The sequence below is a fragment of the Sinomonas albida genome (assembly GCF_004919045.1).
In the GTDB taxonomy this organism is placed as follows: Bacteria; Actinomycetota; Actinomycetes; order Actinomycetales; family Micrococcaceae; genus Sinomonas; species Sinomonas albida.
This window is the reverse complement of the sequence record NZ_SWDW01000001.1, coordinates 227,804-343,146: the sequence shown is the minus strand read 5'-3', so window position 1 is coordinate 343,146 and position 115,343 is coordinate 227,804. Positions and strand designations below refer to the sequence as shown.

The window sequence follows — 115,343 nt, the reverse complement described above, 5'->3', positions numbered from 1 at the left end:
CGGCTCGCTCTCGAGCACGAGATCCGCGGAGTCCAGCTCCGGGATCTGGACGCACACCGCGGCACGGTGCGCCTCGCCCGTCACGACGAGGAACCGCCCGCCTGCGAGCGGCGTGAGCCTGTCATAGGTGGCCCGGATGAGCGTGCTGCCCGAGCCCGTGAGGTCATGGAGGAACTTCGGCGCGGCCGCACGCGAAAGGGGCCACAGCCTCGTGCCGACCCCGCCGGCGGGGATCACCGCGACGAACCGCGCGAGGTCGTCGCGGTTCGTCGCCGCTGGAACGGGCGCAGAATGAGTGCTCATCGCCCCTACTCTAGTGGAGCGCCGATCTCTCAGCGCGAGCGCCACTGGCGCCTCGGTGGCGCCTGTGATAATCGCCACTCAGCCTGCCCGGCGACCGTGAGCAAATTGAATAAGCTGTGAGCGAAGCCTAGATTTAGGCTGGAGCTCGACAGAGTACGCGTCCGCCAGAAGAGACGGACGCCTTCTGCATCGGTGCCCTCGCCTTCCCGGCGAGCGCCGGCATCGGTGCTCGCAGGGAGGTTTATCAGTGCCGACAAAACCAGCTGGCACCCTGTACCGCGGCCGTGAAGGCATGTGGTCATGGGTCGGTCACCGGATTACCGGGGTCGTGATCTTCTTCTTCTTGTTGGTGCATGTGCTGGACACCTCATTGGTGCGTGTGTCCCCTGACGCCTACAACGCCGTGATCGGCGAGTACAAGAACCCGATCATGGGCCTCGGCGAGACCGCGCTCGTCGCGGCGATCCTCTTCCACGCGTTCAACGGCCTCCGCATCATCGCCGTCGACTTCTGGAAGAACGGCCCGAAGTACCAGCGGCAGATGCTCTGGACGGTCCTCGGCGTGTGGTTCGTCGTGTTTGTTGCGTTTGCCATCCGCCAACTCTCGATCGTGTTCGGAGGCTGAGCATGAGCACCGATATCCGGTTCCCCCGCAGCACGTCGGAGACGGGGCGCATCGCCCCGAAGTACAACCGCCACGGCGGAGGTGCGAAGGGCGGCTTCGAGATGGCCGCGTGGCTCTTCATGCGCCTCTCCGGCATCGTCCTTGTGGTCCTCATCTTCGGCCACCTCTTCGTCAACCTCATGCTCGGCGACGGCGTCCACGCGATCGACTTCGGCTTCGTTGCCGGCAAGTGGGCGAGCCCGTTCTGGCAGTGGTGGGACCTCGCGATGCTCTGGCTCGCCATGCTCCACGGCACGAACGGCGTGCGGACCATCGTCAACGACTACGCCGAGCGCGACGGTGTGCGCTTCTGGCTCCTCGTGGTCCTCTACGCGGCGGCGATCGCGATCGTCATCCTCGGCACGCTCGTGATCTTCACGTTCAACCCGTGCCCCACCGTCAACGGAGTTCCGCTCCCAGGCTCCTTCTGCCCCAAGCCGTAGCAGACAGTCCAGGCGGCGCCCGCCGAACGCCGGCGCCGCAGACTCGCGCGAGAGAGAGAAGCATCCAGTATGCAGGTCCACAAGTATGACGTGGTGATCGTCGGCGCCGGCGGCGCCGGGATGCGCGCGGCCATCGAGTCCGGCCAGCGCGCGCGCACCGCCGTGCTGACCAAGCTGTATCCCACCCGATCCCACACCGGCGCGGCCCAGGGCGGCATGTGCGCCGCCCTCGCGAACGTCGAGGAGGACAACTGGGAGTGGCACACCTTCGACACGGTCAAGGGCGGCGACTACCTCGTCGACCAGGACGCTGCCGAGGTCATGGCGAAGGAGGCGATCGACGCGGTCCTCGACCTCGAGAAGATGGGCCTCCCGTTCAACCGCACGCCTGAGGGACGGATCGACCAGCGTCGCTTCGGCGGCCACACCCGCGACCACGGCAAGGCGCCGGTGCGCCGCGCGTGCTACGCCGCGGACCGCACGGGCCACATGATCCTGCAGACGCTCTACCAAAACTGCGTCAAGCACAACGTCGAGTTCTACAACGAGTACTACGTGCTCGACCTCCTCATCGTCGAGGAGGACGCGGTCCGCGAGGACGGCACGGCGTACAAGCAGAAGCGCGTGGCCGGTGTGGTCAGCTACGACCTCGCCTCCGGCGAGCTCCACGTCTTCCAGGCCAAGGCCGTCATCTTCGCAACGGGCGGTGCGGGCAAGGTCTTCAAGACGACCTCGAACGCCCACACACTCACCGGCGACGGCATGGGCATCGCCTTCCGACGCGGCATCCCGCTCGAGGACATGGAGTTCTTCCAGTTCCACCCGACCGGACTCGCCGGCCTCGGCATCCTCCTCTCGGAGGCGGCCCGCGGCGAGGGCGCGATCCTGCGCAACTCGGAGGGCGAGCGCTTCATGGAGCGCTACGCGCCGACCATCAAGGACCTCGCCCCGCGTGACATCGTGGCCCGCTCGATGGCCAACGAGGTCCGCGAGGGCCGCGGTGCCGGCCCGAACAAGGACTACGTCCTCCTGGACCTCACGCACCTCGAGCCGGCACACATCGACGCGAAGCTCCCGGACATCACGGAGTTCGCGCGCACCTACCTCGGCGTCGAGCCGTACACGGAGCCTGTCCCGGTCTACCCGACCGCGCACTACGCGATGGGCGGCGTGCCGACGAACATCAAGGGCGAGGTCCTCCAGGACAACGACACGATCATCCCTGGCCTGTACGCGGCCGGCGAGGTCGCGTGCGTGTCCGTCCACGGCTCGAACCGCCTCGGCACGAACTCGCTGCTCGACATCAACGTGTTCGGCAAGCGCTCGGGCATCAACGCCGCCGAGTACGCGAAGACGGCTGACTACGTCGAGCTCCCGGAGAACCCGGCGAATGAGACGATCGCTCTGCTCGACTCGGTCCGCAACGCCTCGGGCACCGAGCGCATCGCGTCGATCCGCGCGGACCTGCAGGAGACCATGGACACGAACATGCAGGTGTTCCGCACCGCGGACTCCATCGCGAAGGCCCTCTCCGACATCGAGGCCCTGCGCGAGCGGTACCGGAACATCAGCATCCAGGACAAGGGCAAGCGCTTCAACCTGGATCTCCTCGAGGCCGTCGAGCTCGGCTTCCTCCTGGACCTCGCCCAGGTCATGACGGTTGCGGCCCTGCACCGCAAGGAGTCCCGCGGCGGCCACTACCGCGAGGACTTCCCCAACCGCGACGACGCCAACTGGATGAAGCACACCATGCTCTACAAGGACGACGCCGCAGAGACCGAGGGCATCAAGGGCCTCCGCTTCGGGACGAAGCCGGTCGCCTTCACCCGCTACGAGCCGATGGAGCGTAAGTACTGATGAGCGCGTCAACTGTAGAGCCCGCATCCAAGGTCGAGCTGCCCGCGAGCGTTGGCGGCGGGGGCGAAATCCCCACGTTCGACATCACGCTCCGCGTCCGCCGGTACAACCCGGAGGTCTCGGAGGAGTCGCACTGGGACGAGTACCAGCTCACGATGTACGGCACGGACCGTGTCCTCGACGCGCTCCACAAGGTGAAGTGGGAACTCGACGGCTCGCTCTCGTTCCGCCGTTCGTGCGCGCACGGCGTGTGCGGCTCCGATGCCATGCGCATCAACGGCCGCAACCGCCTCGCCTGCAAGACGCTCCTCAAGGACCTCGACACGTCCAAGCCCATCACGGTCGAGCCCATCAAGGGCCTTCCGGTGGAGAAGGACCTGATCGTGGACATGGAGCCGTTCTTCCAGTCCTACCGCGAGATCATGCCGTTCCTCATCTCGAAGGGCCACGCGCCGACGAAGGAGCGCCTCCAGTCGGCCGAGGACCGCGAGCGGTTCGACGACACCACGAAGTGCATCCTGTGCGCCGCGTGCACGTCCTCGTGCCCAGTCTTCTGGACCGACGGGCAGTACTTCGGCCCCGCGGCGATCGTGAACGCGCACCGCTTCATCTTCGACTCGCGTGACGACGCCGGGGACATGCGCCTCGAGATCCTCAACGACAAGGAGGGCGTGTGGCGCTGCCGCACGGTCTTCAACTGCACCGAGGCCTGCCCGCGCGGCATCCAGGTGACGAAGGCGATCTCCGAGGTCAAGCAGGCCATCCTGGCCCGCCAGTTCTGACCGGCCCAGTTCTGACCGGCCCAGTTCTGACCGGCTGAGTTCCCGCCGAGGGCGTCGCTGCGAACCGCAGCGACGCCCTCAGTCGTTCTGCCGGTCCCCCCGCGGGCCGAAGCCGCGCAGCATCTCGAGCGGCCAAGGCCCGCGCTGGCGACGGTTCCGCGGCCGCTTGAGCGTGCCCTCGGCCGCGGTGGCGGGGTCCGCCAGCGGTGAGCGGACGACGGCGGGTGGCGCCGCGCCGTCGTCGTCCTCCTGATGCCGTGCCCGCGCGGGCTCCCCCGCCTCGGGGGCCTGGACAGGGGCCGGGGGCCGGACCGACGCCGCAGCGTGGACGGGCCGCGGAGCTTCCGCCCGGGCGGAGGCGGAGGACGCGCGACCGGCGGGGCCGGCCTGGGACCGGGCGCGCGCAAGCGCGCGGGACGCGTGCGGCGTAGGCCGGGCCGCGCCGAATGGCGCCCCACGGCGGCGCCCCGGCGGCACGGTGTCCGCCTCCCGGATCGCCGCCCACGCGGCGGAGACGAGATAGACCTGGCTCACGAGATTGAACCAGATGAGCAGGCCCACAATGATGGCGAACGAGGCGAGGAGCGGGTTCGCGCCGGCGCGTGCGAGGAGCTGGCTGCTGAACAGCTGCAAGATCGAGGTCCCGATCCCAGCGATGAGCGTCCCCTCGACGAGGGCCCGCCGGGTGAGGTGCAGGCGGCCCGCGAGCCGGAACATGATGACGGCCGTGAGCCAATTGAGCAGGAACGGGACGATGATGCCGATGAGCCAGCCGATCGGCGCGACCACGGCCGGATCGAGCTGGAGGGCGGACTCGATGAAGCCGAGCGCCGCGGTGAACAGGATGCTGATGCCCGAAGTCAGCACGAGCGCTACGCCGAGGAGCAGGAGCGTGCCTGCGTCGCGGAGCCGCTGCACGAGCGGATTCGTCGTCAGCCGCGGGGCGTCGACGATGCCGCGAAGCCCGTCCCGGAGGCTCGTGATCCAGCCGAGCGAGGTCAGGACCGTGACGACCGCCGCGACGATCGCGGTGATCCCGAGCCCGGACGGATTGAGGAGGGCCTTCGGATCCGCGAGTCCTTCCTGGCCGTCGACCTTGAGCAGCCCGGGCGCCGACTGCGCGATGCTCCGCACCACACGGTCCACGAGTTCAGGCTGCCCGGCGAGCACGAGACCGGCGATCGAGAAGCCCGTCGCGAGCAGGCCCAAGATCGAGAAGAACATGTTGAAGCCGATCCCCGCGCTCAGGAGGGGCCCGTGCCGGAGCGAATAGTGCTGGAACGCGCGCAAGGGGCGGAACGCGTTGAGCCGTGCGAGGAGCTCCTGAACAAACGCGAGGGCCAGCTTGACCCGCCCCGCTCCCTCGAGCCTCGCCCTGCCGTAGTTCTGCCGAGCCTTGAACACGTTCGCCCGTAGCTTGGCCAGCTCCGTCGGAAGCGGCTGCTCAGGCTTGGTGTTCCTCGTCGTCGTCCCGGTTCGTCGCGTTTCCGCCAAAGTCCAGCTCTTCCCGTAGTTGCCAAAGGCCGTCGGCATCGTGCTCGTAGAGGCCCATGCTATCCACCGTGAAAGTGGTGCTGTAGTCACGCAGCGCCTGCTCGGCCGCGTCGAGCCGACGCGGCTCGACGTCGTGGGCCACCGTCACGTGCGGGTGGTAGGGGAACGGGAGCTCGCGTTCGAGCGGCCCGCGCTGCAGCTCACCATGGAGCCGCACGCATTCGTCGAAGCCCTCCGAGACGTTCAGGTACACCACCTCGGACACAGGACGGAAGGAGCCCGTGCCGGAGACGGTCACGCGGAAGGGAGCCTGCCGGGATGCGACGTGCCGGACGTGGCTCAGCGTCGCGTCCCAGTCCTCGCTCTCGGTAGTGGTCACGAGCGTGATGTGGGCAGGGATCACGTGGGCCATGGGATCGCCGAACGACGCGCGCCACGCGCGCAGCTCCGCCGCGACGTCCTCCGGGAAGCCCAGGATGACGCCGACCAGCGGCCCGTGTCCGTCCAGCGCAGCCTGCGCCTCGACCTGACCCGTCATTGCCTCAGACGGACGCCGAGGCCGGGCTCATGGCGGGCAGGAAGCCGACCTTGCGGTAGACCTCCGCGAGCGTCTCCGCGGCCACCTCGCGGGCCTTCGCGGCCCCCACCGCGAGCAGCCGGTCGAGCTCCGCGGGGTCCCGCAGCAGTTCCTCGGTACGCGCCTTGATGGGCGCCACGGTGTCACCGACGATCTGCGCCACATCTGCCTTGAGGTGACCGTACATCTTGCCCTCGTAGGACGCGACGAGCTCGTCGATGCCTTGGCCCGTGATGGTCGAGATGATCGTGAGGAGGTTCGAGACTCCCGGCTTCGACTCGCGGTCGAAGCGGATCACCGTCTCGGTGTCCGTCACGGCCTGCTTGATCTTCTTCGCCGTGACCTTCGGATCGTCCAGCAGGTTGATGAGCCCGTGCGCCGACTCCGCGGACTTGGACATCTTCGCCGTGGGGTTCTGCAGGTCGTAGATCTTCGCCGACGTCGGCGGGATGAGCGCCTCCGGCACCGGGAACGTCTCGGCGTACCGCGTGTTGAAGCGGTTCGCGAGCGTGCGCGTCAGTTCGAGGTGCTGGCGCTGGTCCTCGCCGACGGGCACGCCGTACGGCTTGTACAGGAGGATGTCCGCGGCCATGAGCGTGGGGTAGGTGAAGAGCCCCGCGCTCGCGGCGTCCTGGCCGTGCCGGGCCATCTTGTCCTTGAACTGCGTCATGCGGGACGCCTCGCCGAAGCCCGTGAGGCACGTGAGGACCCAGGCGAGCTGGGCGTGCTCCGGGACGTGGGACTGGACGAAGAGCGTCGACTTGTCGAGGTCGATACCGCCCGCGAGGTATTGGGCCGCCGTGAGCCTGGTGCGCTGGAGAAGGTCCTCAGGCTTGGAATCGACCGTGATCGCGTGCAGGTCCGGGATGAAGTAGAAGCACTCGTACTGATCCTGGAGCCTGACCCAGTTCACGAGCGCGCCAAGGTAGTTGCCGAGGTGGAGCGAATCACCCGAGGGCTGCATGCCCGAAACGAGCCGCTGCCGCCCGGTCGTGGCCAGGGTCGAGGTGGTGTCCGTCATGGTGTGGGGTTCTTCCGGGGTCTAGAGCTTGTAGTCGATCACGAGCGGCGCATGGTCCGAGAAGCGCGTGTCCCACGCCGTGGCGCGGTCGACGACGGCGTTGGTCGCCACCGCGGCGAGCCCGGGCGTGGCGATCTGGTAGTCGATGCGCCACCCCGCGTCGTTGTCGAAGGCGCGGCCGCGCTGCGACCACCATGTGTACGGCCCGTCGATCTGGCCGGACAGCTCGCGGTGCACGTCCTTCCAGCCGATCTCCTCGCCGAAGAAGCGATCGAAGTAGGCGCGCTCCTCGGGGAGGAAGCCGGCCCGTTTCTGGTTCGCTTTCCAGTTGCGGATGTCGAGCGGCGTGTGGCCCACGTTGAGGTCGCCGACAACGAGCGCGTAGTCGCTCAGCTGTGCCAGCTGCGGAAGGCGCAAGACCATCTCGTCGAGGAAGCGGTACTTGTCGACCTGCTTGGGGGTGTCGACCTCGCCCGAATGCACGTAGGCGCTCACGACCGTGAGCTGCTTCCCGCCGTCGACCGCGAAATCCGCCTCGACCCAGCGGCCTGCCGTCTCGAAGTAGGCGTGGCCGATGCCCACGCGCGTGGCCGCCGGCGCCAGGCGCGAGACTATCGCGACGCCCGCCCGGCCCTTCGCGTCCGCCTCGGCGTGGAGGATGTGCCAGCCGTCGAAGAGCGAAGCGACGACCTCGTCAGGTGCCCGCACCTCCTGCATGCACAGGACGTCGACATCGCGCGACTCGAGCCACTCGGGCATCCCCTTGCGCCACGCGGCGCGCAGTCCGTTGACGTTCACCGTGGCAACGCGCAGCGCCCCATTCTTCGGAGCGTACGCCGGTGCGGTGCTAGCAGCTTCGAGAGTCACCCAGCCACTCTACCCTTCGTCGATGACCGTTCCGGTGACGGGTTCCCCGCCGTCCGGGCGCAGCATGTCCCGAGCGTTCGCGGCCGTGATCTGGATGGTCTCAAGGGCCCTCGCGACCTGCTCTGCGTCCTTGCCGAGGTTGTCGCGGACCACCCGCTCCTGGACCTGGATGATCTTGAACGAGTGGTCGAGCTTGAGGTCGCGGACCTCGTCCACGCTCTGGGCCTCTCCGACGGTCCCCCCGGCCATGGACGGCGCACGGCCGAACTGGCGCGCCGCCTCCTCGAACCGCTCGCGGGCACGCCGCCCGGCGCCCCGGACCGTCACGAAGACGAAGACGGCGAACACGAGCCACGCGAGGGAGACCACCGCGACGATCCACCCGATGAGCTCATTCCGGTTCGCCGCGAAGATGACTGCGACGAGGAACGCGAGGACCAGGACGGAGAGTCCGAGCGCGCCGATGCGGAAGCCCGATCGCGCCGGGGTGGGGTTCTGGGAGCCGAGTGACTGCATGGACCCCATTCTCCCAGACCGCCCCGGGGTCTCTGGCCGCCGGGCTGGGCGCCGGGCCGGGCGCCGGCAGCGAGGGACGGACAGCGTGGGATGGTCGGCCAGGGACGGTCAGCGGAGGAAGAGCGCCCGGAGCCGCCGCGTGGTGAAGAGCATCCCGACCAGGATCATCACGACGTAGTACGCGAGGTGGACCCACGTCGCGGAGCTGAACGAGCCGATGCTGATCTCGCGCATGAGCTCCACGCCGTGCCAGAGCGGGAAGACCTCCACCATCCACTGGATCGGGAGCGGGTACACGCTCAGCGGGTAGAAGGTCGCGGAGAACAGGAACATGGGCAGCATCACGAACGTGATGATGTCCATCTGCTGGAACGTCTTCATATAGCTCGTGATCGCCATGCCGAAGCTCGCGAAGCCGAACGCGACCATGACCGAGGTCGGGACGAGGAGCAGCGCCCACGGCGTCGTGATGAGTCCCATGACCGCCATGACGCCCGTGAAGCCGAGGGCGTACAGGAAGCCTCGGAACAGGGCCATGAAGATCTCGCCGAGCGCGATGTCGAACGGACCGAGCGACGTGTACAGCATGCTCTGGTAGAGCTTGCCGAAGTGCATCTTGAAGAAGATGTTCCACGTCGAGTCGTAGATCGCCCCGTTCATCGCGGAGACGGCGAGGAGCGCAGGTGCAATGTAGGCGGCGTAGCTGATCGTGGCACCGCCGGGGCCCTCGACCGCGCCCACGAGGTTCCCGAGCCCGATGCCCATCGACAGGAGGTAGAACACCGGCTCGAAGAAGCCCGAGACGAGGATGATCCAGTTCTGGCTCCGGATCACCTGGAAGCCGCGCTCGATGACGGCCTTCGCGTTCCGCGCGTAGAGCGCGCTGAGCGGCCGCCGGTCCGCGGCGAGGACGTAGTCTTCGTCGGTCAGGAAGCTCATGCGCCCATCCGCTTCGTGTAGTTGCGCCGCGCCCACAGGATTCCGAACACGCAGAGCGCAGCGAGGTAGAGGACGTGGACCGCCACGAGCCAGGCCGGCTCCGTGAGGCCGATCGCCACGAACCGCCCGAGCTCGTTGCCGTGCCACAGCGGAGAGATCCAGCCGATCCACTGCATGGCCGAAGGCATGGTCTCGAGCGGGTAGAACGTCCCGGAGAACAGGAACAGCGGCATGATGATGAACCGCTGGATCATCGAGAACTGGAAGTTCTCCTTCTGGATGCTCGCGGCGTACGCCATGAGGGGCGTCCCGACCGCCAGGCCCGAGAGAACACCGGCCGGGATGAGCAGCCACGCGGCGGGGCTCATAGCGGCCCCGAACGCGAGCACGATGAGGAAGAAGACGGTGCACTGGACCACGAGTCTCACGCCGACCGCCATGACGTGGCCGGCCGCGAGCTGTCCCGGAACGAGCGGCGTGACGTGGGGCCCATAGTAGATCCGGCGCCACTTGAAGCCGTCCATGACGGGGAACATCATCTCGTTCGCGCACGTCATGACGGCGCTCGAGACGAGCAGCGCCGGGGCGGCGTAGGCGAGATAGCCGACGCCGCCGAAGTGCGCGGACGGATTGCGGTCCACGATCGAGGCGAGACCCACGCCCATCGAGAAGAGGTAGAGGAGCGGGTTGCCGACGCTCGTGACGACGATCGTGACGAGATACGCGCGCATACCGCGGAGCATGTGCTCCGTGAAGTAGAACGCTCCCCAACGTCGCGCCTTCGCGGCAGAGACCTCCGGCGCGTGCGCGACGAGGAGCTCCGTATGTCGGTCCTCACTCAACGAGCGACCGCCCCGTCAGCCGAAGGAACACGTCCTCGAGCGACGCACGCCGCACGAGCGAGGTGATCGGGTGCAGCCCGCGCGCGCGGATCTGCTCGAGCGAGCCCTCGCCGTCCTCCGTGTAGACGAGGACGCGGTCCGGGAGGACCTCGATGCGGTCCCCGGCGCCGTCGAGGCGAGGGGCGACGGCGGCGTTCCGGTCCGTGCCGAAGCGCACCTCGAGCACCTCCCGGCTCGAATGCTCGCGGATGAGCGCTGCGGGCGAGCCCTCGGCCATGATCTTGCCCTTGTCCACCACGATCAGGCGGTCGCACAGCTGCTCGGCCTCGTCCATGTAGTGCGTCGTGAGAACGAGCGTGACGCCCTGTTCCTTGAGCCGGAACAGGCGGTCCCAGAGGACGTGCCGGGCCTGCGGGTCGAGGCCCGTGGTCGGCTCGTCGAGAAGGAGGATCTTGGGATCGTTGATGAGGGACCGGGCGATCGTGAGGCGCCGCTTCATGCCGCCCGAGAGCGAATCCACCCTCGCCTTCGCCTTGTCCTCGAGCTGCGCGAACGCGAGGAGCTCATCGGCGCGACGCATCAGGTACGCCCGCGGGAGGCCGAAGTAGCGTCCATAGACGATGAGGTTGTCGCGGACGCGGAGTTCTTCGTCGAGGTTGTCCTGCTGCGGCACGACGCCAAGGTGGGCGCGGACCTCCGGGCCCTGCGACTCGGGGTCGAGCCCCATGATGTCGAGCCGCCCCGAGGTGCGCTGAGTGACGCCGCCGATCATCCGCATCGTCGTGGATTTTCCGGCGCCGTTGGGACCCAGAAGGCCGAACGACTCCCCCGCGGGGACGTCGAAGCTGATCCCGTCCACTGCATTGAAATCGCCGTACGTCTTGACGAGATCGCGGGCGCTGATCACCGTTCGGCGCAGCTCCGCGTCTCCCGCCACCGCCGTCCCCCCAGCTATGCCTGGTGATTGATGTGACACTCACCGCACACTAGTCGACAAGCTGGGCGGTCGGAAGGGATTCCGACGGTTTCTGCAACACGTGTTTCAGAAAGAGGGGGGTGCATTCGTTTTTCCCGTCGCCCCACCGGCGAAGAGGCTCGCGGCGAAGGCCATGAGCGCCTGCGCCCGCCGAGTGGGGCGCACGGCGGCGGACCACGCGAGGAGAATCCGCACAGGCGCGGGCGCCGGGGTGATTTCCGCCGCGACGACCGGCAGTCCCTCGTACGTCTCGTCGCGCCACGGACGCTGCACAAGCAGTGCGTACCCGAGCCCCCGGCCCACGAGCGAGCGCGTGAGCTCGAAGTCCGTGGTGCGGTAACGGATTCGGGGCTCGACGCCGGCGGCACGGAAGACGGCCATGGTGTGCTCACCGCTCGGGTGCAGGTCAAGGAACACGAGCGGATCGGCTTCGAGCGCGGCGAGCTCCACGGGGCCGCCCGTCGCGAGCGGATGGTCCGCAGCGAGCAGCACGTAGACGCGAGCCTCGTACAGCGTCCGGGCCGCAAGCCCCATCGGGAGGTTCATGTCGTACATGAGCGCGGCGTCGAGCTCGCCCGCCAGCAGCCGGCGCTCGAGCGGAACCTGCTGATCGGCGACGAAGTCGAGTTCGACGCCGGGGTGCAGCTCGGAGAACCCTTGGAGGATCGGAGGGACGAGCGTCACGGCGAGCGTCGAATAGCAGCCGAGCGCGAGTGGCCCGCGCAAGGCCGTTCCGGTGTCGCGCGCAGAAAGCTCGAGGTCAGCAGCCTCGGCAAGCAGCGAGCGGGCGCGGTCACACACGTATTGCCCCGCCGGGGTCAGCAGCGCGCCGTGGGCGCGGCGGCGCACCAGAAGCTGCGTCCCGAGTGCCCGCTCGAGGTCGTTGAGTGAGGCACCCACCGCAGTCTGAGTCACGTGCAGCCGGTCCGCCGCGGCGCTGATCGAGCCCGTCTCGCCGACGGCAATCAAGTAGCCCAGCTGGCGGAGCGTGAACCGGCTGGGCGCGCGCACAACGTCATTCGCGGCCCCGCGCGCACCCTTAGCCTCGTTCATCCCACCACGTCATCCATTCATCAGATTTTCTTGCTTTGCGTGCAGCTTATTTGAACTTTACCTACGTTTGTGGCGCACCCCACACTCGGAACAACCGCACGATCCACGACGAAGGAAAGACATGACACCGCTTTCAGCATCCCCACCGGTCCACGCAGGCGAACACGCCGCCCCGGTGGCCGACTGGGTCCGGATCGAGGACCTCTACACGAACCCGTACCCGATCTACCGCAGGCTGCGCGAGGAGGCTCCTGTCGCGTGGGTGCCGTCCGTGGGCCGTTACCTCGTGACCCGCTACGCCGACTGCCACTGGATCGAGCAGGACGCCGAGACCTTCTCGGCGAACGAAGACGGCTCACTTATGAAACGAGCCATGGGCCACTCGATGCTCCGCAAGGACGACCCCGAACACCAAGTGGACCGCGCAGCATACGGCCCCGTGCTCCGTCCCAAGGCCATCAAGGAGACGTGGACAGCGATCTTCGAGAAGAACGCCGAGAAGTACCTCGACGCGTTCGAGGCGCAAGGCTCCGGCGCAGACCTGCACCTCGGCTTCGCGGCGCCGTTCGCGGCGGAGAATCTGCGCGAGATCATGGGCTTCCGCAACGCAACGAAGGACGACATGCAGCGCTGGTCGCAGACCATGATCGACGGTACGGGCAATTACGCCGATGATCCCGAGGTGTGGGCGAAGTCCGCAGCGTCGAGCGCCGAGGTGGACGCAGCAATCGACGAACTGGTCCCAGTGCTCCGGGCCGACCCAGACGCCACGCTGCTCTCCGCCGTCGTCGGCGCCGGTCTGCCACTCGAAGCGATTCGGGCGAACATGAAGATGACCATCGGCGGTGGCCTCAACGAGCCGCGCGACGTGCTCGGCACCGCCGCGTGGGCTCTGCTGAGCAGCCCCGGCCAGCTCGCCCAGGTTCTCGCCGACCCCGCACTGTGGGCCACGGCGTTCGAGGAGGCGGTGCGCTGGGTCGCGCCCATCGGCATGTATCCCCGCCAGACCACTCGCGAGGTTGCACTCGGGGGCGCGACGCTGCCTCGCGGTGCGCGGATCGGCGTGGTCCTCGGCGCGGCGAACCGCGACCCGGAACAGTTCGACGACCCGGAGACGTACAACATCAACCGCGAGAAGAAGCCGCACCTCGCATTCGGCGGCGGAGCGCACTTCTGCGCCGGCACGTGGGTGGCACGGACATCTGTGGCAAACGTCGCGCTTCCGCGGCTCTTCGAGCGGTTTCCCCAGCTCCGGCTCGCCGATCGGCCAGCGCGCGAAGGCGGCTGGGTCTTCCGCGGCATGCTCGAGCTCCCTGTGGCGTGGAACTGAGGAGGAGACCATGCCCAGCATCACGTATTTCCAGCCCGACGGCACCCACACGACACTCGACGTCGACCCCGCGACCTCGGTCATGCGGGCGGCCGTCAACGCCGGTGTTCCCGGAATCATCGGCGAATGCGGCGGCCAGGCGATGTGCGCGACGTGCCACGTCTACGTCCGCCCCGAATCGCTCTCAGGGCTCCCGGAGCCGAGCGAGGACGAGGAGGAGATGCTCGACTGCACGGCGGCCCCGCGCCATCCCGCACGCAGCCGGCTCGGCTGCCAGATCGCTTGCGGGGAGGCCGACGCCCTCGCCGTCGACGTCCCCACGGACCAGGTGTGAAGTGAGCAGGTGCGACTTGGGCGCGAGCAGTGCGGACCACATCCTGGTGGTCGGCGCGGGGCACGCGGGCGTCCAGCTCATCGACTCGCTCCGCGCCGGCGGCTACGACGGGCGGCTCACCCTCCTCTCGCGCGAGGCCGGGCCGCCGTACCAGCGGCCTCCGCTGTCCAAAGACGTCATCGCGGGCGGTCCCTCCGCAGCGCCGCTCCTGCTTCGCGGCGCGGGCTTCTTCGACGATGCCCGCGTCGACGTCAGGTGGGGCGTCGACGCCGAGCGCATCGCGCGCGACGTACGAGAGGTCATCACCAGCACCGGCGAGCGGCTCGGCTACACGACCCTCATCCTCGCGACGGGCGCGGACAGTCGCCGGCTCGACGTGCCGGGCGAGGACCTCGCGGGGGTCTTCTCGCTCAGGACGCTGGACGACGCGCGGGCTGCCTCCGCCGCTCTCGACGGCGCCCGCAGAGCGGTCGTGGTCGGCGCGGGGTTCATTGGCCTCGAGTTCGCGGCCGGGGCGCGCGCACGGGGCGTGGAGGTCACGCTCGTCTCCCCGACAGAGCGGCCGCTCAGGCGTGTGGTCTCCCCCGCTGTGTCCGCCTACCTAGCCAAACGGCACACGCTCGACGGCGTACGGCTCGAGCTCGGCGAGCGCGTCGCCCGGCTCCGGGAATCGGACGGCGGCGCCGGGCGGCGCCGTGTCGGGGCGGTGGTGACGGCGTCGGGGCGCGAGTTTCCGGCCGACCTCGTGCTCGTGGGCGTGGGCGCGAAACCCGCGTCGGGACTAGCATCGGCTGCTGGGCTCGAGCTCGCGCCCGACGGCGGCGTGGCGGTGGACGCGAGCCTGCGCAGCTCGGATCCCGCGATCTTCGCGATCGGCGACTGCTCAAGCTTCCTTAGCGTCCACGCGGGCGGACGGGTGCGGCTCGAATCGGTGCAGAACGCGACAGACCAGGCGAGGTACCTGGCCTCGGCCCTCCTCGGCGCCGATCCCGCTCCGTATGGCGAGCTCCCGTGGTTCTGGAGCCATCAGGGTGCGACGAAGGTTCAGCTCGCCGGGCTTGGAAGGGCAGACGCGATCCGGGTGGTACGCGGAGACGTCGGTGCGGGGCGGTTCTCGGTGTTCAGCTACGACGGCGGCGACCTCGTGTGCGTCGAGTCGGTCAACAGCCCTGCCGACCACCTCGCGGCCCGCCGCCTCCTCGCCGCCGGCCGTTCAGTGGACCCGACGGAGGCTGCAGACCCGGGCTTCGACCTCAAGGCCTACTCGCGGGCCATCCCGGAGGCGGTGTGAGCGTGATCGCCGCCCGTCCCGGCCGCGGCCGCTTCGCCGTCGTCGGCTTCCACGAGGGCCTCATCAAAGCCGCTCAGCGCCTCGATCGCGTAGTCGACGAGCGCCGCGGCGCGCGGCGAGAGGGACATGTCCTCAGGCCAGATCGCCACCACGTGGGTACGCGACGCTCGCGGGCGGAGTGGGCGCACCGCGAGCGGACGGCCCTCGACGCTCATCGGCGCACTGTTGGGGCGCGACATGAGGAGCCCGTAGCCCACGCCGCGGCCCACCAGCGCCTGCACGAGAATCACCTGCGGGACACTCGTGAGGACCGTGGGCCGAAGGCCCCGCGCCGCGAATGCCTGGTGCGTGTTCGTGGCGCTGGGGCTCGATTCGTACATGATGAGCGGCTCCATCGCGAGCTCCGCCAGATCCACGGCGCTGCGGGCCGCGAGCGGATGCTCGGGGTGAAGGACGGCCTCGAGCTCGGTCGCATAGATCTCGCGTTGTGCGTACCCCATCGGGAGGAGCATGTCGTAGACGATCGCGACGTCGAGCCGCCCGGACTGCAGCGCGGGCAGAAGGTCGTCGTGGGTGCCCACGGTCACGTCCACGGACACGTTGGGGTAGCGGCGCGGAAAGCCGTCGAGGATCTCCGGGATGACGCTCGTGGCAAAGCTCGCGAAGCACCCGACCTTGACCGGGCCGCGGAGCCCGCCACCTCGGAGCTCGAGCGAGAGCTCGTGGGAATCCTTGAGGATTCCCCGGGCGCGCGCCGCGAAATGCTGCCCCGCAGGAGTGAGCTGGAGGCCTCGAGCCTTCCGACGCACGCACAGCTGCACACCCACAGCCTTCTCGAGGCCCGTGATGGCCTGGGAGAGCGCGGACTCCGAGATGTGCAGCCGCTCGGCGGCGGCGCTGAGTGTGGGGAAGTCGGGCAGCGCCGAGAACAGCTCGAGTTGACGAAGTGTGAGCTCAGCCATGGTCCACCGCCTCAAGGGAGGAAAAAATAAGTTGAAACGAAGTTCTTTGCCGATTTTCTGAAGTTTACATGCAAGAAGGTGGCGGCCACCATGGTGTCACCGTTCGCAACGCCCGGCGCCCACCCGCGCCGCTCTCGCCCCTGCGGCCACGAGCCGCCTCTCAGCAGGCATCAGCGCTGATGCCGAACCCAAGGACACAGATGAACACTCAAGGCGCCGCATCCGCCAGCTCGACCCAGCGCCGCGTCGCGCTGGCCACCATCATCGGCACCACGATCGAGTGGTACGACTACTTCATCTACGCCACCGGCGCTGCCCTCGTCTTCGCCGAACTCTTCTTCAAACCCGCCGGAGAGAACATCGCGCTGCTGCTTTCGTTCGCCACGGTGGGCATCAGTTTCCTGTTCCGGCCGCTAGGAGCGTTCCTCGCGGGTCACTTCGGTGACCTGATCGGCCGGCGCGCGATGCTTGTGCTCACGCTTTTTCTCATGGGTGGCTCCACGACGCTCATCGGCCTGCTGCCCACGTACGCGCAGCTCGGACTGGGCGCGCCGATCCTCCTGCTCGTCTTGCGCATCATCCAGGGCATCTCGGCCGGCGGCGAATGGGGCGGCGCGGTGCTCATGGCAGTCGAGCACGCCTCGGCGGGCCGACGCGGCCGCGCCGGCTCATTCCCGCAGCTCGGCGTGCCGCTCGGCATGCTCATCGCGTCGGGAGTGATGGCGCTCATGACCGGCGTGATCTCCCCCGGCAAGGCGTTCCTCGAGTGGGGATGGCGCGTGCCTTTCCTGCTCAGCGTCGTGCTCATCGTCGTGGGCTTCTTCGTCCGGCGCACAGTCGAGGAGAGCCCCGTCTTCGCCGAGCTGGCGGAGCGCGGCCGGCAGGCCAAGGTGCCGATCGTGGTGCTGTTCCGCAAGCACTGGCACCTCGTGATCCTCGCGGCGCTCGTGTTCGTTGGCAACAACGCCGCGGGGTACATGACGACGGGCGGCTTCATCCAGGGCTACGCAACGGGGAAGCTCAAGATGGACGCCACGGCCGTGCTCGTTGCGACGACCGTCGGCGCCGGTCTCTGGTTCGTCTCGACGGCCGTCGCCGGGATCCTTGCCGACGCGATCGGGCGGAAGAAGACCTACTTCATCGGCTTCGGCCTCCAGGTGCTCATGGTCTTCCCGCTGTTCTGGTTCGTGAACACCGGCACCCTCGGCGGTCTCTACGCGGGTCTGCTGCTGTTCTCGATAGGACTCGGACTCTCGTACGGCCCGCAGGCCGCCTGGTACGCGGAGATCTTCCCCGCGTCCGTGCGCTTCTCGGGGGTCTCGATCTCGTATGCAATCGGCGCAATCCTGGGCGGTGCGTTCGCCCCAACCATCGCCCAGGCCCTGCTCCAGGCGACGGGCACCACGGCCTCGATCTCGCTCTACCTGCTCATCGTTACGCTCGTGTCGATCGGCGCCGTCGCATGCCTCCGGGACCGCCGGGGCATCCCGCTCGGCCCTGACCACGAAGCGGAGCAGGCCACGGGAGCCACGATGTTCGGCTCCAAGCCGGGCCTCGCAGTGGAGCGGGCCGAGGTTTAGGCCGCGCGGCGGGGAGTGAGCCCGTCCCTTCCAGTACGTGGACTCGAAGGGACGGGCTCATTGCTTCGTCAGCTCCGCGAGGCCCGGCCAGCCCGGCCGGTCAGCTCGGTCTGCCGGCGCGAGCCCAGTCAGCTACCCTGTTCGGCGCGCAGCACCTCGAGCCGCTGCCGGTATTCGGTCTCGTCGATCTCGCCCCGCGCGAAACGCTCGCGCAGGACGCCCTCGGCGCTGTTCCCCTGGACGTCTGGATCCTGAACGTCAGTCCCCTGGTCTCCATATCCTTGGCCACCCATTCCCCGACCTCCGTAACCCCGTACGCCGTACCCGGGACCGGCATACCCCGGACCGGCGTAGCCCTGGAACTCACCCCAGTGGCGGCGCCACCAGAAGCGGCGCCCGAACGTGAAGATGAGCACGAAGACGAGGATCCAGGCGAGCGGGATGAGCAGGAACCACGGCCCGAACCAGGCGCCGTGCCACGCGGCGGTGTCCGCCATCACTGAAAGAGCGGTCATTGTGAGCCCCTTGATTGTCTGTCGGCTGGCCTTCAGCCGCTGATTCAAGTCTTCGGCGACGGCCGCTCGCGCGCGTCCGCCGGCCGGAGTGACTTGGCCGCGCACCGCTACTCCGCGCGGAGCAGCCGCCGATGCTCCGTCAGAGGGAACCTGCCGGCCCCAGGGAAAACGCCAGCGAGAGGGAACCCGCCGGCCGTAAGGGACCACGCCGGCGGCGATCCGCGTCAGCCGAGCCAGCCCGGCCGGACGAGACCCGATTCGTAGGCGAGGACCACGAGCTGCGCGCGGTCCCGGAGGCCGAGCTTCGTCATGGCCCGCGAGACGTGCGTCTTCGCCGTGAGCGGCGTGATGTAGAGCCGCTCGCCGATCTCGGCGTTGTTGAGCCCCTGCCCCACGAGCGCGACCACCTCGCGCTCACGTTCGGTCAGCAGCCGCACGTCGGCCGGCTGGGCCGCCGGCGCGGACGGCCGCTCCGCCGCGAGCCGCTCGAGGAGCCTCCTCGTCACCGAGGGCGACAGCATCGCGTCGCCCTCGTGGACGGCCCGTACCGCGCGGACGAGGTCCTCGGGCTCCGTGTCCTTGACGAGGAAGCCGCTCGCACCGGCCCGGATGGCGCCGGTGACGTACTCGTCGAGCTCGAACGTCGTGAGGATGACGACGCGCGGGCCGTGGGAAGCCGTCCCGGCCCCGGACCCTCCGTCCGTGCCCGGATTCGACGCGACGCGCCCCGGCGCAGGCGCGGCGGCGAGGATGGTTCGCGTGGCCTCGAGCCCATCGCCGCCCGGCATGCGGATGTCCATGAGCACGACGTCTGGGGCGAGGCGCGCCACCGCGGCGACCGCCTCCGTTCCGGTCCCCGCCTCCCCCACGACCTCCATGTCCGGCTCGGCGTCGAGAAGGGCCCTGAAGCCTGCACGGATAAGGGCCTGGTCGTCCGCGATGAGGATCCTGATCACCGGGTGCCCTCTCCGACCCGCGCCTCGGGGAGCTCGGCGCGGACCCGCAGGCCGCCGTCGTCCGCGAGGGTCAGGGCCCCGCCCACGGCCTCGACGCGCTCGCGCATGCCGCGCAGCCCCGAGCCGGGCGCTGCGCCGCGGAGTCCCGCGCCGTCGTCGTGCACCTCGACCACCACGAGCCCACGCTCGCGTGCGAGCCGCACCGTCACGCGGTGGGCGCCGGAGTGGCGCACGGCGTTGGTGAGCGCCTCCTGGACCACCCGGTAGGCCACGCGCTGGAGAGCGGGCGACGGCGGCGGCACGAGTCCCGAGGACAGGGTCACCTCGAGGCCAGTGCCCCGGGCGTCGTCGATGAGCGACGGCACCCGCTCGAGTGGCTCACCCGGCGTCACGGGCGCGTCCTGGCGGAGGACCCCGAGCAGCTCCCGGACCTCGCCGAGCGCCTCGTGGCTGGCCAGCTTGATGGCCTCGAGCGCGGGCCGGAGCTCCTCCGGGCGGCGGTCCGCGAGGTGGAGCGCCACGCTTGCGCGGACGTTGATGAGCGAGAGCGAGTGGGCCACAACGTCATGGATGTCACGCGCGAGCTCGAGCCGCTCCTGGTCCCGGGCCTCCCTCCGGTGGGCCTCCCACTCCCGGCGGCGTGCCGCGAAGCGCTCTCGGCGCACGCGCAGGGCCTCGCCGAGGAAGAGCACGACGGCGGTCCACGCCGCCACCGCTGCGGCGCGCAGCCAGTCGCCGGCCTGGAACGCGTCGACCGCACCCGCGACCACGAGCGCGGCGCCGGACGACCACGACCAGCGGCGTGCCCCCGCCGCCGTCGCGAGGATCAGGGCCAGGACCGGAGAGATGAGCACCGGGCCCCACGCGTAGCCGAGCGCGAAGTACGCGATCGTCACGGCCGCGACCGCAGCGACCACGGGCCCCGGACGGCGCCGGAGTCCGATCAGCAAGGCAGGGCCCGCCACGAGTAGCACGGCAGCGAGGAGGTCCAGCGGGTGGGCGGTCGGCTGACGGAACGACGAGACGTGGGTGCCCACGACCTGGACGACGGCGAGGATTCCCGCCGCGACCACGAGCACCGGCCACGGGGCGCGGCGGGGCCGCGACCGGCCAGACCAAGGGTTGCCCGACCATGGGTTGCCAGACCAAGGGTTCCCCGGCCAAGGGCTGCCGGGGCCCGCCTGATCACCGTCCCGCGCCCGCATGGGTCGAGCCTACGCGCCCCGGGTGGGCGCCGTCGTCGGCCGCGGGGCGCACACGGGGCTACTCCACCGGGAGCATGCTGAGTCCGCCGCGGCGGCTCAGGCGCGCGCGGCCTCGCGCTCCGCAGCCTCGACCACGTTGGTCATGAGCAGCGCGACGGTCATGGGGCCCACGCCGCCGGGGTTTGGCGAGATGAAGCCCGCCACGTCCGCCACCCGCGGGTCGACGTCGCCGAACACCTTCGGCTTGCCGCCGTCGGGGTCCTCCTCGCGCGTCACGCCGACGTCCAGCACGGCAGCGCCCGGGTTGACGTCCTCCGGCCTCACGATGTGCTTGACGCCGGCCGCGGCGACGATGACGTCCGCCTGGCGGAGGTGGGACGAGAGGTCCTGGGTGCCCGTGTGGGTGAGCGTGACCGTCGCGTTGATCTCACGGCGCGTGAGCAGGAGCGGGATCGAGCGGCCGATCGTCACCCCGCGGCCCACGACGACGACGTGCTTGCCCTTCAGGTCATAGCCGTTACGCACCAGCAGCTCGATCACGCCGCGAGGGGTGCACGGCAGCGGCGTGTCGATCCGGCCGTTGACGTTGAGCACGAGCCGCCCGAGGTTGGTCGGGTGGAGCCCGTCGGCATCCTTCGCAGGATCGATCCGCTCGAGGATCGCGTCCGTGTCGAGGTGCTTCGGCAGCGGGAGCTGCACGATGTACCCGTGGCACGTCGGGTCGGCGTTGAGCTCGTCGATGAGGGCTTCGACCTGCTCCTGCGTCGCGTCGGCCGGCAGCTCCTTCTGGATCGAGTTCATCCCGATCGCGACGGACTGCTTGTGCTTCATGCCGACGTACAGCTGGGAGGCCGGATCCGCACCGACGAGGACGGTCGCGATCCCGGGCGTGATGCCCTTGCCCTTGAGGGCCTCGACCCGCTCGGCGAGCTCAGCCTTGATGGCCGCGGAGGCGGCCCGCCCGTCGAGGACGACTGCGTTCTTTCCCGATGAGCTAGTCGTCATCGGTGTACTCACCACTCCTCGTGGCCCGGGTACAGCGGGAAGTCCGCGGTGAGCTTGTCGACGCGGGCCTGGAGAGACGCGAGATCGGCGCCGCCCTTGAGGGCGGACGCGATGATGTCCGCGACCTCGGTGAACTCCGCGGCGCCGAAGCCGCGCGTCGCGAGGGCCGGCGTGCCGATGCGGAGGCCGGACGTGACCATCGGCGGGCGCGGATCGAACGGGACGGCGTTGCGGTTGACCGTGATGCCGACCTCGTGGAGGAGGTCCTCGGCCTGCTGGCCGTCGAGCTGGGAGTTGCGCAGGTCCACGAGCACGAGGTGAACGTCGGTTCCGCCCGTGAGGACCGAGACGCCCGCGTCCGCGACGTCCTTCTGGTTGAGGCGGTCCGCGATGATGCGGGCACCCTCGAGGACGCGCTCCTGGCGCTCCTTGAACTCGTCGGAGCCCGCAATCTTGAACGCGACGGCCTTCGCGGCGATCACGTGCATGAGCGGGCCGCCCTGCTGGCCGGGGAAGACGTTCGAGTTGATCTTCTTGGCGAAATCCTGCTTCGCGAGGATCACGCCGGAGCGCGGGCCCGCGAGGGTCTTGTGCACGGTCGAGGTCACGACGTGCGAGTCCGGGACCGGGCTCGGGTGGAGCCCCGCGGCCACGAGGCCGGCGAAGTGCGCCATGTCCGTCCACAACAGCGCGCCGACCTCGTCCGCGATCGAGCGGAACGCGGCGAAGTCGAGGTGGCGGGGGTACGCGGACCAGCCCGCGATGATGACGTTCGGGCGCTCGGCAAGGGCCTGCTCGCGGAGCTTGTCCATGTCGATGCGGAAAGTGTCCTCTTCGACCTGGTAGGCGGCGACCTGGTAGAGCTTGCCGGAGAAGTTGAGCTTCATGCCGTGGGTGAGGTGGCCGCCGTGCGCGAGCGAGAGGCCCAGGATCTTGTCCCCCGGGTTGATCATCGCGGCGAGCGCGGCGGCGTTGGCCTGCGCACCCGAGTGGGGCTGGACGTTCGCGAATTCGGCCCCGAAGAGCTCCTTGACGCGGCTGATCGCGAGATTCTCGGCGACGTCCACGTACTCGCAACCGCCGTAGTAGCGGCGGCCGGGATAGCCCTCGGCGTACTTGTTCGTGAGAACCGAGCCCTGCGCCTCCATGACGGCGCGCGGCGCGAAGTTCTCGGAGGCGATCATCTCGAGCGTGTCGCGCTGGCGGCCCAGCTCCTGCTCGAGGACTGCGGCGATCTCGGGGTCGACGTCGGCAAGCGGAAGGTTGCTGACGGAGGACACGGTGGGATTCGTGGTGGTCACGGGATCTCCTGGATTGGGCTCGGCGTGCTACTGGTCAGGCTACCGGCCGCCCTGCCCGGGCTGGAACTTGCTTCCGAGGCGTGACGGCGCGATGGTGCTCGACCCCTGGCCCAGGCGTACGACCCACGGTGTCCCGGTGCGCCGCGCCGCCCAGCCGAAGCTTGGCGCCGCCGCGCGCGCCGCTCCCCGGTGGTGACCCACCCAACGCCAGTCGCGACGCCGACAGTCTATCCCGGCTGCGCCGGGAACACCCGGCCGTTTCGCATGGTTACGCCGATGGTTGACGTGTCAGCGTAGTGGCGGGAGGGCAGAGTGGAGACGCTCAAGACGGTGGTCGTCGGGGCCGGCCAGGCGGGGCTCAGCGCGGCGTACTGGCTCCAGCGCAGGGGGCTGCGCGCGTGGGCGGACTTCGTGGTGCTCGACGCAAACGACGGGCCCGGCGGGGCATGGCGGCACCGGTGGGCGTCCCTGACGTTCGACGCCGCGCACGGACTCCACCCGCTCCCCGGCCTCCCGCTCGAGGCGCCGGATCCCCGCGAGCCGAGCTCCGCCGTCGTCGGCCGCTACTACGGCACGTACGAGCGCGAGTTCGCGCTCCCGGTGGTTCGGCCGGCGCGCGTCGCGGCGGTGGCAGGGACGGACGACGGCGCCGCCCTCCTCGTGCGCGCGGACGACGGCAGGTCGTGGCTGGCTGGTTCGACCGCCGGAGCCGGCCCGCTCCTCGTGCGCGCGGACGACGGCCGCGAGTGGCTGGCGCAAACAGTCATCAGCGCCACCGGCACCTGGGACCGGCCGCACTGGCCGCACTATCCCGGCCAGGAGCTGTTCCGCGGACGTCAGCTCCACACCCACGACTTCGTGAGCGCGGAGGAGTTCCGCGGCCAGCGCGTGCTTGTAGTGGGCGGCGGGACGTCCGCGCTCCAGTTCCTCCTCCAGCTCGACGCCGCCGGCGCGACGACGCACTGGTCCACGCGCCGCCCGCCCGAGTTCCGCAAGGCGCCGTTCGACGCGGACTGGGGCATCGACGTCGAACGCCGTGTGAACGAGCGCACGCGGGCGGGGCTGCCGCCGCTCAGCGTCGTCGGCGCGACGGGACTGCCGCTCACCGAGCAGTATCGGGCCGGGATCGATGCGGGCGTGCTCGTGTCGCAGGGGCCCCTCGAGCGCATCACCGCGCACGGCGCCCTCCTCGCGAACGGGACCGAACTCGAACTCGACGCGATCCTGTGGGCCACGGGCTTCCGGGCGTCGCTGGGGCACCTCGCGCCGCTCCGGCTGCGGGAGCCGGGCGGCGGGGTGCTCATGGCCGAAGACGGCGTCAGCGTGGTGCGCGAGCCGCGCCTCTTCCTCGTGGGGTACGGGGCGTCCGCGTCCACCATCGGGGCCACGCGGGCGGGCCGGGCCGCCGCCGTCGCGGCGACGCGAGCCCTCGCTGCGGTGCCGGAGGCGCAGAGCGCTTAGCCTAGAGGGCGTGGTACGCAACTCCTTCATCGTGACGCTCTCCTGCCCGGACCGCCCGGGGATCGTGCACGCCGTCTCCGGCGCCCTGCTCGAGGCCGGCTGCAATATCGCCGAGTCACGCCAGTACGAGAGCCCGGAGACCGGCACGTTCTTCATGCGCGTGACCGTCGAGACTGCCGCGTCGCGCGCCGAGCTCGAGGCCTCGCTCGGGCCCGTGGGGCTGGCGTTCGACATGAAACTGGGCCTCTACACCAACGGAGAGCCGGTCCGCACGCTCATCATGTGCTCGAAGGACGGCCGCACCCTCAACGACCTCCTGTTCCAGCAGCGCACAGGCACCCTCCCCATCCAGGTGCCGGTCGTGGTGTCGAACCACACCGAGCTCGCGCCGATGGCCGAGTTCTACGGCGTGCCCTTCGTGCACCTGCCCGTGACGAAGGCGACCAAAGAGGAGGCCGAGGCGAAGCTGCTCGCGCTCGTCGAGGAGCACGACATCGAGCTCGTGGTCCTGGCCCGCTACATGCAGATCCTCTCCGACGATCTCTGCCGTGCCCTCGAGGGGCGCGCGATCAACATCCACCACTCGTTCCTGCCCTCGTTCAAGGGTGCCAAGCCCTACCACCAGGCGCATGCGCGCGGCGTCAAGATCATCGGGGCCACGGCACACTACGTCACGGCCGATCTCGACGAGGGCCCCATCATCGAGCAGGAGGTCATCAGGGTGGACCACTCGAAGACCCCCGAGCAGTTCGTGCAGCTGGGCCGCGACGTCGAGGGCCGGACCCTGTGCCGCGCCGTGCAGTGGCATGCCGAGCACCGGGTGCTGCTCGACGGGACCCGGACGGTGGTCTTCGGCTGACCTGAACCTCAGTCCCCTGCGGCGGCGGCCCTAGAGGGCGGCGACCGCCTTGCGGTGGGCCCGCGCGAGGTCGACGTAGTGGGTCGCGTTGCGGTGGACGCCCTGGACCTCCTCGTCGGTGAGTTCACGGCGGACCTTCGCGGGCACCCCGGCCACGAGCGAGCGCGGCGGCACGACCGTGCCTTCGAGCACGACGGCGCCCGCGGCCACGAGCGAGCCCGACCCGATCACGGCGCCGTTCATGATGGTGGCGCTCATGCCCACGAGCACGTTGTCCTCGACCGTGCAGCCGTGCACCACGGCGTTGTGCCCGATGGAAACCCCTGAACCGACCGTGCAGGGGAACCCCTCGTCGGCGTGGAGGACCACGTTGTCCTGCAGATTCGTGCCCGCCCCGACCGTGATCGTGGCCGTGTCCGCGCGGACTGACACGCCATAGAACGCGCTCGACCTCTCGGCCAGGTGCGCGTCCCCGATGATGCTCGCGGTCGGCGCGACGAACGCGCTCGGATGGATGTCGGGGCTCTTGCCCCCAAAGCCGATGACTGGTGCCATGCGCCCAGACTAGTGCCCCGCTCGAGCCCGAATATTCATGCAAACAGTGCAGAATAAATTGGAAGATTGCGTTTACTTCTTGACGACAAGCGTGCCCGCCGCCATGCTTTGTCGCATGGCCTCCACCCTGCGATCGCCGACGGGCTCCCCCGACAACCCCGGCTCTCAATCCGCCCTCCGTCGGCTGAACGAGCAGCGCATCGTCGAGACCCTCATGACCGGGCCCGCAACGCAGGCCGAACTGTCACGGAGCACGGGGCTCTCCCCCGCGACGGTCTCGAACATCGTCAAAGTCCTGCACGAGGCGTCCATCGTCGCGACTGAACCGACCACGAGCTCCGGCCGCCGCGCCCTGAGCGTGAGGCTCAACAGCAACAGCGCCATCGCCGTGGGGATCGACTTCGGGCGACGCCATCTGAGGGTGGTCCTGTCCAACCTCGCGTACGACGTGCTCGCCGAGGACACGGTCTCCCTGCCGCTCGGGCACGGGGCCGACGTCGGCATCGCGGCCGCGGTCGACGTCCTCGACTCGCTCATCGAGGACACGGGAATCGACCGGCGGGACATCGTGGGCGCCGGGGCGGGAATCCCCGGTCCGATCGACCACCGCACGGGCCTCGTGGCGCAGGGGGCCATCCTGCCGGAATGGGTCGGCTTCAACCTTCTCAGCCACCTCGAAGAGGCACTTCAGCTCCCCGTCTTCGTGGACAACGACGCGAATCTCGGCGCCCTCAGCGAGGTCACGTGGGGTCCGCACGGCGGCGTCTCGAACCTCGTCTTCGTCAAGATCGGTTCTGGCATCGGTGCGGGCCTGATCCTCAACGGGCAGCCGTTCTACGGGCACGTCGGTGTGACGGGCGAGATCGGCCACGCGACGATCGTCGAGCACGGCCAGGTGTGCCGGTGCGGCAATCGCGGGTGCCTCGAAACCGTCGCCTCGACGACCACGATGGTCGAGCTCCTGAGCCGCGGCAAGGAGCCCATCACCCCGGACGACATCGTTCGGATGGCGCTCGCCCGCGACCCTGCGACCTTGAGGGTCATCGACGACGCGGGCGTCGCCGTCGGCCGTGCCCTAGGCAACGTCGCCAACCTCATCAACCCCGAAGTGATCGTGCTCGGCGGTCCGCTCACCGAGGTGGGCGACCTGCTTCTGGAGCCCGTGCGGAGGGGGCTCGTGCGCCACGCGGTGCCGCTCATCGGACAGACGACGACGCTCAGGATGTCCGCGCTCGGCGCCCGCGCCGAGGTCCTCGGAGCGGCCGCGCTCGTGTTCCAGCACGCGGACATCTCCCACCATCCGTGAGTGAGCAATCACAACGATTGCGTTAAAGCCTTGACGGCAACAGCTCGCTGACTGTTTACTCATCTGGCAGACGGCCCCGCCTAGCGGAGGGCCGGACAACGAAGTTCGACCAGGAGGCGAAGGCACATGGCAGACCAGCCTGTGATCCTGCAGATGCAATCCATCACCAAGGAGTTCCCGGGCGTCAAGGCGCTCTCGAACGTGAGCCTCAGCGTCAAGGCCGGGGAGATCCATGCGATCTGCGGCGAGAACGGCGCTGGCAAGTCGACGCTCATGAAGGTGCTCTCCGGCGTCTACCCCCACGGCAGCTACTCTGGCGACATCGTCTACCAGGGCGAGATCCAGGAGTTCAAGGACATCCGCGCGAGCGAGCACGCGGGCATCGTGATCATCCATCAGGAGCTCGCACTCATCCCCGAGCTCTCCATCATGGAGAACATCTTCCTCGGCAATGAGCCCGCCAAGCGCGGGGTCATCGACTGGAAGGAGGCCCGGCGCAGGTCCATCGACCTCATGGCGCGCGTGGGCCTCTCCGAGGACCCCGACACCCCCGTCAAGGACATCGGCGTGGGCAAGCAGCAGCTCGTCGAGATCGCCAAGGCCCTCAACAAGTCGGTCCGCCTGCTCATCCTGGACGAGCCCACGGCCGCGCTCAACGAGTCGGACTCGCAGCACCTCCTAGACCTCATCCGTGGGCTCAAGGGCCGCGGGATCACGTCGATCATCATTTCCCACAAGCTCAACGAGATCGAGCAGATCGCCGACTCGATCACGATCATCCGCGACGGCAAGTCGATCGAGACGCTCGACGTCAAGGCCGACGGCGTGGACGAGGACCGGATCATCAAGGGCATGGTCGGCCGCGCGCTCGAGTCCCGCTTCCCGGACCACACGCCGAAGATCGGCGAGGTGCTCTTCGAGGCGAGGAACTGGACCGTGCAGCACCCCACGGTCCCTGACCGCCTGGTCTGCAAGCACTCCGACTTCTTCGTCCGCAAGGGCGAGATCGTCGGCTTCGCGGGCCTCATGGGCGCGGGGCGCACCGAGCTCGCGCGATCGATCTTCGGCCACTCGTACGGCAAGTTCCTCGAAGGCCAGACGTTCATGCACGGCCGCGAGGTCAAGATGCACACGGTCCCGCAGGCGATCGATGCCGGCCTCGGCTACGTGACCGAGGACCGCAAGACGCTGGGCCTCAACCTCCTCGACGACATCAAGTCGACCACCGTCGCGGCCGCGCTCAAGAAGATCACGAAGGGCCTCGTGGTCGACATGAACCGCGAGTACCAGGTCGCCGAGGAGTACCGCCGCTCGCTCCGCACGAAGGCCCCGAACGTCGACGAAGGCGTCTCGAAGCTCTCCGGCGGAAACCAGCAGAAGGTCGTGCTGGCCAAGTGGATGTTCACGGACCCCGAACTCCTCATCCTCGACGAGCCGACGCGCGGCATCGACGTCGGCGCGAAGTACGAGATCTACGGCATCATCCAGCGCCTGGCCAGCCAGGGCAAGGGCGTGATCGTGATCTCCTCCGAACTCCCGGAGCTCCTGGGCCTCTCCGATCGCATCTACACGATCTTCGAAGGTGCGATCACGGGCGTCCTCGACAAGGACGAAGCCACCCAGGAGAACCTCATGAAGCTCATGACCCAAGCCCGCAAGAACGCCGCGGCCTGAAGCCGCAGGAGAGCCAAGGAATAACCATGGACGCCCTCAAGAAGCTATTCGGCGGAAACACCCGCCAATTCGGCATGATCTTCGCCCTCGTGGCCCTGATCGTCCTGTTCCAGATCCTGACCGGGGGGCTCACGCTCACCCCGGACAACGTCATCAACCTGTTCAACGGCAACTCCTACATCCTGATCCTCGCCATCGGCATGGTCCTCGTGATCATCGCGGGCCACATCGACCTCTCGGTCGGCTCGGTCGCCGCCTCGGTGGGCATCATCGTGGCGATCACGATGCGCGACTGGCACCTGCCGTCCGGGGTCGGGATCCTGCTGGGCCTCATCATCGGCGCGGTCATCGGCGTGTGGCAGGGCTTCTGGGTCGCGTACGTGGGGATCCCCGCGTTCATCGTGACGCTCGCCGGCATGCTCCTGTTCCGCGGCCTCAACCAGTTCATCGGCCAGTCGAACACCGTCCCGGTCCCCAAGGACTTCACGTACATCGGCGCGGGCTACCTCCCCGAGATCGGCCCTGACACGGGCTACAACAACCTCACGCTCCTGCTGGGCCTCATCGGCGCGGCCGCCGTCGTGTACTTCCAGCTTCGGGCGCGCCGCGAGGCGAAGGCCCTCGGCGCCGAGGTCCCCGACCAGTGGGTCACCGTCACGCGGCTCGTGCTCATCGTCGCCGCGATCCTGTACGCGACGTACCTCTTCGCCACGGGCCGCCCGGGCACCTCGTTCCCGATCCCGGGCATCATCCTCGGCGTCCTCGTGCTCATCTACGGCTTCGTCTCCTCCAAGACGATCATCGGCCGCCACATCTACGCCGTGGGCGGCAACCGCCACGCAGCCGAGCTCTCCGGCGTCCAGTCCAAGAAGGTCAACTTCCTGGTCATGATGAACATGGCCGTCCTCGCGGCGCTCGCAGGCATGGTCTTCGTGGGCCGCTCGACCGCGTCCGGCCCGTTCGACGGCACAGGCTGGGAGCTCGACGCCATCGCGGCCGTGTTCATCGGCGGCGCGGCCGTCACGGGCGGCGTCGGCACGGTGATCGGCTCGATCGTCGGTGGTCTCGTCATGGCCGTCCTCAACAACGGCCTGCAGCTCCTGGGCGTCGGCGCCGACCTCACCCAGATGATCAAGGGCATCGTGCTCCTGCTCGCCGTCGCGTTCGACGTCTACAGCAAGATCCAGGGCCGCCCGTCAATCGTCGGCCTCCTCATGCGCGGGATCGGAGGGAACGGCGGCAACGGCAACCGTGGCGTGCCCGCCCAGCCCGACGAAACGACCAAGACGACCGAGGTCCTCGCGCGGGAGTCCTGATCTCCGCCCCCCTGATTTCCCCACCCGGAAAAACCCAAAAGAAAGCGAAACACCATGCGAATGATTGGAAAAGCAGGAAAGGTGGCTGCCGTCGCTGCCATCGCAGCGCTGGCGCTGTCCGCCTGTGGTCGCTCGGATAGCTCCAGCAGCGCGAGCGGCGGCACGAGCGGGTTCGCCCAGAACTCGCTGATCGGCGTCGCGCTCCCGCAGAAGACTTCGGAGAACTGGGTCCTCGCCGAGGGCCTGTTCAACGACGGCCTCAAGAACGCGGGCTTCAAGGCGGATGTCGAGTTCGCCAATGGCGGCGTCTCCGATCAGCAGAACCAGATCTCGTCCATGGTCACCAAGGGCGCCAAGGTCATCGTGGTGGGCGCCATCGACGGCTCCCAGCTCGGCACCCAGCTCAAGCAGGCCAAGGATGCCGGCGCGACCGTCATCGCGTACGACCGCCTCGTCAAGAACACGGACGCCGTGGACTACTACGTGGCGTACGACAACTTCAAGGTCGGTGTCCTCCAGGGCCAGGCGCTCCTGGACGGCATGAAGGCCAAGAAGCCGACCGGCCCGTACAACGTCGAGCTGTTCGCCGGCTCCCCCGACGATGCCAACGCGAAGGTCTTCTGGGACGGCGCGATGAGCATCCTCCAGCCGAAGATCGACGACGGCACGCTCAAGGTCGTCTCGGGCCAGAAGTCGTTCGACCAGGCCGTGACCCAGGGCTGGAAGGCTGAGAACGCCCAGAAGCGCATGGACACGCTCCTCGCTGCGAGCTACAACAGCACGACGCTCGACGGCGTCCTCTCGCCGAACGACACGCTCGCCCGTGCGATCATCACGTCCGTCAAGGGCGCTGGCAAGCCGGTCCCGGTCGTCACCGGCCAGGACTCCGAGGTCGAGTCTGTGAAGTCGATCATGGCGGGTGAGCAGTACTCCACGATCAACAAGGACACCCGCAACCTCGTGTCCCAGGCGATCGACATGGTCAAGAAGCTCCAGGCTGGCCAGAAGCCCGACGTCAACGATGACAAGTCGTACAACAACGGCAACAAGGTGGTCCCCGCCTACCTCCTGCCGCCGGTCATCGTCACGAAGGCCAACGCCAAGGACGCTTACGCCAACGACCCGACGCTGAGCAAGCTCACGCAGTAGCACAGCAGGCGTCGCCTCGGCGACCCATAGCACGGCGGCCGTCCCCTCGCAGGGGGCGGCCGCCGTCGTTCGTGGCGCGCTCCGCTCCGCTTCTCGTCCGACCTGCATGGAAGGATGGGTGTATGACCCGTCACATCCAGCACTCGTGGCTCTCGCTCCAGGACAACGCCGACCCCCTAGCCCCGACCGGCCAGACCGTGCGCTGGGGCGTCGTCGCGCCGGGCAGCATCGCCCGGACGGTGGTGCGGGACCTCGCGATGCTGCCCGACGCCGCGCTCCACGCCGTGAGCTCCCGCAGCGCCGAGCGGGCCGCGGACTTCGCGCGCGAGTTCGGGTTCGCGCGCCACTACGCGGACGACGGCGGGGTCCCCGGCTTCGTGAGGCTGGGGCAGGATCCCGACGTGGACGTCGTGTACGTCGCGACGCCCCATGCCCAGCACTACGAGGTCACGAAAGCCCTCCTCCAGGCCGGCAAGCACGTTCTCGTCGAGAAGGCCATCACGATCAACGCGCACGAGGCCCAGGAACTCGTGGACCTTGCGAAGGCGCAGGGCGTGTTCCTCATGGAGGCCGTGTGGTCGCGCTTCCTGCCGTCGATGCAGCGCGCGTTCGAGATCGCCGAATCGGGCGAGCTCGGCACCGTCCAGTGGGTCTCCGCCGACCTCGGATTCCCTGCGCCGAAGGATCTGACCCAGCGCATCTGGGCCGTCGGGGCGGGCGGCGGCGCGCTCCTCGACCTCACCGTGTACCCGCTCCTATGGGCGCTCGGGACGCTCGGGTTCCCCGATTCGCTCACGGCCCTCGGCTCGCTCAACGGAGAGGGCGTGGACGAACAGAACGTCCTCGCGCTCGGCTACAGCGGCGGCCAGCTGGCCACGCTCACGTCATCCCTCGTGGCCCACGGGCCGCGGGCGGCGACGGTCGCAGGCTCGGAGGGTGTCCTCACGACGACGGGGAGCATCAACAACCCGAAGGAGATCGTGGTGCGTCGCGGCTGGGACCCGCCCCGGACGGAACGCTTCGAGCCCGTGGGCCGGGGGTATGTGTACGAACTCCGCGAGGTGGTCCGGTGCGTGCAGCAGGGCGTCGTGGAGAGCCCCACGATGCCGTGGGAGCACTCGCTCAACACCATGCGGCTCTTCGACGGCGTGCGCCGGCAGCTCGGGATCCGCTACCCGAACGACGAGCGGATCTCGCGCTGATCCTTGTAAATTCGATGGCCTTTTTTCTCTCCGTGGTCTAGCGAAGCCGTTCGCCCAGTCCTACGATGAGGGCGTTGCGTGCTACCGATCCCTTCAATCTGGGGAGGTGGGGACATGCGGTTGGCACTTGTGACGCGATTGCAGGCCCTCACCGCCGTGCGCTGTGCGGTCGGTGCGGCTGGCCTCGGAATCGGGTGGCTCCTGCTCTCGGGCGGCGCCGCGTCCGCCTCGGACAATCTTCTCGGAGCCCCGGTCCCTGCCCCGGTCTCGGCAGTGGCCGCGCCGGTCACGGCGCCGGTCGCGGCAGTGGCCGCGCCGGTCACGGCGGTCACCGCCCCGGTCACGAACCGCGCGGGCGCCGTGAGCGCCGCGGCGGCAGCGCCTCTGGCCGCCGTCGCCGGACCAGCCGCGAGCGCACTCCCGGTCCTGCCCGAAGTGCAGCGCACCGCAGGCGCAGCGGTCCAGCAGACGACGGCGGCGCTCGCCCAGGCGGTCGAGGCCGCCCCGGCGGTCGCGGACCCCGTTCTGACAGGCCCCCTTTCGCCCCTCGTGCCGGTCGTCGGCTCGACGGCTGCGGGAACGGGCCAGACCGTTCAAGGCATTGGGGACACCGTGGGCACGGCCGTGGCCGCCCCGGTCCCCGAGACGGTCGCGCAGCTTCCCACCACGGTGGCTCAGCTTCCCACCACGGTCGCCCAGGTTCCCGCAGGCATCGCAGATCCCCCGCCGGGCGCTGCCCCGCCCGCGGCCGGCGACCTCAGCGCCCCCGGCATTCCGGCGGTCGACGCGCCTGCCTCAGCCCTCGACGGGGCCCCGTCTGCGGACGGTGTTAGCCCTGCCACGCCCGGGGTCGTGGGCCTGGCACAGCGCTGGCCTGATCTCGCGACGCTGGCGGCAACGGGCTGGGGTGCACGCGGAGCGGGCTCGCCCCGCGCGCCCCTTGCGCCGACCGGGGACCCGTCAGCCACGCCCCCGCCGACCCCTTGGGATGGCGGTGCGGGAAGCGGCGGGTCATCGGGCCTCGCGGGTGGCTCCGGCGGTCCCGCGGCACTCTTCCTCGGCTTCTTCCTCGCTCCCCTGCTCCCGGTCTCGCGCCGGGCCGGGGTTTTGAGCGACCGCGCGCCTTCATCCCCGGCCTTCGATCCCGGCTCCACTCCCGACTGAACAGCGGACGAGTCTGCCCTCGGGCGGACACGGGTCCCTGCGCGCTTTAGCGCGCCCACTGTCCAGTCAGGAGATTTCTCATGCATACCCTTGCACGCCGAGTCTTGCTCGGCGCAGTAGTCGCCGGAGGCCTCATGGGCCTCGGCGAAGCGGCCGCCTTGGCCGACAGTTCAACCATCACGACTACCCCGGTGGCGAACGTCACCGTCCCGGCGACCGTCCAATCCTCCTCAGGATCGACGGCGCTGCTCTCGAGCACGTCGCTGTTCGCGCCCGTGTCCGGCGCCCTCGGGGGAAGCCCCGCGCCGTCGGCCCCGGTCGTCATGCCCGCTGTGCAGGCGGCGCCGGCCCCCGCGTCGGCACCAACGGCCTCGGCACCCGCCGTCGCCGCCCCTGCAGTGGGAGTGCCCGTGGTCGCGGCGCCTGTTGTTGCAGCGCCTGCTGCTGCAACGCCTGTTGTCGCAGCGCCCGTGTTGAGCACGTCGACGACTTCGTCCACCGCCGCGCCCGCGACCACGGCCGGCATCCCGTCTGGGTCGGCCGCGTCTCTTCCGAGCCTGGCGCTTCCGGTCCTCGAGGACAGTGACTCCCCGGCCTCGCAGCAGGCGGTGGCGGTTCCGTCCGCGACGGTACCCGCGGTGTCCGTGCCGAATGTGGTCGATCCGGACGAGTCGACGCCCGCGGCGACAACATCCTCGGCCACGACCCCTGCGGCCACGGTCGCCGTACCCGAGCTCGCCGTTCCCGAGCCAGCCGTCCCGGCAGTCGGGACCCCGAGCACCGGCCTCGCGCCGCTCACGGTCAGCACGTCGCCGTCGGCCACTCTTGCCGCACCGACCATGACGACTGGCACCCTCGTCGGCTCGACCAACCCGGCCGCAGTCGTCGAGGCTCCGGCCACGGTGTCGACAGGATCCGGCAGCACTCCGAGCCCGTCTGTGACGGCCTCTCCCGCGCTGATCCTCGGCGCCCCCACGACGGGCACATCGGGCACGACCTCGCTGCTCCCGGGCACATCGGGCACGACCTCGCTGCTCCCGGGCACATCGGGCACGACCTCGCTGCTCCCGGGCACATCGGGCACGACCTCGCTGCTCCCGGGCACATCGGGCACGACCTCGCTGCTCCCGGGCACATCGGGCACGACCTCGCTGCTCCCGGGCGCTCCCAACGTCCCCGTGACGCTCTCGCTCGGGTCGTCCTCGGGCAACCCGCAGAGCGGGACGGTCGCCTCGGCGACGGCTCCCGTGCCGGCTTCCGCGGTCGCAACGCTCGGTCTCCCGGGCGCGGGCTCTGCCCCGGCCACCGGAGCGACGGCCCTGCTCAACCCGGCGGGTACCGGCACAGGAACGGGATCGAGCCAGAGCGGCAGCTCCGGCGCCCTCTCGCTCACGCCTTCTGCGGCGACCCCCGCACCGGGCGTCCTTGATGTCACGCCCGGCATTGGCCTCCAGTTCGCGCTAGGCGGCTTCGGCGCGGGCACGAGTTCAACCGGCACGACCGGCACGACGGCGGGCACCGGCTCCACCGTGGGCACCGGCTCGACCGGCTCGACCGGCTCGACAGGCACCACCGGCACGACCACGGGCACCGGCACCACCGTGGGCACCGGCTCGACCGGCGCCACCGGCACGACCTCGGGCACCGGCACGGTCGCGGCGTCGACCGGGACCGGCGAGCAGTCGACGGGAAACTCGTTCGGTAGCGGTACCGGCGTCTCCGCGGCTCCCGCGGTCAGTGCCTCGATCGGCCTGCCGGGCAGCACCACGCTCGGCGCAACCGGCGAAACCGGGACTGCCAGCGGCAATTCAGGCGGCACTGGTACGACCAGCGCCGCGAACGGAGCAGCCGCCGCGAGCGGCTCGACGGGAACGTCGGGCGCCAACGGGGCGGCGGGAACCGGGTCCTTTCCGCAGCTGTGCGCGGGGCTGAGCTCGTTCGTGAGCAACGCCTCGGGCATCACGGTTGAGGCCGCGCTGCTCCTGGCCCTGTCCGCACTGCTTCTCGGCATCGGGCTCGGGCTGGCGGCGTTCGCCGTCGCCTCCCGGCGTCTTCCGGCCGTAGCGACGGCCTGAGGCCGACCATCGTCGATGAGACCAGACAAGGACACCGACATGAGCAGCATCGGCAACTGGCCCGACCCCGTATAGAGAACCCCCTGAAAAGTGGGGGCCGCTGGTCTGGCGCGGCGCTGGGGGCCGCGCCAGACCATGCGGAAACCGTCCGCGAGCCCTCGCGACGTCCCCCACGGCTCCCGCAGAGACGCCCGGTGAGGTCAGCTCCCCAGGGCAGAGCTGACTGGTCTCGGCCGGGCATCTCAGACGGGAACCGGGCGCTCGGCCCCAGGAGGGCCGACCGCCCGGTACCGCACCTCCGCGGTGCGGGTCGCCCGGTCGGCCGCGGGCTGCGGCCCACCAACTCCCTGCTCCGATGCGCACGACGGCGCAACGCGCCGATTGCCTCCCGGCGAGACGCCAAACGTGCGCAGCAGGAGCCTGCGGTGGCGGTGGGGCCCGCAGGACGCGGCCACCGGCGCGGCGATCACGCCGGCGGCGCTGTGACTGCTTGCGGCGCAGCGACTACTTGCGGAGCGCGTCGACGATGCCGTTGAGCGTCGCCGAGGGACGCATCACCGCATAGGTCTTTGCCTCGTCGGGGTGGTAGTAGCCCCCGATCTCCACGGAGTGGCCCTGGACACCCAGGAGCTCACCCACGATCGTCTCCTCTTGGGAGGCCAGCTCCTCGGCAACGGACGCGAACGCAGCGGCCAGATCGGCGTCGTCGGTCTGCTCGGCGAGCTCCTTGGCCCAGTACTGGGTCAGGAAGTAGTGGCTGCCGCGGTTGTCGATCGTGCCGAGCCGGCGGCCCGGGGACTTGTTCTCGAGCAGGAAGGTGCCCGTGGCGCGGTCAAGCGTGTCCGCGAGGACCTGTGCGCGCGAGTTGCCCGTCGTGGTCGCCAAGTGCTCGAAGCTCACCGCGAGGGCGAGGAATTCGCCGAGGCTGTCCCAGCGGAGGTAGTCCTCCTCGAGAAGCTGCTGGACGTGCTTCGGCGCGGAGCCGCCGGCACCGGTCTCGAAGAGGCCGCCGCCGTTGATGAGCGGCACCACGGAGAGCATCTTGGCGCTCGTGCCGAGCTCGAGGATCGGGAACAGGTCCGTGAGGTAGTCGCGGAGCACGTTGCCCGTCACCGAGATCGTGTCCTCGCCGCGGCGGATGCGCTCGAGCGAGAAGGCCGTGGCCTCGGCCGGAGCCATGATCTCGATCTGGAGGCCCTCGGTGTCATGGTCCTTGAGGTATTCGCGGACCAGGGCGATGAGGTTGCGGTCGTGCGCGCGAGTCTCGTCGAGCCAGAACACGGCCGGGGTCTTCGAGGCGCGGGCGCGCGTCACGGCCAGCTTGACCCAGTCGCGGATCGGCACGTCCTTGGTCTGGCAGGCGCGCCAGATGTCGCCCTGCTGGACCTCGTGCTCGATGAGCACGTTGCCGGCGCTGTCGACCACCTGCACGCGGCCCGCCGCGGGGATCTCGAACGTCTTGTCGTGGCTGCCGTACTCCTCGGCGGCCTGCGCCATGAGGCCCACGTTCGGCACGGTGCCCATCGTCGTCGGGTCGAAAGCGCCGTTCGCGCGGCAGTCGTCGATGACGACCTGGTAGACGCCCGCGTAGGAGGAGTCCGGGAGGACCGCGAGGGTGTCGTGCTCCTGGCCGTCCGGGCCCCACATGTGGCCGCCGAGGCGGATCATCGCGGGCATCGAGGCATCCACGATGATGTCCGACGGGACGTGGAGGTTCGTGATGCCCTTGTCCGAGTTCACCATCGCGATGTCGGGGCCGTCGGCGAGGCCCTTCGCGACGGCGGCCTTGACGCCCTCGCGGACGTCCTCAGGAAGCTCGTCGAGCCCGTTGAGGATCGAGGCGAGGCCGTTGTTCGGGCTCAGGCCCGCGGCGGCGAGCTGCTTGCCGTAGGTGCCGAAGAGCTCGGAGAAGTAAGCCTTGACCACGTGGCCGAAGACGATCGGGTCCGAGACCTTCATCATCGTCGCCTTGAGGTGGGCCGAGAACAGCACGCCCTCCGCCTTGGCCCGCGCGACCTGCGCGGCGAGGAACTCGTCGAGGGCCGCGGCGCTCATGAACGTGGCGTCCACGACCTCGCCCGCGAGGACCTTGAGGCCCTTCTTGAGGTCCTTGACGCTGCCGTCCTCGAGTACGAGCTGGATCGTGAGCGTGTCGTCGGCCGGGAGGACCACGGACTTCTCGTTGTGGCGGAAATCATTCGCAGCCATGGTCGCGACGTTCGTCTTCGAGGCCGGGGACCACGCGCCCATCGAGTGCGGGTTCTTGCGGGCGTAGTTCTTGACCGAGAGCGGCGCGCGGCGGTCGGAGTTGCCCTCGCGCAGCACGGGGTTGACGGCCGAGCCCTTGATCTTGTCGTAGCGCGAACGGATGTCCGTCTCCTCGTCGGAGGCGGGGTTGTCCGGATAGTCCGGAACGGCGAAGCCCTGGGACTGGAGCTCGGCGATCGCGGCCTTGAGCTGCGGGATCGACGCGCTGATGTTGGGAAGCTTGATGATGTTCGCCTCGGGCTTCTTCGCGAGCTCACCGAGCTCTGCGAGCGCGTCCGAGATGCGCTGGTCCTCCGCGAGGTAGTCGCCGAACGTGGCGATGATGCGGCCCGAGAGGGAGATGTCGCGCGTCTGCACGTCCACGCCCGCGGTCGACGCGAACGCCTGGATGATCGGGAGGAACGAGTGGGTCGCCAGCATCGGCGCCTCGTCCGTGTGCGTATAGATGATGGTGGCCATGGGTGGCGCCTCCCTGGAGCTGATGCAGGCCGCGGCGCCGGTGTGCGCGGTTCAGCGCTCGCCGCAGTTTGCGTGGATGCTGCTATGTCAACGTCCTTAACTTACCGGAGCGTGCGGCGTGCCGAGCATCGTGACGGACATGCGGCCGCAGGAGGCGCCCCGCCTAGGTGACGACGCGGTACGTGAGCAGCTCGGTGCCGTGCGCCTCGTCGCCGTCGTCGGGGGCGACGTGCAGGAGCGTCCCCTCGGCGTCGCGCGTGAGCACGAACGGGTTGCGCATGATCGTGTGCCCCGCGGGGCTGAAGGCCGGGATCGGCACCTCGGCCACGATGCGGCGCTCCGACGGGCGGACGACGCCGATGCCTCCTAGCTCGAATACCTCGCCTGAGGCCCCGCGCAGCTCGGCGATACCGCCGCACAGAAGCTGCCCTCCGCCGTCGTACTGGGCGTCTTGGAAGTCGACGTACGCGCTCGGGTTGTCCCACGCGACGGGCTCGCCACCCTCACGCGACCAGAGGAAGAACCGGCGGGAGCCCCAGCTGGCGCCGTACAGTGCGCCGGTGCTGGGGTCGGCCGCGAGCCACGAGACGTGGTCGTCGACGGTGAAGCGGACCTTGGGCGCGAGCGTGCGCGCATCGATCGTGTACACGATGCTCCGGCTGTCTGCCCGGTACTCGGCCACGGGAATCCACACCTGACCATCGGCCACGTCGATCCCGCCGGGGTGGTAGGCATCGCCCTCCCCCAGGACGATGTCCGCCTCGAGCGTCCCGTCCGGCCCGAGCACGAGGACGTGGCCGCGGCCTGCCCCGGGCGTGCGGCGAGCCGGGTCGCCGTCGTGCCCTGCGAGCGGCTCGGGGCGCTCGGTGAGCTCGACCGTCGAGAGGAAGATGCGGCCGCCGGCGAACGCGAGGCCCTGCGGGTGGTGCGTGGCGAACAGGAGCGGGACGCGGCGGACGAGCTCGAAGCGCGTCCGCCGCGTCCACGCGGCGACCTCGTCGGAGAGGCTGCCGTCGCGTGGGGGCTCAGCCCACACGTGTTGCCTTCGGCTCCGCGCGGCGGGCCACCGTCCACACGGAGTAGAGCTCGGACGCGTGCTCGGGCCGCGCCGCAAGGATCCCGCCCTCGGCGGGCCACACGGTCTCGTCGCCCGCGTCGTCGAGCAGCACCCCGCCCGCTTCGCGGACGATGAGCGCGGCGGCGAGGTGATCGATCGGGCTGAAGCGCTCGATCACGCTGCCCGCGCCGCGGCCGCTCGCGACGCCCGCGAGCGTCAGCGTGCCCGAGCCCATCACCCGCATCGTGCTGAACCGCTCACCGAGCGCGTCGAGGAACTCGCCCATGCCGGGCCACGGCTTGTGGCCTAGGAGCTCCGTTTGCACGATCGTGCCTGCGAGCGTCCTCCCTCCGGCCGGCGCCTCCGCGCGGAGGTCGAGCCTCTCGCCGTCGAGCTCCGCGCCGAGGCCCGCGACAGCGGCGAACACCTGGCCGCGCCACACGTCCCCGACCACAGCGACGAGCGGCTCTCGGTCGACCGCGAGCGCGAGCGAGAACGCCGTCCACGGCACACCGTTGGCGAGGTTCGCGGTGCCGTCCACGGGGTCCACGTACCAGCACGGGACGCCCGGCTCGGCCGTTCCGCCGAGCTCCTCTCCCACCACGAGGTGGCCCGGGAGGCGCTCGGCGATGACCTCGCGGACCCGCTGTTCGACCGCTACGTCCACGGCCGTGACGTGGTCCGCGGCGTGCGCCTTCGACGTGACGTCGCCGAGGTCGGCGCGCTGCGTGAAGTCGACGGCCCAGCTCGCGAGCTCGTGCGCCACGACGATCGCCGCGGTGAGCTCGTCGCCCGTGAGCCGCGGCGGCCGGGGCGCGGCCTGCCAGGAGGCGGGCCCCTCCCCCACGATGCGCCGCAGGACGCTGAGGCGGTTGGTCGTCACGGCGTCCGCACCCATGGCGAGGACCCAGCGCATGGCGTCCTCGTCGTCGACCGTCCAACAGGCCACGCGTGCCCCCGCGGCGTGCGCGGCGTCGACGAGCGCGCGGCTCAGCACGGGGTACTCCGAGTTGACGACGTCGGGGCGCAGCGACGCGAGGAGGTCCGACGGCGGGAGGTCGCGGCGGTTCCAGGGGAGCCACACGCTCGCGTCCGCATCGAGGCTGCGGACGGTCTTCATCGCGTCGAGGTGGCCGCACCACGCGACGCTCGCGCCGTGGGCGGCCTCGTGGACGACCGCGACGGCGGGGGCTGCGCAGTCCGGATCGTCCATGTCGATGAGGAGGGTCGACGGCGTGCCCGCGACGAGCGCGAGCGCGTCGGCGAGGAGCGGGATCCGATGGTCGCCGTCGCCGAGCGCCGCGATGTCGGCCCAGTCGAGCTCGGACGCGTAGCGGTCCACGCCCCAGAGCCGCGCGAGCGTCGGATCGTGCAGGAGCACGACGCGCCCATCGCGCGTGACGCGGACGTCGATCTCGACGATGTCCGCACCCGCCTCGATCGCCGAGCGGACGGCGGCGAGCGTGTTCTCGCGGTGGCGCTCGACGTCGCCGCGGTGCGCCGTCAGCTGAGGCGCCGTGCGCCGGAGTGCGCTCGGCTGCGCCGCCTGGGGGGCCGCCGCGCTCACTGGGCCACCTCCTGACGCACGAGCTTGCCGTCCGCGAAGTCGAGCCACTTCTCGATGCGCGCGTAGCCCCGCGCGCCCACGGACGGCAGCGCGCCCGTGACGAAGGCGCGCAGCTCGGCGTCCTCGCGGCGCAGGTAGAGCTCGGCGAAGTGCCCGCGGGGCACCACCCGCTCGACCGTCGCGGCGAGCCCGTCGACGGCGCTGTGCCGCGCGCCGTTCACGCCGCCGTCCGTATCCTCCACGAACACGACGTCTTCGGGCCGGATGCCGACCACTCCCTCGCCGCCCACCACGCGGCCGTCCTCGACACGCCCCTCGAGCCGGTTGAGGCTCCCGATGAACGTCGCGACGAACTCGGTGGCGGGGGCGCTGTAGAGCTCAGAGGGGGTGCTGAACTGCTCGATGCGGCCCTGGTTCATGACCGCGATCCGGTCCGACATCGACATGGCCTCCTCCTGATCGTGCGTGACGATGAGGGTCGTGATGCCGAGCCGCTGCTGGATCTCGCGGATGTCCTCGCGGACCTTGACGCGCAGCTTGGCGTCGAGGTTGCTGAGGGGCTCGTCGAGCAGGAGCAGCTCGGGCTCCTGGACGAGAGCGCGGGCCAGAGCGGTGCGCTGCTGCTCGCCGCCGGAGATCCGGGCGGGCCGCGAGTCCTTGTGGTGCACGAGGTTGACGAGCGCGAGCGCCGCCTCGACGCGCTCGGCAATCACTGACTTGGACAGCTTCGGGGCCTTGCGCAGCTTGAGCGGGAAGCCGACGTTCTTCGCGACGGTCATGTGCGGCCAGAGCGCGTAGTTCTGGAAGACCATCGCGCTGGGGCGCTGCTCGGGGCCAAGATGCACGACCTCGCGGTCGCCCACCTTGATCGAGCCGGCGTCCGGCGCGAGGAAGCCCGCGATCATGCGCAGCGTGGTGGTCTTCCCGCAGCCGGACGGCCCGAGCAGCGAGACAAGCTCGCCGGGCTGGACCGTCATGTCGAGGCTGTCGATGATGGTGCGTCCGCCAAGGACCTTGTGCAGTCCGCGGACGTCGAGGCCGCCGGAGCGCCTCGTGGGCGTCGAGGCCGCAGCCTCGGCCGCCACGGCCCCCGGGGCCGAGGAGGACAGGGTCTGGTTCGTGGTCATAGTGCCTCTACTTGATCTGGAAGCCCTCGGCGAGCTGGCCGCCGATGATGTGCTTGTGCGCGGCGAGGAGCAGCGCGACGGAGGGAATGGCCAGGAGGATCGAGAACACGGCGGCCACCTGGGTCGGGTAGTTGAGCACGAGGCTGTACATCTGCGTGGGCATCGTCATGTAGTCCGGCGCGCCCACGAGGTACGTGCCCTGCGCCTCGTCGAACGAGGCGAGGAAGCTCATGATCGCGGCCACGAGGATGCCCGGGAGCGCCATGGGGAGCGTCACGCTGAAGAAGACCCGCAGCTTCGACGCCCCGGCGTCCCGCGCCGCCTCCTCGAGGCTCCGCGGCACCGCAGCGAACGCCGCAGACGGGATCCACGTCATGAAGACGATCGTCCCGAGCACGTGCACGATCAGGATCCCGAGGATCGAGTTCATGAGGTTGAGCGCGTAGAACAGCGCGGCGAGCGAGACGAAGAGCCCCATCTTCGGGAACGCGTTGGCGGCGAAGAGCCCGATGAGGAAGAAGCGCCGCCCCGGGAACTCGAAGCGCGCGAACGCGTAGGCCGCCGGCAGGCAGATGACCGCGGAGACGAGGACCGTGAGGGGCGCGAAGAACAGCGAGTTCTGGACCGCGACCCCCAGGGCCTTGTCGCCGAAGACGACCTGCCACCAGTGCGTGGTCCAGCTGTCCGGCCACAGGTGCGGATACGTCCAGGTGTCCGCGAACGCGCGGACACCGAGCCACACGAGCGGTCCGATGATGAAGAGCGCGAGCAGCAGCGCGAGCACGGTCGTGAGGAGGCCCGTGGCCGCCTTGCCCGAGCGGCGCGGCTTCGCCTCCGCCGGGGCGGGCGCGGATTCGCGCGGCGCGGCGGCGGACTCGAGGGTTGCCTGAGCCATCAGACGGCCCCACTTTCCTTGGCGGAGCGGAAGTTCGCCCACACGTACACGGCGGCGATCCCAGAAGCGATGATGAACACGACGAAGGCCATGACGACCGCCTGCTGCGGCTGGTTGAACGCCGAGAAGTAGTTCGACATGTCGACCCCGAGCATGTTCGGCGAGTTCGGGCCCGTGAAGTACGGGACGGTGAAGGAGCCGAGGATCCCGATCGCCGTGAACGTCGTCGCGATGATGATCGGGACGCCCGCCATGGGGACCACCACCGAGGTGACGACGCGCCAGAAGGAGGCACCGGCGTCGCGCGCGGCATCGATCATGGCCTGCGGCACCGCCTGCAGCCCGGACGTGACGAGGAGCGTCGCGAACGGGAGCGACGTCCACACCGAGCCGATGATGACGGTGACCATCGAGAACGACCACACCGGGAACTCGAGCCCGGCCAGCGCGAACACGCTGCGCAGGAACCCGTCCGCCGAGTAGAAGCCGAGGATGGCCCACGAGGCGATGACCACGGGGATGAACAGCGGAACCACGGCCAGACCCGAGAGGATCTTGCCGAGCACGCCCCCGCGGAACTTGAGGTAGAGGCCGATGCCCGTCGCGAGGACGACGACGGCGGTGGTGCTCACGAGCGTCACGATCACCGTGACGCCGAGGTCGCCGAGGAAGCGGCGGTCCACGAAGAGGTCACCATAGGCGCCGAACGTCGGGCTGGCTCCCTGCGCCTCGTGCACGTTCTGGCCGATGACCGAGATCGTGTGGTTGAGGCCGCCCGTGAACCCCAGGCTGAAGCCGAGCGCGAGCAGGATCGGAAAGCCGATGAAGAGCGCGATGAGGACGATCGGCGGGAGCGCCATGAACAGGCCGCGTGCCTGCCCTGCGGACGCCCTCCGGGAAGGAGAGGCGCCAGCAGGGCCGGGCACGCGACGCGACCGGACTGCAGAGGTCACTGGCCGGGGACCTTCTGATCCCACTGGTTGTTGAGGTCCTTGCCGACCTGGTCGAAGTACGGGAGGCGGAGGTTGTTCGGATCCGCGCTCGCGAACTTGGTCTGGAGGTCGGCCGGGAGCTGGTTGAGCGGGATGGCCGGGTAGCCCGAGATGTCCTTGACGATCATGGCCTGCTGCTCGGGCTGGAGCACGAAGTTCGCGAGCTTGACCGCGGCGTCCATGTTCGGGGTGTTCGCCGGGATGCCGAGGTAGGCGGCGCCACCCGTGAAGGACGGGTTCGAGATCTGCACGGACTTGATCGTGGACGGGATAGAGCCGTTCGTGACGCCGGTCGTGAACTGGTCGGACCAGACCGGAGCCATGGTGATCTGGCCCTTCGAGAGGAGGTCGAGCGTCTGCTGGTTGCCGTTCGGGTAGACGCCCTTCTGGTACACGTACTGGTTGAGGCCCTTGAGCTCGGCGAAGCCCTGGTCCCAGTTGGACTCGAGGTCCTTCGCGTAGCTCGTCGTCATCTTCTGGCGTGCGTCGGCGGGGACGTACTTGTCGAGGACGGTCGCGACGAAGGAGGAGCCGGAGCCGCCCGACTTCGGCGAGTTGTACGTGAACTTGCCCGGGTTGGCCTTGATCCACGCGAGGAGGTCGTCGAGCGTCTTCGGCGGCGTCGGGATGCTCTTGCTGTCGTACGCGAGGAGCACCGACGAGCCGCGGTAGGGGATCCCGCCCGTGCCGCCGGCCTTGACGACGTCCGCCGAGACGCTCGAGATCGCCGAGATCTTGGTCGAATCGACGGGCGTGAGGAGGTTCGCCGTCGAGGCCTTCGGGACGAAGCCCGCGTCGACGAGGTCGAAGTCCGGGGACTTCTTCTGCTCGACCGAGCTCGTGAGCTTCGCAAGGGTCTGGGCATCATGCTCGCCGTGCAGGTCGATCGTGACCTGGACCTTGTAGCCCGGGTTGGCCTTCTCGAACGCGGGGCCCAGATCCTTCTCCCACAGGTTCTGGATGTTGGTATCGCCGCTGATGAAGACGCGGACGGTCTTCGTGGCGGCATCCCCCGTGCTGGCGGGGGACGTGCTGCTTTGGGCGCAGCCGGTCAGAGCGAGGGCGGTTGCGGCGATGGCCGCGGTGACCCCAAGGGCATTGGTGAGCTTCATGGATCTCTCCTGGTACGCGGCCTGGGGTTCTCCCGGCCGGGGACGTCATGGTGGCGTCGTGCGGCGGCGCCTCGCCCCCCGAACGTACGGCGCCGACATTTCATAGAAAGCGTTTGTCCTGACCAACTGTCAAAGAAGAGGTTTCGCGCAGGTGAACGGGCACGAAAGCCTTCGGCGAACCGAAACACTCGCACTCACCTGCGGGAACTCGAGTCACCTTCATGCCTAGACTGCGTTTCTAGAGACAGACAGATGGCACCCGACCCGCATCGCGGGCCGACACGCCCACGTGGCAATTGGGGGGAAGATGGCACAGCATTCCGCGTCCGCCGAGGAGAGCGAACCGAGCGAGCCCGGGCTCGAGGAGCTCGGAACGCTCGTTCTTCGCGTCTGGCGGGAGCCTGAGTCCGAGGAAGGCCTGCGGATCCGCATCCTGGCGTCCGACGGCGCGTGGGAGCCTGGCGAGCTGACTGTGACCGCCGACTCCGAGGCGGCTGTCAAGAGCGTGCGAGACTGGCTTGAGTCTCGGACCGGCGGCGGCGAGGCACGCGAGGGCACCGACCCACTCGTGTGACACGCGACTTCACGCTCCCGGTAGTGCGCTAGATCTTTCGCAAAAATTCCAGTCAAGGCGAATAAATCTATTGACTGGATTATCTTCCCATCGTCATGCTTGTGTCGTTCATCAGGCGTGCATCGCGGGGAGAATCGCCCTCAGGACGAACCTCCTCCGCGGGCTCTCGCACCACGACGGAGGGTCTTGCCCATGGGATGGGAACTACGCCTCTTGGGCTGCTGGCAGCTCCTGTGCGACGGGCACGTGGTCGCGGTCGGAGCCCGCCAACAGCGCCTCATCACCGCGCTGGCCCTCATGGGCCAGCGATCCCGCTCCTACCTTGCCGGCCTCCTGTGGCCGGACAGCACCGAGCATCAGGCCTCGGGCAGCCTGCGGGCCACGGTCTTCAAGGTCCGGCACCAATTGCCCGGGCTCCTGAGCGACAGCCTCGACCCCGTAGGCCTCGCCTCGTCGGTCGCCGTCGATCTCCTCGCGCTGCGCCGCAGCGCCGAGGAGGCCCGCGCGGGGGCCGGAATCGGGCCTGGGATCGCCGAGCGGCTCTACTCCGCCGAGCTCCTGCCCGGCTGGTACGACGATTGGGTCATCTTCGAGCAGGAGCGGCTGCGCGAGCTGCGCATCGCGGCCCTCGAGGCGATCGCGCGCCACCACCTCAGCGCGGGCCGGCCCGACGCCGCCGTCGCCGCGGCCATGCATGCCGTCGCCATCGAGCCGCTCCGCGAGTCGGCCCAGGCGCTCATGATCCGTGGCCAGATCGACTCAGGCAACGCGGCAGGCGCCCACCGGACCCTCGCCGACTTCCGCCGCCGCCTGCACGACGAGCTCGGCCTCGAGCCCTCGCGCCGCCTCGAGGCGGCCATCGGCGGCACCTCCCCGAACGGCTCGGGGCTCCCGCATCCTGCCGCGGCCACGAGCCGCGCGCCACGGCTTGCAGCACATCACTAACCCTGGAAGGAGCTGTGAGGTATGGCACGTCGTCTGAGGTGGAAGATCCCGGCAGTAGCCCTCTCACTCATCGTCGTCGCGGCGCTCGGAGCCTCGGGCCCCGGCGCGGCGTCCGCGGACGGGCGCGGGCCCGACGACGACTCCCGCGTCTCGTCGTCGCTCGAGGCGGCCTCAACGGCCATCCCGACCGTCGGCCGGCCGCTCGTCACGGATGCCGCGCGCTCGGAGCCCTCGCTGCAGCCCTCGGGCGGCAAGGCCGTCTCGACCGCCACCGCGACGAGCGGGTGCAACGGCTGCTCGGGAACGGCCACGACGCTCCAGACGGTTCGAGTCGTGGGCGGCGGCGCCGCCGTCGCCGACAACGTCGCGGCGGCGTGGTCGAGCTGCGCCGGCTGCTCCTCGACGGCGGTCGCAGTCCAGATCATCACAGGTCCTCGGGCCTCCTCCGTGGTGGTCAACAACCGCTCGCTCGCGGTCAACGTGACGTGCTCGGGCTGCACGACAACCGCCGTCGCGCTCCAATTCGTGATCATCGGCGGTTCGCAGCGCGAGCTCTCGGCCGAGACGAAGTCACTCATCCAGCAGATCGAGAAGGAGCTCGGCCTCAAGCTCTCCACGACTCGAGCGGCGCACCCCGGGGACTCGTGGCGCGACGAGGCGTCGAAGGACGCGGACGACGCCGCAAGCCGCGCCAAGGCGGCCATTGCGGCTGACACCCACGCGGCCAGCGTCGCCGCGCGGGTCGAGGTCGACGCCGGCGACTGACCGCTCGGGCGGACGGCCACCAAGGCCCCTGCCGGCAGCCCCTGAGGGGCTGCCGGCAGGGGCCATTTTCGTGCCTCTCAGGGGGCCTCTCGAGCCGGAGTCTTCCCACGTCAGGCCGGTAACGCAGCAATAACACGAGGGTAACAATCCATTCGGTGGAATTAATCCAGCGATTGGCTCCAATCGCCAAAAAACAGATCCAGATCACCACCCCAACCACCAAGGAGTTGAGTCCCATGACGAAGCTGACCATCACCGACCTTGCCGCTGAGACCGTTGAGCTGCTCCCGGGCCGCGAGACCCTCGTGTTCGACCTCAACTGGACGGGCATCCTCGCCTCGAACAGCTCGGTCGCGCTCAACGCCGTGACGCTCGGCTCGGTCGCGAACAGCGCCGCCGGCCAGTTCATCACGGTCACGCAGCACTGAGACACCCGTCTCCGGGCGATCCGGGGCGGCCGATCTCCCAGCACGGCCGCCCCGGGCCCCCACGGCCCGCCGCACCGACGGCGACGCCGAACCACAGAAGCCAACACGCCGAGCCCACCAGAGACGCCGAGGAGCCTGGACCATGACGCAGGAGATTGCCGCACCACCGCAGCGCTGGCAGCGCGCGGCCGGCACAGAGCTTCTGGGCCTCGTGTCCGGTTCGGGCCTCAACCACTCGACCTACCTCGTGAGGCGGGCCGACGGCCAGGTGGTCCAGCTCAGCGAGCTCCTGCACCACATCGTCGCAGAGGCGGCCCGGCCCCTGCCCTCCGACGAGCTCGCCCGCCGCGTGAGCGCCGGCTTCGGCAAGGAGCTCGACGTCGAGGGGCTCACGCTCCTCGCTGAAAGCAAGCTCGAGCCCCTCGGCCTCCTCGAGCACCCCGACGCGGCACCCGCCGCCCCGCCGCCCACAGCCACTCCGCTCCTCGCGCTCACGGCCAAGGCCACGCTCGTGCCGCGCGCCGCCGTCGCCCGCCTCTCAAGGCTCCTCAGGCCGCTCTACGCGACGCCCGTCGTCGTCCTCGCGTGCCTCGCGCTCGTGGGGCTCGACGTCCTCCTCTTCACGAGGTCCAACGCCGGCGCCGCGCTGAACGACGTCCTGCTGACGCCCGGAATGCTGCTGAGCCTCTTCGCCCTCATGAGCGTCGGCGCGCTCGTCCACGAGGTGGGCCATGCGACCGCGTGCCGCTACGGCGGCGCGAAGCCCGGCGTCATCGGGGTGGGCCTCTACCTGATCTTCCCGGCGTTCTACACGGACGTCACGGACTCGTACCGCCTGAGCCGCGCCGGCCGCATCCGGACCGACCTCGGCGGCCTGTACTTCCACCTGTGGTGGGTCCTCGGCGCGGGGCTCGGCTACCTCGCGACGGACAGCCCCGTGCTGCTCCTGCTCGTCATCATGACCCAGCTCCAGATGGCACAGCAGCTCCCGCCCGCAATCCGGCTCGACGGATACTTCGTCCTGGCCGACCTCGCCGGGGTGCCCGACCTGTTCGCCCGCGTGGGGCCCGTACTCAGAAGCCTTGTCCCCGGACGCGGCGTCGACCCGCGGGTGAGCGAGCTGAGGCCCGTCTCGCGCTGGATCGTCACCTCGTGGGTGCTCATCGTCGTGCCCTTCCTGGCGGGCGTCGTGGTGTGGCTCGCCGTGAGCCTCCCCTACATCCTCACGAGCGCCGCCGCCGCGACCGAGGTCCACCTTCGGAACCTCTCCCTCGCGGTGACCACCGGGCAGCCCGTCGAGGCGGCCCTCTCGCTCCTCGCGGTCACGCTCATCGCCTTGCCGGCCATCGGATCGGCGCTGATCCTGGCCCAGGCGCTCGCCAAGATCACCCACGCCGCGGTGCAGCGCCTTACGCCCCGCGTGCCGCGGCCGCTTCCGCGGCACCTCATCCCGACCACCCGACTCCGGATCGGCCGCCACAGCTGAACCGGCCGCCAGCTCTCACTGGTTGAGAGTCACGACCAGCCCTGAAAGGAGGTGAAAATCATGCAGAAGCTCACCAAGGCCGAACTGGCCGTCGAGGAAGTGGAGCTGCTCCCGGGCCGCGACACCCTGCTCTTCGACGTCAACCTTGCCGGCATCCTGGCCTCGAACGCCTCGTACGCAGTGAACGCCGCGACCATCCTTTCGGCCGCGCACAGCACCGCGCTCCAGGGCATCTCCGTCACCCAGTTCTGATCGTGAAAGTGTGCCCGGCAAGTTCGCACATGCGCCGGGTGCCCACCCCTAGGAGGACATCATGCAGGCATCGCTTGCCGCAGACGTCGCCGCAGAGCACGCCGAGCTGCTTCCCCAGCGCGACACCTTGCTCTTCGACATCAACGTGGCACCGGTCATCGCAGTCAACCTGGCCATCGCGGTCAACGCCGCGACGATCGGATCGACCGCCAACGCCACCGCGCTCCAGATCGTCGGCGTGCTCCAGCACTAGCCGTCGTCGGACCGGGATCCGGCGCCCCGCGGCGGGCTGTCCCCCGCTCTGCGCCCGGACCGGTCCCATCACTTGCAGCACCTGTAAGTCGCAGCACCTGAAAGTCCAGTACCCCAAACCCACCATCCGGCGCCGCGCCCGCGGAGCCGCCACCAAGGAGTTGAACCATCATGACCAAGCTCACCCTCACCGAACTGTCCGCCGAGACCGTCGAGCTGCTGCCCGGCCGCGAGACCCTTCTCTGGGACTTCAACGCCGCCCTCATCGCGGCGCAGAACGCCTCGTACGCCGTCAACGCCGCGACGGTCCTCTCGGCCGCGAACAGCGTGGCAGTCCAGGGCATCTCCGTCACGCAGTACTGATTCCCCTAGCTCCGGCGCCGCTCCTCCCCCAGCTCGGCGCGGGAGAACGAAAGGGAGGCTCGGTCGCTCCGGGCCTCCCTCTTCGCTTGTGTTTTGTGTTGTGCGGTGGCGGGTGCTGGCGTCCGGCGGGCGCCGCACGCGCGCGCCGCACGCGCGAGCGCCAGCGAGCGCAGGGCGAGCGCAGGGCGAGCGCAGGGCGAGCGCCCGCAAGGGCGATCAGGGAAGACGCGGTCAGTGGAAGAAGTGCCGCGATCCCGTGAGGTACATCGTGATCCCGGCGGCCTTCGCGGCGGCCACCACGTCCTCGTCGCGGATCGATCCGCCCGGCTGGACCACGGCCCGCACGCCGGACGCGATGAGGATCTCGAGGCCGTCGGCGAACGGGAAGAACGCGTCGGAGGCCGCGACCGCGCCGCGGGTCCGCTCGGGCGCGCTGCCCGCGCCGGCGCCGGACGCGCCGCCGGCTGCGTCGACGTCGGACTCCACCGCAACGCCCAGCGTGTTCGCGCGCTCCACCGCCAGGCGGCACGAGTCCACACGGTTGACCTGGCCCATGCCCACGCCGACGGAAGCGCCGCGGTTCGCGATGAGGATCGCGTTCGACTTGGCGGCACGGGACGCCTTCCACGCGAACGCGAGGTCGGCGAGCGTGGCCTCGTCGGCCGGCTCGCCCGCCGCGAGGGTCCAGTTCGCGGGGTCGTCGCCCGCCGCGTTGAGGCGGTCCGAGACCTGGACGAGCACGCCGCCCGAGATCTGGCGCAGCTCCGTCGGGTAGCGGCCGTAGCCCTCCGGCAGGGCGAGGAGGCGGATGTTCTTCTTCTTGGAGAGGATCTCCACGGCCTCGGGCTCGAAGTCGGGCGCGACGACCACCTCGGTGAAGATGCCCGAAAGCGTCTCCGCCATCCCCTTGGAGACCGTGCGGTTGGCCGCAACCACGCCGCCGTACGCGCTGACCGGATCGCACGCGTGTGCCTTGCGGTGGGCGTCGGCGATGGGGTCCTCGGCGCCGGGCGTCGCGACCGCGATGCCGCACGGGTTCGCGTGCTTGATGATCGCCACCGCCGGCTCGTCGAAGTCGAACGCTGCGCGCAGTGCCGCGTCGGCGTCGACGAAGTTGTTGTAGCTCATGGCCTTGCCGTGGAGCTGGTCCGCTTGGGCGATGCCTGCGGGGGCCGCCCGGTCGACGTACAGGGCCGCCTGCTGGTGGGGGTTCTCGCCGTAGCGGAGCACCTCGGAGCGCTCGAGCGCGAGGCCCGCGTACGCGGGCCAGTCGATCACGCCGTCGCCGTCCTCGTCGAGGAACTGGCTCGCCGTCCACGTCGCGACGGCCGTGTCGTAGGACGCCGTGTGCGCGAACGCCTTCGCCGCGAGGCGCTGGCGGGTCTTGAGGTCGAAGCCGCCGGCCGCGGCAGCGTTGACGACCTCACCGTAGAAGGCGGGGTCGACGACGACGGCGACGGCGGCGTGGTTCTTCGCAGCCGAGCGCACCATCGCGGGGCCCCCGATGTCGATCTGCTCGACGACGTCGTCCATCGCGGCGCCCGAGCGCACCGTCTGGACGAACGGGTACAGGTTGACGACGACGAGGTCGAACGGCTCGATCTCGAAATCCTCGAGCGTCTTCATGTGCTCGGGAACGCGGCGGTCCGCGAGGATGCCGCCGTGCACGCGCGGGTGGAGGGTCTTGACGCGGCCGTCGAGCATCTCGGGCGAGCCGGTGACCTCCTCGACCTCCTGCACGGGCACGCCGGCGGCGGCGATCCGCTTCGCCGTCGAGCCCGTCGAGACGATGCGCACCCCGGCCGCGTGCAGCCCCTTCGCGAGGTCCTCGAGACCGGTCTTGTCATAGACGGAGATGAGGGCACGTCGGATGGGGACACGGTCAAGCTGGATCACAGGGCGCTCGTCTCTATCGTGCTGAGTCTGGGGTCGCGGCCATTCTATCGCCGCGCGCCTGGCGAGCCCTTTGGTTGGCGGACGGCGGCCCGGGGAATAAGTACGACGTGCGAGCAATGGTGTGTCGAGGGCCATCTAGGGAGGGCCAAGCCGTTTAAGGGAGAGGCCAGCCGTCGTCGTCGAGCGCGTCGCGAGGCGCAACCGCACCTAACCAAGCAAAATCCGAAGGAGACATCATGGCATTCTCGCTGAGCCACGCGGTTCTGCGTCTGGCGACCGGGGCGTACCTCCTCAATTCCGGGATCTCCAAGCTCTCCCTCGACGAGGAGAGCGCCAGGGCAGTCCAAGGCATGGCGGCCAATGCCGTGCCGCAGGTCAGGCAGCTGCCCGCGGCAACGTTCGGCAAGGCCCTCGCCGCAAGCGAGATCGCCCTCGGCTCCGCCCTCGTCCTGCCAATCTTCCCCACCAAGCTCGCGGCACTGGGCCTCACGGGCTTCGGCGTTGGTCTCCTCGCCGTGTACGCGAAGACGCCGGGCCTCACTCAGGCCGACGGCATCCGGCCCACGCCAGCGGGCGTCGCGATGGCCAAGGATTCGTGGCTCGCCGCGATCGGCCTCGCCCTCCTACTCGACCGCAAGCGCAAGGTTGTGAGGGGAGGTCGCGCCACCAAGCGTTAACCCCCTTTCAGGCCCTGCGTACGGTGGACGGGCGCCCACCGGCGCGGATCGAGCACAAGGCCGCCCACGGAGCAGAAGGAGAATTCCATGGCTACCGTTCAGCAGTCCATCGACGTCAATGTCCCCGTGTCCACCGCCTACAACCAGTGGACCCAGTTCGAATCATTCCCCGAGTTCATGGGGGGCGTGGAGTCCGTGGTTCAGCGGGACAGCACGCACCTCCACTGGACCACCAAGGTGGCGGGCCAGACACGTGAATTCGATACCTTGATCACAGAGCAGGAGCCCGACTCGCGCGTCGCGTGGCGCACGGAGGAGGGAACCGAGCACGCCGGAGTCGTCGCGTTCGAGGCGCTCGGGCCGACCACCACCCGCGTGAACGTTCAGTTCCAGTGGGACCCGGACTCGGCGGTCGAGAAGATCGGCGCCTTCTTCGGGGCAGACGACATGCAGGTCCGCTCCGATCTGAAGAAGTTCAAGGACTTCATCGAATCGCGCGGCACTGAGACCGGCGCGTGGCGCGGCGACGTCGGCTCCACTCCGCAGTCCGGCGAGGTCTTCGAGTCGGGCCCGGAAGGAACCACCGGCCTCGGCGGCACCACGGGCACCGGTCCGGGAACCGGGACCGGGCTCGGCGGGGCCGGTGGGACGACCGGCGCTGGCGGCGGAACCACCGAGACCGGACCGGTCATCTGACCGACTGACGGCGTAGAGGCGTGTGGGGCGGCGGGCTGCCGCCCCACACGCATGTCAGGCGTCCCTGCGGATCCACCGGAAGGTCAGCCGGCTCACCACGAGCCCCACGACGAGCCATACGGCAAGCCACACGCCGACCCAGCCGAGGTCCCAGCTCCCGTGCTGCTCGAGCATCTTGAACCCGTCCGGGAGGAAGACGGAGCGCATGCCTTGCGCGATCCATTTGAGCGGGAAGACGCTCGCGAGGTTCTGCATCCATTCCGGGAGCCCCGAGAACTGCAGGTACACGCCGGAGATGAACTGAAGGACAAGCACGATGGGCACGACGACGGCCGTGGCGCTCCGGCTGCTCCTCGGCAGGGCGGAGAGGGCGATGCCGAGCAGCGCGGACGTCACCGTGCCGAGGACGAAGACCCACGCGAACGTGGCCCACGCATCCCATGAGGTGGGGAGGGCCACGCCGAACGCGAACTTCGAGACGACAATGAGCATGGCCGCCTGGAGGACGGCGGTCACGAACACGCGGCCGAGCTTCCCGAGGAAGTAGGACACGGGAGAGAGCGGAGTGCCGCCGAGCCGCTTGAGTGTCCCGTCGCCCTTCTCCCCCGCGATGTCCACGGCGAGGTTCTGCACCCCGGAGAGCAGGATCCCCGCCGCAAGCATGCCGGGCAGGTAATACGCCGCAACGGAGACGTGGTCCGGGGACGCGGGCGCGAGGCTGATGTCCCCACGGGAGCTGAAGGCCGCGGCGAAGATCCCGAGCATGAGCATCGGGAACAGGAACGTGAAGAAGACCGTGTCCGGCGAGCGGAAGTACCCCTTCGTCTCGTAGCTCGTGCGGGCCATTCCGTGCGATATGACGCTCATGCCGGCTCTCCTTCCTCAACAAGTTCAGCCGCGGAGGCCTGCGAGCCTGCGGCATGCACCAATCCGAGATAGACGTCTTCGAGGCTCGGGCGGATGACTTCGAGCTCGCGTGGCTCGCCCCCGAACCGGCGGCCAAGGTCAACGACCAGCTCAGCCGGGCGCTGCGTGCGCTCCTCGCGCAGGGCCCCCGACTCGTCGCGCCAGCGCACCACGGGGACGCGCGCGTCCGCCCCGCCGAGCTCCCCGATATGGCCCACGGCGACGAGGCGGCCCCCCACGATCACGCCGCCCCGGTCGCCGAGGCGGGCCGCCTCGTCGAGGTAGTGGGTGGTGAGGAGGATCGTGGTCCCCTCGGCCGTGAGCTCCTCGATGAGCTTCCAGAATTCGCGCCGCGCCTCGGGGTCGAAGCCCGTGGTCGGCTCGTCGAGGAACAGCAGCTCGGGACGCCCGACGATCGCGAGGGCCACGTCGACGCGGCGCTGCTGCCCACCGGACAGCTTGCCGATGCGGGTCTTGGCCTGCTTCTCGAGGCCGACGGCCGCGATGACGTCCTCGACGTTGCGCGGGTTCGGGTAGAAGCGCGCGAAGTGCGCGAGCTGCTCCCGGACCGTGTACTGGCCGCTTTCCCCTGTGGTCTGGAGGACGATTCCGAGGCGGGCCTTCCAGCCGAGCCGCGCGTGCGCGGGGTCGGAGCCGAGGACGCTCACCTCGCCCGCCGTGCGGTGGCGGTAGCCCTCGAGGATCTCGACGGTAGTGGACTTGCCGGCGCCGTTCGGGCCGAGCAGCGCGAAGGTCTCGCCCCGCGCAATGTCCAGGTCAATACCGGCGACGGCGGTGAGGTCACCGTATTCCTTGCGCAGCCCGCGCACGCGGACCGCAAGATCGGCAGGATTCGTACTCATGTCATGAGCATGACGCGGTTTGGCCCGCCGCGCAGCCATCGGGAGGCCGATGTGCGCATCCCCCGATCGGGGGATGCACGCGGATGCACGCGCAGCGATGCCGGCCGGGGATCGCAGGGCGCTTCCGGCGGCGGTAGGGGTCAGGGTGCCGTGAGCTCGCCGCTCGAGAGGCGGCGCAGGACGTCGACGAGCAGGCGCCGCTCGACGACCTTGATCCGCTCGTGGAGCGACTCCTCGTCGTCGTCCTCCGCGATGGCGAGCGCCTCCTGGGCGATGATCGGGCCCGTGTCGACGCCGGCGTCGGCCCAGTGCACCGTGCAGCCGGTGACCTTGACGCCGTACGCGAGCGCATCGCGGACGCCGTGGGCGCCCGGAAACGCCGGGAGGAGGGCTGGATGCGTGTTGACGTAGCGGCCGCCGAAGCGCTCGATGAACTCCGCGCTCACGATCCTCATGAAGCCCGAGGAGACCACGACATCCGGAGAGTACGAGGCCACGCGGTCTGAGAGCGCGGCGTCCCACTCGGCCCGCGTGGGGAACGAGTTGAAGTTGACCACGAACGTCTCGAGCCCGGCCTCCTCGGAGCGCTCGATCCCGTAGGTCCCCTCGCGGTCCGCGCCCACCGCGGCGATCTCGACATCGAGCTCGCCGGACCTCACGGCGTCGATCACCGCCTGGAGGTTGGAGCCGGTGCCGGAGACGAGGACCACGATGCGCATGGGTCAACGATATTCGACGCGAGCCGGGCTTCCCGGGCGCTAGGACACGCTTTCGGCGCCGGTGCGGGCTAGCTGCCCACGCTCGAGCCACGGGCCGAGCGCGTAGCCGATCACCGCCCCCACGGCGACCTCCGCCCCAACCCAGATGAGCATCAGGAGCGGATTCGGCCCGAGCACCGTGAAGCGGCCTACCCCGGCCGAGCCGCCCGCGAGCCACGCGGCGCCCGCGCACATCGCCCCGGCCACGGCGCCCACGAGGAGCCCGAGGACCAGCGCGGAGACGGTCGCCGTGAACCAACGGGCCGGAATCTTGATGGCGAGCCACTCGTCGAGGTGGTCCTCGCCCGCGCGCTGGAACCACCAGCCGCCGAGGACGCCCGCGAGGACCGCAAGGACCACGGCCGCGGACGCGAGCGGCACGGACGAGGTCGGGATCGCTGCCAGGACCGGGATCGGCGGGAGGGGTCCGGCCGCCGTCGTCAGCGCGCCCGCCGTCGAGCCGCTGCCGAGGACGACGCCCGCCTCCGAGGACCACCCGAGAGCCCACACGGCGAGATTCGGCATATAGCCGAGCTGGGCGAGCGTGAGCGCTCCGCCTCCGACGCCGCCGGCGCCGAGCGCCTCGTACACCGTGACGACGTCCGCCCAGCGGATCGCGAGGTCGAGCGCGAGGAGGGCGCAGGCGAGGCCGAACGCGGCGACGGCGGCCACGAAGCCCGCGCGGATCACGGCCCAGAAGTAGCTGCCCGTCCAGCGCGAGTACTGGCCGGTGCGCGCGATCCAGTCCACCGCGTCCACTCCGATGAGCCGCGTCCAGGAGCCGGCCTCACGCCGCGCCCCGATCACGAGGCCGAGGACCACGGGGATGAGCGGCACCGAGGCGCCGAGGCCTGAACTCGCGCTCACCTCCGGGGTGCTGCACACGAACGCCGTGGCGAAGCCCGCGAGCGCGTACATCCCGGCCGCGCCGAGGATGGCCTGCCAGAGCGTGTCAGCGTACGACGCGCGGGCGAGGCGGCGGCCTGCGCGCCACGAGAGGAGGAATGGGACGAGCGTGAAGCCGAGCGGGATGAGGCTCAGGACGCTCGACGACGGGGCCGCTCCCCCTGCCGGGGAAAGTCCCGCCCCGCTCAGGTGGAGCGGGACGCCGTGGGCCAGAAGCCACGCCTGCCCGGCCAGCCGGGCGCCCTGGTCGACCGGGAGCGAGCCGAAGCCGCCCGTGAGCCAGACCGCCGCGATCGGCACGATCGCGATCACGGCCGAAAGCAGCACGGCCTGCAGGGACTCGACGGCGCCTTGGAGCCACAGGGGCATCGGAAGGCCACGGAGCCCTTGCTGGTCGGCGCGCAATTTCATCGCGATCCACTCTGCCATGGAGCGCCGTGAGTGCGGCTCAGGCGCACCGGACCGCCCGTGCTGCGCCTTCCGGCCGACTTCTTCGGCCCGGGACTCAGCGGGCCATGTGACTCGCCGCGTTCCCACCCGATGGGGACAGTCACGCGGGCGGGAACGCGGCGAGAACCTTCAGCTGAGCGTCGAGCGGTCCTCGGCGCGGAACGGGAGGATCTCGGCGTGACGGCCCTCGCGCACCTTCTCAACCCAGGCCGGATCGCTCAGGAGGACGCGGCCCAGGGCGATGAGGTCGAACTCGCCCCGGCCGAGCTGCTCGAGCAGGGCGTCGAGCCCGCGGACGTCGGAGCGCCCGCCCTCGGTCCACGTGACTTCGAACGTGTTGCTGAGCCCCACCGACCCGACCGCGATCGAGGGCAGCCCCGTGGCCTTCTTGGCCCAGCCGGCAAGCCCGAGCTGCCCGTCGGGCCCCTCGACCTCGGGGAACGCAGGCTCCCAGTGGCGGCGGGTCGAGGCGTGGAACACCGAGACGCCGGCGTCCGCGAGGGTGCCGAGGAGAGCCTCGAGCTCGGCCGGTGTCTTCGCGATCCGTGCCGCGTAGTCGCCCGACTTCCACTGCGAGAAGCGGAAGATGACCGGCAGCTCCGGGCCAACGGCCTCGCGCACTGCCGCGGCGACCTCGGCCGGGAAGCGCGTCCGGGCCTCAAGGGAACCGCCGTACTGATCCTCGCGGCGGTTCGTGCCGTCCCAGAGGAACTGGTCCAGGAGATATCCGTGGGCGCCGTGGAGTTCGACCGCGTCGAAGCCCGCTTCCTTCGCCGCGAGCGCGGCGCGGGCGAAGTCGTCGCGGATGCGCTCGAGCTCCGCGACCGTCGCGGCCCGGCCACGTGCCTTGCCCGAGGACGAGAGGCCCGACGGGCTCAGGGTGGGAAGCTCCGGATTGAACGTCGCGTGGTCGCCGCGCTCGGCGCCGAGGTGCCACAGCTGCGGCGCGATGAGGCCGCCCTCCGCGTGCACGGCGTCGACGAGGCGCTTCCACGCGGCGAGCTGAGGCTCCCCGAACAGGCGCGGCACGCGGGTGCTCGGGCCTGAGTCCTCCGAGACGTAGACGCCCTCCGTGATGAGGAGGCCCACGCCCGCCGCGGCGCGGCGCGCGTAGTAGCCCGCGACGTCGTCCGTCACGGTGCCATCCGGCGAGAACTCGCGCGTCATCGGGGCCATCGCGAAGCGGTTGGGGACTCGGAGCGATCCGAGGCTGACAGGCGCGAACAGGTCCTCGAGGGCGGCCGCACCCTGCCCGGTCGCGTCCTTGTTCTCTCCGGTCGCGTCCTTGTTCTCTTCCGTGTACTCAAGCGTCATGCTGGCGGCAACCGCGACCGGCCCCGTCGCATTTCCGAAGCGGACCGTCAGAGATGTGATGTTCGGCACACCCCCGCCCTCACGGCCAGCCCGCCGGCACTTCGTAGACTTCACGCGTGAGCCTCCCCCAACGACAGCCCTCGCCGCCGCGCGCCGTCGTCGTCCCCCTCTACGCCGCGGGGTTCACGACGGCGTTCGGTGCCCACAGCATTGCGGCCGGTCTCGGCGCGGAGAGCCAGGACATCGGGCTCAACCTCCTCGTGCTCGGCGTTCTCCTCGCGCTGTACGACGTCGCTGAGGTCTTCCTCAAGCCGGTCTTCGGCACGCTCGCGGACAGGATCGGGCCCAAGCCCGTCATCGTGGGAGGGCTGCTCGGCTTCGCGGTCGCCTCGCTCGTGGGGCTGTGGTCCGGCCAGCCGCTGCTTCTCGCCGCCGCGCGTCTCGGGCAGGGCGCCGCGGCGTCCGCGTTCTCCCCCGCCTCGTCGGCCAGCGTCGCGCGGATCGCGGGCCAGCACACGGGCCGCTACTTCGGCCGGTACGGCGTGTGGAAGGGCCTCGGCTACGCTTTCGGGCCGCTCCTCGGCGCCGCGGCGCTCCTCGCGGGCGGCTTCCCGCTCCTGTTCGGGGCGCTCGCCGTGCTCGCGCTGGGCGTCGCCGCCTGGGTCGCCGCCGCTGTCCCCCGCCTCGACCCGCTCCCGCGACCGCGCTACACCGTCGCGGACCTCGCACGCCAGCTCACGGAACGCTCGTTCCTCGGGACGACCCTCGTGCTCGCGGCCGCTACCGGCTCGCTCGGGGCCGCCGTCGGCTTCCTCCCCGCACTCGCGGCGCGTTCGGGCCTCGGAACGGTCGAGGCGATCGGCGCCGTCACTGTCCTCGCCCTCGGCTCCTCGATCATCCAGCCGCGCGTAGGCCGCCTCCGCGACGCGGGGCGGGTGCGCGACGGCGTCGGGATGGCCGGCGGGCTGCTCGTCATTGCCGCGGGAGCCCTCGTCGCGACGCTGACGCCACTCGCGCCCGGGGGCTGGGCCGCGGTGCCCGTGTACGCGGCGGCGCTCCTCGTGGGCGCGGGGATCGGCGTCGCGACGCCCATCGCGTTCGCGCACCTCGCGGACGCGACGCCGCAGGAGCGCATGGGCCGGACGATGGGCACGGCCGAACTCGGGCGCGAACTGGGCGACGCCGGCGGCCCGCTCCTCGTCGGCGCCGTCGCCACGGGCGTGGGGATCGGCTGGGGGCTCGGGGCGCTCGCCGTCGTCGTCGGCGGCATTGCGGCGCTCGCCCCGGGCCTGCGCACGCGCGCCTGACGGAGTCCCCGCCCGCCCTATCCACCGCCTTATCCCCGCCCCCGCCCCTTATCCATCTCGGGTACAGATAACCCGCCCCAGAACCATCTCGGGTACAGATGATCTGTACCCGAGACGGGAAAACCGGCGGATATCTGTACCCGAGACGGAAAAAGCAGCAGATATCTGTACCCGAGACGGGATAACCGGGGGATATCTGTACCCGAGACGGGTAGGGCGGGGGGGTAGCTGTACCCGAAATGGACCCCTTCCAGCAACCGTCGCAAACCTCTCGTTAACCAAGGCTTCCCCTCGCCGTCACGCCGTTTCCGCCATCCCGTCAGCAACCGCCCCGACCGTGGAAGCGTGAGGATAGCGATAGTTGCCGAATCGTTCCTTCCGCAGATGAACGGCGTGACCCACTCAGTCCTGCGGGTCCTTGACCATCTCCAAGAGCGCGGCGACGACGTCCTCGTGATCGCGCCCGCGGGTGACGGCGCTGCCGGCCCCGAGTACGTCTCCGGCGCGCTCGTGCGCCGCCTTCCCGCGATGCCCATGGCCGGCTACTCCAAGGTCCGCGTCGCGTTCGGGGCGGTCCCGAAGGTGCGGCGCATCCTCAGGAAGTTCGCGCCCGACGTCGTCCACCTCGCCTCCCCGTTCGAGCTCGGCTGGCGTGCGGTGCGCGCGGCCCACAGCCTCGGAATCCCCACCGTCGCGATCTACCAGACCGAGGTGCCGAGCTACGCGGCGCGCTACGGCTTCCCGTTCCTCGAGAACTGGGCGTGGCAGCGCGTCGAGAAGATCCACCTCCTCGCGGACCGCACGCTTGCGCCGTCGTCGTTCGCCCTCAACCAACTGCGCGGGCGGGGCATCTTCGACGTCGCGATGTGGCGCCGCGGAGTCGACACCCAGCGCTTCCATCCGTCGAAGCGCGACGGCGCGTGGCGGGCCTCCGTAGCGGGCGGTGCCCAGGGCCTGGGCTCAGCCGGGACGCCGCGCAAGATCATCGGGTACGTGGGCCGGCTCGCCGCAGAGAAGCAGGTCGAAGACCTGCGCGTGCTCGCCAACCTTCCCAACACGCAGCTCGTCATCGTCGGCGACGGGCCGCTCCGCCCGACCCTCGAGGCCCAGCTCCCGACCGCGCACTTCGCGGGCTTCCAGGGCGGCGAAGACCTGGCTCGGATCATGGCGAGCTTCGACCTGTTCGTCCACCCGGGCGAGTTCGAGACGTTCTGCCAGACCATCCAGGAGGCCATGGCCTCCGGAGTGCCGGTCGTCGCGACCGGCCGCGGTGGGCCCCTCGACCTCGTCGACAACTCGAAGACCGGCTGGCTCTACACCCCCGGCCACCTCGACGAGCTGCGCTCCTACGTCCAGGACCTCATCGGCGACGACGCGAAGCGGGCCGCGTTCGCCGAGGCGGCCCTGAACAGCGTCCAGGGCCGCACGTGGTCCTCGATCTGCGACCAGCTCGTACACCACTACGAAGACGTCATCGCGGCGCGCGCGCCACTCGCCCTCGCCTGACCCTCCAGACCTGAAAGGACCCACATGAAGATCTCGGTCATCGGATGCGGCTACCTCGGAGCAGTCCACGCCGCGACGCTTGCGTCGATGGGCCACGACGTGGTGGGAGTCGACACTGATGCCGAGAAGGTGGGCCACCTCTCGCGCGGCTTCGCGCCGTTCTACGAGCCCGGGCTCGAGGACCTCCTCGCGGACGGGCGCAAGACCGGACGCCTCGTCTTCACGACGGACATGGACCTCGTCGCGGACTGCGACGTGCACTTCCTGTGCGTCGGCACTCCGCAGTCGAAGACGAGCGAGCTCGCCGACCTGACGTACCTCGAGGCGGCCACGCGCTCGCTCGCCGAGCGCGCCCGGGCGGGCTCCGCCGTCGTCGGCAAGTCCACGGTCCCGGTGGGGACGGTCCACCGCGTGCGCGAGTGGCTCGCGCAGGCGGACGTCGAGCTCGCGTGGAACCCGGAGTTCCTCCGCCAGGGCACGGCCGTGAAGGACTCGCTCATTCCTGACCGTCTCGTGTACGGCGTCGACGGCGCCGAGCCCTCGGCGGGCAGCGCCGTGGCCGCCAACACGATTCGCGTGCTCGACGAGGTCTACGCCCCGCTCCTGCACGCGGGCGTTCCCCGGATCGTGTGCAACTTCGCGACCGCGGAGCTCATCAAGTCGGCGGCGAACGCGTACCTCGCCACGAAGCTCTCGTACATCAACGCGATGGCCGAACTGTGCGACGCGGCCGGGGCCGACGTCACGCAGCTCTCCGCCGCGATGGGCCTCGACCCCCGCATCGGCCAGCGCTACCTCGCTGCGGGGCTCGGCTTCGGCGGCGGCTGCCTGCCGAAGGACATCCGCTCGTTCCGCGCGCAGGCGCGTGAGCTCGAGGTCGACTCGGTCGACGCGTGGATGGGCCTCGTGGACCAGATCAACGTCAACCAGCGCGGCCGGGTCGCCGCCATGGCCGCCCAGCTGTGCGGCGGCTCAGTGGCCGGGCGCCGTGTCGCGGTGCTCGGCGCGGCGTTCAAGCCCGACACCGACGACATCCGCGACTCCCCCGCGCTCGACGTCGCACTGCAGCTCGCGGAGGCCGGCGCCAACGTCGTGGTCACGGATCCGAAGGCCATCAACAACGCGTGGATGCGCTACCCGCAGCTCCAGTTCGAGCAGTCCGCCGCGGAGGCGTGCGAGGGCGCCGAGGTCGTGCTGCTGCTCACGGAGTGGGCCGAGTACCGCGGGCTCAACCCGTTCGAGCTCGCCGAGACCGTGGCCCGCCCCATCATGGTCGACGCGCGGAACGTCCTCGACCGCGAGGCGTGGGCCGCCGCTGGCTGGACGATGCTGGGACTCGGAACCGGCGACGTCGCGCCGGCCGCGCGGGAGACCACGACGGCGCCGTAGGGCGCGCTCCACCTGCGGCACGCTCCGCCCGAGAGCGGACTCTTCCTTCGGCGGCGCAGGTTTCCCGACGCTGCAACGTCCGCCCTCGCATGAAAGGTGCGCTTTGGGGCCCGGCCGCTGGTTGTCGGACGTGCGTGGGAGGATTGCACCGTGTCGCCCTTCCCCACGCCCGCTCGCGAGCCGGACCGCGAGCCGGCGCCCGGGACGAGCCCCGCCGACCTTCCAATGGTCGACGTTCCGGGCCTCATCCGCGCGGTCGGCCCGGCCACGATCGCGCGCGCCACGACCTACGCGCGCGGCGGCCACGTCCTGAGCCTCGACTGGGACGCCGAGGCGGGCGAGCTCGCGGCACAGGTCCAGGGCAGCGAAGACGAACCCTACGAGTGCGTCGCCCGAATCCGCCGCGTCTCGGGACGGGACGTGTACGCAGGCGGGCGGTGCACGTGCCCCGTCGGAAACGACTGCAAGCACGTGCTCGCAGCCCTCCTCATGGCCAACGAGCAGACCGTGCGGGCCCGCATGGGCATCGCCGTCCAAGAGCCGGCTCTCCCTCCCTCGGCCCCCACTCAGCCCGCGTGGCGCGCGGCCCTCGCCGAGATCCTCGCCCCGAGCACAGCGGTCCGCCCCTCACGCGAGACGGCGCTCGGCCTGCAATTCGAGCTCCGGGACCTCGACCGCGAGGCCCGCAAGCGCTTCGGCGGAGCGTACGCGCGCCACCGCCGCGAAGGCACGAAGCTCGGGATCCGGCCCGTGAGCTTCAACCCGGGGACGGGCCGTTGGGGCCGGGGCGCGCTGAGCTGGCAGACGTTCTCGCGGCGCGACCACCACGCCGAGTACAAGCCGGCCCAGTTCCGTGTGCTCCAGCAGTTCCAGCCGCTCCAGCTCTCCGACGGCGGCGACCACTGGCGCGGCCCGGACTCGTGGATCTACCTCGACGACTTCGCGAGCCCCCTCCTGTGGGCAGTCCTCGCCGACGCCGCGGCGGCGGGCGTAGCGCTCGTCGCGCCGCGCAAGAACGGCCGGGTCCACGTCGCGGGCCTCGCCGAAGTCGGCCTCGATGTGCGGGCGGCGGACGACGGCGGGCTGGCCCTCGCGCCGTCCCTCGCCTTCGACGGCGAGGAAGTTCCGGCGTCATCCGCGGGGACAATCGGCGACCATGGCGCCTATGCCGCTCTGCGCAACGGCAGCGACGAGCTCATCGTCCTGGCCCCGACGTCCCGCCGCCTGACCAACCGCGAGCAGGCGCTCCTGCGGCGGGACGACGCGATCGCCGTTCCCGCGGGCGATCGCAATGCGTTCTTCGCCGACCTCTACCCGGACTTGGCGCGCGGCCTCGCGGTCGCGAGCGCGGACCAGAGCGTGGAGCTGCCGCGCATCGAGCCCCCGGTCCTCGTGCTGACGGGCACCTTCGAGCCGCGCGACCGCCTGCGCCTCGTGTGGCACTGGGAGTACAGGACGGGCGACGACGTCCGGCAGCTTCCGCTGTACTCGGCGGCGGGCGAGCGGCACGTCAGGGACGCGGCAGCGGAGGCGGACGCGATCGAGCGCGCCGCGGCGGCGCTCGAGGACAGCGCGCTCGGCCGGAGGGCCCTCGGCGACGTGACGCTCACCGACCTCGACACCGCTGACTTCGCCGAGCGGACGCTCCCCGAGCTCCGGGCCGTTCCCGGAATCGAGGTGGTGCTGCGGGGCGAGCAGCCTGCCTACCGCCGCCTCGACGGCGCGCCGGAGCTCGTCCTGAGCGCGGTCGAGAGCGAGAAGCGCGACTGGTTCGACCTCGGGCTCATGGTCTCGATCGACGGGCGGCAGATCGCGTTCCAGGACATTTTCGTGGCGCTCGCGAAGGGCCGCACCAAGGTCATGCTCCCGGACAAATCGTGGTTCCGGATCGATACCCCGGAGATCCTGCGTCTCAAGGACCTCATCGACGAATCCCATGAGCTGCGCGAATGGCGCGTCGAGGGCGGTGCGCCGCAGCCGCCGCGTCTGAGCCTCTATCAGGCCGGCCTGTGGGACGAGATCGCCGAGATCGCAGGGCAGACGGATGAGCCGCCCCGCTGGCGCGAGACGGTCCGCGGGCTCCTCGAGCCGGCGGCCCTCGAGCCCGTGCCGGTTCCCGCAGGGCTCGTCGCGGAGCTGCGGCCGTACCAGCTCGAAGGGTTCCAGTGGCTCGCGTTCCTCTGGCGGCACGGCCTCGGGGGTGTGCTCGCGGACGACATGGGCCTCGGCAAGACGCTCCAGACTCTCGCCTTGCTCCTCCACGCACGCGAGCACACGCGCGCGGCGGCCCCCGCCGCCGAAGGCGAGGGCCGCCGTCGTCCGTTCCTCATTGTCGCGCCCACCTCCGTGGTGCCCAATTGGGCCGCGGAGGCCGCCCGGTTCGCGCCGTCCCTGCGGACCGTCGCGATCGGCGACACCGAGCAGGCCGCGGGCGTCCCGCTCTCGGCCAGCGTCGAGGGGGCGGACCTCGTCGTGACGAGCTACGCGCTGTTCCGGCTCGATGTGGACGCCTACTCGGCCATCGAGTGGGACGGGTTCGTCATGGACGAGGCTCAGTTCCTCAAGAACCGCGCCACGAAGGCGCACCAGTTCGCGCGGGACTTCGACGCGCCGTTCAAGCTCGCGCTCACCGGCACGCCGCTCGAGAACAGCCTCATGGAGCTGTGGTCGCTCTTCGCGATCGTCGCGCCCGGTCTCTTCCCCGGCGCCAACCACTTCGCCCAGGAGTTCGCCCGCCCCATCGAGAAGGGCGGCGACGCGAGGCGGCTCGCGAGGCTCCGCCGCCGGGTGCGTCCGCTCATGCTCCGGAGAACCAAGGAGGCGGTTGCCTCCGAGCTGCCGGAGAAGGTCGAGCAGCGGCTCGATGTGGATCTCGCCCCCACGCACCGGCGCCTGTACGAGCAGTACCTCCAGCGCGAGCGGGAGAAGGTCCTGGGGCTCGTCGAGGATCTGGACCGAAACCGTTTCATCGTGTTCCGCTCGCTCACGCTCCTGCGGCTCATGGCCCTGGACCCTTCGCTCGTGGACCCCGAGCTCGCAGGCCCGCCGTCGGCGAAGCTCGAAGCGCTCCTCGAGCAGCTCGGCGACGTCATCGCGGAGGGCCACCGCGCGCTCGTGTTCAGCCAGTTCACCTCGTTCCTCAAGATGGCAGGCAAGCGGCTCGAGGCCGAGGGCATCAGCTACGCCTACCTCGACGGATCCACGAAGCGGCGAGGGGCCGTGGTGCAGGGCTTCAAGGAGGGCGACGCTCCGGTCTTCCTGATCTCGCTCAAGGCCGGCGGCGTCGGGCTCAATCTCACCGAGGCGGACTACTGCTTCCTCCTCGATCCGTGGTGGAATCCGGCGGCGGAGGCTCAGGCCGTGGACCGCACGCACCGGATCGGCCAGACGCGGACCGTCATGACGTATCGGCTCGTGGCACGCGGCACCATCGAGGAGAAAGTCATGGAGCTCAAGGAGAAGAAGGCGGCGCTCTTCACGTCCGTCATGGACGACGACGCGCTCTTCGCCTCGGCCCTCACGGCGGAGGATGTGCGGGCGCTCCTCACCTAGCTTTGGTCACGCCAGTTTGGTCACGATTTTGCAACGGCGAATTCATACTCTACGGTAGATCAAGGTTCGGTAACGAGCCTCCCCTGATGCGGGTACAAAGTCGGCGATTCCCCAGCGTTTGCCGGCCATATATGCCGGGTACTGCCGTCCACCGCACGCCGCCGTCTGCGCAGTCACCATCGTCCTGACCTCGAACCGTCAGGGGCCGGCGGCGCACGCGGACTTCCGGGGACGGAACGAGTGCCGGTGGAGCCCCGTGCATCTGAGATTCCCATGAAGAAAATCACCTTCAGCACAGCCGCACGTCGTTCCCTCGCAGCAGCCGCCATTTCCGGCGTCGCCCTCGGTGGCGCCGCTCTGGCCGCCCCTGCCGCCAACGCAGCCAGCACGTCCACGTGGAATGCTCTCGCCCAGTGCGAGTCCAGCGGAAACTGGGCCGCCAACACCGGCAACGGCTTCTACGGAGGCCTCCAGTTCACGCTCAGCACGTGGCAGGCCAACGGTGGGACGGGCATGCCGAACCAGGCATCGGCCGCCCAGCAGATTTCGGTGGCCGAGCGCGTGCTCGCCAGCCAGGGCTGGGGCGCATGGCCCGCATGCTCGGCCAAGCTCGGCCTGTCCGGCAAGGCGGGCGCGAACCCGACCCCCGTCCAGGTCTCGCCGGCCCAGGCCGCTCCCGTCCAGCAGGCTCCGGTGCAGCAGGCTCCGGCCCCCGTTCAGGCTGCTCCTCGCCACGTCGCCGAGGCTCCGGTCTCGGGCCAGACCTACACGGTCAAGGCTGGCGACACGCTCAGCGCGATCGCTCAGCAGCTCGGCGTCTCAGGCGGCTGGGAGAAGCTTGCCGACGTGAACTCCAAGATCATCGCGAACCCGAACCTCATCTTCCCGGGTCAGGTCCTGCAGCTTCCGGCCTAACCCCTCACACCCAGCAAGCCGGCCCGTCCGGCGAGCCAAGATGCCCCCGACCAACAGGTCGGGGGCATCTTGCGTCCGTCTCGGGTACAGATACACCCGCCCCCAGCCCATCTCGGGTACAGATACACGCCCGCCAGCCCGTCTCGGGTACAGATGATCTGTACCCGAGACAGTCCAAACCCGCAGTTATCTGTACCCGAGACAGTCCAAACCCGCAGTTATCTGTACCCGAGACAGTCCAAACCCGCAGTTATCTGTACCCGAGACAGTCCAAACCCGCAGTTATCTGTACCCGAGACGGTCAAAACGCGCAGTATCTGTACCCGAGACGGATTGGGCTCTCACATGTCGGAAACATTTTTCCAACATGCTCTTGCCAGCTTGGTATCCCAGAGCTATCTTGTATACCAAGCGATGAGACGCCAGTCACACCCAACTGAGACTCACCGCCCCGGCGCCGGCGCCGGATGCTGAGCCTCACAGCGCAAACAGGCCAGCGGATCCCCGCGGTTCCCCCAACCGCAACCACCGATCCGAAAGAGAACCATGAACAGCACCCCGGACACCGTCGTCCAGCCGCTGAAGTCCCCGCTGAATTCCCCCGTCACCCTCGCCGCAGAAGGCACCGCCGCGCCGTCGTCCGACGACGCCGCGGCCCGCCAGCCCGACCGCGACCCCCGCCTCTCCAACAAGGACCTCGACCCGCTCAAGCACCAGAAGTGGGGCTCGTACAACATCTTCGCGTTCTGGATGTCGGACGTTCACAGCGTCGGCGGCTACGTGACCGCAGGCAGCCTCTTCGCGCTAGGCCTGGCCTCGTGGCAGGTCCTCGTCTCCCTCATCGTCGGGATCCTCATCGTCCAGTTCTTCTGCAACCTCGTCGCGAAGCCGAGCCAAGTCACGGGCGTCCCCTATCCCGTGGTCAACCGCGCGATCTTCGGCGTCCGCGGGGCGAACATCCCGGCCGTGATCCGCGGCCTCATCGCGATTGCGTGGTACGGGGTCCAGACGTATCTGGCCTCGCAGTCCCTCGTGATCGTCATGCTCAAGTTCTGGCCGCAGCTCGCCCCGCTTGCCGTGAACGAGCACGGCTTCCTGGGCCTCTCCCCGCTCGGCTACGTCGCGTACGCGCTCCTCTGGGTCGCCCAGGGCCTCGTCTTCTGGCGCGGCATGGAGGCCATCAAGCGCTTCGTCGACTGGGCCGGTCCGGCCGTCTACGTGGTCATGATCCTCCTGGCCGTCTACCTCGTGAGCAAGGCCGGCTGGGATCACGTCTCCCTCAACCTCTCGGCCGGCAAGCCGCTCGACTTCGGCGCCTCGATCCCGGTCATGATCTCCGCCGTGGCCCTCGTGGTCAGCTACTTCTCGGGCCCCATGCTCAACTTCGGCGACTTCTCCCGCTACGCGAAGTCGTTCAAGGCGGTCAAGAAGGGCAACCTGCTCGGGCTCCCGGTCAACTTCCTGTTCTTCTCGCTGCTGACCGTGCTCACGGCCTCCGCGACGGTTCCGGTGTTCGGCGAGCTCATCACCGACCCGATCGAGACCGTCTCCCGCATCGACGCGCCGTTCGCGACGATCCTCGGCGGCCTCACGTTCGTCATCGCGACGGTCGGCATCAACATCGTGGCCAACTTCATCTCCCCTGCGTTCGATTTCTCCCACGTCAACCCGCAGAAGATCTCGTGGCGCATGGGCGGCATGATCGCCGCCGTGGGCTCAGTGATCCTCACGCCGTGGAACTGGTACTCGAACGCGACCGCGATCCAGTGGTCCCTCGGGATCCTCGGCGCGCTCATCGGCCCGCTCTTCGGCATCCTCATCGCCGGCTACTTCGTGGTGAGCAAGCAGCGGATCTGGGTCGAGGACATGTACACCATGAGCCCGAAGGGCCGGTACTGGTTCGTCAACGGCGTCAACCCGAACGCCGTCGCGGCCACGCTGATCTCGGGCCTCCCCGCGATCGCCTCGGTGATCCTTCCGACCATCCTCGGCCAGGCGCAGTGGATCAGCGACTACTCGTGGTTCATCGGCTGCGGCCTCGGCTTCGTCGCCTTCACCGCGCTCGAACGCTCCCGCCCGCGGATCCAGGCCGGCGAGCCCGAGCCCGCCACCGCGGCCTAACCGCCGGATCGCCTGGGCCGGTCGACGCGCCCACCGCCTGAGGACGGACGACGACGGCGCTCACCCGCCGTCGTCGTCCGTCCTCCCAGCTCACCCACCCACCCTGCCTGCCCCGAGCCGAAACCCGCCCGAGCCGAAACCCCGCTCAAGCCGAAGCCCGCCCGAGCCGAAGAAGGACCCGCGATGCGCATCCTCGTTGCCAACGTCAACACCACCCAGTCCATGACGGACGCCATCGCCGCCCAGGCCCGTCGCGCGGCGTTGCCCGGCACCGAGATCGTGGGCATCACGCCGCGGTTCGGCGCGGATTCGTGCGAGGGCAACTTCGAGAGCTACCTCGCGGCGATCGCGGTCATGGACGCAGTGACGCGGTACGAGGGCGAGTTCGACGCCGTGGTCCAGGCCGGCTACGGCGAGCACGGGCGCGAGGGGCTCCAGGAGCTCCTCGACGTCCCGGTCGTGGACATCACCGAGGCGGCGGCCGCGACCGCGATGTACCTGGGCCACAAGTACTCCGTGGTCACGACGCTGGACCGCACCGTCCCGCTCATCGAAGACCGCCTCAAGCTCGCGGGCCTCGACGCGCGCTGCGCCTCCGTCCGCGCCTCCGGTCTCCCGGTGCTCGAGCTCGAGGCCAACCCCGAGGCCGCGATCCAGGCCATCGTCGCGGAGGCCGAATGGGCCGTCCGCGAGGACAAGGCCGAGGTGATCGTGCTGGGCTGCGGCGGGATGGCGGAGCTCGAGATGCGCGTCCGCGAGCGCTGCGGCGTTCCAGTGGTGGACGGCGTCGCGGCGGCCGTCGCCGCCGCGGAGTCCCTCGTGCGACTCGGGCTCACCACCTCGAAGGTCCGCACGTTCGCGACGCCGCGCACCAAGCGGGTGCTCGGCTGGCCCATCGACACGACACCCGCGACGGCGCCCGCGACGGCACCCGGTAGGGCCTCCGAGGCGCTCGGTACGGCGCCCGAGGCGCCCGGTGAGACGCCGGGCGAAGCGCCCGCTGAAGCGGCTGCGCGGGACCTGCATCCCATCGGGGAGTCCCGCGTACGCTGATGCCATGGACGATCGCACGCGCGTCGCCATCGCCGGCGGCGGGCCTGCCGGGATGTTTCTGGGGCTCCTCCTCGCAAGGGCCGGCATCGCCGTCACCGTCCTCGAGAAGCATGCGGACTTCCTGCGCGACTTCCGCGGCGACACCGTCCACTCCTCGACCCTCACGCTGCTCGACGAGCTAGGCCTCGGCCCGGCGTTCGCGGCCATCCCGCAGCGGCGCATCACCCAGGTCGCCGCCCAGCTAGACTCCGGGACCGCACGCATCGGCGACCTCTCGCGGCTCCACGGCCCACACCCGCACATCGCGCTCGTGCCTCAGTGGGACCTCCTCGAGCTCCTCGCCGACGCGGCGGCGCGCGAGCCAGGCTTCCGGCTCCTGCGCAACGCGGAGGTCACTGGGCTCCTGCGCGACGGCGCGTCGACCACCGCGGACGACGGCGACTCCCCCGGCGGCGGCCGCGTCACCGGTGTCGTCTGGCGGGATCGCGCCGACGGCGCCCGAACCGGAGCCGAGCACACGCTCGGGGCCGATCTCGTGGTCGCGTGCGACGGGCGCTGGTCCACCGTCCGCGACGCCGCGGGCCTCACGCCGCGTGCGTTCGGCGTGCCGATGGACGTCTGGTGGTTCCGCATCCCGCGCCACGAGGGCGATCCAGACGGCGGCTTCGGCCGCGCGTCCCGCGGACAGTTCCTCATCATGGTCGACCGCGGAGAGTACTGGCAGTGCGGATACATCATCCGCAAGGGCGCCGACGCGAAGCTGCGCGCGGAGGGGCTCGAAGCGTTCCGGGCACGCCTCGCCGCCCTCGAGCCGTGGCTCGCGGACCGCTTGGGCGACGTCCCGCCGTCGTTCGACGACGTAAAGCTGCTCGAGGTGAGGCTCGACCGGCTCGAGCGCTGGCACCTTCCCGGGCTCCTCGTGATCGGGGACGCGGCGCACGCGATGAGCCCCGTGGGCGGCGTGGGGATCAACCTCGCGATCCAGGACGCGGTCGCCGCGGCGCGCATCCTCGAACCGGCGCTCCAGCGCGGCGGACCCGTGCCCGAGTCGGCCCTGCAGAGCGTGCAGCGACGGCGATGGTGGCCCACGGTGCTCGTGCAGGGATTCCAGCAGGGCGCACACCGTGGGGTGGTCGGCCGGATTCTGGACGAGGACGCCTTCGCCGGCCCCGCCGGGCCGGCTGACGACGAGCTGCCGCTCCCGCTCCGCCTCCTCGAGCGGTTCCCGGCGCTTCAGGCTGTCCCCGCTCGCTTCATCGGCGTGGGGCCGCTCCCCGAGCACGCGCCCCGCTGGGCGCGCCGCTAGACTCCGGGCCATGACCACGATGCCGAGCATGGACCGCGAGTCCTTCCACGCCGACCTCCGGACCCAGTTCGAGACGTTCCTCGACGAGCATCGGGCCGCCCTGCGCGCGTGCCTCGACGGGCTCACCGAGGACGAGGCACGCGCGCGGCTCGTGCCGTCGCGGACCACGCTCCTGGGTCTCGTGAAGCACGCGACGTTCGTCGAGAAGGTGTGGTTCGACGAGGCGATCACGCTCCGCTCGCGCCGGGAGATCGGCATTCCCGCAACCCCCGACGAATCGTTCGCCCTCGACAGCGAGGACACGATCGCCTCCGTCCAGGCGGCCCACGAAGCGGCCTGCGAGGCCTCGCGGAGCGCTGCCGCCGGCTACACGCTCGACGAAGAGGTGCTCGGCAACCGCCGCGGGCCGCTCCCCCTGCGATGGGTGTACCTGCACATGCTGCGCGAACTCGCCCAGCACTGCGGCCACGCGGACATCCTTCGGGAGCAGGTGCTCGCCGCGCGCTCCTAGGGCGCTACGGGACGGCCGGGTGCGGCACCGTGAGGCTGATCCCGCCGCCCGGGACGTACTCGACGGTGATGCCCGTGAGGTCCGGCGCGTGGTGCGTGGGGCCGAAGGCCGCGGCGCGCGGCCCCACTCCGAGCACGCGCATGCCGGCGGCGAGGCCCGCGATGATCCCCGCCTCGGAGTCCTCGAGCACGAGGCACTCGGCGGGATCCACGCCGAGCTGCGAGGCGGCCATGAGGAAGCCCTCGGGGTCGGGCTTGCTCGCCGCAACGAGCTCGGCCGTGATGAGAAGGGGCGGGAGCGGGAGCCCTGCGGCCCCCATGCGCACGCGGGCCAGCGTGTCGTCGGCGGACGTCACGAGCGCGTGCGGCGCGCCGACGAGCGCCTCGAGGAGGGCGGGCGCGCCCGGGACGGCGACGACACCGTCGACGTCGGAGCTCTCCTCGGCGAGCATCGTCGCGTTCTCCGCGAGGTTCTCCTCGACGGGCCGCTCCGGGAGGAGCATCGCCATGCTCAGGTGGCCCTGCCGGCCGTGGACCACGGAGAGGACGTTCGTGGGGTCCAGCGAGTGGCGCGCGGCCCAGCGCCGCCACACGCGTTCCACCACGGCGTCCGAGTTCACGAGGGTCCCGTCCATGTCGAGCAGGACCGCACGCGCGGTCAGGGTCGTCGCGCTCACGCGGCCTCCTTGGGGATCGTGCCTCCGCCTAGGGTAGCGTGCCCTACGATGGTACTGACTGGATCGAACCACGCGGGACAGATCCCGACCACGGGTTCGTCCGCTGGTACGCACAAGGGAGCGGAGGCTCGGGTGAGCGGATCGCATGAGGCGTTGCCGCCGTCGTCCGTACTGAGCGACAGCCCCGTGCCCAAGCACGAGCAGCTCCGGACCATCGTCCTCCGGCTCGCCACGGATGAACTCGCGCCGGGCGCGCTGCTCCCCAGCGAGCGGGCACTCATGGACGCGTACGGAGTCAGCCGGATCACGGTCCGGGCCGCGATCGGGCGGCTTGTCACGGAAGGCCATTTGGTCCGCGTGCCCGGCAAGGGCACGTTCGTGGCCGACGCCCCCGTACAGTCCACCCTCCACCTCGCCTCCTTCACGCAGGAAATCGAGGCCCAAGGCCTCACCCCCAGCACGGTGGTCCTCGCCGCCGAACGGACGACGGCGCCGCCGGACACCGCGGCCGCGCTCGGCCTCGCGCGGGGCACCGAGGCGATCCACGTGCGCCGCCTGCGCCTCGCGGACGGGCGCCCGGTGAGCGTGGACGACGCGTGGTACGGCGCCACCTATGCCGCGGGCCTGCTCGAGATCGATCTCACCGGGTCGATCTATCGCGCGCTCTCGGCGGACCTCGGGCACCAGATAGACCGCGCCCGGCAGACCGTGCGGGCCGAGGCGGCGCCGGCGGACGTCGCGGTGCTGCTGGGCACCGACGAGGGCACGCCTGTGCTGTTCTTCGACCGGACCTCGTTCTCCGGGGAGATCGCGATCGAGCACGCACGCTCGTGGTACCGCTCGGACCGCTACGCCCTGAGCATGGAAGTCCGGCTCTGATCCTGCCCGGGCCGCAGGGTCCGGAGCGCGCTGGACGGCCTGTCGGGACACCCCTTGACACGAGGCCGCGGCACACATCACACTGAACTGGTCATAACCAGACATTACCTGACGTTTTGGTCGGGTTTCCTAGCTCCCTCGATCCACGCAAAGGTGCATGCGATGTCTACCTCTGATGCGGCCGTCCTGGCCGGCGAGAAGAAGCCGAACGCGGTCTTCGCCACCCTCCAGCGGCTGGGCCGCACTCTCATGCTGCCGATTGCGGTCCTCCCCGCCGCCGGCATCCTCCTGCGCCTCGGCCAGGCTGATCTGCTCGGCGCGATCCCGGGCTTCGCTGCCGGCGCGTCGGTGATCTCCGCCGCCGGCAACGCGGTCTTCACGTGGCTCCCGCTCATCTTCGCGGTGGGCATCGCGATCGGCTGGGCCAAGAAGTCGGACGGCTCCACGGCGCTCGCCGCGGTGGTCGGGTACATGGTCATCGACGGGGTCTTCAAGGCCATGAGCCCCGTGGTCCTCGCGGGCCAGACCGATCCCGCCGGCAAGCCCGCGGTCATCAACTACGGCGTCCTCGCCGGCATCATCGTGGGCCTGATCTCAGCCGGCCTCTGGCAGCGGTTCTACCGGACCAAGCTCCCCGACTTCCTCGGCTTCTTCTCCGGCCGCCGCCTCGTGCCGATCCTGACGTCCGTGACGAGCCTCGTGATCGGCGTCGTCCTCTCGTTCCTGTACCCGCTCTTCAACGCGGCCCTCTCCTGGGTCGGCCAGGCCGTGGCCTCGAACACCGTGATCGGCGGCGGCATCTACGGCTTCGCGAACCGCATGCTCATCCCCGCGGGCCTCCACCACATCCTCAACTCGGTGGTCTGGTTCCTCATCGGGGGTTACACGGACGCGTCCGGAACCCTGGTCCGAGGCGACCTCAACCGCTTCTTCGCCGGCGACCCCAGCGCGGGAACGTTCATGACCGGATTCTTCCCCATCATGATGTTCGGCCTCCCGGCCGCCGCCTTCGCGATCTGGCGCCACGCGAAGCCCTCGCAGAAGAAGATCGTGGGCGGCATCATGCTCTCGACCGCGCTGACCGCGTTCCTCACGGGCATCACCGAGCCCATCGAGTACTCGTTCATGTTCGTCGCGTTCCCGCTCTACATCATCCACGCCGTCCTCACGGGCACGTCCCTGGCCCTCGTCAACCTCTTGGGCATCCACGACGGCTTCACGTTCTCCGCGGGCCTCATCGACTACATCCTGAACTTCGGCAAGGCGCAGAACGCGTGGCTGCTCATCCCGATCGGCGTGGTTTACGGGGCGATCTACTACTTCCTGTTCTCGTTCGTCATCAAGCGCTGGAACCTCAAGACGCCCGGGCGCGAGGACGACGAGGTCTCGGTCGAGACCGAGCCCGCGAAGTAGCCCCAGCCAGGCTGAGCCGGGCCCGCCGACCGCGGGCCCGGCGTCGTGCCCGGAGCCGCCAGCAGACCAGCGCTAGACCAGCCCCAGACCCGCCCACACCAGGAGACCACGCATGGAGATCATCGTCCTGCCCGACGCCGACGCCGTGGCCAACGCGGCCGCGGGCATCATCCAAGCCCGCGTCGAGAGGGGTCCGGCGGTCCTCGGGCTCGCAACCGGCTCGACCCCGCTCGGCACGTACCGGGAACTCATCCGGCGCCACCGCGAGGAGGGGCTCTCCTTCGCCGACGCGCAGGCCTTCACCCTCGACGAGTACCTCGGCCTCCCCGCAGACCACCCGGAGTCCTACCGCTCGGTGATCCGGCGCGAGTTCACGGACAGCGTCGACTTTGCCGACGGCGCGGTGCGCAGCATCGACGGTCAGGCCGAGGACCCCGAGCAGGAGGCGTTGCGGTACGACGCCGAGATCGCGGCCGCCGGCGGCGTCGACGTGCAGCTGCTCGGGATCGGCACTGATGGGCACATCGGCTTCAACGAGCCGATGTCCTCGCTCGCGTCGCGCACCCGGATCAAGACCCTCACGGAGCAGACCCGTCGGGACAACGCGCGGTTCTTCCCGAGTATCGACGAGGTGCCGCATCACGTCATCACGCAGGGTCTCGGGACCATTCGCGAGGCGCGGCACCTGCTCCTCCTGGGCCTCGGGGAGCCGAAGGCGCTCGCGATCGCCGCGGCGGTCGAGGGCCCGATCGCGGCCAACTGCCCCGCCTCGGCGCTCCAGCTCCACCCGCACACCACCGTGCTGGTCGACGCCGCGGCGGCCTCCCGCCTCGAGCACACTGAGTACTACCAATACACCCACGCGCAGAAGCCGGCCTGGCAGCGGTACTGAGCCACCGCCGTCGTCGGCGGGCCGCCGGGGCGCCGCGCCGCCGTCGTCCGCGGCCACCAGGGCGCGCCGCTCCGCCGTCGGCGGCGGTCACCCGCCGTCGTCGGCCTGTCCTCCAAGGCGCGCCGCGCCGTCGTCGGCGGGCTGCCCTCCCGGGCCGCCGCGCCGCGGTCGTCCCGGTTGCCCTCCAAAGCGCGCCGCCACCCCTCGGTTCGCGACCTTGATTGGCCAGCAGACTCAGCCAAGAACGGCGTGTCGCACGGCGACACACCGTTCTGGCGCCTCAACAAAGGTCGAAATCCGCGCCGATGCGGCGAGGAAGCCGACGACGACGGCGGCGGCCCCCTCCGCCGTCGTCCGCGTCCCGGGGCGCCGCGTCGCCGTCGTCCGGCTGCCCTCCAAGGCGCGCCGCGCCGTCGTCGGGCTGCCCTCCCGGGGCGCCGCGCCGCCACCCCTCGGTTCCTGACCTTCATTGGCCAGCTGATCCGGCCCAGAACGGCGTGTCGCACGGCGACACACCGTCCTGGCGCCTCAACAAAGGTCGAAATCCGCACCGAGGCCCCGAGGGAGCCGACGACGACGGCGGCCACCCGCCGTCGTCCGCGTCCCGGGGCGCCGCGTCGCCGTCGTCGGCAGCCCTCCCGGGTCGCCGCGGCGGCGTAGGCGGGCTGCCCTCCTGGGGTCGCCGCGCCGGCACCCCCGCGGTTCCCGACCTTGATTGGCCAGCAGACTCAGCCAAGAACGGCGTGTCGCACGACGACACGCCGTCCCGGCGTCTGATCAAAGGTCGAAATCCGCGCCGATGCGGCGAGGAAGCCGACGACGACGGCGGCGGCCCCCTCCGCCGTCGTCGGCCTGTCCTCCAAGGCGCGCCGCGCCGTCGTCGGGCTGCCCTCCAAGGCGCGCCGCGCCGTCGTCCAGCGGCCCTCCCGGGGCGCCGCGGCCCCACCCCTCGGTTCCCGACCTTGATTGGCCACCTGATTCAGCCCAGAACGGCGTGTCGCACCGCGACACGCCGTCATGGCGTCTCAACAAAGGTCGAAATCCGCGCCGAGGCCCCGAGGGAGCCGCCGACGCCAGCGGCGCAAGCTCAGCCGAGCTCGCCGAGCACATCCGCGATCACGACGGCGGAGGCCGCCGACCACGCCTGCGGCCGGCAGGCCGTGGGGTACGGGACGGCCCGGGCGGCGCGGCCCTCCCCCGCGGCGGGGTCGCCGGAGTGGAGCTCCGGCATCCGGTACCCGAACGACTCCGCGGCCTTGAGCAGCCCCTCCGCGAGCTGGGCGGCCTCGGCCCGATGGCCGGACGCGGCGAGGCCGCGAATCGCAATCGCGGTGTCGTGGGCCCAGACCGAGCCGCCGTGGTACTTGAGTGGCCAGTACCCCGCGCTCGACGTCGCGAGTGTCCGGAGCCCGTAGCCCGAGTCGAGCTCGGGGTCCACAAGCCGCCGCGCGACGATCGCCTCCTCCTCGGCGCTCAGGAGCCCCGTCCCGAGCAGGTGCCCCATGTTCGAGGTCGCGGTGTCCACGGGCGTGCCGTCTCCGTCGAGCGCGATCGCCACGTACGGGCCCAACTCGTCCCGTAGCCAGAAATCCGCCCGGAACCGCGCGGCCAAGCCGGCCGCGGCGTCGCGGAGCTGGACCGGCGACGTGCCGTCCGAGGCGGTCCCCGCGCTGCCGAACGCCTCGAGCAGCTCCGCGCCGTGCACGAGCGCCTCGTGGGCGTAGGCCTGGACCTCGCACAGCGAGATGGACCCCTTCGCGAGCTCGCCGTCGCGGAACTGGACCGAATCCGCGGAGTCCTTCCAGCCCTGGTTCGCGAGCCCGTGGCCGGTCGTGTCGAGGTACTTGAGGTAGCCCTCGCGGACGCCGGCGGCCACCCACGCGAGGGCGCGCTCGGCGCTCGGGAGGAGGCGCTCGACCGCGTCGACGGGCATGCCGGCACGCCACGCGTCGTAGAGGAGGCAGAGCCAGAGCGGCGTCGCGTCCACCGTGCCGTAGTAGATGGGCGGGAGGCTGATCTTCTCGTCGTGGAGAGTGAGCCCGGTGCGACGCAGCTCGTGCATGATCTTGCCCGGCTCCTCCTCCGCCTCGGCGTTGGCCTTCGTCCCCTGGTACGAGGCAAGCACCGTGAGCGTGCCCTCGGCCATCTCGGTGCCGAGCGGCAGGAGGAAACGCGCCGCCCACAGCGCGTCGCGCCCGAACAGCGTGAAGTACCACGGGGCCCCCGCACCGAGGAACTCGCACCCTGGCAGCTTGGGCAGCGACATCCGCAGTCCGTCGAGGTCGAGCAGCGACTGCTCGAGGAAGCGGCCAAGGCGCACGTCCGCAGGCTGGCGCGTCCCCGCGCGGTCGCGCCACGCGAGCGGCGCCTCACCGGGTGCACCGACGACGGCGGCGATCGCGTCCTCCGCAGCGAGTCGCCACGAGGCGCGGGCCGGCTTCCCGGGAGCCGCCGTGAGCGTCCACGACAGCACGGGGTGGGCGGGATCCGAGAGGTCGACGGCGGCGTCCGGCGCCTCGACGACGGCGGTCACCTCCTCCGCGGTCCACGTGAGCCCTCTTTCGGTCAGCCTGGCGGGGACGGCATCCGTCGAGCCGCCCGAGCGGACAATCTGCATGGGGACCATGTCCGCCGCGAGGTGCAGCGTGAACTCGGCGGTGAGGGGCTGGTCCGTGGCGCACGCGAACTCGAGATCTTCCGTCATGGAGCTAGGCTCGACGCGGCGGGTGCGCGTGACCCGGGCTGTCGGGTCCCCGCCCGGTCCGTCGACGATCCGCGGGAGCGCGACGACCGTCAAGGCGCCGCCCTCGCGCCACGAGCCGGCCGGCTCGGGTTCTTGGCCAGCCACCTCGAGGACGGCCTCGCTCAGCACGCGGACGTCGGAGTGCATGACGCCCTGGACTGTGGGATGCCCCGGCACGCCGGCCCGGATCTGCCCGTCCCGATCAGACCACGCCTGCGTCGGCGCGCGGAACACGATCTCGAGTTCATGGAGGAATGGCTGGAGCTTCTCGGGCATTGGAATCGCATCGCTTCCTGTGAGTTGCTTGACATGCCGGACCGTGTAGTCAATTCTGGAGACATCCCCGAATTTGATCAATCAAAAACCTACCGATCACCGTAGTTGATCGATCAAAGACGCGAAAGAGCTTCACGACGGAGAGGAGCGACCATGGATCAGGACACCACACACAGCGCTGTGCCTGGCCACCGGCCCACAGTCTCCAGCGTCGCCGCCATGGCCGGGGTGTCCCGACAGACCGTCTCCAACGCACTCAACAACCCCGAGCGCCTTCAGCCCGAGACCCTCAAGCGGGTGCTCGCGGCTATCGACGACTCCGGCTACGTGCGCAGCGCCGCGGCGCGGCAGATGCGCACGGCACGATCGAGCGTGCTCGCCTACCGGCTCGATCCCATCCGGGACGGGATCGGCGGCATCGTGCTCGATACCTTCCTGCACACCCTGTCTGCCCAGGCCGAGGGGCAGGGCTACCGCGTCATGCTCTACACGGCCGATTCCGACGAGGCCGAGCTTCGTCAGTTCGCAGCCCTCACTCAGACCCGGGCCGTGGACGCCTTCGTCCTGGTCGACACCCACCGGGACGATCAGCGCTACCGCTGGCTGTCCGAGAACGGCGTCCCCTACGCCGTCTTCGGACGCCCCTGGCCCGGCGACGAGGAAACCGATGACGACGGCGCGCACGCGTGGATCGACATCGACGGCTCGGCCGGGACCGCGGCGGCCACGGCTCATCTCCTCGAGCTCGGCCACCGCAACATCGGCTTTATCGGCTACCTGCACGACGGCGCGACCGGAGACGATCGCCGCCGCGGGTGGGAGGCGTCCATGGCCGGCGCTGGCGTCCCCCCGCGCCAGCGCCGTGCCTTGGATTCCTCTCAACGCGACGGAATCCTCGAAGGGGCCGATGCCGCGCGTCGACTGCTCGACGCCGGCGCCACCGCCTTCGTGTGTGCCTCCGATTCGCTCGCAGTCGGCGCGCTCAGCGCCGCGGGCCCGGAGGCCGCCGTCGTCGGCTTCGACGACAGCCCCACCGCTGCCGCGCTCGGACTGAGCTCGGTGCGCCAGCCCCTCGAAGAGGCCGCAGGCTGGGCCCTCGGCAGCGTCCTCGCCCAGATCGACGGAGCCCACAGCACCTCGGGCACCAGTCGGCTCCTCGTACCCCAGCTCGTGGTCCGGGCAAGCTCCCGTCCCCTCAGCTGACCTCAACCCTCCGCCCGAACCAGAGGGCGCACCACTCTTTTCGAAAGAAGAAACCGACGATGGTTCCAGTCCCGGGGCCCAGTGCCCCCTTCCCCAGTCCACTTTCCGTGCGTATCCGGAAGGCCAGCCCCGACGACTTCGCCCGCATCCACGGGCTCTCGGCCCTTGTCCCTCCTGCCTTGGCGCAGGCCATCGCGAACGGGACCGCCTCGGCGGCTCTCGACGCCGCGGAACAGGGCACGCAGTGCTTCCACGAGGTGCTCGCCACCGCTCACGCCCGCGGGTACACGGCCGCCGTCAACGCTGTCTCGTCCGTTCTAATCGCCACGGACCTCAAGGGCCGCCAGGCCGTGCTCGTCGCACAGCCCGCAGTCGAGCCATTCAGCGAGCCCGGCTCATTCTCGGGCCCCCTCCAGCTCGAGCGGCTCACGCTCGTCTTCGCCGCCGAGATCACAGCGATCACGGCGCCGGAATCCTCGGAGCTGGGCGCGGCCCTGCTGCACGCGGCCGCCGACACGTACAGCCGCGCGGGCTTCGCCATCCTCTACGGGACCGCCGCCGCGCCGGCGCGCTCGATCGCCCCCGCGCCGTTCCGGACCACGGGCGCAGGCAAAGCGCTGTGCCTCGACCCCGCGTTCCTCAAGCACTCGATCGGGTTGGCCACCGTGGCCCCGCCCGCCGGAACGCTGATCTACTACGCGGACCTCCAGGGGCAGGCCGAGGCCGAGGCCGACTGGGAGTATCCCATCGGCCCCGGCGAGGACCGCCCGTCGACGGAGCTCCCGTCCACGGAGCTCCCGTCCAGGGAGCGCTCCGAAGCACCAGACTTGCGCCTGCACTGGACGCCCGGTCTGGCTTTCGGCAGCTAGCCTCACCCATCTCGGGTACAGCTACCCACCCCCACACCCATCTCGGGTACAGCTACCCGCCCCCACACCCATCTCGGGTACAGCTACCCGCCCCCACACCCATCTCGGGTACAGGTACGGGGGCGGGCAGCTCGGGGAACTCGTCAGCTGATGGTCCGGACTGTCCAGAAGTCGCTCGAGAGCCCGGACGAGAGCAGATACTGGTACGGCATCGTGAAGTACCCGGCCTGTCCCCAGCCCGGCCCCCACGAGTTCCGCACGCGGAAGCGCTGGCTCGCATTGTCGTAGCCCACGGCCACGACCGCGTGCCCGCCGAGCACCTGTTCGCTCGGGGCGGGCATCGGGGCGACGCCGGTCTGCGCGACCTGTTGGCTCTCGAAGGACTCGTAGACCGTGAAGCCGAACACGAACGGATAGCCGGCGGCGAGGCAGCCCTGCATCTGCTGGAGGCTCCGCACCACACGCTGGTACGCGACGGCGCGGTGCTGCTTCGCGTCGACGTAGCACTGCTGGCCTGGCTGAACGGCGAACTGCGAGATGTCGTAGGGCCACTCAGTCTCAGGGCACGCGCCCTGCGCTCCGACCGACTTGATGCCGTCACGGATCTGGGCACCGGAGTCGCTCGCGACCGTGCCCTCCATGGAGCGCTCGTTGTAGTAGATGAAGAGCCTCGACGGCGTGGTGTATCCCGTGATGCCCTGCTTGTCCGCGTCGAACTCGAGGGCGCCCGCGATCGCGTTGGCGGTGCACGAGCCGAGGTGGCCCTGGTCATACACGGGCGGGCAGTGCGCCGTGAGGTCCGTCGACGGCGGGAGCGCGCCGAGGACGGCGGGCGGCGCCGCGAAGAGGTGGTCGCGCTGGTCGGGGACGTCCGGCACCCAACCGTAAGAGTGGTTGGTGCGCGCGACAGATTCGGTGGTCATGGGGGAAGACCTTTCGCATGGCGGCCGCAGCCGCCCGAGCTGATGCGAGACCGCGGGAGGCGGGGATCGGCGCCTCCAGCCGGGCGGGAGGCGTGATGCCCGGCGCCCGGCTGGTGCCTCCGGCCTGAATGCTGGGGGTTTCAGGCCGGACGAAACGAATTTGTCTTTCGATTTTATTAATCCCGCTATGAGCCTGTCAAGAGCTCGACACGCGCAGTCAGCGCGTGGTCACGTGGTACGCGAAGGCGGTCACCTCTCGCGCAGCGCCGTCGCGACGCCGTCGACCCCTGCCGCCGTGATGTCCGGGACCTCGAAGTACGAGGGATAGGCGGCACCGCCCCTCTCGACCCAGGCAGTCTGGAGGCCGGCCCGCGCGGCACCGTGGATGTCCCATGGATGGACGGCGACGAGCAGCATGTCCTCAGCGGTCACACCGCAGGCGTCCGCGGCGTACCGATAGGCCGAGGCGGCGGGCTTCCACGCGGGCGCGTCCTCGACGGACAGGAGCGCCTCGAAGCAGTCACGGATCCCCGCGCCCTCGAACAGCCGCTCCGCGACGGCGGTCGCGCCGTTCGTGAGCGTGACGAGCCGGTAGCCGTCGTCGCGGAGGGCCCGCACGCCGTGGGGCACATCGGGGTGGACTCCGAGCTCGAGCATGCCGGACATGACGTAGGGGACGGCCTCGTCGAGGCGGCGGTTCAGGTCCACGCCCCGCAGCACGCTGCGCAGGACCTCGGCGCCGACCTCGGCGAACGCGGGGTTGTCGCCCGCCGCCGTCAGGGCGAAACCGTCCCGCAGGAGGATGGCGAACCAGAGCTTCGCGAGACCCGCGGGCGCCCCGATGTCTGCGAACCGCTGGCCCATGGGGCCCATGTTGGAGAGGGTCTCGTTGACGTCGAAGACGATGACCTGGGGTCGGTTCGGCATGGCTTCTCCTGACGTGTGCCGGGCAGGGCTTCGGTGGGCGGAGCGTGCGGGCTCATCGTAGCCCGGCTGGCCGGCGCGCGCTCTAGGGCGTGAGGCACGCGGCCCTGATCGCCGCCGCGAGTTCCTCCGACGCCCCCGGATAGGGCCCGCGGCCCCACACCGCGAGGTACAGCTCGGCGGCCGTCCCGGCGACCGCGCCCAGCTCGGGCGCGGCCCCGCCGTCGTTCGTGCTGCTGTCCGCGCCCCACGCCGGCGCCTCGAGCGAGGCGAGCGGCTCGCCCCGGTCCGTGCGCACCTCGAAACGCACGACGCCGGGCAGCCCCGCCGTGCGCCCAAGCCGCACCTGGCGCGGATAGAAGCCAGCGATGACCTCGCGCAGCCCGTCGAGCGCGACAGCGTCCGGGACCGACCAGGGTGCGGGTTCGCCGGCGCCGGCGGCGAGGGCCACGGAGAGGTCGTAGGCGTGGACCGCCGTCTCGTGGAGCTGGCGTCGCGCCCAGAACGCCGCGACGCGGTCGCCCCAGAGGGTCCAGGCGGGGGCCTCGGGCCCGGCCTCGCGCAGGGCCTCGACGAGCGACGCACTCCGGGACCGGTACCACTTCGGGAGCGGTATGCCCTCGCCGTCGAACGGCGGGTCGGCCGGCGCGTGCTCCGCGCCGATCGCGGCGGCGGCCCAACCGTGGATCGTGCCGAGGTGCAGCACGAGGTCGCGCACGCTCCAGCCCGGGCACGTCGGCACGGGCGCGTCCCAGCACCCGATGCGCCCCGCTCCGGCGGCGAACTGTGCCGTCAGCTCGTCGAGGCGGCCGACGGCGGAAGCGAAGTCGGGCGGGAGGGCGGCGGTATCGCTCTGGGTCACGCGCACACGATAGCGCGCCGCAGCCGTGCGCCGTCACGTTCGCGGGGGTGTCCACAGGGGGCCCGCGCGGCGGTACCCTTCGGCCATGACCATCGAGCGGTGGCGGAGACTCACGGAGTGGCCTACACTCGCGGCCGCGGTCGTGTTCCTCGCGGCGTATTCCATCCAGGTGATCGCGAATCTGCCCGAATCCGAGGGCATTTGGGCAGAAGTCCTCGTGTGGGTGGCGTGGGCGATGTTCGTGGTCGACTACGCAGGGCAGCTCATCCTAGCCCCCGATCGCGGGCGCTGGTTCGTGCGGAACCTCCACGAGCTCGCGATCCTGGCCCTCCCCGCGCTCCGGCCGCTGCGGCTCCTGCGGCTCGTGACGTTCCTGCGCGTGGTGCACAACAAGGCAGGCGCCGCCCTGCGTGGGCGGTTGCTCCTCTATGTGGTGGGCTCGGCGGGGATGATCGTCTACTGCGCGGCGCTCGCCGTGGAGGACGTCGAGCAGAACGAGCCGGGCTCCAACATCCGTTCGTTCGGAGACGCGATCTGGTGGGCGCTCGAGACCATCACGACCGTGGGCTACGGCGACCACTACCCAGTGACGATCGTCGGGCGGTTCGTGGCTGCGGGGCTCATGATCGCGGGCATCGCCGTGCTCGGTGTCGTGACGGCTTCGATCGCCGCTTGGCTCGTGGAGAGCGTTTCGCAGCGGACTGTGGCGGAAGTCGAGGCGGAGATGGAGGCCGAGGTCGAGGAGGTCGAGGCGGAGGTCGAGGAGATCGAGGAGACGCTCGAGTCCAAGGTCGAGGCGCTGACCGAGCAGGTCGCGCGGCTCGCCGCGGCGCTTGAGGCCGCCCAGGAGGAGCGCGAGGGCACGCGGCGGGCCGGCTCCCCGTGAAGGCGTGAGGGCTCCTGCCGCACGAGACCGGAGGTTTGCGCCGAGACCGGAGGGTTTAACCTCCGGTCTCGGACCGCAAGCTGAGGGTTCGCGATGCGAACCCTTACGATACGAACCCCAGAAGCCGCCCGGTCGCCTTCTCCGCGACGAATGTGGCGCGCATCACGGTATTCGTAGACTGGGCGCATGGCATGCCGCATCAGCGAACTGGTCCTCAGCTGCGCCGACCCCGAACTGCTTGCGCGGTTCTGGAGCGAGGTGCTCGGCTATGCCGAACTCGGCCGCGAGGAGGATGGTGCGATCGAGATCGGCCCACCCGAGGCTGGGTTCGGCGGCCTGCAGCCCACCATCATCCTGAGCCCCAGCAGCGATCCGCGGACCGGGAAGCTCCCCTTGCACATCGACGTCAATCCCGTGGACCGGGACCAGGACGCCGAGCTCGAGCGTCTGCTCGCGCTCGGCGCCCGCCCCGCCGACGTGGGCCAGACCGGGAATGAGAACTGGCACGTTCTGGCCGACCCCGAGGGCAACGAATTCTGCCTCCTGCGCAGGCGGCTCGAGCCCTCGCCGGCCGTCAGCTGACCGCCGGGACCCCGAGCGCCGAGGTCCTCGAGCACCGTCTCGCGGCGGCCTCGCACCGTTTCGCGGCGAAGCGGGCCGCGGAGCACTCCATGATTGGGCAACCCGGCCGCGATCACGGAGAATCGAGCCATGCTTGAAGCCCCGCAGTGGACCGAACGATTCGTCCTGTTCTATTTCTCCGGTGAGGAGGGCCGCACGCGAGTGCCCGAGGTCTTCCCAGCGCACCACGAATACACCAATTCCTTCCGGGCCGAGCAGCCCGGCGAGCTGCTTTTCACCGGCCCCTTCGCCGAACCGGCCCCCGGCCAGCCCGGTGCCATGAACATCTTCGCGACCCGGGAGGCCGCCGAAGTCTTCGCCGCGAGCGACCCGTTCGTCACCGAGGGCGTCGTGTCCTCGTGGGCGGTCCGGACGTGGCTCACCGGGGCGGACTGACGGGCCAAGCGGCCACCGCCCGCCCGGCGTGAGGGATCCCCACGGGCGGATCCCCACGGGGCGTGACGGATCCGAGGAGATCTGCAGCTACCTGTAACTCCGGCATCGGAAACCCCGGTCCACGTTGGCACTGTCCCTGTGACGTTCCTCGTCACAGAATTGACCTTTCTGCCACTGGTCAGTCGGGAGGGCTCCGTGGAGAAGGTTCTCGACGTGATGATGTTGGGACAGGTCCGATTCCATGAGCTGAGCATGCGGGGGCGCGTGGTGCTGAGCCAGCTCCCGTTCAACGTCATGCTCCTGCTCGTGTGCGCCATCGCCGCCATCGCGGATGCCAGTGTGTTCACGGATCCGGGCTTCCTCATTGGGCAGGGCATCGCGCTCGTCATCCTGATCCTCAGCTTCGCGCTCCCCTGGGATCGCCTCCCATACGGGCTCTTCCTCGTCCTCCCCATCCTCGACTTCGTGCCGATCGGGATCCTCCACTACTCGAACGCGGACTCGCTCAGGGGGCTGAACCTTCTGGCCGTCCTCCCGATCATGTGGCTCGCGGGATCGGGCTTCCGGCCGCGCATCATGGTCCCGATCGGTGGCCTCGCGTCGCTGCTCATCGTCTGGGTGCCGCATTTCATCGACGGCACCGCGACACCCCGCACCCTCGCGGCAGAGGTCCTGATCCCGTTCATGCTGTTCTCGATCGGGATCGGCACGTCCGTCATGACCCTCAGCGCGATGGCGCAGCAGGAGCGCGTCGAGGAGCTGCTGCGGCGCAGTGAGACCCGCGAGCGGCTGCTCGACACGGTGCTCGAGACGGTCGACGTCGGGGTTTTGGTCCTCGACGAGGAGGGCCAGAGCGCGTTCATGAACGCGAAGCAGCGCCAGCTCTACGTCGCTGCCCTCCCGGAGGGCGTCCCGACGGACCGGGAGGAGGCGCTGCTCGTCTTCCGCGAAGGGTCCGAAGACCCGGTGCCTCCCGACGAGCGCGTGCTCCGACGGGCCAAGGCCGGCGAGACGGTCGAGCACGAGGTCTTCCGGCTCGGCCGGGGCGCCGAGGCGCGGACCGTCTCCATCTCCGCCCGGCCCTTCGACGACGCCGCCGGCCAGCGCGCGGGGACCGTGCTCGCCTCCGCGGACGTCACCGACGTCGTGGCCGCCGTCCACGCGCGAGACAAGTTCCTCGCCGCGATGTCCCACGAATTCCGCACACCGCTGACGAACATCCTCGGCTACGCGGAGCTCCTCCAGGACGAGGAGACGCTGAGCCCCGCAGCGAGGTCCGACCTGCAGATCATGACGCGCAACGCGAGACACCTCAACCACATGGTCGACGGCATCCTCGCCGCCGCGCTCACAGGCGACGAGGCCGCGGCCATCCGCCTTCCCCTCGACCTCTCCGAGCTCGTCCGGCAGGCCGGGGACTCCTCGGGACCCGAGGCGGCCGGCCGCGCGATCATGCTCAACGTGTCGACCGACGGTCCCCTGCCCGTCCTCGGGGACCGCACGGGCCTCGTGAGGGTCCTCGACAATCTCGTCTCGAACGCGCTCAAGTACTCCGCGTCCGGGACCACCGTGACACTCACTGCTGCAGCGGAGGGACGGTGGGCGGTCTGCACCGTCCGCGACCAGGGCTTCGGCATCGCTGCCGAAGATCTCAAGCGCGTCTTCACGCGCTTCCAGCGCAGTGATGCGGCCGTCCGCTCGGGCGTCCCAGGCACGGGCCTGGGTCTCGCGCTCGCGAAGGAAGTGGCCGAACGGCACGACGGCGAACTCGAGTGCACGAGCGAGGTCGGCGTGGGAAGCGTCTTCACGCTCCGCCTTCCGCTGCGCGTGCCGCCGACATGGTCCGCGCCGAAGCGCTGACGGCCAATATCCCCTTGACGTGTCATCTCGCCGCGAGAAGGGTGTAGGGCACACCATTAAGGCCAGGTTCGTGACGGGCCAGAATGTGAGCAGGCCGGACTCTGAGCAGGTCAGACTGTGAGCAGGCCGGACCGTCACGGGGCCCAGATCGTCGGGGATCAGGAGGCGCTCATGTCCGTGAAGAGCACGAACGGCACAGCGAAGGCCGCGGGCCGGGCAGGCTCCGATGCCGGCGCCTCCCCTGCCGTGGACAGGTCGGAGCTCATCCGCAACGTCGCGCTCGTGGGCCATTCGGGCGCCGGCAAGACGACACTGCTCGAGGCCGTGCTCGCCTCGACCGGTGCGATCACGCGGATGGGCTCGGTCGCGGACGGCACCACCGTGGGCGATTCCGACGCCTCGGCCGTGCACCAGCAGCGCTCCGTGACGCTCTCGGTCGCCCCGGTCCTCGTGGACGACGTCAAGGTGAACCTGCTCGACACGCCGGGATACGCGGACTTCATCGGCGAGCTGCGGGCCGGGCTTCGCGCGGCCGACGGCGCGCTGTTCGTCGTCTCCGCGGTCGACGGCATCGACGCCGCCACGACCGCGCTGTGGGCCGAGTGTGAACGCGTGGGCATGCCGCGCGCCGTCGTCATCAGCAGGCTCGACCACCCGCGCGCGGACTACGACGGCGTCCTCGCCGCGTGCCGCGCGTCGTTCGGCGAATCGGTGCTTCCCCTCTACCTGCCGCTGCGCACCGACGGCGCCGTGACCGGGCTGCTCGGGCTCCTCTCGGGCAACGTCTCCGACTACTCGGGCGACGACCTCCAGCCCGAGGTGCGTCCCGCCGAACCCGGCGAGCGCGGCGGGTGGGACGAAGCGCGGGGAGAGCTCATCGAGGGGATCATCGCCGAGAGCGAGGACGAGACCCTCATGGACCGGTACCTCGGCGGCGAGGAGATCGGGCTCGACGTGCTTGTCGACGACCTCGAGACGGCCGTGGCGCGGGGCTCGTTCTTCCCGGTGATCCCGACGTCGGCGACGAACGGCCTCGGCACGGCGGAGCTCCTCGAGGTGCTCACCGGCGGCTTCCCTTCGCCGGTCGAGCACGCGGTTCCGGCCGTGACGGACCTCGACGGGAAGCGCGTCGGCCCGCTCAAGTGCGATCCGGACGGCCCCCTCGCGGGCGAGGTCGTGCGCACCACGGTGGATCCGTTCCTCGGCCGGGTATGCCTCGTGCGGCTCTTCTCGGGCACCCTGCGCGAGGACACGCCCGTGCACGTGGCGGGGCACGGTCTCGCCGAGCGCGGCCACCCCGACCACGACAGCGACGAGCGCCTCGGCCACCTCTATTCGCCCTTCGGGGCGACACTCCGGGCTGCGCCGTATGCCGTCGCCGGCGACCTGTGCGCGGTCGCGCGGCTGTCCGCCGAGACCGGCGACACCGTCTCCGCGCGCGACTTCCCTCTGCTCGTGGACCCATGGGACATGCCCGAGCCGCTCATGCCGGTAGCCGTCGAGGCTGCGTCCCACGGCGACGAGGACGCACTCGCGAAGAGCCTCGCGAAGGTCGCCGCGGGCGATCCGACGCTCCGCGTCGAGCGCAACCCCGAGACGCATCAGCTCGTGCTGTGGTGCATGGGCGAGGCCCACGCCGAGGTGGTGCTGGACCGGCTGCGCGAGCAGGGCGTCAAGCTTCAAACGGTCGACGTCGTCACTCCCCTTCGCGAGACCTTCGCCGCTCCCGCTTCGGGCCACGGCCGCTACGTCAAGCAGTCAGGCGGGCACGGGCAGTACGCGATCTGCGACATCGAGGTCGAGCCGCTCCCGCGCGGCGGCGGCTTTGAGTTCGTCGACAAGATCGTGGGCGGCGTGATCCCTGCGGCGTACATCCAGTCGGTCGAGAAGGGCGTGCGGGCGCAGATGGAGCGAGGCCTCGCGCAGGGCTTCCCGGTGGTGGACATCCGGGTGACGCTCGTGGGCGGCAAGACCCACAGCGTGGACTCGTCCGACGCCGCGTTCCAGGCCGCGGGGGCCCTCGCGCTGCGCGAGGCCGCGGCGACCTCCCGCATCCGGCTCCTCGAGCCCGTCTCCTCGGTGACTCTCAGCGTCCCGGACGAGTACGTGGGCTCCGTCATGAGCGACCTCTCGGCCCGACGCGGGCGTCTGACCGGGACGACGTCGGGCGAGGACGCCACGGAGATCACCGCGGAGGTCCCCGACGCGGAACTGCTGCGCTACGCGATCGAGCTCCGCGCCCTCACGGCCGGCACCGGCCGCTTCCGCCGCGAATACCTGCGCCACGACCCAACGGTGGGCAGCTGAGCGCGGAGGGGACAGTCTTTCCTCGACGTCACGGCGTCTGCGCGAGACTCGTCGGTGAGTCGGCGAGAGGGCGGGCGCGTTGACGCGCAAACAGGTCTCGGATCGCCCGTTCGCATGGCTTTTCCACGTATCGATAAGCGAGCTCTGCGACGGCCGCGGCCGCGATAAGGGCTGGCGGCACGAGCCACCACGGGAGGCTTTGGGGCCCGGCACCAATCGCCAGGGCCACCGAGCCCAGCACGAGGTAGTGAACCATGTAGTACGAGAACGACCGGTCCCCGAGCGCAACCATGCGGGGGTGAGTCAAGAGACTATTGGTTCCGGAAAGCTCCCGCCGCGCGGACGTCCAGATGAGTACGACGACGGCGGGCAGCATGAGAGCCTCCATCGCCCACCATGGCGTGACGTGGAGGAGGTCGGCGATGAGGGCGAGCATGAGTCCTGCCGTGGTCGCTGCGGCGGCGGCGAACTGGATCGTGCGCGAGGGCGTGTGTCCGGACTTGAGGAGGAGCGCCAGGGCAACGCCGATGACGAATTCTGCGAGCCGGTACGGCGGGAAGTCGTAGGTGACGAAGTGGGCGGCCCCTGCATCGACCTCGACGCCCAGCGTGAGCTGAATCATCAGTCCCATAACGGGCTGAAGGATCGCGAGGAACACCACCGTGCCCACGAGCTCCCGGACGGTGAAACGACGCATCACCTTCACGAGCACCGGCAGCAAGAGATAGAAGAAGGCTTCCGCGGACAGCGACCAGGTCACAGGATTGAAGGACGACGACGACATCGGTCCCCACGCCTGGGTGAGGGTGAGACTCTGCAAGAAATAGATGGAGTTGGTATTCGGGGCTACGGTGACGAGTGCCGCGATGGCCAGAGTGGCGGCACTCAGGGGAAACAATTTCGCAAAGCGGTTTCGCAGGAACACGCCGGTGCCCGCCTGCGTCGTGTCCGCCCAGGTCAGTACGAAGCCTGAAAGGACGAAGAAGAAGCTCACGCCCACGAATCCGAGGTCCACGACGGGAAGCCTGTATTTGCCAAAGCCATGCATGAGCGCGACGGCTGCAGCGGCCACGAACCGAAGGCTCGTCAGTGAATGCAGTCTTCTCACTGCCCAGTGCTCCAGATCTGCTGGCGGACCATCCAGACGTCCCCTTCCGGTGCGGGATTGCGAGGGTGGGCCACCCCCTGATTAGTCTCCTTCCACACCACCCTGGTGCAGGGCCGTCCGCCGGAATCCTCGCCCAACCCTTGGCAGATCCTTCGCGTCGACTGACCAGGGTGGGCGGGTTAGGGGGTCCGGATGAAGGCGGCGAATTCCCAGGGCCTGAGCGTCAGGCCGCGGGGGTCGCGGTAGTTCCCAAGGATGCGTTCGGCCGACCCCCACGATGGGTCGCCGACGTCGGCGCGGCGCTCGTCCGCCGTGAAGTTGCCGAGGACCAGCAGCTCGGTGCCCGCATAGGTGCGGGTATAGGCGTAGACGGCTTCGTCGTCGGGCAGGAGCATCCTGAAGTCGCCGTGGGCGATGACCGGGAGACCGTGCCTGAGCTCGACGAGCCGGCGGTAGAAGTTGAAGACGGAATCCTCGCGGTCCAGCTGCTCCTCGGCGTTGATCTCCGCGGCATTGGGATTGACCGCGATCCACGGTGTGCCGGTCGTGAAGCCGGCCTGCTCCCCCGCCGTCCATTGGACCGGGGTGCGGGCGTTGTCGCGATTAAGCAGGGCCATGGCGGAAAGGACGACGGCGGGGTCCTCACCCCGCGCGCCGATGGCCTCGCGGTAGTGGTTGAGCACCTCGATGTCCCGGTACTCGTCGATCGCGGCGAAGCTCATATTGGTCATGCCGAGTTCCTCGCCCTGGTAGATGTAGGGCGTTCCGCGGTGGAAGTGCAGGACTCCGCCGAGCATCTTCGCGGACAGCTCGCGGTAGTCGCCGTCGTCCCCGAAGCGGGAGACGATGCGGGGCTGGTCGTGGTTGCCCCAGTAGAGGCTGTTCCAGCCGTGCTCGGCCAGGCCCTCCTGCCAGCGCCCGAGCGAGGCTTTGAGGTCCGTGAGCCGCAGCGGCTTCGGCGCCCACTTGCTTCCCGCATGGTCGAGTCCCACGTGCTCGAACTGGAACACCATGTCCACCTCGGCGCGCGCCGGGTCGGTGAAGAGGGCGGCGTCGTGGACCGTGACGCCGGGCATCTCCCCCACCGTGAGCAGAGCGCCGTCGCGGCCCGCGAAGACGGCCTGGTTCATCTCGTGGAGGAACTCGTGGATGCGCGGGCCGCACATAAACGAGGCAGCGCCGTCTCCGTACAGCCGCCCCGCGGCCACGGGTCCATCCGGCAGGGCGAGATCCTTCGAGATGAAGTTGATGACGTCCATGCGGAAGCCGTCGACCCCGCGGTCGAGCCACCAGTTCATCATTGCGTAGACGGCCTCGCGGACCTCGGGGTTCTCCCAGTTGAGGTCCGGCTGCTTCCTCGAGAAGAGGTGGAGGTAGTACTCCCCCGTCGCCTCGTCGTACTCCCACGCGGGCCCGGAGAAGAACGATCCCCAGTTGGTGGGCTCGGCCCCGCGCGTGCCGGGCTCGTGGCCGGGCCGCGCTGGCCGCCACCAGTACCAGTCCCGCTTCGGGGAGAGCTTCGAGGAGCGGGACTCCTCGAACCACGGGTGCTCGTCGGAGGTGTGGTTGACCACGAGGTCCATGACCAGCTTCATGCCGCGCTCGTGCAGGCCGGCAATGAGCTCGTCGAGGTCCGTGAGGGAGCCGAACACGGGGTCGACGTCCCGGTAGTCGCTGATGTCGTAGCCGTTGTCGTCGTGCGGCGAGCGGTACACGGGAGAGAGCCACACGACGTCGACGCCGAGGCGCTTGAGGTAGTCGAGCTTGCCGATAATCCCCGGGATGTCTCCGATGCCGTCGCCGTTGGAGTCAGCGAAGCTGCGCGGGTACACCTGATAGACGACCGCGCTGCGGAACCAGGGTTGCGATGCCTCGGCGTCGATCACGGACTCGGACTCGGACAGCTCTGCACACATGGCCCCAAGTCTAGGTCTGCCGCTTCGCCGCCACGCTAGCCCGGCGCCGCACCGGCCCGGCGCCGCATCGGCTCAGCGCACCGCGTACGCATCGACGGCCTGCTGCACCAGAGGGCTGTAGCGGTCCCAATCTTGGGGCGGCGCAGCGACCACCAGGACGCTTCCGCCGCTCGCACCCTCCACGAAGCACGCGAGCTCGTGGTAGTCATGGCCCACGCGGGCCGTGTAGGTGTCCTCGACGCACGAGCCCGTTCCCCCGAGGAACGCCATTCCGACGCGGCTCGAGAGCTTCTTGGCAGGGCCGCCGTTCTCGTCCGCGAGGTGGTCGAGGCGGAACTCGGGCCACGCGGCCACCGTCTCGTCGCCCTGTTTGGGCGTCGCGTTGAAGTACAGCAGAAGCTCTCCGCTCGGCGAATGGACCTCGGCGGTCACGCTCCCCGGGTCACTCTGAGCAGGCTCTGCTTCCGGCGAGACGGACAAGGCCGCTGTCCCGTCGGGAAGCCCGAACATCTTCCAGCCGACGGGAGCCGCGCCAGCCCGGAACCACGCGAAGGCGGGCCCCTTCGACACGGCCGCGTCGGGCTCCTGGCCGCGGCCGTGCGGCGCACCGCAGCCGGAGGTGAGCGTCACGATCAACGCCGCCACCGCAGCCGCTGCGCGCGCCTTACTTGTTGCCGTCGCCATCGTCGGGACCGCCGCGATCATCGGCGTCGTGGTCGCCTCCGCCGGGATGCAGCGGCGGCGGGACCACAGGCGGCGGAGCCGGAGCGGGAGGCGGGACGACGGCCGGCGGCGGAGCCGGCACAGGTGCCGCCGGGGCAGGCGCCACCGGGGCAGGCGGAGGTGGTGGAGGCGGGGCCGCGGGCAACGGCGTCGCGGTGTCAGTCGGCGCCGTTGGTGGGGTGTCCGACGGCGGAGCGTCCGCCGGCGTCACCGTTGGGGTCGGCGTCACGCTGGGTGACGGCGTCGAGACCGCGGGACTCGGCTGCGGCGCGTATTGTGGCGACCCCGGGCACCCGGATAGGACGAGAGTTGCGCCGAGAGCAGCGGCGGCCGCAGCGGTGCGTGGAAGCTTCATGATGCCCTCCGGAGGTGCCCGACGACGGACAGTCGGGCACCGTGCCTAGAGGACGACGCCGGTGCAGCGCAGGTTCAATCCGCAGGCAGCGCCCGAGCGCGGACAGCGCCGGGCGTCAGCCGGCCAGACCTGCCCGCACCGACGGCCACGACTTGAGGACCCGCAGCACCTCCTCGTTGGTCTCGGCCGCGAGGGCGGCCTCGTACGAGTCGCCGAGGATCTCTTCGAGCGCGACGCGACGCCCCGCCGTCGTGCTTTTCACGGCCGCTTCGACCATGGCGAGACTCACGACGTTGGCGTGCACGCGCCCCATGGGTTCGACTCCCGTGCGCACCGCGGCGACGAATTCGCGGAGCGAGCCCGCGATGTCGGCACCGGGGTCGTGCACGGAGCGGACGACGGCGCCGCTCGCCTCGACGGCCGATCCCACCTCAGCGACGCTCCCCGCCGGTGCTGCAGACCCGGCCGGGGCCGGGCCAACGGTCGGCTCGTGGTCGCCGTCCCACAGGACCGTGCCGCGCTCCCCCGAGACCCGCCACGAGCCGTTCCACGACGTCTCCGACCCGGGGCTGCACCAGCTGCCGTTGAAGACGAAGCGCGCACCGCCGTCGAACTCGAAGGTCGCCGTCGCCGCCGCGTTGCCGGCGTACCAGCTCCACGCGGGGTTGTATTCGTCGCACAGCACGGAGACGGGGTCTGCATCGAGGAGGAAGCGGGCCATGTCGAACTGGTGGATCGCCATGTCGAGCAGGAGCGGGCTCGCCATGACCTCGCGGAAGCCGCCGAACCGCGGGGCCTTGAAGAAGTCCACGGACACGATGCCCAGGCGGCCCAGCTCCTCGGCCTGGGCCTTCGCGGCGAACAGGTGCCGGTTGTACCGGCGCGACTGGCTCACCATGAACAGCTGGCCCGTGTGCTCGGCCGCGGCAGCGAGCGAGAGCCCCTCGACCACGGTCGAGGCGACCGGCTTCTCCCCCAGCACGGGGAAGCCGGCGAGGAGCGCCGCCGTCGTCACCGGGTGGTGCGCGGCCGGGATGGTGACGTTGATGATCGCCTGTGCGCCTGATCGCCGAGCCAGCTCGACGGCGTCGCGCCCCACGGGGAGGCCCGGCGTGCCCAGCTCGGCGGCGGCCGCCTCGGCGGCCGCGAGGTCAAGGTCGGCGATGCCCACGAGCTCGACGTCGCTGTTCGCGGAGACCGTGCGCAGCCACGCCTTGCCCATCGATCCGGCGCCGACCACGACGATGCGCAGCGGCCCGCCGTCGTGCGGTACGGTCGCGAAGCCCTGCCGAGCGCTCATGCGCGGGCTTCTTCCGGGGTCGCCTCCGCGGCCTCGCGCGCCCCGGCGATCTCCGGCGCGGCGTGGGAGTAGTCCGTGCCCTGGAAGAATTCGCCGGTCTCGTAGCGCAGGAGCGTCGGGAGGCCGCGCTCGGGGCGGTCGGGACGCGCCCACTCGACGCCGTTCGCGATGACCCGCCGCACGTGGGGGTGGTGGTAGACGGGGTAGTCCTGGTCGCCGGGGCTGAAGAAGAAGATCTTGCCGTGGCCACGGCGGAACGTGCAGCCCGAGCGGAAGACCTCTCCCCCGCTGAACGAGCTCACGAACACGAGCTCGTCCGGCGCGGGGATGTCGAAGAACTCGCCGTACATCTCCTGGGCGGGGATGTCGATGGGGTGCGGGACGCCCTGGGCGATCGGGTGCGTCGGGTTGACGGTCCACACGAGCTCGCGGTCCTGCTCGCTGCGCCAGCGCAGGGTGCACGTGGTGCCCATGAGCTTCTGGAAGATCTTGGACCAGTGGCCCGAGTGCAGCACCACGAGGCCCATGCCGGAGAGCACGTGACGGTGCACGCGCTCGACGACCTCGTCGCTCACCTCGCCGTGGGCCATGTGGCCCCACCAGGTCAGGACGTCGGTCTCGGCGAGGACGTCCTCGGTGAGGCCGTGCTCGGGCTCGTCGAGCGTCGCGGTGCGGACCGCGGCCCGGTCGCCGAGGTTCTCGCGGATGCCCTCCGCGATCGTGGTGTGCATGCCGTCGGGGTAGATCGCCGCCACGTGCTCCTCGCGGAGCTCGTGCCGGTATTCGCCCCACACGGTGACGCGAGTAGCGCGTACGGGTGGTTGAGTCATGAGTCTGTCTTTCCTTTCGGGTACAGCTACTACCGCTGTTCAGTCGTTTCGGGTACAGCTACTAGGGCGATTCAGCCCTTTCGGGTACAGCTACTTCACGGCGCCGGTCGAGGTGCCGGCGGCGACGAACTTCTGGGCGACGAGCAGAAGGACGACGGCGGGGAGCGAGGCGAGCACGGCCGTCGCCATGACGGAACTCCAGTCGGTGACGTACGAACCGATGTACTGGTACAGGCCGAGCGTCACAGGCCGGACCGCGTCCGTGGTGGTGAGCGTGAGGGCGAACAGGAAGTCGCTCCACGCGAACAGGAACGTGAAGAGCCCCGCCGTGATGAGCGCGTTCCGGCTCACGGGCAGCACGATCGACCAGAACACGCGCACGTGCCCCGCCCCGTCCACGCGCCCGGCCTCGATGATCGAGGACGGCAGCGAGCCCATGAACGCGCGGATGATGAGGATCGCGAACGGAACCCCGTGCGAGGAGTCCGCGAGGATGAGGCCGCCGATCGTGTTGAGCAGCCCCAGGTCGTTGTACGCCGTATAGAGCGCGTTCGCGACCACGATCCCCGGGATCATCTGGCTGATGAGGATTGCGAACAGCACGATATTCGTGCCCCGGACCGTGAAGTGGCTCAGCGCGTAGGCCGCGGGGGCCGCGATGGCGAGGCTCAGCACCACGCTCCCGAGCGCCACGATCAGGCTCGTGCCGAGGTTCTGGCCCTGCTGTGCCAGAGCCGTGCCGTAGCCCGAGAAGTCGGGGTGGATCGGGAACCACGTGGCCTGGATCGTGGTGCCGTTGGGCTGGAGCGAGGCGTTCACCATCCAGTAGACGGGGAACAGCATGATCGCGAGGAACAGAATCCCGAGGGCCGTGTACGGCAGGCCGGTGCGCTTCGCGGCGCGGGCCGAGGCCCTGGCCGGCATGGTGCCGGACGAAGTGGTCGAAATAGCGGACATGATTCCTCCTTTCAGTCTTCGACGCCGCGCCGGCTGGCCCGCAGGTAGAAGAGCGCGAACACGAGCGAAATGAGCACGAGGATGTTGCCGAGCGCAGATCCCTCGCCGAAGCGGAACTGCTCGAAGGACAGCGCGTAGGATTCCGTCGCGATGGTCTGGCTCGCGTTGGCGGGCCCTCCCCCGGTCAAGGCGAGGATGATGTCCAGGACCTTGAGCGTGTAGACCACCCCGAGCACCAGGACCACGTTCACCACGGGCCGAAGCATGGGCCACGTGATGTTCCAGAACGAGCGCCAGCCTGTCGCGCCGTCGAGCGCCGCGGCCTCGTAGAGCTCGTCCGGGATGTCCTGGAGCCCGCCGTACAGGATCGTGACGTTGAACGGGATGCCGATCCAGACGTTCACGCCGACCACGGCCACGAGCGCGAGCTGCGTGCTCGTGAGCCACGGGACCCCGTTCGGCACGAGGTGCAGCGCCTCGAGGAACTGATTGAGCGCGCCCGAGTCCTTGTCGAGGATCCACTTCCACACCGCGCCGCTCGCGATGAGCGGGATGAGCCACGGCAGCAGGAGCAGCGAGCGGAGCACCCCGCTCAGCGGGAACTTCTTCCGGAAGAACACCGCGAGCCCGAGGCCGATCACGAACTGGCCCACGATCGAACCCGCCGTGAACAGCGCGGTGTTGAGCGCCGCCGTCGTAAATATCGTGGAGCCGAGGACCTTCGCGTAGTTGTCGAAGCCGACCCACGGGGCCTCGCCCGTGTAGAAGGTCGCCGTGCCGTAGTCCTGGAAGCTCATGATGAGGTTTTTGACTACGGGGTAGCCGAAGAACAGCACGAGGTACACGGACGCGGGGACCAGGAAGAGCCATTGGTACAGGCGTTCCCGGCGCCGCCGCGCGCTCGGCGGGCCTCCGTGAGGTCGCCCTGACCCAACCGACGCGGCGCGGCGGACGGGCGCTCGGGTGGTGGTCGTCGTCGTCGTCATGCGTCAGCCGTTGCTGTTTTGCGCCTGCTGGAGCGCGTCGCTCGGCGAGGCCTTGCCCGTGAGCGCGGTCTGGATCGCGGTGTAGATCTTGGTCGCGGCCTTGGGCCAGTCGGCGCCGAGCTCACCGGTGCGGGCCCTGGCGGACTTGATGAGGTCGGTGAAGACGGCGAGCTTGGGGTTGTCGGCCGCGAACTGGGACGCGAGCGTGGTCTTGGACGGGACCGTGTTGCGCTGCTTCGCCATCGACGTCTGCATCTCATCGCTGTTCATGCACGCCACGACCTGCGCGGCCTTGGCCTGCTTCGCCTTGTTGCCGGTCTGCGGGACCGTCCACGTCTCGCCGCCCAGCGGGGCGACCTCGGTGTCCGAGGCGGACTTCACGGGGAGCTGGACGATGCCGTAGTTGAGGCCCTGGGCCTTGTCCAGCGTGGGGAGCTGCCACGGGCCGTTCACCATCATCGCGGCCTTGCCGGCCACGAACTGGTCCTTGACGTCCGCCTGCTTCCAGTTCAGAACGCCCGACGACGCCGAGCCGGACTTCACGAGGTCCGTCCAGAGCTGGAGGGCCTCGGCCGTCTGCGGGGTGGCGATGTCCTTCTCGTCGCCGCCGTTGCTCCACATGAACGGGAGGAACTGCCACGTGCCCTCGTAGGTCGCGTTGGCGTCGAACGCGATGCCGTATTGGCTGCCGCTTGTGAGCTTCGCGGCCGCGGCCTTGAGCTCGTCCCATGTCTTGGGCGGCTGGACGCTGGCCTTGGCGAGGAGGTCCTTGTTGTAGAAGAGGGCGATCGTGTTGACTGTCGGGGCCAGGCCGTAGACCTTGCCGTTGTACGTGCCGGCCTGGAGCACGCCCTGCGCGAAGCCGTCCGTGCTGACGTTGAAGTCGCTCAGCGGGGCGAGCGCGCCGGTCGCGGCGATCTGCTGGAGGTCGGGGTTGTCCAGCATGAGGACGTCCGGGAGCGTCTTCGACGACGCCTGCTGGAGGACCTTCTGGATGAGGGACGCGCCGGTGATGGTCTGGCGGTCGAGCGTGACGCCGGCCTTCTCGGCGCACTTGTTGAGGGCGTCGCCGATGAACGACTTGTCCGGTTCGTTGTTGTAGTAGTCGAGGACGGAGATGCTCTTCACGTCGGCGTTGGCCGACGCGGCGCTGTTGGAGCCGCAGCCCGTGAGGACGGCGGGCACCGCGAGGGCCGCGAGGGCCAGCCCGGTGCGGACGGTGAGGGAGGTTCGCTTCATTGGGTTCTCCTGGTTCGATTTGTCGATGCGCATCGACGATGCGCATCGATTAGTGCGGTGGTGCTGTTTCCGTGGGTGCGGATTCGGGGACCGTCAGCGCTGGGAGCGCGGACGGATGGTGCTCTTCCGGCGCTTGAGCACCGGTTTGATGAGCTCCAGGTCCTCGTGGGGCCTGGACTGTGGGTCGGTGAGGTCGCGGACGATCATGCGGACCGCGCGACGGGAGACTTCGTCGGGCTCCATCCAGATGGTGGTCAGCGGGATGCGCTGGCGCTCGGCGAGCCGGTCGGGGCAATTGACGACGACGGAGACGTCCTTCCCGAGGACGAGGCCCAGGTTGGTGAGGGCTTCGACGAGGAGATCCTGGTTGGCGCCTTCGGGGGCGATGAAGGCTGGGATTCCCGTGTTTTCCTTGAGGGCCTTGGTGATGGCCTTCTCCATGCCGGCGATGGTGACGCGGCCTGGAGTGCGGATGACCTTGACGCCCGCCGCGGCGGCCGCCTTGTCGACTCCGCGGTGGAACCTTTTGACGTAGTTCACGTGGCGGGTGACCACGGTGTCCTGCCAATCGACGAGGATCACGTTTTCGTGGCCCAGCCGTGCCAGTTCCTCGACGCACATGGTGCCGGCGAGCTCGAAGTCGGCATCAATGCACTCGAGGCCCGCGCGTTTCTCGGGGACGCCGATGAGGACGCTTGGGACCGGGAGCTTGCGGATGACCGGCACGCGGGCGTCGTCTCCGGCGACCTGCATGATGATGAGCCCGTCGACGAGCTGCTGGCCCACGACGCGCTCGAGGCCCTCGGGCCCCTCGTCGTCGGTGATGAGCAGGATGTCGTAGTCGCTCTGTCGGGCGGTGGCCGCGATGACGGAGATGAACTCCATGATCGAGCCCATGTGTAGGTCCGGGACGAACGGGATCGCGAGGCCGATGACCTGGCTGCGGCGGCTCGCTAGGGCGCGGGCGCCGGCGTTCGGCTGGAACGCGAGCTGCGCCATGGCGTCCTCGACACGCTTGCGAGTCTCCTCGGAGATGGGCCGCCGGCCGCTCATGACGTACGAGACGGTGCTCTGCGAGACTCCTGCCAGGCGGGCTACGTCCTTGCTGGTGGGCATCGCGGGTCACCTCCTCGTGGTCGTCGATCCGCATCGTCGATGCGTATCGAGGATGAGTATGGCATGGGTCACACGGCGGGGGCAAGGGCTGCCCGGTCAGCCGACGGTGACCTGCTGGTCCAGCGGGATTGTCATCGAAAGACCCAACAAGGCCAGATGGCGTCATCCGGTGCGTCGGGCGGAACGAACTCCACGCGGAGCTTGAGCACGAATCCGATCCGCGACAGATAGACGACGCTCCGCGGGCCTTCGCCGTTCCTCAGCGCAACGGCTGCCGCGGCCTGTCGAAGAAACGGATTGTCATGAATGTGTCTCCAGCGATGAATAGCGCGCGACGGAGCTGCCGAACGTGGCGCAGCACACAATTCCTGATGTGCCATGGAACCCGACCAGCGGCCGGTCCCCCGAAGTCGTAAACGGCCGCTCCCGCCGAGCCAAAGCGACCGATCGTGGGGACACAACCAAGAGCGAGCCGATCGCCGATTTTTGCTTAGCGTTCGATCGCCTCGCCGGACCGGCCAAGGACATCCGATGGAGTCGGGTCATCCGCTCTGACAGCTTTTTTCGCAGGAACAGGAAACGGCCCGGCAGACACCATCCGGGCCGTTTCCTGCACGTCGCCCGCAGGGCGGAACTCGTCCATCCGCTAGCGGATACCCCCGTGACCGTGGCAAGCACCCTGCCGGGTCGTCCCGGGCCAGAGATATCCGTCCTTGCAAATAATTCCGCTCCCCACGTTCGGCGCCTGCGGAACCGGCGGCAGGTTCACGGAAGTACCTCCACCGCCCGATCCAGTGCCAACCCCGGCGCCCGCTTCGGCGTCTGCGCCTACGCCAGCGCCAACGGGTGCTGCTGGCGTAAGTGTCGGAGTGGAAGTAGGCGTAGGTGTGGGAGGCGGGCTGTCAGTGTTGTGCTTCACCCCGAGGGTGATGGTCGAGGACTTCGGCGCCGGACTGCCTGCGGTTGGGTTTTGGGAGATGACATCCCAGTTCGCCTTGACGATGATCGTCTTGCCTTCGACCGAATCGGAGGCCGTCACCTTGAAACCCAGTCCCTCGAGTTCCTTCTGCGCCTTATCGAGGGTCTTTCCAACCTCATTAGGAACAGCGACGCTTTCAGCCGAGGCCGTGGCGGATGGGCTCGCCGATTTTGTGGCTCCAGCTTCGGCCGCGGCCTTGCTCGAGCATCCTGTTAGCAGCAGCGCGGCAAGGACAACCAACGCAAGTGGCTTATTCAAGAATTAACCCCCATACAAGCACCGCCTCTTAAGCGTGGGCAGCAGAACGGCTGAAACTATCGGCGAGGACAGTCACTCCACCGTCGCCGCTCACAGGAAATATACAGGCGTTCGCCAGGCCAGCCTTCCAAGCGGCACGCCTCAGTCAAGCGCGAGGGGATCCCTCTTGACGATTCCGTGGAGGGACTTCGTCGGGCTCGAAGCCGATGGTGGTCAGCGCTCTCCGCTCCCACTTGGCGAGCGGTCGTCGGCGATTTGCGACGACGGAGGCTTCCGTGTCGAGGACGAGGCCCGAGTTGTTGAGCGACAAGGATCCTGGTTGGCGGACTTGGGGGCAATGGAGGCAGAACGCCTTCGCCTCCGGCCCCGTTGGCGGGTTCCCCACCTAAGCTGCGCAGAGCGCCCTCGCCTTCGGCAAAACCGCCAGCCCGGCCAGCCGGGAAGATTACTCGCCTCCTTCGTCGTAGAGGGCGACAGCACTCCTAATCAAACTATTTCATGCTAGATTTCGAGCCGCAGCGCGTGCTCGAGACGGAGACCCCTTATGGTTGAGGCACCATGAGCACCGCCCCAGGGCTTCGAGCCCCGTATGAACGCATGCCCGTCTCGGATTCGATACGCGTCCTTGACCTCTTTGCGGGAGCCGGCGGGCTAACGCAGGGACTCTACGCAGCATCGCCGCATTTCGTGACCGAACAAGCAGTTGAGATCGATCTGGCGGCCGCTGCCAGCTTCGCTGCTACTTTCGGCCGGAAGAAGATCTTCGCAGGCTCTATCGAGCAGTGGCTTGAGCTAGGAGCGGTGCCGAAAGCCGACGTCGTAGTCGGAGGCCCACCCTGTCAGGGCTTCTCTCTGCTGGGAAAACGAGACCCCAACGACCTGCGGAACCAGCTGTGGCAGGCGTACGCCGAGACAATTGTCCAGGCAAAGCCCACCTACTTCGTAGTGGAGAACGTCCCAGCCTTCAGCAAGTCCGAACAGCTTGCCGATTTCAAAGCGGCCACTGGACGCTATGGAATGTTGAGCGACTATGCCTTCGACTGGCACGTGCTCAATGCAGCCGATTATGGTGCTCCACAGGCTCGCAAGCGTGCGATCTTGATTGGCCATCATCGCTCGGTCCCCTCCCCTGGGTTCCCCGCTCCTACTCATGTAGGTAGACACGTTTCAGTAAGAAGGGCGCTCGCCGCGGTCTCAAAAGATCCGGCGGGGACCGACCTCGCAGACCGCATGACGGAATTCAACGGGACGAGGTTGCGGGGCCCGTACACCACTGCCGAATTGCATGTCGACCGTGAGTACCGCGAGATCTCTCTGCAACGCTTTCAAGCTATTCCGCCGGGTGGCAACCGATTTGATCTTCCCGAGGATCTTCTGGCTCCTTGTTGGGTCAGCCATAGGTCCGGATCGGGAGACGTGATGGGGCGTCTTCGCTGGGATAGCCCGTCTGTCACGATACGCACCGAATTCTTCAAGCCGGAGAAGGGACGGTACCTACACCCGGAAGAGCATCGGGCGATCACCCACCTCGAGGCGGCGCTCCTACAAGGTTTTCCATTGGACCGGCTGTGGCTTGGCTCTAAAACATCCATCGCCCGTCAAATTGGAAACGCGGTGCCTGTCGAACTCGGCGCGGCTATCGGACGGCTTCTGGCAAGCAAACTCGCTTAGTCCGACCAACCTGATCCTCGGTCCAAGACGACGAGGACGACTGATACAACCGAATAAACGATGAAAGTTGGCCACGTCGAGCATTATTGCCGAGGCCGTGAGGGGAGCTTCAATGTTGAACGCGGCGGAATGGCAAGGACCAGAGGGAAGCCTGGGCCGATGGCTCGTCGCAGACGGACGGGCCGCGTTGGAGGCGTACAGGGTTAGGCCGGAACTCGTCAAGGAGCACGACGCTCTGGAGCGCAGCACCGTGGAGAGCGGCTACGGGCGAAAGCAGCTCAACGAGCTGGCCCAGAATGCTGCCGACGCGATGAGGGGCACGTCCGGCAGGCTGGCTTTCGTGCTGACGGAAAGCTCGCTCTATTGTGCTAATGAGGGCGATCCGCTGACACAGGGAGGCCTTGAAGCTCTGCTCATGTCCCACTCGTCCCAGAAGCGTGACGACGAGATCGGCCGATTCGGACTCGGCTTCAAATCAGTGTTGCAGTTGACGGACACCCCGCAGATCATCAGTCGCACTGTCTCCGTCAAATGGGATCGGGCTCGCTCGGCTGCAGCAATCTCCGGAATCGTCGGGGGCAGAGAACGGTACCCGGCCCTGCGGCTCGCTGAGCCTTTCGATCCGGTCAGCGCGGCCGCCGCAGACCCGGCGCTCTCCGAACTCATGGACTGGGCTACTACCATCGTCCGAATTCCCCTCAAGGATCGAACGCCATGGCTTGATGAAGAGCTCGAGCGGTTCCCTCACGAATTCATCCTGTTCGCCGACCATATCGACACCCTCGATCTCGACAATCGCCGGACCGGCAAGCGCAAGACGTGGACGGCAGATCGCAGGCCCTATCCCCATGGGCTGGGGGAACGCGTCGTGCTGCAGGCCGATGGCCAAGCGGAGTTTTGGGACGTCTTCCGGGTGCCCCACCAGCCCTCCCCAGAAGCCGCCAAGGATGCCGGCAGCGTTGCGGCCCGCTCCGAGCTGACGCTCACTTGGGCCGTTCCGCTCAAGAGCCGTGGCCGCGGCCTAGGCAGGGTCTGGAATTACTTCCCGACGCAGTCGTACACGACCCTCAGCGGCATCATCAATGCTGCGTTCAAGCTCAACGAAGACCGCGAGAACATGCTGGCCGGCCCGTACAACGAGGAGATCCTCACCAAGAGCCTGCCCCGGGTTGTCGCATTCGCCCTGCCCGACCTGGTCGACCCTCAGGATCCCGGCAGCATCCTGGACATCCTCCCTGCCCGTGGCCGTGAAGCCCGATCCTGGGCAGACGAGGTCCTCAACAAGCCTGTCATGGCGACAGTCGCGGCCATGACTTTCCTCCCCGACCGGATGGGAGTCCTGCGCAGGGCGAACGAGCTGCAGATCGAACCCGAACTCGACCAGGCCGAGCGACTCGAATCCATGTGGGATGCCGCCGTCGGACGTGAAAGGCCTTGGGCGCATCGAAGCCTGACCAGCAACGCAGCCCGGAATCACACCCTCAATCGACTTCTTTCGATGGCCAACCAAGATCGGGCCGGGGTCAGAGCGTGGCTTGAAGAAGTGGTGCATCCGCGGACGGCCGAGGGCTTCCTTGCCGCACTAGAGATCGCGGTGGAGATCAACCAGCGCTTCTCAGAACTTGCAGGCGAAATGCGCTCCGCCCGGATCGTTCCAGCGGGCGACGGATCCCTCCAAGCACCCATCGGCAGCGCGCTGTTCGTGCCCATCGACGACGACGATAACGGCCCGAACCTCGTGTCACTCGAATTCGTCCGGTACCGGAATGCGCGCGAGCTTCTCCGGAAGCTCGACATCGGACTCCTCGACGCGCAGGGCCGCCTCAAGAAGGTGATTGCCGCAATCAGATCGAACCCCGGAGACTGGGCATCGCTGGAGGCGTTCTGGGCCCTGTCGCGGTCAGTCGATCTCCCCTCCGTCCTGCAGCTCCTCCAAGGGCTCACCAACACTTGGCTGCCTGTCCGCTGCGAGGACGGCCAGTGGCGGCCCATCGGCGAAGTCTGGCTTCGCGGCCCCCTGTTCCCCCAGGGAAGCATGGACGATGCATCCCTTGTCGTCGACGGTTCGTTCCATGCTCAAGACATGCGCGTCCTCAAAGCGCTCAAGGTGCGCTCCGATCTCGGCGACCCCGTGCAGATCAGCTCGGGACGATTGCACCAGCGATGGAAGAATGCCATCTCGGAGACCATCGAAGCGGACTTCCGAAACAGTCCAACGCCCGTATCGGGAATCCATCTCGCTTTCGGGCAGCCCTTCGCCACCCCGGGACTCGAACTGCTGTCGGACGCGAGCGCCGATGTCAGACGGCGCGCGACCGAGCGCATCCTCGAGCAGTCGCACTATGAAGTGCGAGTCAAGATCAACAACCAATACGTGAGCGACCGCAAGGTTTTCGACCCCGACGTCTGGTGGGCCCGGAATCACGGAACCCTCAATACGCCCCTCGGTGTCGTTGAAACACGCAACGCCGTCGCTGGATCTCCCGACATCCCCGACGGCTTCTTGCCCGTCGCCCTGGATCAGCGCGCCGCCGATCTCCTCGGGCTTCCCGCCGATCCCACGACGTACAGCTGGCCCTACATCTACGCCTTGGCCAATCGGTCACTGGGTCTTTCAGAACTCCACCAGCTCTACGGCATCGCCGCACTGCACGGGTTCCGGAAGCCACAGCATGTATCGGTGATGACGAAGCATGGACGTGCCGAGCTTCCTTTCGAAGAGGCACAGGTGGCGACCGACCGCCGAACATACGAGCACTTCGCCCAGAACCGCGAAGCCGCAGTACTGTTCGTCGAATCAGACGAGCTCCGCCTGGCCCTTGTGGATCAATGGAACCTCCCAGCGCTGGAAGTCAGGTTCGAATCCAAGCTCGTGGCCGAAGGGCAGGGAGACCCCCTGCCCTTGATGAAGCGGATTCCGTTCATCAACAAGGCCGTATCGGGGATTTCGAAACTCATCACTGTTCCGTGCCAGAACATTCGAATCGAAACCACGAACGATGCCGGCGACCCGCCCGCCGTCGTAGTTAGACAGACATATCGCGAGGCAGACACTTTCTACTACCTCGAAACGATGACTCCCCGGATTTGGCTGCAGGCGCTGCTGGACAGCACGGGCAAGAAGGTTGACTCAAGAACGGCCCTCGACAACGCCCAACAGGCCAAGAAGGAGCACGATCAGGCCGAAAGGCTGCGCAAGATCCAGGCAAAGCAGACTGATGAGGAGAAGCTGCTGGAGCTGGTAGGAGAATCCACCATACGGTCGCTGATTCCCGACCACGTCTTTGCCCTGCTCAACAGCAGAAGCGACGAGGAGATCTCCGGCACAGCTCTCGTGCAGCTCGCAAGCACACTCCATGGGGCAAGCCTTCTCCAGAAGATTCGACCATTCTTGGAAGAACAGGGGATCGAGACCCCCAGCCAGTTCAAGGGCAGCGCTGCCGCCCGCAGCTTCGTGCGAAAGCTGGGGATCTCGGAGGACTTTGCGGGTTCCAGCGAAATCCGCAAGCCTGTTCGCGAAGAAGTGATGGGTCCGGTACGTCTCAGTGCGATGCACGACTACCAGGTGGATGTCAGCAAGCAGATTCTGGCCGTCCTCGAACGCCAAACTGAAAACCGGGCTATCGTCCAGCTTCCGACAGGGGCAGGCAAGACCCGAGTCGCTGTCGAATCGGTCATTCAGCACGTCGCCCGTTCAGAGGGTCAGAAGCTTGTCGTTTGGTTGGCCCAGACCGAAGAGCTCTGCGAACAGGCGGTGGAAGCATGGCTCTACGTGTGGCAAGGGGCCGGGGTTCCGGGGAAGCGGATGGCTGTAGGCCGCCTCTGGGACGGAAGACGACCCAAGCCCGAAGAGACTCGGCTGCACGTCGTCGTTGCCACCATCCAAACCCTGAGCAGTATCGTGCATGACACGGGTGAGCGCGAAGAATACGCGTGGCTCTTCGGCGCCGACATCCTCATCGTCGATGAGGCGCACGGAGCCATCGCCCCCACCTACACAGAGGTGTTCCGGGCCTTCGGCAGAGGCAGCTCGCAGAGGGGCAAACCTCTCATCGGCCTCTCAGCAACTCCGTACAAGGGAACCAACGAAGCCGAGACAACACGTCTTGTGAGGCGCTTCGACGGGCATCTCCTGATGCCATCGCTTTTCACCACCGACAACGCCCATGCATATCTTCAGTCGATGGGAGTGCTTGCCCGCGTGCGGCACGAGGCGCTGGACGGGATCGAGCTCCAACTGACCAAGGGCGTCCAGCGCCCGGACCGTGGAGACAGCGCCATGCTGGAAACCCGGATCGATCTGGATATCGTGGCCAAGAGCAAGACGCGGAACGACACCATCCTGGACCATCTCCATTCTGTTGCGCCCAAAGAGACGGCGCTGGTCTTCGCGGCATCAGTCGACCACGCAGAGGCGCTGGCCGCGACGCTCACCGCGGAGGGCATCCGAGCAGCCGCGATCTCGTCGAAGACCAACCCGTCCGATAGGAGGCGCGAGATCGAGGACTTCCGTTCGGGCAAGATCCGGGTCCTGACCAACTTCGATGTGCTCTCGCAGGGTTTCGATGCACCGAAGGTCGGTGCTGTCTACGTCTGCAGGCCGACATTCACCCCAAACAAGTACCTGCAGATGATCGGGCGCGGGCTTCGAGGTCCGAAGAACGGCGGCAGTGAGGAAGTCCTTATCGTCAACGTCAAGGACAACATCGACCAATTCGGACAGCGGCTCGCGTTCAATCACTTCGAGTACCTCTGGAACCGCGAACCGTGAACGCTTTCGAACTCGACCGCAGCCAAACCGAAGTTGCCACGGCCCCTGCCGAGGACCGGCAGTACGTGACTGCTGGCGCGGGCCAGGGCAAGACCGAGGTGCTCGTATCACGGATCCTCCACCTCGCAGAGGCGGAAGGCCTGAACCCGGCCGATGAGATCCTTGTGCTCAGCTTCTCTCGCGCTGCCGTCGAAACCGCGCGGAAACGGGCTCTCTCCGCTGATGTCGATCAAGTCATGATCCGAACCTTCGACTCGCTGGCCAGCGCGATCATCCTCGATCTCCTCGGGCCGGACGGCGGCGCCGAATGCGGATCCTTCGAACAGCGGATACGCCAGGCCACGGCCTTGGTCGAGGAGCACGGGCTGCCGAGCTTCCTCTTGGGTCTGCGGCACCTGTGCGTCGACGAAGCCCAGGACCTGGTCGGCGACCGCGCCCGGCTGGCGACGGTCATCCTCGAGAACGCGCCAGAGGATCTCGGGTTCACGTTCCTCGGCGACCCGCTCCAAGGCGTTTACGACTTCCAGCTCCAGGCATCCGCCGCAGAGACGACTGCGCAGCAGCTCTTCGACACTCTCGTCAGCGCCTATGGCGCCGAACCCCGAGGCCTCGAGCACAACTACAGGGCCCAGAGCGAGCGCGTAAGGCAGCTGATCGAGGTCGGGAAGGCCCTCCGCGACACCGAGCTCGGGGATCCGCGGGCCGCCGCTGGCGCGTACAAGGCCCTCGAGGCTTACCGAACCGAAGACGCGACAAGCACCTCGTTCCTCGACGTGGGCGCGGTTCTACGGCCCGACCCTGAAACTGCCGCGATCCTCTGTGCGACGAACTACGAGGTGCTGTTGATCAGCGAGGCACTCGACCAGCAGAGAATAGAACACGGCGTACGTCGAAGAGCTCAGGACATGGGCGCCGCGAGGTGGATATGGCAAGCGCTCCACGAGCTGGCCCCCACAAAGCACCCAGAAGCGACCGTGCTTGAAGGGCTCAACTCTGCAGGGCGGCAGGACCCAGCCGGGGACTGGGCCCTGCTGAAGCAATCCGAAGCCAACTGGCGCGATCCCTGGTCCCTCGATCTGGCCGAACTCGCCCGAAAGATCGCGCGAGGCTCCCTGCCCCTGCCGCTGACAGCCAGCGACTCGCTCCCGCTGACAGTCTCGACCATTCACAGGGCTAAGGGACTCGAGTACGACCATGTGCTCTACATCGAGCCGGACGAGCGCAGCGACTCCCAGCCCGACTTCGCCAGCCTCGTCCGCCGCACCTATGTGGCACTCAGCCGCGCGCGCGAATCCATCTTCTCAGCTCGCCTCGAACGGCCCCGAGGAACCTTCGCCCAGAAGCACGCGGCCACAGGACGGTGGACCGAACGCCGGTTTGGGAAGCACGGGGACTACGCATCCAGAGTGGCGATTGAATCCTCGGATGTCCGCTCGACGTCCCCCTACGCCAGCCGATCGCACGATGCCCTGCCGGTCCAGTCGGCGATACTCGACTCGTCGATCGGCACCCAGGCGCAGGCCATCCGGATCATCGACGCTGATGAGGCCCATCCGGCCTTCTACGAGTTCCAGACCCTGGATGGCAGAGCACTCGGCATTTCAACCGAAAAATTCGGCCGCGATGTCCGAAGGGTCTTCTACAGAGGGGGAGACTTCCGATGGCCCGTGAGCTTTACAGGTCTGCGTCTCTCCTCGGTCGAAAGTGCAGCAGGGAGTCCGGAGCATACAGACGAAGTTGGACTCGGGAGATCAGGGCTCTGGCTCGTCCCGAGGTTCTCAGGCCTGGCCCGCGCGAGTTGGAAGTGAGTTGACGTTAGCCATGAGTCTTGCACCGAAATATGCGTTCCGATCCGAAATGGTGGACCGTCTCGTCACGGACCTCTACGGTCCCGGCGAAATCGACGAGGTCCTCGACGAACGGCCCCTCGACCGCTATCTGACAGGCGTCCTCTGGCCGATGTCCGGCGAATCCCTCGACGCAGTCGCCGACGACCCCGACGCGGGAACCCCCTCAGACGACGAGGTCCAAGACAGCCCAGTCGCGGCTTCCCGCATGACCTACCCCTCGAGCATCGGTATGACATTCACGATCGACACCCGCGTCACCCGTCTCTTCACTGTCCGCCCACAGGCGGCACGGTACGTCCCGGCTGCCTCTGACGGCCAGACCCAGAATGGGTCGCTATCCGGACGTTGGGCACGTCATGCCCAGGACCTGCCGCCCTTGACGGTCGACGTCTCGAACCCCGCTGGCGAAGTCACGCATCCCATCTACGGCGAACTGGAGCTGTACGTCCTTGCACGCCCGCCTCAGGCCGACCTCGTCACTGTCACGGTTGCTCTGCGGAACCGTCTGCCCAAGCCAGCCGAAGGTGATAAGGACCTCAACTGCTGGTTCCAAGTGGGACTGGCCGTGGAAACACCGCGGCCCGCTCTCGTGGACCGCCAGTCCCTCCATACAGAAGCCCCGGCGGAACAAGACATGGCCAGCGCTCAGCTCCTCTACAGGAACGCCCGCATGTTCGCGGCCGGACACGGCTGTGCCACCACGTGGGGGGACGGCGATGTCCACGGCGCTCTCTGCCAGCGCGTCTCCACGACGTTTGTCCCCCGCCAGGAAGTTCCCAGAGCCATGGCCGGTGAAGTGTCGGCAGACCTCCGCCTCGGCTTCCTCAGTCAGGCAGACGCCACACGAATCGCCGAAGAACTCGCCCTCCTGGTCAACGAATACCGGAGCTGGATAGCCAACAAACGCGACAGCCTCATCGCAGGGAACTCCGGCGGGGACATCCCAGAGCACCTGCGAGCAACCGCAGAACGCCATCTCGAATCCGCATCCGCGGCCGCCGACCGCATCCAAGCGGGCATCGACCTGATCGCCGCAGACCCCGAGGCGTTCAAAGCCTTCCAGCTGGCCAACCGCGCGATGCACCTTCAGAGATCGCGTCAGGATTGGGTGCGTTCGAAGTCAACCGCCGCCTTCACCCTCGACCAGGACCAACGGTGGCGGCCTTTCCAGATCGCCTTCATCCTGCTCAATCTCCCTTCGTTGACCCAGCCAGGCCACTCCGACCGCGGCATCGCGGACCTTCTCTGGTTCCCGACCGGTGGCGGCAAGACGGAGGCGTATCTCGGGCTGATCGCCTACACCATCCTTCTGCGCAGGCTCCGGGACAACAGCGCGAAGGGCGTTGCCGTGATCATGCGATATACCCTCCGCCTCCTGACGATCCAGCAGTTCGAGCGCGCCGCCATGCTCATCTGCTCCCTCGAGCACCTTCGGAGGGCAGATGCCGAACTGGGAGAGGAGGCCTTCGGCATCGGCTTATGGGTGGGGGCCGGAGCCACGCCGAACGATGCCAAGACCGCAAGGAGGAACCTCAGCAGACTCGCTCGGGGCGAGGACGTGATGGAAGGCAATCCGGTGCAGCTCAAAGCCTGCCCCTGGTGCGGACGTGTCCTCAGCGAGGCCGACTACGACGTCCGCAGACTGCCCTACGAACGGATGGTCATCGAGTGCCCGAGCACGTCCTGCGACTATCGTTCAGGCTTGCCGGTCCATCTGGTCGACTCCGACATCTACCGGGAGCGCCCCGAGCTCGTCATCGCGACAGTCGATAAATTCGCCCAAATGGCGTGGAACGGCGCAATCGCCAACATCTTCGGACGCGCCAATTCTGGCGACCACGGCCCCGATCTAATCATCCAGGACGAATTGCATCTCATCTCCGGACCACTCGGGTCGACCGTCGGACTATACGAATCCGCATTCGACCTGGCAGCCAGCGACGCTTTCCGGTCCCCGGAGGAAGGAGCCCGAAAGCCCAAGGTCATCGCCTCGACCGCGACAATCCGGCGCGCTGAGGCACAAATCTCCGCAGTCTTCGACCGCAAATCGCGCCTCTTCCCGCCCCCCGGGCTGCTCCCCGACGATTCGTTCTTCGCCGAAAAGGCCCCGCGCGAAGAATTCGGCACGCGCGAGTACGTGGGCGTCATGGCCTCCGGCACAAGCCACGCCACCCTCATGGTCCGCGTCTACGCCTCCTTGCTGAATTCCAGCCTGCGGATTGAGGGCCGCGACGAGGACCGCGATCCCTACTGGACGCTTATGGGCTACTTCAACAGCCTCCGCGTGCTCGGCAGCGCGTACCTACAGGTCAGCGACGATGTCCGAGTCCGGCTTGGGCTCCTCGCTGCCCGCGACGGCCAGCGCGACCAGGTGCGCGACGTGAACCCGAGCGAGCTAACAAGCCGCGTCGCCAACAACCTGATCCCCGTCCGTCTGAAGAATCTCGAGAGCCGGTTCGGAGAACCTGGAGTCGACAGCGTGGTCCTGGCCACCAACATGATCTCCGTCGGGCTCGACGTCGACCGTCTCGGGCTCATGGCAGTCATGGGCCAGCCCCAGTCCAGCGCCGAATACATCCAGGCCACCAGCCGCGTGGGGCGCCGGTGGCCGGGGCTCGTGGTTACCATCTTCAACGCGGCCAAATCCAGGGACCGCTCGCACTTCGAAGGCTTCGTCCCGTTCCATCAGGCCATGTACCGCGCCGTCGAAGCCACAAGCGCCACCCCCTTTGCCGCCCGTTCCCGGGATCGCGCCCTGCACGGAGCCCTCGTCTCCGCCGTGCGAATGCTCTCACCCGCAATGGCCGTGGACGGCGCGGCAGCAACAGTCGAGGACCACGCGGCAATCGTTGAGGAAATCAAGAGTCACCTGGTGGAACGCGTGTCCCGCGTCGCCCCTCCTGAGGCCGAGGCTACATACGCCCAGCTCGAGGCGCTGCTGTCGGTATGGGCCACCGAAGCGGCAGGAAAGTCATCCTTGCAGTACAAGGACGAGAAGAACGCGGCCAATGCCCTCCTGATCCGGTACAGCCAGGCTTTAGAAAAGGAGGACTTCGTGTTCTCTCTCGACCACGCGCCCTGGGCAACCCCGGAGAGCATGCGCGACGTCGATGCGGAGACGCCCCTTAAACAGATCTTCTTACGGAAGGACGCCTGACATGGCAGAACTGAAGGTCCGCAGGTCCCAGCTGCTCTCAACGTACGGAGTGGGCGGCCTGCTGCCGGACGAGAACGCCAGCTTCATGGTCGCCAGTCTCGACCAGTGGGACCAGGGACACCTGACCCCCGTCCCGGAGCCCCGACTGGCCCGGGCCCTGAACGTCGCAGCGCTCTACCTTCCGTCCGCCAGCAAAAAGACCGGGTCTGTATCCGTCATCCGTTTCCCCTTCATCCAGTCATGCAGCAAATGCGGACGTCTCGGAGACCTCGCGCGACTCAAATCGGCGTGGAACGACCCGAAGTGCGGGTTCTGCAAGTCCCCTACACTCACTCCCTCCCGCCTGATCGTCATCTGCCAAGACGGACACATCGATGACTTTCCCTATCATTACTGGGTTCATGCGGAGTACTACTCCCCCGATCCCGGAGCTCACCTTCTGGAGCTCAAAGCCCAGGGTCGCACCTCCTCACTCGGTGACATGGTTGTCTCCTGCTCCTGCGGACGGAAACGCAGTCTCGCGGATGCCTTCTTCCCCAACGCCTTCGGCCCAATGCGCTGCAACGGCCGGCGGCCCTGGCTCGGTGGGGCGAAGTTCACCGAGAAGAACTGCGACAAGAAGCCGCGCGCCACACAACGCGGTGCTTCCAACGTATGGTTCCCTTCAATCGCCTCGGTCATCTCCATTCCTCCCTATTCAGAGGCGCTGTCCAAGGCCGTTGCTGCCGATGCTGGCTTTCTAGCCGATCCGGAGGCCCTCACCCCTGAAGGGCGAGTCCTCATCACGACAGCAGCCAAGAAGTACGGCGGCAAGTACTCGGAGGAGGAGATCATCGCCGAGATCAAACGCCTCTTCCACAACGACGACTCGGGGACGGCCAACACCGCACAACTCAAGAAGCAGGAGTTCGCTGCACTGGTAGAAGGGCGTGAAGACGGCCCCGGCCGTGACTTCGTCTGCCTACCGGTCGACGTCGATCCCAGCCTCTACCCGCTGGTGACCGGCGTCCGACGAGTCACCCGCCTCCGGGAGGTCAGGGCGCTATTCGGCTTCAGTCGGCTGACCGCCCCCTCAGAGGACAACCCTGAGGTCAAGACGTCTCCCCTCAGCCCCGAGGATCACAAAGTTCCCTGGCTTCCTGCCATTGAGAACATCGGAGAGGGAATCTTCATCGCACTCGACCGCGACCGCCTGGAGGAATGGTCCCGCCAAGAATTCGTCCAGGGACGCCTCGAGCAGCTCACAGCAAACGCGAAGGCGGCGGCCGCCCAGCGAAAGCAGCAGCCAGCCCCAGTCGACATCATCAAGGTCGCGGTGCACACCCTAGCCCACGTTCTGATTGACCAGCTCTCCATGGATGCCGGCTATCCCACATCATCGATCCGAGAGCGACTGTACGTCGACGACGACTCCGCCGGAGTCCTCCTCTTCACAGCCTCAGCCGATTCGGCAGGAAGCCTCGGCGGCCTGGCTGCGCAGGCGGACACCAGCACTCTGGCCAACGTCTTCCGCGAAGGTCTCCAGCGCCTTTCCTGGTGCTCTGCCGACCCGGTCTGCATCGAATCCACTGGCGCGGGCACCGACGGACGCAATCTCGCAGCTTGTCACAACTGCGTCTACCTGCCGGAGACCAGCTGCGAAGGGTTCAACGGTGGGCTGGACCGAGGGCTCCTCTTCGGAACCCCCGGCAGCCGCGACCAAGGGCTGTTCGACGCCTTCGCATCGGATCTCTCTGGTTTGACTCCCTCGATTGAGCGCTGACATCTCGGAGGCCGACGTTCAGTCCAGGGGCGGGAGGCGGGCACTGACATGTCTCTGGAGCCTCCGAGCTGGCAAGCTCGGTGGACCACGACGGAACGATCGAACCTCAGCGGAGGGGATATACCGCTGGGAGATATGAGAATTGGGAGAACCGAGGGGACATTCAGCTGCGAAGGATGAGAAGCTACTCACCTTGCCTGGGACCGAAGTTCGGACCCAATCCTCCCTGGCGGCTATCTGAGGATGTAGGAGGCGGTTCATACCGTGCAACACATGACTGCTGATCGAACCGGCCACACATTGAAGGCCCTCAGCGAGCTTGTTCAAGACGCTCGTTCAACAAGGAACAATCAGATCTGCCAACTTATTGGTAACGCTTCGGCCGACAATTAG

The 115,343-nt window shown here is 69.1% G+C and carries 96 protein-coding genes (1 of these 96 cut by a window edge); 51 read left to right on the top strand and 45 right to left on the bottom strand.

What is annotated here, in order from left to right:
* A protein-coding gene (locus E6A26_RS01520) for a mannose-1-phosphate guanylyltransferase (protein WP_136609405.1) crosses the window boundary here: on the bottom strand, positions 1-303 show its start. The gene continues 852 nt to the left of window position 1, outside the view; the window shows 303 of its 1,155 coding nt (coding positions 1-303); it begins with the start codon at positions 301-303; the stop codon falls past the left edge of the window.
* Between the two features lie 247 nt (positions 304-550).
* On the opposite strand from E6A26_RS01520, the gene sdhC reads away from it, so the two are divergent.
* From sdhC to E6A26_RS01500, 4 genes are all read left to right on the top strand, one after another.
* Complete coding sequence (sdhC, locus tag E6A26_RS01515) at positions 551-928, top strand: succinate dehydrogenase, cytochrome b556 subunit (RefSeq protein ID WP_136609404.1); 378 nt, start codon at positions 551-553, stop codon at positions 926-928.
* Positions 929-930: 2 nt separating this feature from the next.
* Positions 931-1,410 carry a succinate dehydrogenase hydrophobic membrane anchor subunit gene (locus tag E6A26_RS01510; protein ID WP_136609403.1) on the top strand — a complete coding sequence of 160 codons (480 nt, stop codon included), beginning with the start codon at positions 931-933 and terminating at the stop codon, positions 1,408-1,410.
* 69 nt (positions 1,411-1,479) lie between these two features.
* The gene (sdhA, locus tag E6A26_RS01505) at positions 1,480-3,267 is read left to right on the top strand and encodes a succinate dehydrogenase flavoprotein subunit (RefSeq protein WP_136609402.1); all 1,788 of its coding nucleotides are present in this window, start codon (positions 1,480-1,482) and stop codon (positions 3,265-3,267) included.
* Entirely contained in the window at positions 3,267-4,049 is a 783-nt protein-coding gene (locus E6A26_RS01500; protein ID WP_136609401.1) for a succinate dehydrogenase iron-sulfur subunit, read from the top strand. The genes sdhA and E6A26_RS01500 overlap by 1 nt, the downstream gene beginning before the upstream one ends.
* A gap of 78 nt (positions 4,050-4,127) precedes the next feature.
* Here E6A26_RS01500 and E6A26_RS18085 read toward each other — a convergent pair whose 3' ends face one another.
* The 9 genes from E6A26_RS18085 to E6A26_RS01455 all read right to left on the bottom strand — a co-directional run bounded on the left by E6A26_RS18085 (position 4,128) and on the right by E6A26_RS01455 (position 12,334).
* The gene (locus E6A26_RS18085; RefSeq protein WP_327407014.1) at positions 4,128-5,543 is read right to left on the bottom strand and encodes a YihY/virulence factor BrkB family protein; all 1,416 of its coding nucleotides are present in this window, start codon (positions 5,541-5,543) and stop codon (positions 4,128-4,130) included.
* Positions 5,494-6,081 (bottom strand): 2'-5' RNA ligase family protein, encoded by a 588-nt coding sequence (locus E6A26_RS01490; RefSeq protein WP_136609400.1) that lies wholly within the window; start codon positions 6,079-6,081, stop codon positions 5,494-5,496. Before E6A26_RS01490 ends, E6A26_RS18085 begins: the two co-directional genes overlap by 50 nt.
* A gap of 4 nt (positions 6,082-6,085) precedes the next feature.
* Positions 6,086-7,141 (bottom strand): tryptophan--tRNA ligase, encoded by a 1,056-nt coding sequence (gene trpS / locus E6A26_RS01485; RefSeq protein WP_136609399.1) that lies wholly within the window; start codon positions 7,139-7,141, stop codon positions 6,086-6,088.
* A 21-nt stretch (positions 7,142-7,162) separates the two neighbouring features.
* The gene (locus tag E6A26_RS01480; RefSeq protein ID WP_234864862.1) at positions 7,163-8,008 is read right to left on the bottom strand and encodes an exodeoxyribonuclease III; all 846 of its coding nucleotides are present in this window, start codon (positions 8,006-8,008) and stop codon (positions 7,163-7,165) included.
* Between the two features lie 9 nt (positions 8,009-8,017).
* Positions 8,018-8,524 (bottom strand): hypothetical protein, encoded by a 507-nt coding sequence (locus E6A26_RS01475; protein ID WP_136609398.1) that lies wholly within the window; start codon positions 8,522-8,524, stop codon positions 8,018-8,020.
* Between the two features lie 108 nt (positions 8,525-8,632).
* Complete coding sequence (locus E6A26_RS01470; protein ID WP_136609397.1) at positions 8,633-9,463, bottom strand: ABC transporter permease; 831 nt, start codon at positions 9,461-9,463, stop codon at positions 8,633-8,635.
* A complete protein-coding gene (locus tag E6A26_RS01465; protein WP_234864860.1) occupies positions 9,460-10,305 on the bottom strand; it encodes an ABC transporter permease in 846 nt (281 codons plus the stop codon). Before E6A26_RS01465 ends, E6A26_RS01470 begins: the two co-directional genes overlap by 4 nt.
* Positions 10,298-11,242 carry an ABC transporter ATP-binding protein gene (locus E6A26_RS01460; RefSeq protein WP_211128873.1) on the bottom strand — a complete coding sequence of 315 codons (945 nt, stop codon included), beginning with the start codon at positions 11,240-11,242 and terminating at the stop codon, positions 10,298-10,300. The genes E6A26_RS01465 and E6A26_RS01460 overlap by 8 nt, the downstream gene beginning before the upstream one ends.
* A gap of 105 nt (positions 11,243-11,347) precedes the next feature.
* Positions 11,348-12,334: a LysR family transcriptional regulator gene (locus E6A26_RS01455; protein WP_136609396.1), complete on the bottom strand. Its 987-nt coding sequence runs from the start codon at positions 12,332-12,334 to the stop codon at positions 11,348-11,350.
* Between the two features lie 121 nt (positions 12,335-12,455).
* On the opposite strand from E6A26_RS01455, the gene E6A26_RS01450 reads away from it, so the two are divergent.
* From E6A26_RS01450 to E6A26_RS01440, 3 genes are read left to right on the top strand one after another with little or no spacing between them, the layout of a single operon-like run.
* Positions 12,456-13,664 carry a cytochrome P450 gene (locus E6A26_RS01450; RefSeq protein WP_136609395.1) on the top strand — a complete coding sequence of 403 codons (1,209 nt, stop codon included), beginning with the start codon at positions 12,456-12,458 and terminating at the stop codon, positions 13,662-13,664.
* A gap of 10 nt (positions 13,665-13,674) precedes the next feature.
* Entirely contained in the window at positions 13,675-13,998 is a 324-nt protein-coding gene (locus tag E6A26_RS01445) for a 2Fe-2S iron-sulfur cluster-binding protein (protein WP_136609394.1), read from the top strand.
* 16 nt (positions 13,999-14,014) lie between these two features.
* Complete coding sequence (locus E6A26_RS01440) at positions 14,015-15,289, top strand: NAD(P)/FAD-dependent oxidoreductase (protein ID WP_211128871.1); 1,275 nt, start codon at positions 14,015-14,017, stop codon at positions 15,287-15,289.
* Here E6A26_RS01440 and E6A26_RS01435 read toward each other — a convergent pair.
* Positions 15,259-16,251 carry a LysR family transcriptional regulator gene (locus tag E6A26_RS01435; RefSeq protein ID WP_136609393.1) on the bottom strand — a complete coding sequence of 331 codons (993 nt, stop codon included), beginning with the start codon at positions 16,249-16,251 and terminating at the stop codon, positions 15,259-15,261. The genes E6A26_RS01440 and E6A26_RS01435 overlap by 31 nt on opposite strands.
* A 200-nt stretch (positions 16,252-16,451) precedes the next feature.
* Here E6A26_RS01435 and E6A26_RS01430 point away from each other — a divergent pair, with 200 nt between their 5' ends.
* Positions 16,452-17,831, top strand: coding sequence for an MFS transporter (locus E6A26_RS01430; protein WP_136609392.1), 1,380 nt, complete (start codon positions 16,452-16,454; stop codon positions 17,829-17,831).
* A gap of 128 nt (positions 17,832-17,959) precedes the next feature.
* Here E6A26_RS01430 and E6A26_RS01425 read toward each other — a convergent pair whose 3' ends face one another.
* The 5 genes from E6A26_RS01425 to glyA form a co-directional block, all read right to left on the bottom strand.
* Entirely contained in the window at positions 17,960-18,346 is a 387-nt protein-coding gene (locus E6A26_RS01425) for an SHOCT domain-containing protein (protein WP_211128869.1), read from the bottom strand.
* 224 nt (positions 18,347-18,570) lie between these two features.
* Positions 18,571-19,302, bottom strand: coding sequence for a response regulator transcription factor (locus tag E6A26_RS01420; RefSeq protein ID WP_136609391.1), 732 nt, complete (start codon positions 19,300-19,302; stop codon positions 18,571-18,573).
* Positions 19,299-20,507 carry a sensor histidine kinase gene (locus E6A26_RS01415; protein WP_136609390.1) on the bottom strand — a complete coding sequence of 403 codons (1,209 nt, stop codon included), beginning with the start codon at positions 20,505-20,507 and terminating at the stop codon, positions 19,299-19,301. The genes E6A26_RS01420 and E6A26_RS01415 overlap by 4 nt, the downstream gene beginning before the upstream one ends.
* Positions 20,508-20,603: 96 nt before the next feature.
* A complete protein-coding gene (locus tag E6A26_RS01410) occupies positions 20,604-21,512 on the bottom strand; it encodes a bifunctional methylenetetrahydrofolate dehydrogenase/methenyltetrahydrofolate cyclohydrolase (RefSeq protein ID WP_136609389.1) in 909 nt (302 codons plus the stop codon).
* 8 nt (positions 21,513-21,520) lie between these two features.
* Positions 21,521-22,813: a serine hydroxymethyltransferase gene (gene glyA / locus E6A26_RS01405; protein WP_136609388.1), complete on the bottom strand. Its 1,293-nt coding sequence runs from the start codon at positions 22,811-22,813 to the stop codon at positions 21,521-21,523.
* 312 nt (positions 22,814-23,125) lie between these two features.
* On the opposite strand from glyA, the gene E6A26_RS01400 reads away from it, so the two are divergent.
* Positions 23,126-24,274, top strand: coding sequence for an NAD(P)-binding domain-containing protein (locus tag E6A26_RS01400; protein WP_211128867.1), 1,149 nt, complete (start codon positions 23,126-23,128; stop codon positions 24,272-24,274).
* A 10-nt stretch (positions 24,275-24,284) separates the two neighbouring features.
* Positions 24,285-25,133, top strand: a complete 849-nt coding sequence (gene purU / locus E6A26_RS01395; protein WP_136609387.1) for a formyltetrahydrofolate deformylase — start codon at positions 24,285-24,287, stop codon at positions 25,131-25,133.
* Positions 25,134-25,163: 30 nt separating this feature from the next.
* Here the strand turns inward: purU and E6A26_RS01390 are convergent, their stop codons facing one another.
* Positions 25,164-25,688 carry a gamma carbonic anhydrase family protein gene (locus tag E6A26_RS01390; protein ID WP_136609386.1) on the bottom strand — a complete coding sequence of 175 codons (525 nt, stop codon included), beginning with the start codon at positions 25,686-25,688 and terminating at the stop codon, positions 25,164-25,166.
* Positions 25,689-25,803: 115 nt separating this feature from the next.
* Between E6A26_RS01390 and E6A26_RS01385 the strand changes: the two genes are divergently transcribed.
* From E6A26_RS01385 to E6A26_RS01355, 7 genes are all read left to right on the top strand, one after another.
* A complete protein-coding gene (locus E6A26_RS01385; RefSeq protein ID WP_136609385.1) occupies positions 25,804-26,994 on the top strand; it encodes an ROK family transcriptional regulator in 1,191 nt (396 codons plus the stop codon).
* 126 nt (positions 26,995-27,120) lie between these two features.
* Entirely contained in the window at positions 27,121-28,668 is a 1,548-nt protein-coding gene (gene mmsA, locus E6A26_RS01380; protein WP_136609384.1) for a multiple monosaccharide ABC transporter ATP-binding protein, read from the top strand.
* 26 nt (positions 28,669-28,694) lie between these two features.
* The gene (gene mmsB / locus E6A26_RS01375; protein ID WP_136609383.1) at positions 28,695-29,984 is read left to right on the top strand and encodes a multiple monosaccharide ABC transporter permease; all 1,290 of its coding nucleotides are present in this window, start codon (positions 28,695-28,697) and stop codon (positions 29,982-29,984) included.
* Positions 29,985-30,038: 54 nt separating this feature from the next.
* On the top strand, positions 30,039-31,133 hold the full coding sequence (locus E6A26_RS01370; RefSeq protein ID WP_136609382.1) for a substrate-binding domain-containing protein: 1,095 nt from the start codon (positions 30,039-30,041) through the stop codon (positions 31,131-31,133).
* A 122-nt stretch (positions 31,134-31,255) separates the two neighbouring features.
* Positions 31,256-32,335: a Gfo/Idh/MocA family protein gene (locus E6A26_RS01365; protein WP_136609381.1), complete on the top strand. Its 1,080-nt coding sequence runs from the start codon at positions 31,256-31,258 to the stop codon at positions 32,333-32,335.
* Positions 32,336-32,449: 114 nt separating this feature from the next.
* Positions 32,450-33,499, top strand: coding sequence for a hypothetical protein (locus tag E6A26_RS01360; protein ID WP_136609380.1), 1,050 nt, complete (start codon positions 32,450-32,452; stop codon positions 33,497-33,499).
* An 80-nt stretch (positions 33,500-33,579) separates the two neighbouring features.
* The gene (locus E6A26_RS01355; protein WP_136609379.1) at positions 33,580-35,574 is read left to right on the top strand and encodes a hypothetical protein; all 1,995 of its coding nucleotides are present in this window, start codon (positions 33,580-33,582) and stop codon (positions 35,572-35,574) included.
* A 504-nt stretch (positions 35,575-36,078) separates the two neighbouring features.
* Here E6A26_RS01355 and E6A26_RS01350 read toward each other — a convergent pair.
* The 7 genes from E6A26_RS01350 to E6A26_RS01320 all read right to left on the bottom strand — a co-directional run bounded on the left by E6A26_RS01350 (position 36,079) and on the right by E6A26_RS01320 (position 45,051).
* Positions 36,079-38,301 carry an NADP-dependent isocitrate dehydrogenase gene (locus tag E6A26_RS01350; RefSeq protein WP_136609378.1) on the bottom strand — a complete coding sequence of 741 codons (2,223 nt, stop codon included), beginning with the start codon at positions 38,299-38,301 and terminating at the stop codon, positions 36,079-36,081.
* Between the two features lie 163 nt (positions 38,302-38,464).
* Entirely contained in the window at positions 38,465-39,337 is an 873-nt protein-coding gene (locus tag E6A26_RS01345) for a DUF6454 family protein (RefSeq protein ID WP_136609377.1), read from the bottom strand.
* Positions 39,327-40,925: an inositol monophosphatase family protein gene (locus E6A26_RS01340; RefSeq protein WP_168928647.1), complete on the bottom strand. Its 1,599-nt coding sequence runs from the start codon at positions 40,923-40,925 to the stop codon at positions 39,327-39,329. Before E6A26_RS01340 ends, E6A26_RS01345 begins: the two co-directional genes overlap by 11 nt.
* Entirely contained in the window at positions 40,922-42,052 is a 1,131-nt protein-coding gene (locus E6A26_RS01335; protein WP_136609375.1) for an ABC transporter ATP-binding protein, read from the bottom strand. The genes E6A26_RS01340 and E6A26_RS01335 overlap by 4 nt, the downstream gene beginning before the upstream one ends.
* A gap of 7 nt (positions 42,053-42,059) precedes the next feature.
* Positions 42,060-42,947, bottom strand: coding sequence for an ABC transporter permease (locus tag E6A26_RS01330; protein WP_136609374.1), 888 nt, complete (start codon positions 42,945-42,947; stop codon positions 42,060-42,062).
* Positions 42,947-43,900 carry an ABC transporter permease gene (locus tag E6A26_RS01325; protein ID WP_234864858.1) on the bottom strand — a complete coding sequence of 318 codons (954 nt, stop codon included), beginning with the start codon at positions 43,898-43,900 and terminating at the stop codon, positions 42,947-42,949. Before E6A26_RS01325 ends, E6A26_RS01330 begins: the two co-directional genes overlap by 1 nt.
* The gene (locus E6A26_RS01320) at positions 43,897-45,051 is read right to left on the bottom strand and encodes an extracellular solute-binding protein (RefSeq protein ID WP_136609373.1); all 1,155 of its coding nucleotides are present in this window, start codon (positions 45,049-45,051) and stop codon (positions 43,897-43,899) included. Before E6A26_RS01320 ends, E6A26_RS01325 begins: the two co-directional genes overlap by 4 nt.
* A gap of 307 nt (positions 45,052-45,358) precedes the next feature.
* Between E6A26_RS01320 and E6A26_RS01315 the strand changes: the two genes are divergently transcribed.
* The 8 genes from E6A26_RS01315 to E6A26_RS01280 all read left to right on the top strand — a co-directional run bounded on the left by E6A26_RS01315 (position 45,359) and on the right by E6A26_RS01280 (position 50,116).
* Positions 45,359-45,625, top strand: coding sequence for a hypothetical protein (locus E6A26_RS01315; RefSeq protein WP_136609372.1), 267 nt, complete (start codon positions 45,359-45,361; stop codon positions 45,623-45,625).
* A gap of 192 nt (positions 45,626-45,817) precedes the next feature.
* The gene (locus E6A26_RS01310) at positions 45,818-46,570 is read left to right on the top strand and encodes an AfsR/SARP family transcriptional regulator (RefSeq protein ID WP_136609371.1); all 753 of its coding nucleotides are present in this window, start codon (positions 45,818-45,820) and stop codon (positions 46,568-46,570) included.
* A gap of 21 nt (positions 46,571-46,591) precedes the next feature.
* On the top strand, positions 46,592-47,335 hold the full coding sequence (locus tag E6A26_RS01305) for a hypothetical protein (RefSeq protein ID WP_136609370.1): 744 nt from the start codon (positions 46,592-46,594) through the stop codon (positions 47,333-47,335).
* A 236-nt stretch (positions 47,336-47,571) separates the two neighbouring features.
* Entirely contained in the window at positions 47,572-47,763 is a 192-nt protein-coding gene (locus tag E6A26_RS01300; protein WP_136609369.1) for a hypothetical protein, read from the top strand.
* Positions 47,764-47,905: 142 nt separating this feature from the next.
* Entirely contained in the window at positions 47,906-49,249 is a 1,344-nt protein-coding gene (locus E6A26_RS01295; protein WP_136609368.1) for a hypothetical protein, read from the top strand.
* A gap of 60 nt (positions 49,250-49,309) precedes the next feature.
* Entirely contained in the window at positions 49,310-49,501 is a 192-nt protein-coding gene (locus E6A26_RS01290; protein ID WP_136609367.1) for a hypothetical protein, read from the top strand.
* Positions 49,502-49,562: 61 nt separating this feature from the next.
* Complete coding sequence (locus tag E6A26_RS01285) at positions 49,563-49,754, top strand: hypothetical protein (protein ID WP_136609366.1); 192 nt, start codon at positions 49,563-49,565, stop codon at positions 49,752-49,754.
* Positions 49,755-49,924: 170 nt separating this feature from the next.
* The gene (locus E6A26_RS01280) at positions 49,925-50,116 is read left to right on the top strand and encodes a hypothetical protein (protein ID WP_136609365.1); all 192 of its coding nucleotides are present in this window, start codon (positions 49,925-49,927) and stop codon (positions 50,114-50,116) included.
* 231 nt (positions 50,117-50,347) lie between these two features.
* Here E6A26_RS01280 and purH read toward each other — a convergent pair whose 3' ends face one another.
* The gene (gene purH / locus E6A26_RS01275) at positions 50,348-52,012 is read right to left on the bottom strand and encodes a bifunctional phosphoribosylaminoimidazolecarboxamide formyltransferase/IMP cyclohydrolase (protein WP_234864856.1); all 1,665 of its coding nucleotides are present in this window, start codon (positions 52,010-52,012) and stop codon (positions 50,348-50,350) included.
* A 236-nt stretch (positions 52,013-52,248) separates the two neighbouring features.
* Between purH and E6A26_RS01270 the strand changes: the two genes are divergently transcribed.
* Both E6A26_RS01270 and E6A26_RS01265 read left to right on the top strand, forming a co-directional pair.
* The gene (locus tag E6A26_RS01270) at positions 52,249-52,689 is read left to right on the top strand and encodes a DoxX family membrane protein (protein WP_136609363.1); all 441 of its coding nucleotides are present in this window, start codon (positions 52,249-52,251) and stop codon (positions 52,687-52,689) included.
* 87 nt (positions 52,690-52,776) lie between these two features.
* A complete protein-coding gene (locus E6A26_RS01265; protein ID WP_136609362.1) occupies positions 52,777-53,385 on the top strand; it encodes an SRPBCC family protein in 609 nt (202 codons plus the stop codon).
* Between the two features lie 54 nt (positions 53,386-53,439).
* Here the strand turns inward: E6A26_RS01265 and E6A26_RS01260 are convergent, their stop codons facing one another.
* The 5 genes from E6A26_RS01260 to E6A26_RS01240 form a co-directional block, all read right to left on the bottom strand.
* Positions 53,440-54,252, bottom strand: a complete 813-nt coding sequence (locus tag E6A26_RS01260) for an ABC transporter permease (RefSeq protein ID WP_136609361.1) — start codon at positions 54,250-54,252, stop codon at positions 53,440-53,442.
* Entirely contained in the window at positions 54,249-55,154 is a 906-nt protein-coding gene (locus E6A26_RS01255) for an ABC transporter ATP-binding protein (RefSeq protein WP_136609360.1), read from the bottom strand. The genes E6A26_RS01260 and E6A26_RS01255 overlap by 4 nt, the downstream gene beginning before the upstream one ends.
* Before the next feature lie 140 nt (positions 55,155-55,294).
* Positions 55,295-55,873, bottom strand: a complete 579-nt coding sequence (gene purN, locus E6A26_RS01250) for a phosphoribosylglycinamide formyltransferase (protein ID WP_136609359.1) — start codon at positions 55,871-55,873, stop codon at positions 55,295-55,297.
* Positions 55,874-55,912: 39 nt separating this feature from the next.
* Positions 55,913-57,229: a cell division protein PerM gene (locus tag E6A26_RS01245; protein ID WP_136609492.1), complete on the bottom strand. Its 1,317-nt coding sequence runs from the start codon at positions 57,227-57,229 to the stop codon at positions 55,913-55,915.
* Positions 57,230-57,397: 168 nt separating this feature from the next.
* On the bottom strand, positions 57,398-58,651 hold the full coding sequence (locus E6A26_RS01240; protein ID WP_234864854.1) for an oxidoreductase: 1,254 nt from the start codon (positions 58,649-58,651) through the stop codon (positions 57,398-57,400).
* 47 nt (positions 58,652-58,698) lie between these two features.
* Here E6A26_RS01240 and E6A26_RS01235 point away from each other — a divergent pair, with 47 nt between their 5' ends.
* The 9 genes from E6A26_RS01235 (at position 58,699) to E6A26_RS01195 (ending at position 72,242) form a co-directional block, all read left to right on the top strand.
* The gene (locus E6A26_RS01235; protein WP_136609358.1) at positions 58,699-59,889 is read left to right on the top strand and encodes an MFS transporter; all 1,191 of its coding nucleotides are present in this window, start codon (positions 58,699-58,701) and stop codon (positions 59,887-59,889) included.
* Positions 59,890-60,234: 345 nt separating this feature from the next.
* Positions 60,235-61,395, top strand: coding sequence for a glycosyltransferase family 4 protein (locus E6A26_RS01230; protein ID WP_136609357.1), 1,161 nt, complete (start codon positions 60,235-60,237; stop codon positions 61,393-61,395).
* A gap of 24 nt (positions 61,396-61,419) precedes the next feature.
* Positions 61,420-62,784 (top strand): UDP-glucose dehydrogenase family protein, encoded by a 1,365-nt coding sequence (locus E6A26_RS01225; protein WP_136609356.1) that lies wholly within the window; start codon positions 61,420-61,422, stop codon positions 62,782-62,784.
* Between the two features lie 150 nt (positions 62,785-62,934).
* A complete protein-coding gene (locus E6A26_RS01220; protein WP_136609355.1) occupies positions 62,935-66,336 on the top strand; it encodes a DEAD/DEAH box helicase in 3,402 nt (1,133 codons plus the stop codon).
* Positions 66,337-66,609: 273 nt separating this feature from the next.
* Entirely contained in the window at positions 66,610-67,251 is a 642-nt protein-coding gene (locus E6A26_RS01215; RefSeq protein ID WP_136609354.1) for a LysM peptidoglycan-binding domain-containing protein, read from the top strand.
* Between the two features lie 546 nt (positions 67,252-67,797).
* Positions 67,798-69,372 carry an NCS1 family nucleobase:cation symporter-1 gene (locus E6A26_RS01210; RefSeq protein WP_136609353.1) on the top strand — a complete coding sequence of 525 codons (1,575 nt, stop codon included), beginning with the start codon at positions 67,798-67,800 and terminating at the stop codon, positions 69,370-69,372.
* Between the two features lie 183 nt (positions 69,373-69,555).
* Positions 69,556-70,425: an aspartate/glutamate racemase family protein gene (locus E6A26_RS01205; protein WP_234864852.1), complete on the top strand. Its 870-nt coding sequence runs from the start codon at positions 69,556-69,558 to the stop codon at positions 70,423-70,425.
* A 4-nt stretch (positions 70,426-70,429) separates the two neighbouring features.
* A complete protein-coding gene (locus tag E6A26_RS01200; RefSeq protein WP_136609352.1) occupies positions 70,430-71,731 on the top strand; it encodes an FAD-dependent oxidoreductase in 1,302 nt (433 codons plus the stop codon).
* 10 nt (positions 71,732-71,741) lie between these two features.
* On the top strand, positions 71,742-72,242 hold the full coding sequence (locus tag E6A26_RS01195) for a DinB family protein (protein ID WP_211128865.1): 501 nt from the start codon (positions 71,742-71,744) through the stop codon (positions 72,240-72,242).
* 4 nt (positions 72,243-72,246) lie between these two features.
* On the opposite strand, the gene E6A26_RS01190 is transcribed toward E6A26_RS01195, so the two are convergent.
* Entirely contained in the window at positions 72,247-72,918 is a 672-nt protein-coding gene (locus E6A26_RS01190) for an HAD-IA family hydrolase (RefSeq protein WP_234864850.1), read from the bottom strand.
* A 132-nt stretch (positions 72,919-73,050) separates the two neighbouring features.
* On the opposite strand from E6A26_RS01190, the gene E6A26_RS01185 reads away from it, so the two are divergent.
* The 3 genes from E6A26_RS01185 to nagB all read left to right on the top strand — a co-directional run bounded on the left by E6A26_RS01185 (position 73,051) and on the right by nagB (position 76,102).
* A complete protein-coding gene (locus E6A26_RS01185) occupies positions 73,051-73,797 on the top strand; it encodes a GntR family transcriptional regulator (RefSeq protein WP_234864848.1) in 747 nt (248 codons plus the stop codon).
* A 162-nt stretch (positions 73,798-73,959) separates the two neighbouring features.
* Positions 73,960-75,210 (top strand): PTS transporter subunit EIIC, encoded by a 1,251-nt coding sequence (locus E6A26_RS01180; RefSeq protein WP_136609349.1) that lies wholly within the window; start codon positions 73,960-73,962, stop codon positions 75,208-75,210.
* Positions 75,211-75,322: 112 nt separating this feature from the next.
* A complete protein-coding gene (gene nagB, locus E6A26_RS01175; protein ID WP_136609348.1) occupies positions 75,323-76,102 on the top strand; it encodes a glucosamine-6-phosphate deaminase in 780 nt (259 codons plus the stop codon).
* A gap of 1,087 nt (positions 76,103-77,189) precedes the next feature.
* Here nagB and E6A26_RS01170 read toward each other — a convergent pair.
* Positions 77,190-79,121 (bottom strand): glycogen debranching N-terminal domain-containing protein, encoded by a 1,932-nt coding sequence (locus E6A26_RS01170; protein ID WP_136609347.1) that lies wholly within the window; start codon positions 79,119-79,121, stop codon positions 77,190-77,192.
* A 153-nt stretch (positions 79,122-79,274) separates the two neighbouring features.
* Here E6A26_RS01170 and E6A26_RS01165 point away from each other — a divergent pair, with 153 nt between their 5' ends.
* The gene (locus E6A26_RS01165; protein ID WP_136609346.1) at positions 79,275-80,324 is read left to right on the top strand and encodes a LacI family DNA-binding transcriptional regulator; all 1,050 of its coding nucleotides are present in this window, start codon (positions 79,275-79,277) and stop codon (positions 80,322-80,324) included.
* A gap of 107 nt (positions 80,325-80,431) precedes the next feature.
* A complete protein-coding gene (locus E6A26_RS01160; protein ID WP_136609345.1) occupies positions 80,432-81,193 on the top strand; it encodes a hypothetical protein in 762 nt (253 codons plus the stop codon).
* 143 nt (positions 81,194-81,336) lie between these two features.
* On the opposite strand, the gene E6A26_RS01155 is transcribed toward E6A26_RS01160, so the two are convergent.
* The 3 genes from E6A26_RS01155 to E6A26_RS01145 form a co-directional block, all read right to left on the bottom strand.
* The gene (locus E6A26_RS01155) at positions 81,337-82,116 is read right to left on the bottom strand and encodes a C1 family peptidase (RefSeq protein ID WP_136609344.1); all 780 of its coding nucleotides are present in this window, start codon (positions 82,114-82,116) and stop codon (positions 81,337-81,339) included.
* A 249-nt stretch (positions 82,117-82,365) separates the two neighbouring features.
* A complete protein-coding gene (locus tag E6A26_RS01150) occupies positions 82,366-83,043 on the bottom strand; it encodes a haloacid dehalogenase type II (RefSeq protein ID WP_136609343.1) in 678 nt (225 codons plus the stop codon).
* Positions 83,044-83,125: 82 nt separating this feature from the next.
* A complete protein-coding gene (locus tag E6A26_RS01145; RefSeq protein WP_168928646.1) occupies positions 83,126-83,902 on the bottom strand; it encodes a maleylpyruvate isomerase N-terminal domain-containing protein in 777 nt (258 codons plus the stop codon).
* An 85-nt stretch (positions 83,903-83,987) separates the two neighbouring features.
* Here E6A26_RS01145 and E6A26_RS01140 point away from each other — a divergent pair, with 85 nt between their 5' ends.
* From E6A26_RS01140 to E6A26_RS01120, 5 genes are all read left to right on the top strand, one after another.
* Positions 83,988-84,788, top strand: coding sequence for a potassium channel family protein (locus E6A26_RS01140; protein WP_136609341.1), 801 nt, complete (start codon positions 83,988-83,990; stop codon positions 84,786-84,788).
* Between the two features lie 186 nt (positions 84,789-84,974).
* A complete protein-coding gene (locus tag E6A26_RS01135) occupies positions 84,975-85,370 on the top strand; it encodes a VOC family protein (protein WP_136609340.1) in 396 nt (131 codons plus the stop codon).
* A 129-nt stretch (positions 85,371-85,499) separates the two neighbouring features.
* Positions 85,500-85,805 (top strand): YciI family protein, encoded by a 306-nt coding sequence (locus E6A26_RS01130; RefSeq protein WP_234864846.1) that lies wholly within the window; start codon positions 85,500-85,502, stop codon positions 85,803-85,805.
* A gap of 195 nt (positions 85,806-86,000) precedes the next feature.
* The gene (locus E6A26_RS01125; protein WP_136609339.1) at positions 86,001-87,665 is read left to right on the top strand and encodes an ATP-binding protein; all 1,665 of its coding nucleotides are present in this window, start codon (positions 86,001-86,003) and stop codon (positions 87,663-87,665) included.
* Between the two features lie 171 nt (positions 87,666-87,836).
* The gene (locus tag E6A26_RS01120) at positions 87,837-89,972 is read left to right on the top strand and encodes an elongation factor G-like protein EF-G2 (protein ID WP_136609338.1); all 2,136 of its coding nucleotides are present in this window, start codon (positions 87,837-87,839) and stop codon (positions 89,970-89,972) included.
* A 28-nt stretch (positions 89,973-90,000) separates the two neighbouring features.
* Here E6A26_RS01120 and E6A26_RS01115 read toward each other — a convergent pair whose 3' ends face one another.
* The 10 genes from E6A26_RS01115 to E6A26_RS18115 all read right to left on the bottom strand — a co-directional run bounded on the left by E6A26_RS01115 (position 90,001) and on the right by E6A26_RS18115 (position 101,721).
* On the bottom strand, positions 90,001-91,080 hold the full coding sequence (locus E6A26_RS01115) for an acyltransferase family protein (protein ID WP_268815196.1): 1,080 nt from the start codon (positions 91,078-91,080) through the stop codon (positions 90,001-90,003).
* A gap of 179 nt (positions 91,081-91,259) precedes the next feature.
* Positions 91,260-92,996, bottom strand: a complete 1,737-nt coding sequence (locus E6A26_RS01110) for a glycoside hydrolase family 13 protein (RefSeq protein WP_136609336.1) — start codon at positions 92,994-92,996, stop codon at positions 91,260-91,262.
* Positions 92,997-93,068: 72 nt separating this feature from the next.
* Positions 93,069-93,701 carry a hypothetical protein gene (locus E6A26_RS01105; RefSeq protein WP_168928644.1) on the bottom strand — a complete coding sequence of 211 codons (633 nt, stop codon included), beginning with the start codon at positions 93,699-93,701 and terminating at the stop codon, positions 93,069-93,071.
* Positions 93,702-94,189: 488 nt separating this feature from the next.
* A complete protein-coding gene (locus E6A26_RS01095; RefSeq protein ID WP_136609333.1) occupies positions 94,190-95,374 on the bottom strand; it encodes a Gfo/Idh/MocA family protein in 1,185 nt (394 codons plus the stop codon).
* On the bottom strand, positions 95,371-96,204 hold the full coding sequence (locus tag E6A26_RS01090; protein WP_136609332.1) for a ThuA domain-containing protein: 834 nt from the start codon (positions 96,202-96,204) through the stop codon (positions 95,371-95,373). The genes E6A26_RS01095 and E6A26_RS01090 overlap by 4 nt, the downstream gene beginning before the upstream one ends.
* A 90-nt stretch (positions 96,205-96,294) precedes the next feature.
* A complete protein-coding gene (locus E6A26_RS01085) occupies positions 96,295-97,128 on the bottom strand; it encodes a carbohydrate ABC transporter permease (RefSeq protein ID WP_234864895.1) in 834 nt (277 codons plus the stop codon).
* Positions 97,129-97,172: 44 nt separating this feature from the next.
* Positions 97,173-98,147, bottom strand: coding sequence for a carbohydrate ABC transporter permease (locus tag E6A26_RS01080; protein ID WP_136609330.1), 975 nt, complete (start codon positions 98,145-98,147; stop codon positions 97,173-97,175).
* A gap of 3 nt (positions 98,148-98,150) precedes the next feature.
* A complete protein-coding gene (locus E6A26_RS01075; protein WP_136609329.1) occupies positions 98,151-99,386 on the bottom strand; it encodes a sugar ABC transporter substrate-binding protein in 1,236 nt (411 codons plus the stop codon).
* A 93-nt stretch (positions 99,387-99,479) separates the two neighbouring features.
* Positions 99,480-100,502 (bottom strand): LacI family DNA-binding transcriptional regulator, encoded by a 1,023-nt coding sequence (locus E6A26_RS01070; protein ID WP_136609328.1) that lies wholly within the window; start codon positions 100,500-100,502, stop codon positions 99,480-99,482.
* 646 nt (positions 100,503-101,148) lie between these two features.
* Positions 101,149-101,721 (bottom strand): PASTA domain-containing protein, encoded by a 573-nt coding sequence (locus E6A26_RS18115; protein ID WP_407695348.1) that lies wholly within the window; start codon positions 101,719-101,721, stop codon positions 101,149-101,151.
* Between the two features lie 615 nt (positions 101,722-102,336).
* On the opposite strand from E6A26_RS18115, the gene E6A26_RS01060 reads away from it, so the two are divergent.
* The 5 genes from E6A26_RS01060 to drmB all read left to right on the top strand — a co-directional run bounded on the left by E6A26_RS01060 (position 102,337) and on the right by drmB (position 114,950).
* Positions 102,337-103,410, top strand: a complete 1,074-nt coding sequence (locus tag E6A26_RS01060; RefSeq protein WP_136609326.1) for a DNA cytosine methyltransferase — start codon at positions 102,337-102,339, stop codon at positions 103,408-103,410.
* Between the two features lie 112 nt (positions 103,411-103,522).
* The gene (locus E6A26_RS01055) at positions 103,523-108,181 is read left to right on the top strand and encodes a DEAD/DEAH box helicase (protein ID WP_136609325.1); all 4,659 of its coding nucleotides are present in this window, start codon (positions 103,523-103,525) and stop codon (positions 108,179-108,181) included.
* Entirely contained in the window at positions 108,178-109,989 is a 1,812-nt protein-coding gene (locus E6A26_RS01045; protein WP_168928643.1) for a UvrD-helicase domain-containing protein, read from the top strand. The genes E6A26_RS01055 and E6A26_RS01045 overlap by 4 nt, the downstream gene beginning before the upstream one ends.
* Before the next feature lie 247 nt (positions 109,990-110,236).
* Positions 110,237-113,188, top strand: a complete 2,952-nt coding sequence (locus tag E6A26_RS01040; protein WP_234864844.1) for a helicase-related protein — start codon at positions 110,237-110,239, stop codon at positions 113,186-113,188.
* A 1-nt stretch (position 113,189) separates the two neighbouring features.
* Positions 113,190-114,950 carry a DUF1998 domain-containing protein gene (drmB, locus tag E6A26_RS01035; protein ID WP_136609322.1) on the top strand — a complete coding sequence of 587 codons (1,761 nt, stop codon included), beginning with the start codon at positions 113,190-113,192 and terminating at the stop codon, positions 114,948-114,950.
* Positions 114,951-115,343 lie beyond the last annotated feature (393 nt).

Bases quoted from the DNA above. Each gene is read 5' to 3' on its own strand.
- E6A26_RS01425 (WP_211128869.1), bottom strand. From the start codon at position 18,346: ATGACCGCTCTTTCAGTGATGGCGGACACCGCCGCGTGGCACGGCGCC.
- E6A26_RS01110 (WP_136609336.1), bottom strand. From the start codon at position 92,996: ATGTGTGCAGAGCTGTCCGAGTCCGAGTCCGTGATCGACGCCGAGGCA.
- E6A26_RS01295 (WP_136609368.1), top strand. From the start codon at position 47,906: ATGACGCAGGAGATTGCCGCACCACCGCAGCGCTGGCAGCGCGCGGCC.
- E6A26_RS01500 (WP_136609401.1), top strand. From the start codon at position 3,267: ATGAGCGCGTCAACTGTAGAGCCCGCATCCAAGGTCGAGCTGCCCGCG.
- E6A26_RS01285 (WP_136609366.1), top strand. From the start codon at position 49,563: ATGCAGGCATCGCTTGCCGCAGACGTCGCCGCAGAGCACGCCGAGCTG.
- E6A26_RS01450 (WP_136609395.1), top strand. From the start codon at position 12,456: ATGACACCGCTTTCAGCATCCCCACCGGTCCACGCAGGCGAACACGCC.
- E6A26_RS01470 (WP_136609397.1), bottom strand. From the start codon at position 9,463: ATGAGCTTCCTGACCGACGAAGACTACGTCCTCGCCGCGGACCGGCGG.
- E6A26_RS01510 (WP_136609403.1), top strand. From the start codon at position 931: ATGAGCACCGATATCCGGTTCCCCCGCAGCACGTCGGAGACGGGGCGC.
- E6A26_RS01265 (WP_136609362.1), top strand. From the start codon at position 52,777: ATGGCTACCGTTCAGCAGTCCATCGACGTCAATGTCCCCGTGTCCACC.
- E6A26_RS01350 (WP_136609378.1), bottom strand. From the start codon at position 38,301: ATGGCCACCATCATCTATACGCACACGGACGAGGCGCCGATGCTGGCG.
- E6A26_RS01255 (WP_136609360.1), bottom strand. From the start codon at position 55,154: ATGAGTACGAATCCTGCCGATCTTGCGGTCCGCGTGCGCGGGCTGCGC.
- E6A26_RS01135 (WP_136609340.1), top strand. From the start codon at position 84,975: ATGGCATGCCGCATCAGCGAACTGGTCCTCAGCTGCGCCGACCCCGAA.
- E6A26_RS01245 (WP_136609492.1), bottom strand. From the start codon at position 57,229: ATGAAATTGCGCGCCGACCAGCAAGGGCTCCGTGGCCTTCCGATGCCC.
- E6A26_RS01290 (WP_136609367.1), top strand. From the start codon at position 49,310: ATGCAGAAGCTCACCAAGGCCGAACTGGCCGTCGAGGAAGTGGAGCTG.
- E6A26_RS01445 (WP_136609394.1), top strand. From the start codon at position 13,675: ATGCCCAGCATCACGTATTTCCAGCCCGACGGCACCCACACGACACTC.
- E6A26_RS01195 (WP_211128865.1), top strand. From the start codon at position 71,742: ATGACCACGATGCCGAGCATGGACCGCGAGTCCTTCCACGCCGACCTC.
- E6A26_RS01430 (WP_136609392.1), top strand. From the start codon at position 16,452: ATGAACACTCAAGGCGCCGCATCCGCCAGCTCGACCCAGCGCCGCGTC.
- mmsA (WP_136609384.1), top strand. From the start codon at position 27,121: ATGGCAGACCAGCCTGTGATCCTGCAGATGCAATCCATCACCAAGGAG.
- E6A26_RS01205 (WP_234864852.1), top strand. From the start codon at position 69,556: ATGCGCATCCTCGTTGCCAACGTCAACACCACCCAGTCCATGACGGAC.
- E6A26_RS01365 (WP_136609381.1), top strand. From the start codon at position 31,256: ATGACCCGTCACATCCAGCACTCGTGGCTCTCGCTCCAGGACAACGCC.
- E6A26_RS01155 (WP_136609344.1), bottom strand. From the start codon at position 82,116: ATGACCACCGAATCTGTCGCGCGCACCAACCACTCTTACGGTTGGGTG.
- E6A26_RS01040 (WP_234864844.1), top strand. From the start codon at position 110,237: ATGACCTACCCCTCGAGCATCGGTATGACATTCACGATCGACACCCGC.
- E6A26_RS01150 (WP_136609343.1), bottom strand. From the start codon at position 83,043: ATGCCGAACCGACCCCAGGTCATCGTCTTCGACGTCAACGAGACCCTC.
- E6A26_RS01335 (WP_136609375.1), bottom strand. From the start codon at position 42,052: ATGACCACGAACCAGACCCTGTCCTCCTCGGCCCCGGGGGCCGTGGCG.
- E6A26_RS01095 (WP_136609333.1), bottom strand. From the start codon at position 95,374: ATGAGCGCTCGGCAGGGCTTCGCGACCGTACCGCACGACGGCGGGCCG.
- E6A26_RS01105 (WP_168928644.1), bottom strand. From the start codon at position 93,701: ATGATCGCGGCGGTCCCGACGATGGCGACGGCAACAAGTAAGGCGCGC.
- E6A26_RS01260 (WP_136609361.1), bottom strand. From the start codon at position 54,252: ATGAGCGTCATATCGCACGGAATGGCCCGCACGAGCTACGAGACGAAG.
- E6A26_RS01490 (WP_136609400.1), bottom strand. From the start codon at position 6,081: ATGACGGGTCAGGTCGAGGCGCAGGCTGCGCTGGACGGACACGGGCCG.
- E6A26_RS01415 (WP_136609390.1), bottom strand. From the start codon at position 20,507: ATGCGGGCGCGGGACGGTGATCAGGCGGGCCCCGGCAGCCCTTGGCCG.
- E6A26_RS01085 (WP_234864895.1), bottom strand. From the start codon at position 97,128: ATGCCGGCCAGGGCCTCGGCCCGCGCCGCGAAGCGCACCGGCCTGCCG.
- E6A26_RS01435 (WP_136609393.1), bottom strand. From the start codon at position 16,251: ATGGCTGAGCTCACACTTCGTCAACTCGAGCTGTTCTCGGCGCTGCCC.
- drmB (WP_136609322.1), top strand. From the start codon at position 113,190: ATGGCAGAACTGAAGGTCCGCAGGTCCCAGCTGCTCTCAACGTACGGA.
- E6A26_RS01210 (WP_136609353.1), top strand. From the start codon at position 67,798: ATGAACAGCACCCCGGACACCGTCGTCCAGCCGCTGAAGTCCCCGCTG.
- mmsB (WP_136609383.1), top strand. From the start codon at position 28,695: ATGGACGCCCTCAAGAAGCTATTCGGCGGAAACACCCGCCAATTCGGC.
- E6A26_RS01270 (WP_136609363.1), top strand. From the start codon at position 52,249: ATGGCATTCTCGCTGAGCCACGCGGTTCTGCGTCTGGCGACCGGGGCG.
- E6A26_RS01090 (WP_136609332.1), bottom strand. From the start codon at position 96,204: ATGACTCAACCACCCGTACGCGCTACTCGCGTCACCGTGTGGGGCGAA.
- E6A26_RS01215 (WP_136609354.1), top strand. From the start codon at position 66,610: ATGAAGAAAATCACCTTCAGCACAGCCGCACGTCGTTCCCTCGCAGCA.
- E6A26_RS01140 (WP_136609341.1), top strand. From the start codon at position 83,988: ATGACCATCGAGCGGTGGCGGAGACTCACGGAGTGGCCTACACTCGCG.
- E6A26_RS01280 (WP_136609365.1), top strand. From the start codon at position 49,925: ATGACCAAGCTCACCCTCACCGAACTGTCCGCCGAGACCGTCGAGCTG.
- purN (WP_136609359.1), bottom strand. From the start codon at position 55,873: ATGCGCATCGTGGTCCTCGTCTCCGGCACCGGCTCCAACCTCCAGGCG.
- E6A26_RS01060 (WP_136609326.1), top strand. From the start codon at position 102,337: ATGCCCGTCTCGGATTCGATACGCGTCCTTGACCTCTTTGCGGGAGCC.
- E6A26_RS01130 (WP_234864846.1), top strand. From the start codon at position 85,500: ATGCTTGAAGCCCCGCAGTGGACCGAACGATTCGTCCTGTTCTATTTC.
- E6A26_RS01080 (WP_136609330.1), bottom strand. From the start codon at position 98,147: ATGACGACGACGACGACCACCACCCGAGCGCCCGTCCGCCGCGCCGCG.
- E6A26_RS01320 (WP_136609373.1), bottom strand. From the start codon at position 45,051: ATGAAGCTCACCAATGCCCTTGGGGTCACCGCGGCCATCGCCGCAACC.
- E6A26_RS01170 (WP_136609347.1), bottom strand. From the start codon at position 79,121: ATGCCCGAGAAGCTCCAGCCATTCCTCCATGAACTCGAGATCGTGTTC.
- E6A26_RS01355 (WP_136609379.1), top strand. From the start codon at position 33,580: ATGCATACCCTTGCACGCCGAGTCTTGCTCGGCGCAGTAGTCGCCGGA.
- sdhA (WP_136609402.1), top strand. From the start codon at position 1,480: ATGCAGGTCCACAAGTATGACGTGGTGATCGTCGGCGCCGGCGGCGCC.
- E6A26_RS01455 (WP_136609396.1), bottom strand. From the start codon at position 12,334: ATGAACGAGGCTAAGGGTGCGCGCGGGGCCGCGAATGACGTTGTGCGC.
- trpS (WP_136609399.1), bottom strand. From the start codon at position 7,141: ATGACGGACACCACCTCGACCCTGGCCACGACCGGGCGGCAGCGGCTC.
- E6A26_RS01225 (WP_136609356.1), top strand. From the start codon at position 61,420: ATGAAGATCTCGGTCATCGGATGCGGCTACCTCGGAGCAGTCCACGCC.
- E6A26_RS01475 (WP_136609398.1), bottom strand. From the start codon at position 8,524: ATGCAGTCACTCGGCTCCCAGAACCCCACCCCGGCGCGATCGGGCTTC.
- E6A26_RS01120 (WP_136609338.1), top strand. From the start codon at position 87,837: ATGTCCGTGAAGAGCACGAACGGCACAGCGAAGGCCGCGGGCCGGGCA.
- E6A26_RS01200 (WP_136609352.1), top strand. From the start codon at position 70,430: ATGGACGATCGCACGCGCGTCGCCATCGCCGGCGGCGGGCCTGCCGGG.
- E6A26_RS01390 (WP_136609386.1), bottom strand. From the start codon at position 25,688: ATGGCACCAGTCATCGGCTTTGGGGGCAAGAGCCCCGACATCCATCCG.
- E6A26_RS01410 (WP_136609389.1), bottom strand. From the start codon at position 21,512: ATGACGACTAGCTCATCGGGAAAGAACGCAGTCGTCCTCGACGGGCGG.
- E6A26_RS01300 (WP_136609369.1), top strand. From the start codon at position 47,572: ATGACGAAGCTGACCATCACCGACCTTGCCGCTGAGACCGTTGAGCTG.
- E6A26_RS01305 (WP_136609370.1), top strand. From the start codon at position 46,592: ATGGCACGTCGTCTGAGGTGGAAGATCCCGGCAGTAGCCCTCTCACTC.
- E6A26_RS01075 (WP_136609329.1), bottom strand. From the start codon at position 99,386: ATGAAGCGAACCTCCCTCACCGTCCGCACCGGGCTGGCCCTCGCGGCC.
- E6A26_RS01310 (WP_136609371.1), top strand. From the start codon at position 45,818: ATGGGATGGGAACTACGCCTCTTGGGCTGCTGGCAGCTCCTGTGCGAC.
- E6A26_RS01165 (WP_136609346.1), top strand. From the start codon at position 79,275: ATGGATCAGGACACCACACACAGCGCTGTGCCTGGCCACCGGCCCACA.
- E6A26_RS01180 (WP_136609349.1), top strand. From the start codon at position 73,960: ATGTCTACCTCTGATGCGGCCGTCCTGGCCGGCGAGAAGAAGCCGAAC.
- E6A26_RS01360 (WP_136609380.1), top strand. From the start codon at position 32,450: ATGCGGTTGGCACTTGTGACGCGATTGCAGGCCCTCACCGCCGTGCGC.
- E6A26_RS01330 (WP_136609374.1), bottom strand. From the start codon at position 42,947: ATGGCTCAGGCAACCCTCGAGTCCGCCGCCGCGCCGCGCGAATCCGCG.
- nagB (WP_136609348.1), top strand. From the start codon at position 75,323: ATGGAGATCATCGTCCTGCCCGACGCCGACGCCGTGGCCAACGCGGCC.
- E6A26_RS01385 (WP_136609385.1), top strand. From the start codon at position 25,804: ATGGCCTCCACCCTGCGATCGCCGACGGGCTCCCCCGACAACCCCGGC.
- E6A26_RS01315 (WP_136609372.1), top strand. From the start codon at position 45,359: ATGGCACAGCATTCCGCGTCCGCCGAGGAGAGCGAACCGAGCGAGCCC.
- E6A26_RS01055 (WP_136609325.1), top strand. From the start codon at position 103,523: ATGTTGAACGCGGCGGAATGGCAAGGACCAGAGGGAAGCCTGGGCCGA.
- E6A26_RS01370 (WP_136609382.1), top strand. From the start codon at position 30,039: ATGCGAATGATTGGAAAAGCAGGAAAGGTGGCTGCCGTCGCTGCCATC.
- E6A26_RS01070 (WP_136609328.1), bottom strand. From the start codon at position 100,502: ATGCCCACCAGCAAGGACGTAGCCCGCCTGGCAGGAGTCTCGCAGAGC.